We start from the raw sequence: 115,343 nt of genomic DNA on the forward strand, positions 1-115,343 counted from the left end.
AGCCCGCCGTGGTGACGTCCTTCTCCTGCCCCTCCAGCGTGATGTGCTTGCCTGCCTCGGCCGCCACCTTCAGGAGCAGCGAGCCCGAGCCGCAGGTCGGGTCGTAGGCGGTGGTCGAGGCCTTCGTGTTCTTCGGCGAGATGCCGATCACCTTGGCGATGACGCGGCTGACCTCGGAGGGCGTGTAGAACTGGCCCTTGCTCTTGCCACTCTCGGTCGCGAAGTGGCGCATGAGGTATTCGTAGGCGTCACCGAGCAGATCGTCGTGGTCGGCCCGGTTCTGCGAGAAGTCGAGCTCAGGCTTCTGGAAGATGCCAACCAGGTTGGTCAAGCGATCGACCATCGCCTGGCCTTCGCCGAGCTTGTTCGGGTCGTTGAAGTCGGGGAAGTCGCTGCGGGCGAGTCGCGCGTTGGCGTCGATGAGCGGCTGGATGATCTGCGTGTTGATCTTGTCGCCGATGTCGCTCTTGCCCTTGAGCGCGATCATGTCTTTGAAGCTCGCGCCCTTCGGGATGGTGACGGGCGGGGCGAAGTCGGTGCTGTTCCCGTACTTGTCCGTGATGTACTTGATGAACAGCATGAACAGGACGTAGTCCTTGTACTGGCTGGCATCCATGCCGCCGCGAAGCTCGTCGCACGAGGCCCAGATCGAGGAGTAGAGGTCAGACTTCTTGATGGCCATCAGCGTCGTTCCTTGTCGCGTTCGAGCTCGTCGTGCTCGGCGCCGCCGGCACGGACCCACTCGTCCACCTCGGATAGCTTGAACTTCCAGAGGCCTCCGAATCCTGTGCGCAGACAGCCCACGACCCTCGACCCTCGACCCAGCGGTACACGGAGTCCCGCGCTACCCCGAGGTGCTTTGCGACGCCTTCGACGGACACCCAGGGCTCGTTGGTCGTCATCATCCTGGCGCCGCTCGACATACGTGGTCCCTGGGCACGCGAGCAGGATGCACCAGGCGAACTTTGCCTACAAGAGTCGGACAGAGTCGCATGCCGTCGACAACCTTCCCGCTTGCTCGAGGCGGCGGGCAGCCCCGGCTTCTGCCCCCCTCACCGCCGGCGCTCCCGCTTGACCCTCTGCTGCACGGCCGCCCCGCTCAGCGCCTGGACGGCTTGCGCTTCGACGCGCGGGCCCCGGGCTTGGCTTTCGCCCTGGGCTTCGCCTTGGCCTGCGTGGCCTTGGGCTTCGGCCTCGCCCTGGCCTTCGTCTTCGTCTTTGTCTTCGCCTTCGACTCCTGCGCGTCGTCCTCGACCGCTCCCAGCTCCAGCCCGAAGAGCTCCGAGAGATCGTCGGCGACCAGGACCTTCTCCTTCGCGGGGCCCTTCTTCGAGAGCGGCAGGCCCTTGCCGGCGCTCGCGAGCAGGTCTTGCTGGTCGACCTGGCGCAGAGTGAAGAGGAGCTCGGGCTTCTCGTCGAGCCGCGCGCCGATGCCGTAGAAGGTGGCGGCGACGTGCTTGCACATCGAGGCCCAGTCGGGGCAGCTACAGGTGAAGGTGAGTTCGGCGGGCGCGGGGAAGAGGCCGGTCGCCGGCTGGCAGAGGCGCTCCATCACGCCCTTGGAAAAGCGTCCTTGAAGGAGCTCGACGAGCGAGTCGATCCCCCCCGCGCAGTCGGTGCAGAGCGAGCGCCAACGCGGCTTGGGCAGCGGCAACACGTTGACGGCGACCTTGTAGAGCGCCGAGCCGCTGACGATCGCGCTGGCCGCGCCCGGGGCGAGCTGCAGGTCCACCACCGAGCCGTTGCGCACGTAGGTCCGCCCGCGCGGCAGGCGATTCGCGAAGTCGCTGTAGCGTTCGAGGTTCTCGCACCAGGCCTTCCCCCAGAAGGTCCTCGCGATGGTTCGCCCCTCGAGCAGCACCGGCGAGATCGGGTGGCCCTTCTTCGCCAGCTTCTGCAGCTCGTGCTCGGCCTGCCGCCGCCGCTCGGCCACGGGCACGTAGGGCTTCCAGCCCCGTCTATCGTAGAAGCTCACGCCTCACTCCTTCATCGCGGCGTTGAGGTCTAGCGCCACGAGCCGGAGCAGCTCCTCGTCCCCGAGCTCGGTCAGCTTCAGCTCGGCGCCGCCTTCGAGCAGCTCCTTCGAGAGCGCCTTCTTCGATTCGATGAGCGCGTCGAGCTTCTCCTCGACGGTGCCGCGGCAGACGAACTTGTGCACCAGCACGTTCTTCGTCTGCCCGATGCGGAAGGCGCGGTCGGTGGCCTGGTTCTCGACGGCCGGGTTCCACCAGCGGTCGAAGTGGATCACGTGCGAGGCGGCGGTGAGGTTCAGCCCCGACCCACCGGCCTTCAGCGACAGCACGAAGAAGGGCACCGCCTCGTCGTCCTGAAAGCGCGCGACCAGCTCCTGGCGCTTCTTCACCGCCGTCTCGCCGTGGAGCACGAGGCCCGGGCGACCGAACACACCGCCGAGAAACGCGGCCAGCGGCGCGGTCACCTCGCGAAACTGGGTGAAGACCAGCGCCTTCTCCTGCTTGGCGGCGATCACCTCGGCGAGCTCCCGCAGGCGCGCCCATTTGCCGCTGTCGGCCTCGGCCCACGCGCCGTCGCCCAGCCACTGCGAGGGGTGGTTGCAGAGCTGCTTCAAGCGCATCAGGAAGGCGAGCACCAGCCCCTTGCGCTTCATCCCCCCGGCGTCGTCGAGCTGCTCGCCGAGCTCGGCGACGGCCTGCTGGTAGAGCGCGGCCTGCCGGCGGCTGAGCTGGCAAAAGGCCTTGAGCTCCGTCTTGTCGGGCAGGTCGGAGATGACGCTCCGGTCGGTCTTGAGCCGGCGCAGGATGTAGGGGCGCACGAGGTCTCGCAGCGGGCCGTACGGGTTGTGCGCCTTGTCGGCCAGGCTCTTCGTGTAGCGCGTGAACTCCTTGGCCGAGCCGAGGAGGCCGGGGTTGAGGTAATCGAAGATCGACCACAGGTCGCCGAGGCGGTTCTCGATCGGCGTGCCGGTGAGCGCGATCCGCGCCCGCGCCCGGAGCTTCTTGGCCGCGCGGGTCTGCTGGGCCGCGGGGTTCTTGATCGCCTGGGCCTCGTCCAGCACCGCGAGCTGCCACTCCGTGGTGGCCAGCCATGGGACGCGCAGGAGCGAGCCGTAGCTCGTGATCACGAGGTCCAGGCCCTCGAGCCGCGCGGGGTCGATGGCCGCGAGCTCGCTGGCCGGCGTGACCGACGGGTGCGCCACGAGGGCCTTGAGCCCGGGTGCGAAGCGCTGGATTTCGGCGGCCCAGTTGGCGAGGAGCGAGGCGGGAGCCACGAGCACGCTCGGCCGCCGCTCCTTCTCGACGGACGTGCGCCGCAGCACGAGCAGCAGCGAGAGCACCTGGATCGTCTTGCCGAGCCCCATGTCGTCGGCGAGGCAGGCGCCCAGGCCCAGCCGCGAGAGCAGGTGCAGCCAGCGCACGCCCACCTGCTGGTAGGGCCTGAGCGTGCCGTGGAGCTCACGACCGGGATCGACCGCGGCGAGGGCGTCGGGCGAGCGCAGCCCCTTGAGGGTCTCGGCCAGCCACGGACCGGCCACGACCCGCGACCAGTCGGGATCGGCGCCGCTCGGACCGTCGCGCGTGACCTCCGCCCCGGCGAGCAGGCGCAGCGCCTCGGCGAACGAGAGGCCCCCCTCGGCCGCCAGCCGTTCGGCCTGCGCAAAGCCACGCAGCGTGCGGTCGAGCCGCTCGCGATCCACTTCGACCCACTGGCCACGCAGAAACGCGAGCCCGCTCGTGCCGGCCAGAAGCTGCTTCAGCTCGGCCGCTGTCAGCGCCTCGCCGTCGAGCGTGACCTGCATCTGGAAGTCGAGGAGCGCGTCGGTGCCGAGCGCGGAAGGGGCCCCGGCTCCGACGGTGGCCGTGACCCGCGGCCGGGAGGGTCGCCCCACGCGCCAGCTCGCGGGCATGCGGACCACGACGCCCGCGCGTTCGAGCGTCTCCGCATCCCCCAGGAAGCGGAACGCCTCCTCGGGCGACCAGCGCAGCGGGTGGAAGAGCTCCCCCGCATCCACCATCTGCTCGAGCCAGGCGCACTCCTCGGCCGCGCGCTGGACCGGGAGCAAGAGGGAGAGGAGCTTCCCCTTGTTCGCCGCGCCCGCGTACTCCCGCAGGGCCTGGCCGAGCGGCAGGTGCTGGGCCTTGCCCTGCCCCGAGAGGCGGTGGGTGTACGTCGCGAGGAAGGCGAACGGGGCCTGCTCGTCCTTGCGGTTCTCCGCGAGGTTGAAGTGCACCCGACCGACCACGTTCCAGGCCGGGTGGAGCCCCTTGAGGTAGTCCGAAAGCGAAACGCCCGCCTCGGCGAGCTCGACCGCAAAGGCCTCCCCGAGCTCCGCCCACAGCGCGCGCAGCACCTCGACGGTGAGGTACTCGGCGCCGGGCATCAGAGGTGCAGCCGCGGCCAGCTCGTCGAGGTCTTCCGGCGGCGGCGGCAGCTCGCGGTCGCGGCCCTCTCCGTCGGCCCGCGTGCAGAGCGCCGTGACGAAGCGGCTGCCGAGCTCGCGCCAGTAGCCGAACACGGGTGGCAGGGCCTGGCCCACCTCCCCGGCCCCGAGGCGGAGCAGCCCGTGCCCCGACCCGCGCGCGAAGGCCTTCCGCAGGCGCGCACCGAGTCCCGGCTCGAGCGCCGGGGCGTCCTCCTGCTCAACGATCCCGAGGCGTCCGTGCGGCGTGAGGGACGGGGTGAGTCGCAGCTCGGCTGGGCTTCGGATCGACGTCGCCACGGTGGTGATGCGCTCTTCGACGCACCGTAGCACGCCGCCGCTAGAAACCTCGATACCGCGGTCGATCGCGCGTCAGAAATCCCCCCCCTCGCGCGTCTGGCCTCCCAACCCAGGAGGAAAGCCGCCCATGAGAGTCCTGTTCCTCACCTCGCTCCAGGATGCGCTCCCCCCGCCCTTCAAGCCCCTGCGTCTGAACGGGCATATCCAGCTCGGTCTCTCCTATATATCGGCTCTCCTGCGGCAGCACGGGCACCAGACGGACCTCATGGTCCTCACGCGAGACACTCCCCGCGCGGCCATCGAGCGCGAGATCGCCCGCTTTCGCCCCACGGTGGTCGGGTTCTCGTCCATGACCTCCGAGTTCACCTTCATGCGCGAGACCGCCGCCCACCTGAAGCGTCGGTTCCCCGAGCTCTTCCTCATCGTGGGCGGCATTCACGTCACGCTGAACCCCCACGAGGACTACCTGACCGACTTCAACGCGCTCTGCGTGGGAGAGGGCGAGTACCCCATGCTCGAGCTGGTGCAGTGCCTGGAGCGAGGCGAGGCGCCCGTGGGAATCGACAACCTCTGGGTCCGGTGGAACGGCACGCTGCACAAGAACCCGCCCCGAAGCTTCGTGCAGAACCTGGACGCGCTGCCCTTTCCCGACCGCTCCCTCTGGACCCGCTGGATCCGTCGCGCCGACGAGACCCCCCACACCGTGATGCTCTGCCGCGGGTGCCCCTTCGAGTGCACCTACTGCTTCCATCACAAGATGCGGGACACGGCCCCGGGCACGTATGTGCGCCACCGATCGCCGGCGAACATATTGGCCGAGGTCGAGCCGCTCGCCGAACAGAGCTCGGCCAACGCCTTCTTCTTCGAGGGAGAGACCTTCAACGTCCGGATGCCGTGGGTCCTCGAGCTGTGCGAGGCGCTCACCGAGTTCAACGCCCGCCGCAAACATCCCTGCTCGTTCGGCGTGAACGTGCGCCCGATGCGCAACGACCAGGCCGAGACGCTCTTCGCGGCCATGGCGCGGGCCGGCTTTCGCTACGTCAACCTCGGCGTCGAATCCGGCAGCGAGCGCGTACGCCGCGAGGTCCTTCACCGCTACTACACCAACGACGACGTGATCTACTGGGTCCAGACGGCGCGCAAGCACAAGCTGAAGGTGGCCTTCCTGAACCTCATCGGCGTGCCGGGCGAGACCTACGAGGATTTCCGTCAAACGATCAAGCTGAACCGGGCCTGTCAGCCCGACTGGCAGTACCACAACATCTTCGAGCCGTTTCCCGGCGTCGATCTGCACGAGGTCTGCAAGACGCAGAACCTCCTCCCCGAGGTCCCCGACGACGAGATGATCCGGGCCAAGGCCATCCTCGACCTGCCCGGCTTCAGCACGAAGGAGATCCAGCGCGCCTTCGACTGGTTCAACTACGACGTCTACAAGGGCTACCGGCCCCGCTCGCTGCTGCTCCTCACCGTCGCCGCGGCGAAGTGCAAGTCGAACTACAAGCTCAACCGGGCTTTCCGCATCGCGCGCGAGCTACCCATGAGCATCTGGATCCGCCGGGCGTGGGACGAATTCCAGCGGTACTAGGGGGCGAATCTGCTATGCGTCTAATAGAACTCGGCACGACGGGCGTCATGCTCCCCGCTATCGGGCAAGGCACCTGGAAGTATACGGCGGGGGCGGAGCCTCTCCGGCGCGGCGTGGAGCTCGGGGCGTGTCTCATCGACACCGCCGAGGCCTACGGCACCGAGGAAACGGTAGGCGAGGCGCTGCGTGGCCTGCGGGAGCGCGTGTTCGTCGCAACCAAGGTCTCCGCGGCGCACCTCGCCTACCAGGACGTGCTCGCCGCCGCCGACCGGAGCCTCGAAGCCCTGGCAACGGACCATATTGACCTTTATCAGGTCCACTGGCCCAACCCTCGCGTCCCGATCGCAGAAACGATGGCCGCGATGGAGGCGCTGGTGACCGCCGGCAAGGTGCGCTTCGTCGGCGTGAGCAACTTCTCGGTGGCCCAGCTCAAGGAAGCCCAGGCCGCCATGTCCCGCTACCGGATCGTCAGCAATCAGGTCGGCTATAGCTTGGCCGACCGCAAGCACGAGCTGGACCTCCTGCCCTATTGCCGGAGCACCGGGGTGACCGTCCTCGCCTACAGTCCCCTCGGTGGGAGCCTCTCGAACCTCCACCGATGGGACGCGCAGAACGCGCTGCCTGCCCTCGCCGCGGCTCTGGGCAAGACTACGGCGCAGGTGGCGCTGACCTGGTGCCTCGCGAAGGAGAACGTCGTCGTTCTGCCCAAGGCGAGCTCTGTCTCCCGCGTCGAGGAGAACTGCGGCGCCTCGGCCTGGCGCCTGTCGGCCGCCCAGCTCGAACGGCTCGAGGCCAGCTTCCGCCGCCGCACCCCGGTGGAGGACGCCGTCCGCGGCCTGGCTCGCCGCGTCCTCGCCAGAACGGGTCACGCGCGATGAAGGTCATCACCTCGTGCCGCAGCCGGTACTGGATCTACGACCAGGCGGTGCAGCTGCTCCGGCGCGGCCTGCTCTACCGCCTGATCCACGACTACCCGAACTTCATGACCCGCCGCTGGGGCATTCCCGACGACAAGGTCGTCTCGCTCCTGGCCAACGGCCTCTACGCCCGGCTGCTGCAAAGCAACTACCGCTGGATGAGCCCGCCCATCAAGGCCTTCGCCGATCGGTCGATCCACGAGCTCTTCGAGACGCGCCTCTCCCGCGCGCTCCCCGACGGGGCGGACATCTTCATCGGGCTCTCCGCCTTCTCCCTCAAAGCCATCGAGCGGGCGAAGGCCCTCGGGCTCAAGACCGTGGTGGACCACGGCAGCCTCCATCACCGGCGCGAGCGCACGCTGCAGCAGGAGGAGCGCGCGCTCTGGCAGCTCGAGGGAGCGGGGCACTTCCCGATCGAGGGGCCGGGGCCCGCCGCGGGCGAATGGCTCATCGAGAAGGAGCACCAGGAGTTCCTCCTGGCCGACCGGGTCTTCGCGCTCAGCAGCATCGCCAAGCGCTCGATGGTGGCCGAGGGAATCCCCGCCGAGAAGATCCTCGTCAATCCGCCGGGGGTGGACCTGAGCAGCTTTCGCCCCGGAACGAAGACCGACGACGTCTTCCGGGTCATCCAGTGCGGCACGGTGCATCCCGGCAAAGGGGTGCAGTACCTCCTGAAGGCGTTCTACGAGCTTCACCTGCCCCGCGCGGAGCTCTGGTTCGTCGGCGGCGGGCTCGACACGACCTCCCTCGGGCCCGTGATGCGGCAGTACCGCCGGGACGACATCGTCTTCAAGGGCCCGTACCCGCAAAAGGAGCTGCCGGGGCTCTTCGCCCAGGGCTCCGTGGCGGTCATGGCGTCGGTCTTCGACGGCTACGGGATGGTAGTCCCGCAGGCGATGGCCTGTGGGCTGCCGGTAATCGTGACCGAGCAGGTGGGCGCCTCCGATCTGGTCGAGGACGGCGTGAATGGCCAGGTCGTCCCGATTCGCGACGTGGACGCGCTGAAGGAGCGGCTGGTCTACCTCTACGAACATCGCGACCACGCCCGCGCGCTCGGCCAGGCGGCCGAACGCACCGTGCGCTCCGGGCACACCTGGGACGACTACGGCGATCGGCTGGTCGCGCACCTGCGCGCGCTGGCGCCCCATTGACCGCCACACCGGGGCCCATGCGGTATAGGAGCGACCTCGACGGTCTGCGATGCGTCGCGGTGCTGGCCGTGGTGCTTTTTCACGCGCCCATCGCGGGGTTTGCCGGCGGCTTCGTCGGCGTCGATATCTTCTTCGTCATATCCGGCTATCTCATCTCACGCCTCGTCTGGACCGAGGTCGAGCAGGGCTCGTTCTCGCTGGCACGCTTCTACGAGCGGCGCGCGCGGCGCATCCTGCCCGCCGTGTCGGTCACGATCCTGCTCACCAGCCTGCCGGCCCTCTGGCTCCTCTTCCCGCGAGAGCTCCACGCCTTCGGACAGAGCGTGGTGACCTCCGCCCTGTTCGCGTCCAACCTCTACTTCCTCGACGCGGCGGACTACTTCGGCGGCAAGGACGGCTCGTCGTTGCTCCTGCACCTGTGGTCGCTCGGGGTCGAGGAACAGTTCTACCTGGCCTTCCCGCTGCTCTTTGTCTGCATCAAGAAATACTTTCGCGGGCGGTACGTCACGACCGTCGTGGGGCTGGCCTTCGCCTCGTTCGCGCTCAATCTGGTGGCGACCGTCTATGCGCCGCGGATTGCGTTCTATTCAATGCCCACCCGGGCCTGGGAGTTTCTCCTCGGCACCCTGGTCGCCATCGGCGCCCTTCCCGAGGTGCGCTCGGTCCTCTGGCGTGAGGCCCTCGCCGTCTTCGGCTTGCTGCTCATCTTCCTCGCGATCTTCTCCTTTGACCCGGGCACCGCCTTCCCGGGCTATGCGGCGCTCGTGCCGTGCCTGGGGGCGGCCTGCCTGCTCCACGCCGGAGAGCGGGACCTCACGGGCGTGTCCCGACTTCTGTCCGTCAAACCGCTCGTCTCCGTCGGACTCATCTCGTATTCCGTCTACCTCTGGCACTGGCCGCTAGACGTCTATTATGCGCTCGGCGTACAGACCTTCCCCTCACGCCTGGCCAAGGTGGGCCTGGTCGCCGCCGCTATCGGCTGCGGTGCGCTTTCCTGGTGGATCGTCGAGCAGCCCTTTCGCACGCGCCAGCTCGCGTCTTCGCCGCGCGCTCTGGTGCGCGCCTCGTGCCTCGCCGCCCTGGCCCTGCTCGCGGTCGGCGGCGCGCTGGTCCTGACCCGCGGCCTCCCCACGCGCTTCTCGGCGAAGGCGACGCAGTATGCGTCTTTTTTGGGCTACCCGACGGTACCAGTCTATCGGGACGGGGTTTGCTTTCTCACGCCGAAGTACAACCGGATAGAGGATTTCCGGACGGATATCTGTCTGAAGCCGGTCGCCGGCGCGCGGAATATCCTGCTCCTGGGAGATAGCCATGCCGCGCAGTACTGGAAGGGTCTCTCCAACGCCTATCGCGACGTCCGCCTGCTACAGGGGACCGGCGCGGGCTGCAAGCCGCTCCTCGGCGGGGCCTCGGGCGAGAAGCCCTGTCCCGAGCTGATGCGGCCGCTGCTCGGGGAGTTCCTCGCGCAGCATCGACTCGAGGCGGTGGTCCTCGCTGCCCGGTGGCGCCCCGCGGATCTGGGGCCGCTGCTCGCGACCGTCAAGCACGTGAAGAAGCTCGCACCCCGCGTCATCGTCATCGGGCCGATCGTGGAATACCGCATCGCGCTTCCCCGTCTGGTGGCGCTGGCCGAGGCGCACGGCCGACCCGAGGTAGTCGAGGCAGCCCGCGTGCGAGAGCTCAAGCAGCTCGACGGCATCTTCGCGCGCGAGCTAGCCGCCGCGCAGGTGGAGTACGTCTCGGCCTATCGCACGCTCTGCGGGCCGACCGGGTGTGTGACCACCGTCCCTTCCGGGGCGCCCGTGCAGTTCGACTACGGGCATCTCACTGAGGAGGGCGCGACCTTCATGGCCCAGGAGTGGCGCAAGGGCCGCATCTGGACCGGCCTGTAAAGGAGGCGACGTGACCCGACCTGTCCCGCTCACGATCTGGATCGGCTTCCCCGCTCCGTACCAGAACGACCTGCTGGAGGCCCTGGAGGCGACGGGCCGCGTGGACCTGCACGTCGTCTTCGCGCGCCACCTGCCCGCCGATCGCCTAGAGCTCGGCTGGAAGGCGCGGCTCGGCAGCTACCGGCACCGGTTCCTCTCCGACGGGGACGCGCTCTCTCTGGCCGCACGCCTCGCGTGGCGGCAGCGGCACCGCGTGCACGTGGTGAACGGCATCTGGATGGAGGCGCCCTTCGCGGTGGCCCTGAGCACCCTCGCGGGGGCAGGCTCCCGCTACCTCATCTTCTCGGAGTCCCCGGATGCGCGCGCCCCGCGTCCCCTTCCGCTGCGCATCACTCGCCGGGCCCTCGGCACCGCCATCGCGCGAGCCGCCACCGGGGCTCTGGCCGTGTCGCACTTCGCCCTCGACTACTATCGCGCGCTCGGCGTGCCGGAGCGTGGCCTCTACCCCTTCGGCTACTTCTGCCGGGGCGCGGACCGGGAGGCCGTCGCGCCGCACCGGCGCCCCGACCGGCTCGAGGTCCTGTATCTGGGGCAGCTCGTCCATCGCAAGGGGCTCGACCTGCTCCTCGAGGCCATCCGCCCGCTGCTGCGGCAGTCGGCGCGGCTGCACCTCGCGATCGCCGGCGCCGGCCCCGAGCGTGCGGAGCTCGAGCGGCGCGTCGCGGAGGTGGGCCTCGCCGGGAGGGTGCGGCTCGAAGGACCCGTGGCCTCGCACGAGGTCCTTGGCCGCATCGCCGCGGCCGACCTGCTCGCGCTCCCCTCGCGCTGGGACGGCTGGGGGATCGTGGTGAACGAGGCGCTCTCCGTAGGCGTGCCGGTGCTGATCTCCGACCGGTGCGGCGCGATGGACCTGGTGCGGCAGGGCGTGAACGGCTACGTGCACACCAGCGAGAGCGTGGCGTCTCTGCGCGCGAACCTCGAGGCCTTCGTCCGCCTCGGCCCGGCCGAACGCCTCCACATGCGGCAGGCCGCGCTCCAGACCGGCGAGCAGCTCCGGGTCCGTCGGGCGGCGGAGTACCTCATCGACTGCGTGGAACACGCCCTCAAGCGGCGCGCCATGCCCCCCGCTATTCCGTGGCTCGAAGCCCGAGCTTCTCGTACACGGCGGCAAAGTCGACCCGATCGCCACCCGGCATGCGCTGGGCCGAGTGCTCCTGCTCCTTGAGCAGCGCAGCCACCTTCTCCCGCCCTCGCTTCGTGCGTGCGGCCTCGCGGGGCGTCTGGCCGTCGAGCGCGGGCAGTTGCTCGTCGATCCACTGGGTGAGGTGCTGCTGCAAGAAGTTGCTCAGCAGCTCGGCCTGGACCTCCGGAGGAATGCCAGCCTGCGGCTGTGCGCGCGGGCGCTGCGCGTGCTCCCTGAGCGCGACCTCGAGGTCCTTGACGGCGTCCAGGCGATGGGTGGCCAGCTCGCCGAGGAGCCCGGCCAGGAAGGCCTTGCCCTGGGCCAGCCGCTCCTTCGACTGGGTCTCGAGCTTCAGCCGTCCCTTCTGGATCGCGATGATTCCGAGGTGGAGCGCTCCCGGCCCGAGCTGCTGTCGGCCCTTGCGGTCCATCCAGTGGAACGCCCCGTCGCCGTCGTCGTCGAGGTCCGGGTGCGCCGCGAGCTTCTCCGTCACCGCCTCGACGTCCGACAGGTCGAAGAGCGCCTCGCAGAAGACCACCTCCTCGCCGTCCATGGTCCGGATGCGCGGGGGCTGCTGGGCCATGGAGGCGCGAAGAAGTGCGTGGTGCGCGGGGCCCACGGCAGCGGCGGTGAGCGCCCTCGCCGGGAGATCGGGGCGCGCTTTCCTCGCCTTGGTGAGGGCGCTTCGCAGGGCCTTCAACACCGCGTCCAGGTGCCCCCGAGGCACTCTCGCGTTGTCGCCGGTGAAGATGCGGCGCCCGCCGTGATCGGTCACCCAGGCCAGCAGCGCGTCGAACTTCACCACGGCGTGCGTCCCGGTCTTCTCGTGCACGAAGAACGTGTTTCCGGTGATCAGATCTCGGAGCTCCAGCCCCTCGTCTACCCGGATCTCCTGAATCTCGAAGGCCGAGAACCACGCGTTCCTGAGCGCCTCGAGGGCCTTGGTCTCGGCCAGCTTGAGCCGCGTCCCCCGCTCGTGCAGGTAGCGATCGACATAGCGCTGCCCCGTGCCGTCGGTGAAGCCGTGCGCCATGAAGCCCGCGAAGTTGGACTCCTCCCAGGCTTCGGGGACACGCCGCTTGCCCTTGCCAAAGAGGGACGCGTGCGCCGCGAGACACCAGTCGTCGTCCGCGAACATGGCGGCAAACAGCTTCTCGGTGGCCGCGTTGTAGGCGGCGAGGAGCGACGCGCTCCCGTCGGCCTCGACGAAGTAGGGACAGTCCGAGGGGCACGCGAGCTCGCGCCCCCGGTGCTGCCCGCAGCAGGCGCTGCAGATCACCCCCGCGAGGGCCGGGCACGCGCGCCTCCCCTTCTGACGTTGACAGTGGCCGCACTTGCTCATGAAGTCTCCCTGCTCCCTGCGGGGAATACCTCAGAGCGGGCGAGGATGCACGCTCGGTCGCGTCCTCTTGCGGCGTGGGCTACTCGACCGCCGAAGGGACTACTTGATCGGCGAGGTGCAGGTGAGCGAGACCGGGTCACAGACCTGCGAGAGGCCACAGCAGGTGGTGCAGCCGCAGAGCGTCTGGCTCGCGCCGCAGAGCGGGGCGCACTGGCCGGCCACGCGCGCCTGACCGCAGGGGCAGGGCGGATAGCTCGTGCACTTGCCGGCGTCGCAGTACTGGTTGGCCGGGCAGGAGCCCGTCTGGCAGGTGCCGCCGCAGCCGTTATCCGCCCCGCAGGCCTTGCCGGTGCAGTCGGGCTTGCAGCACCCCATGGACTGGCAGAACTCGCCCACCGGACAGCTCCCTTGCCTGCACGTGCCGCCGCAGCCGTCGGCCGCGCCGCAAGCCTTGCCGGTGCAGTTCGGGGCGCAGATGCAGCTCCCCTTCGAGCAGCCCCACCCGAGCTGGCACCAGCCGGTCTGGCACTTCCCGCCGCAACCGTCCTCGGCGCCGCAGGCCTTGCCCGTGCAGTTGGGCTTGCAGACGCACAGGCCCTTCGAGCACATCTTGTCCGTCGGACAGGTGCCGCTCTGGCAAATACCCCCGCAGGTGTCGTCGGCGCCGCAGGCCTTGCCCGCGCAGTCCGGCTTGCAGATGCAGACCCCCTTGTTGCACATCTTGCCGGGCAGGCAGCCGCCGGTCTGACACTTGCCACCGCACTCGTCGTCGGCGCCGCACTCCTTGTTCGTGCAGTTCGGCTTGCAGACGCACACCCCCTTCGAGCACATCTTGCCCGGCGCGCAGCTCCCCGACAGGCACTTGCCCCCGCAGCCGTCGTCGGCCCCGCAGGTCTTGCCGGCGCAGTCCGCCTTGCAGACGCAGCTGCCCGCCGTGCAGACGCGCCCCGGAGCGCACGCCCCGGTCGCGCACTTCGTGCCGCAGCCGTCGTCCTCGCCGCACTGCTTGCCGACGCAGGTGCACGTCTTGCCGCCGCCCGTGCCTCCGGTCCCGCCCGTCGAGACGCACTGCCCGTAGGCGCAGGTCTTGCCGCTCGCGCAGCCGCCGGGGCAATTGCAGGAGTCGATGCAGGTCCCGCCCGAGCAGAACTCCCCCGCCTTGCAGGTCATGCACGCGCACGGATTGTCCACGCACTTGCCACCGACGCAGGACTGGCAGCCGCCGCAGGTCACGCCGCTGCACGCGTCCGCCGTCGGGCAGACCCGGTGGCACGCCATCCCGTCCCCACAGCTCTTGCTGCACGGGCTGATGGGCACGCACTTGCCGCCCGAGCAGAAGTTCCCCGGGTCGCAGGTCACGCCGGCGCAGGGCGAGAGGAAGCAACCGCTCACACACTTGCCCTCGATGCAGGTCTGGTTGCCCGCGCAGGTCACCCCCACGCAGAGGTCGGTGGTCGGCACGCACCGGTCCGCACAGGGCAGTCCGTTCTGCACCGTGCCACCTCCGAGGCCTTCGTCGAGGGAGCCGAAGGGATCCTCGGCGCCCTCGGGCAGGCCGGTCGAGATCGGGGTGACGCCCGCGTCTCCGGAGGTGTCTCCTGCGCCCGGTTGGGCCTGGCCCGAGCAGGCCGCCGCCAGGGCGAGCGTGAGCCCCAGCCCGAGCCCCAGCGACGGTCGACGACAGCCACGGTCGGAAAGGCGGGCTCCGGTCGGCAGACGGCGCATGGCTCCTCCTCGGTTCTGGGGTTTTGGGTATTCGTCGATCATCATGGCCCCGAGACCGAACACTGGCAAGATATTTTGTTTGCGATATTACGCAAATATTTGTCACATATCGATCATTTCTTCGCATAAGGGTCTTCTTGGTTACGTTGGTAGGCGTCTCCCGCCCCTGGGCCCCGCGCCCCCATTCCGTCGAGCGCGCCTCTTGAAACCCGGCCGGGCCCGGGCGTAGAGTCCGCCCGCCGGACGGCCACCGAGCGAGGGGCCGGCGCAACGCGCGCCGACGCACGCGGCCGACCGACGGGAGGGAGAGGAGGGAAGACCATGATCCCACCGAACGGCCCGCAGCAGGCTGTCCGACGAAAAGCAGGCGAGACCTCGGACGAACGACGCACGGAGGTGCGCCAAGCCGCCGAGGCGGCCGTGCTCGTGATCCCGAAAGAGAACGAGAGACCGCGCTTCTGGGCCGAGGTGCGGGACATCAGCCGAGGGGGGATGTTCCTCGCCACTGAGGAGCCCATCCCCGAGGACACCGTGTTCTGGGCCAAGATCGTCCCCCGCAACGCGCCCGCCGTGCGCGCGCTCGCCCGCGTGGTGCATACCCACCATCCCAAAGGGGTCGGGTGCAGCTTCGTGGACCTTTCCAGCGCGGCGCGGCAATCCCTGGACGTGTGGCTGGGTCGCACGGGGGGCCTGCCCGCGGTGTCCGGCGTGATCGACCCCGGCGGATCGCGTTAGCCCGGCGCGTCGCGCTCGTCCTGCGTGGGGCCACCGAGTCCCCGACGATGGCCAGGCCAGCCGCCAGGCGCGGGCCTTCCAGCCGCGCCGGTGACCCGCCGCGTCGCAACAAACGTTGGTGATTTCCGTGATCTGAGTTTCGCCCGGCTACCGTCGTGCTTGGCACGGGTGTTGAAGCCCTTACCCCGTGCAACCCCTGACGGCCCAAGGAGAGCCACCGGGCATGAACGAGGTCGGGCGTGGACGGCGCGCGGCGCGCATGGGTGGACGGGCCTGGGTGACCTGGCCGATGGCCCTCCTCCTCGGGGGGCTCCTGGCGATGTCGAGGAGCTCGGCCATGCCCGAGAAGGCGACGCAGGGTAAGCGGCGCAAAGCACCGACGACGAGAGCCCGCGAGCTGGGCATCCCCTTCAACGGCACGCCCGGACGCTACAACGCCATCACCGACGTGGCCGGCATCAGTGTCGGTCACGCGACGATCCATTCCGGCAAGGGACCGAACGCCATCCGCAGCGGGGTGACCGGGATCCTCGTGCGACCGCGTGGCTCGCGGCAGCCCGTGGCGGCGGCGAGTGCGCAGCTCAACGGCAACGGCGAGATGACCGGCCTCCCCTTTCTCGAGACCGTGGGCAAGCTCTGGGGCGGGATCGCGCTGACCGAGACGCTCAGCGTCGGAGCGGTGCGGGACGCCCTCGCGCGCTATCTGCACGGCCGGTTGCGCCTGGGCTCGGAGCCTTCCGCGCTCCCCGTCGCCGCGGAGACCTGGCCGGGGATGTTGAGCGACGCGTGGGCCTCCCCCGTCACGGGCGCGCACGTGGACCAGGCGCTCGACGCCGCGAAGCCCGGGCCCGTCGAAGAAGGGGGCGTGGGCGGCGGCACCGGCTCGGTCTGCTTCCAGTACAAAGGCGGGATCGGCACGGCCTCGCGCGTGGTGGGCAAGCACACGGTGGGTGTGCTCGTGCAGACCAACTTCGGCAAGCGCGGCGACCTCCAGATCGCCGGCGTCCCCGTCGGAAAGAAGCTCACCGGCCTGAAGCCGCTCTATCCGAAGCCGGGGCGCAAGAAGGACGGGTCGATCATCGTGGTCGTGGCGACGGACGCGCCGCTGCTGCCGCATCAGCTCAAGATGGTGGCCACACGCGCGGGCCTCGGGATCGGGCAGTGCGGCGGTATCGGCCGCGCCACCTCCGGGGATCTGTTCCTCGCCTTCTCCACGGCGCCGATCAAGCGCAGCGGCGGCGTTGACCACTGGGTGGGCCTGCCCGACCTGCGCCTCGACCCGATCTACGAGGCCGTGGTGCAGGCCACCGAGGAGGCGATCCTCAACGCGCTGGTCGCCGCCAAGACGATGACCGGCCGCGACGGCAACACCGTCTATGCCATGCCGCACGACGAGGTGCAGCGCCTGCTGAAGACGGCGGGCCGACTGGTTCCGGTCGAAGACGCAGCGGGGCCGGCGAAGGGCCCGGCGACGCGCCGCAAGGCCACCGCCGTGCGAGGTTCCGCCGCGCCATGAGCCGAGCCCGGTCGGTCCCTCGCTCACCGGCACGCGCGCTCTCCCTCGCGCTCTCCGTCACGTTCTCCCTCGCGCTCCTCGGCGCAGCGTGCGGCGTCCCCGAGCCCGGTGCACGCGAGGCGGCCCGCAAGGGACCGCTCCCCGAGGACGGCGAACTCCACCGCGACGCCGGCCCGCGCCTCGACGCCGGGCGCACGCGGCCCCGCGTAGGGCACTATCCCGTCGACCGGGTGCTCTCGCCGCTCACGCCCGCGGTCGTGGCCGAGCTCCGCGCGATCGCCGCGCGCGGCGCCTGGCGCGACGACGTCTTCGCCAAGGTGGGGGACTCGCAGTCCTACAGCCGCCACTTCATGGGCTGCTTCGACGACCCGAACGAGCCGGTGGTCCTCGATCACTACGCGCACCTTGAGCCCGCGGTGACCTACTTCCGCGGCGGGGACGCCGACGGCACCTCGCCTTTCGCGCGGCGCAGCCTGGCCACCAAGATCGGGCGCACCGTCGGCTGGGCCCTGCGCGGCGCCACGCCGGCTCCCATCGAGCAGGAGCTCGCGGCGATCCACCCGCGCTACGCGCTGATCATGTACGGCACGAACGACAGCAGCTCGACCAACTTCGGTCTCTACGCGCGCGACCTGCTCGCCCTCGTCGACGGCCTCGCGCAGAAGGGCGTGGTGCCCATCGTCACCACGGTGCCGCGGCGCAAGGACAACCCGGACGCCGACGCGCGCGTGCACACCTACAACGCCGTGATGCGGGCCGTGGCCCAGCTGCGCAAGGTGCCGCTCGTCGACCTCTGGCGCGCCGTCGAGGGGATGCGCTTCGCGCTCTTTCCGGACGAAGGGATCCACCTCTACTCGTACTTCGACCCGTGCGACTTCACGCGCGTGGGCCTGAGCTACGGCCTGAACGTGCGCAACCTGCGCACGCTCGAGATCCTGGCGCAGGTGAAGGCGGTCCTCGTAGACGGCGCGGAGGGCGAGAAGGGGACGCTCGCCGTGCCCTCGGGCTCGGGAACGGTGGAGGACCCGATCCGGATCGCCACCCTGCCCTTCTCGGACGCGGGGGACGTGACCCGGGCCGGGCCGTCGCACCTCGCGGCCTATCGCTCGGCCGACGGTGTCTCGTGCTTGCCGACCCGCGTGCGCGCGGGCTCGGAGGTCGTGTATCGCTTCCAGGTCGCGGAGCGGGGCTGGGTGCGCGCGACCGCCCTCTCCCTCGGAACTACCCCGGTGAACCTGCAGCTGCTCAAGGAGACGGACGGGGGCGCGGGCGCGACGGAGGGCGGCTGCCTGCGCCAGCACGAGAGCACCGTCCGCAGCTACCTCTATCCGGGGGACTACGCGGCGGTCGTGGACAGCGACGCGGCCGGACCGGCCGGCTCGGGGGAGTACCTGTTCACCCTCGTGACGGAGCGCTGAGCGGCTGCGGGCCTCGTCAGGCTCCGGCGGGCCGGATGACGCACTGCGACTTGAACAGCTCGCCAGCGTAACGGGCCCCACAAAGGGGCTTTCCCACGGCTGTGGGCTTCAGTATGATGGGCACCTCCAAACGAACCAGGCGGTGGACCCGTGGAGGCATCCCTCCCTGATCTGTACCGTGTGCAGGAAGAGGCGCGGCGCTCTTGCGACGCCGTGATCAAGCGCGTGAACTTCGCCGCCCTGGTCGGGCACCTGCGCGACGAGGTGGACACCGACGCCGGGCCGGTCGTGACCCTCCTCGTACGCAGCGTCCCCGAGGAGGAGAGCGTGGGCGCCTCCGCGACGACGTTGCGGGATCCCGTACCGGTTGGACCGCACGACGCGGAGCTCACCGACACGCTCGGAGCGTCGGAGAGCCCGCGACATTGGCTCGACCACCTGGACGCGGAGGAGGACGAGACCGAGGCCGCGATCTACGTGGACGCGCACTACGGCCGCCCCGACGCGCTCGTCGTGCACACCACCCTCGCCACGGCCTGGGAGGGCGAGGACTTCGCGGCCGCGCTCGAGGCCGCCGCGGCGAGCGCCGCGCCGATCACCTCCGACGAGGACTGCGCCCAGATCGTAGACACCCTCGCCGGCTGGCAGGACGTCCTCGCCGAGATCTCGGTGCACTAACTTTCTCTTCTCGTTGCGTATCACCGCTCCGCGCGGTACCCCCGTCCCTATCCGCGCCACGGAGCCCGCATGAGCTCACAGCTCGTCGCCACCGTCTTCTGTCCCACCTGCGGCGTGCAGAATCTCGAGGGCGTGCCGCGCTGCACGTCGTGCGGCAGCGCGCTCGGCCGCGACCTTGACCTGGATGCCGCCACGTCAGCGCAGCCGCTGCGGTGGCGCTGGACCGGCATCTACGTCGGCGGGCTGGCCCTCCTCCTCGCGGCCGTGACCTTCACGCCCTTCGTGAAGCAGCTCTTTCTGCCGCTCGAATTCCCCTCGGCCGAGACGGTCGAGCTGATGCGCTCCGCTGGCCTGCGCAGCGCGGTGCCGATCCTGCTCAAGGGCGGACCGCTCACCATCCTGTCGCTCATCGCGCTCTTCATGCTGGCGGGAGTGGCGCTCGGAGCCGTCGCGCACCGTCGCATCTACCGCGAGCTCGCCGTGGGCGGCGCCGCGGTGGTGCTCTTCCAGTGGGTGCTCTGGATCGCCGCGGCGAGAGGTCAGGTGGGCGTGCTCTTCGGCTCCCCGCTCAGCATGGTCAGCGAGGGCGCCGTCATGCACCTGCCCGCCCCCATGTTTCTCGTCACGGTGAACATCCTCTGCCTGCTCGCCGGCGTCGGCTTCGCGCGTCTCGGCGTGCACCTCGCCGAGCAGCTCACCGAGGAGGCGCACTGCGGGGCGTGCGACGCCACCTACCGCATCACGCCCAAGCGGCCGCTCGCCTGCCCGGGCTGCGGCGTCCCCGAGCAGCGGCGCAGCGTGGACTGGACCTGGGCCGCGCCAGCCGTCGGCGGCACGCTGGTGCTCTTCTTCCTGCTCGTGCGCCTCGGAGGGCCTCCCCTCGGCTTCTACTGGCGCTGCGACTTCGACCATCCCTCGGCGAGCTGCAAGACCGGGATCGACACCTTCAACCGCGCGCAGTGGGAGCGCTCCGACGCCTACTTCTACTGGCACACGGCACCGAAACACCCGGGAGGCGCGCACCCGGGGGTCATTCTCCACAACCTGAAGTACGTCGGCTTCAGCGCGCCGCTCTTTCTCCTCGCCCCCTTCCTCCTCTCCTGGCGGGGGCGGCGGGCGCGCGCGCGCACGGCCGTGGCGGCGCTGCTCGGGAGCTGGGCCGGCGCGACGCTCGTGGCCATGTCGCTCCTCGGGTTTGCGCAGTTCGAGGGGATCTTCCTCGTCTCGCTCCGGCTGCACCTCTTGGCCGCCGTCCCCTGGGGCGTGGCCGGCCTCTTCGGCATCTGGCTCGGACGCAAGCTCTCCCCGGAGCTCCTCGATCCGGGCGAGGAGCCCTGAGCGCGCCGCGCGAACCCTCGCATCTTCGAAGGAGGCTCGGAAAACGAGAGGGCGCCTCGGCCCGCCCACGGGACCCACCTGCCGGCAAGGCGGCGCCGGCGCGTAGGATCCGCCTCCCACGATCGATGGCACGACCGCTGCACTGCGGCTCCGCACCACTGGAGGAGGGGTCGTCATGTCTACGAGCAGGTGCCTGCACAGCCGTGGAGCTTTCGTCGCCGCGGCCGTGATGATCGTTGCGCTCGGTTGCGCGTCGCGCGCGTTCGCCCGCGGGGCGCACGGCGAAGAACGCCGGAACCAGTCGCCGGCCGAGGCGCTCAAGGAGCGCATCTTCAGCGCGAAGATCGATCTCATCGGGCACGCGGGCCAGGGGCGCGCGGCCGTGAAGGCTTACTCGCTGCGCGTCTTCGCGGGGCTCGTCGGCCTCGAGCTGAAGGCCGGCGTGGCGCACGTGATCACCGACCAGGGCAAGCTGCAGAAGAAGGTCTTCGTCGGCGCGAAGGGGCTGGCCGGAGTCGGCTTCGGCGTCCTCGGCGCGAAGGAGCAGCTCAAGAGCCCCGGCTCGACGAAGTCGCGCGACGGCTTCCCGGTGGTCGAGTACGGCGGCGGCCTCGGGCTCGCCATGGGCCGCGGCGTCGCGACCGGCAACACCCAGGTGGACTGGCGCTCGCCCGGCGGCATCGAGCCGATGGTCGAGGGGTACGGACTGATGGCGGCCGCGTTCGTCTCGGGCGGCCTGAACCTGAAGGTGCCCGTCTCCCGCCAGCGCGAGGTGCCGCACCTGCTGCAGGGCGAAGCGCTGCTCGGGCAGGCCGAGGCGGCGCTGCGGGCCGGCAACCTCGCCCGCGCGGGCGAGCTCGTGGGTCAGGTGGAGCAGGCCGTGAACACCGCGCGCCAGTTCTTCGAGGCGCCGCTCAAGTAGCCGGCTACGCCCCTCCTCCTCCCCCCGCGCACGCCCCTCCTCCCGTTCGGGCTGCTCCTCTGCTAGACCTTAGGGGCGCACGGAGGAGGCCTTCATGATCGACTACGCCAAGCTCGAGAGTGCCATCGGACTCAACTGGTACGCCGTCGACCCGAATCTGCGGCTGCAGCTCGAGCGGCACGTCCCCGCCGAAGACCTGGCCTGGGCCGAGGAGAAGGTGGCCGCGATGGGGGGGCTCATCGGCGGCCCGATAGCGCGCAACGCCGAGGCGATCGACAAGGGACCGGCGCAGCTCGTGCGCTGGGACCGTAACGGCGAGGAGGTGAACCAGGTCATCCATCCCCCGGCGAGTCTCGACACGAAGCGACGCCTCTGGAAGGCGGGCTTCCTCGGGCTGCCGTATACCGAGGAGGTGCAGCGCCGCGGCCGCCCCGTCCCCGCGCCCCTCACCGTGGCCTACCACTACCTGCTCAGCCAGGCGGACACCGGGATGCTCTGCGGCACCGGCATGACCACCGGCGCGCTGCAGATGATCGAGGAGTTCGGCAACGAGGCCACGAAGGCGCGCTTCGCCCCGCGACTGAAGGCGCTCGATTACGACGAGGGGCTCGACGGCTCGATGTTCCTCACCGAGCGCGTCGGCGGCTCGGACCTCTCCACCGTCGAGACCACCGCTCGCTTCGACGGCGCGAACTGGCGCATCAACGGGTTCAAGTGGTTCTGCTCGAACGTGGACGGCCGCGTGGCGATCGTGCTCGCGCGCCCCGAGGGGGGAAAGCCGGGGATCAAGGGCCTCGCCGTCTTCGCCGTGCCGCGCTTTCTCGACGGCAACCGGATGAACGGGCTGCACATCCGGCGCATCAAGGACAAGCTCGGCACGCGGTCGGTGCCGACGGGCGAGGTGGACTTCGTGGAGGCCGTGGGCTACCTGCTCGCCGGCGCCGAGGGGAACGCGCTCGACGGGCGCGGAATCAACCGCATGATGAGCTTCGTCACCGAGTCGCGCATCTCCGTGGCGGCGATGGGGGCGGGGATCGCGCGGCGCGCCTTCCTCGAGGCGGCGATCTACGCGGCCCAGCGCGAGGTGTTCGGGCGACGGCTGGTCGACCACGGCATGGCCCGCGAGATGCTCATGCGACTGCTCGTCGGGAGCGAAGGGGCGGCGGCGCTGCTCTTCAAGACGGGCGCGCAGGTGCTCGAAGGGTGGAAGCCGCTCGCCGGACGGGAGCCGCTGCTCCGGCTGCTCGTGCCGCTCACCAAGCTCCGGTGCGCGCGGCGCGGGCTCAACGCGGCGGTGGACGCGCTCGAGATGTACGGCGGCAACGGCTTCATCGAGGACTGGCCGCTCGCGCGGCAGCTTCGCGACGCGCAGGCGCACACCGTGTGGGAGGGGACCGAGAACATCCTGGCCCTCGACGTGCTGCGAGCCATCACCAAGGACCGCGCCCACGAGGCGGGGCTCGCGCTCGTCGAGCAGGTGCTGGCGCGCGCGACCGACCCATTGCTCCGGCGGAGCCGCGAGGCGGTGGCGAAGGCGGCGGGCGAGGTCCGCGAGGCGCTCGGCTTCATCGCGCAGAGCGACGCGGAGCTGGTCCGCACGCGGGCGCGCCGCTTCGCCACCTACTTCGCGGATCTGCTCGAAGGGACGCTGCTCCTCGACGAGGCGAGGTGGGAGCTGGAGACGCACGGGTCGGCGCGCAAGGCACTCGTGGCCGACTGGTTTGCGCGGGAGCAGCTCACGCCCGAGCGGTGCCGGGGGATCTGTTCGCGAGACGCGACGCTCGAGGAGCTCTTCTTGCCGGTGCTGCGCTATGAGCGCATCGCTCCGGCGGAAGCAGCGGGGCAGCTCACGGGGCGCGCGTAAGTTACAGAGGGGAGGATGTCGGCAGGAGCGCGGAGGCCGAAACGGCTACTTCACCTCTTCCCAGGGGATGGCCCTGGTCCACGGGAGCGCGCCTTCCATATGCGTGGCCTTGCCGGCGACGATGCGCGTGTCGAAGCCTTCCTCGGTCTTGTATCCGTCCGTCCAGAAGGCGTAGGGGCGCTCGTAGGTCTTGCCGCCAAACGTCGCCTTCACCGTGAAGAAGATGCTGGTCGAAGGCTTGTAGCGGAACCCGCCCCCCGGGGAGTCCGTCTCGCGCTGGATCTCGATCAGGGTCGCCTTCACCTTTGGGCGACCGCCGGGGACCGCTCCCGAGCTCTTCTGGGCCAGACTGGAGAAGCGGAACTGGAAGTCCTGCTTCGCGGCGCGCTCGATCGTCCAGCGCTGGAAGGTCGTCACGGCGCGGGTGAACCAGTTCGCTCTGTAGATCGTCTTCTCCGCGGCGCTCGCGGTGCCGGCGAAGAGGCCGAGGCAGCAAGCGGCGAATAGGGTCTGCATGGCGAAGCGCTTCATGGCGTGCTCCTGTGCTCGTCGTTGTGGATGACGAAGAGGATAGGTAGCAAGCGGAGGGCCAGGATCCGCTGCTAAAGACCACCGCAAAATCGGCTATCTGGCCGTCGCGACGGTCTGGCTGACGGGGCTGCCGCCCGGCGGGCGTGGTCAAGGACGCATCCGGCCAGGTGGCCGACCGAGTCTATTCCCGAGCCTCGGGTCGGGGGTCTCCGGCGTGGGGAGACGAGGCGGCCGCGGGATGCGCGGCGCGTTGGCCCGCGCGCCGGACGGCCAGGCGATGGGCGACGCGCTGGTCCCTATGGTGCTGGGCGCGGAGCTCGCGCACGTAGGTGTCGTAGTCGCCGAGCAGCACGCGCAGGGTGTCCTTGAGCCCGTGCTCCGGGTTGCCGCTCTCGCGCTTGAGCCGCTGGTGGTAGCGCAGCGCCACGCCGAGGGTGAAGCCGTTGTCCATCACGGGGCCGCTGAGCAAGATGGCCGCGGCGACGAGGGCCGGAGAGAGCCCGAGCGAGAGGATGGGGATCATCTTCAGGTTGTCGAAGATGAGGTTCTTGCCGATCCAGTAGGCGAGGGGGCCCTTGCCCTGCTGGAGCATCCAGCGCGAAGGAAAGGTCGCGGCGGCGAGCAGGTTCAGGCGAAAGAAGCGCCCCTCGGTCGGGGGCTTTGGGGGTTCGATCGCTTTGCCTGTAATTCGCGCTTTCAGCTCCATCCAGTGGGAGAGAGCGGAGATGAGCGTCATGCGCTGCAGGCGCTTGAGGGAGCGCACCGTGGCCCGCAGGTCGGGGCGTCGGATGAGGCGCCAGGGCCGCAGCCAGGCGGCGGTTCGCCCCCCTCCCGGCGCGGGCGCGAGCTCCGGGCGGCGCCCGGGGAGCAAGCCCGCCAGCCGGCTCTGGGGACGCTTGTCGCCAGTCGCATTCGGGCTCTGGCTCGGCTCGGGAGCGGGCCCACGGGCATGCAGGGCCGCGGGATCCATGAGGACCCCCGCCAAAAGGAAGACGACCAGGCCGACGCGGGCCCTGGGGCTGTGCCACTGCATGGGACCTGGCTAGTGCAAGGGGCGATCCACTCAGAACAGGGGTCTCGCCGAGAGGCGAGCTACTCGGGCCAGAGGTCTCGCCAGGTCCGGGGCGAAGCCGACGAGCGCGCCTCGGACCCGCCGAGGAGCTCGCCGCCCACTGGCTCGCCACCGAGGAGCTCGCGCGAGAGGAGCACGTTCTCGAGCGCGGTCTCGGCGAGCACCTGCCCGCAGGCCTCGACGATCGCGGCCGCGTCGAGCTGCTGGTCGGCGTAGACCTCGGCGGGACGGCCGCACTTGCTCGGCTTGCGCACGCCGAGCGCGAGCTGGCGAACTCCGACGAGGCTGCCCAGGTTGTCGAGCAGCCCGACCTCTCCGTCGGCCACCGAGACGATGGGTATGCGTCGCCCGGCGACGAGGATCAGGTCGGCGCGCGTCGCGAGCTGCGGCGACCCGGCCACCTCGACGTGGCGCCGCAGGTGGAGGTCGCCCGTCACGCCCAGGCCCTCGCGCATGTGGCGATAGCCGTCTCGCGCAGCGAGGGTCCCGGCGAGCAGGTCGGGCGAGGTCACGACGAAGACGTTGGCGTAGATCCCCCGCGCGAGAAGCGCGTCGGAGGCCTTGAGCGCCTCGCTGGCCATCCCGCCGAGCGCGAAGAGGTGCACCACGTTCTCGCCGGGCTCGTAGCCGGCGTAGCCCCGGTAGTCCACGAGCGCGTAGGCTCCGGCCAGCACGTCGCGCCGGAGCGTGGCGAGGAGCTCCGCTGCGGGGAGCGGGGCCACCGTGCGTTCGTCGAGGGCGCCCGGATGCGGAGCGAAGCCCGCGGGGAGCAGCGCCGCGCCCGCGGGGAGCTCGGCCTTGAAGCGCTGCTGTCTCCCGAGACGCGCGAGGAGCTCGTCCTGCCGGAGAGCGCGGGTGATGCACCGGATGAGCACGCCGCAGCGGCCCTGGTTCTCCCCCGAGAAGTGCCGCGCGATCGCGTCGGAGAGGATCCAGTCCACCTCCAGCGCGAAGCACGGCTCCCAGGAGATCAGGTTCGGAAATTGAATGTCCGACTTCCACGAATGCTGCGCCCCCTCGGCGGAGAGGGTGACGCCCGACGGCGTCCCGACCAGGATGAAGCTCGAGCCCCAGTAGAGGTCGTAGAAGAGCTGGTCGTAGGCCCGCTTGATGAAGAAGTCGTAGATCGAGAGGACGGGAAGAAACGGCAGCCCGAGCGCCTCGCCGAGCTTGCCGAAGGCCCCCATCGCCGAGACCGCGTTGGCCTCGGTGATGTCGAAGCGCAGGTGCCGGCTGCGCCGCGTCTCGGCCGGCGAGAGCGCGGGGCGGCGCGGCTCGTGCGCGGCGAACGCCGCCTCGGGGTCCTCGCGCGGCGCGGGGGCGTAGACCTTGCCGTCCAGGATCGGGTTCAGGTTGGTCGAGGTCCCGACGTCCGGAGAGAGCGTGAGCAGAAAGGATGCGGCCGCGGCCCAGGCGCGTTCGTCGTCGGGCAGGCGCGCGCCGTTCTCGCCTGGAGTGCCGAGGCGCACGAGCTTGGCGAGGAGCTGGCCCATGACCCACTGGGTGTGGATCTGCGGCACGAGCTTGAGGTTCACGCCGACCGTCTCGGGGAGCGTCGCCCCCGCGCTCTCGGCGATGGCGCGGCGCACGCGCGTGCGGTTGCGCTCGGCCAGGGCCCACGCCCCCTCGAGCTCGGCGCGGAGCTCGGCCCCGCGCGCGGCGAGAAAGTCGCCCTCGGCTGAGCCCGCCGGGAAGGGCTCGAAGGGGTCGGCCGGCGAGAGGCCCTCCTTCGCGAGGAGCGCGGCGTAGTCCTCCGCGTCGGGGAGAGCCGAGTGGTTGCCGGGAGCGGCGGCGAGGCCGAGGCCCCAGCCTTTGAGCGTGTGCGCGAGGACGAGCGTGGGTGTGGCCCCGCCCGCGCGGCACCCGGCGAGCGTCTCGACCAGCGACGGGAGGTCGTGCCCGCCGAGGTCGGCGAGCAGCGCCTGGACCTCCGCGTCGGGAAGCGCTCCGAGGAGCCCTTCGAGCTCGGGGGCCTTGCCGAGGAACACGCGCCGGCTGAGCGCGCCATCCTTCTTGTAGAGCAGGAGCTGGAGCTCGGCGTCGTCGAAGCCGGCCTCGAGCAGCGCGCGCAGGCGGTCGCCTCCCGGCCGCGAGAAGGCCTCGCGCCGCAAGGGTCCGTGCCGGAGCTGCACCACGCGCCAGCCGTTGGCCCGCGCCGCCTTCTCCACCCGGTCGGCGTCGGTGCCGCCGAGGCCCGCGCGGTTCACGAAGCGCACCCCGTCCAGGCTCTGCCGGTTGTAGTCCACGATCCAGGTCAGGTTGCCGAGCCCGCGCTCGGCCGCCTCGGGGAGCGCCTCCCAGAGGGACCCCTCGCGGAGCTCCGCGTCGCCGACGAGCGCCCAGAAGTGCGCCCCCTCGGCCACCTCGTGCCCGTGGTGCGCGGCGTACCGGTGGCCGAGCGCCGAGTAGAGCGCCACGACCGGCGGGATGCCCACCGAGCCCGCCGGGAAGAGGTGGTGCGCGTCGGGGTCGCTCGGGGCGTGATAGGACTGGTAGACCGCTTCGCCGCGCGCGGGAAACTGACGCAGGCGCTCCATGGCCCCCCGCGCCTCCTCGGCGGAGAACCAGCGCCTCGTGTTGGGGTCGCGCCCGAGCCCGAGGAGATAGAGCAGCGCGTGGTCCGCGGGAGAGGCGTGCGGCTTGCTGGCGATCCAGTCGGCCCCCCGGCGCACGAAGAGGTGCAGCGCCGCGAGGAGGTGCAGGCTCGAGGCCGCGGCGGCCGGGTGTCCCCCCACCTTCGGGTCCCCCTCCTCGGTCGGTCGCTCGTTGGCGCGCACGATCATCGCGGTGGAGAGCGCGAGCGCGCGCCGGGCCACGCGGTCAGCCAACTTGAGGGTTGCAATGCTCGGCGAATTGGTGTTTGTCACGTTACCGGCTCGCAGGTCCGAAGGGTCCCAAGGGTCACGCCGCCCACGCCCGAGCAGCCTTCCGCCCCGCTTTCGCGAAAAGTGGGGCGGCGGCGCATCCGGGCTGGAAATGCCGGGCGGCGGGCCCCAAGATAGCCCGAAGCTCGGCGCCCGCAACAACCGGATTGTGGCGCGCGAGCGTGGCGGGAGGGAGGAGTGCACCGCGCCGGTCGAGGAGAGGAGTCTTCGATGAACAAGCTGTCCGACGCCATGCAGCTCTGGAGCGTCAAGGACGCCCGCGAGCTCTACAACATCGTGAACTGGGGCCTGTCCTTCTTCGACATCAACGAGAAGGGCAACGTCACCGCGCGCCCCCGAGGACACGAAGGGCAGGAGATCGACCTGCAGGAGCTCGTGCAGGCGCTGCAGCGGCGCGGGATCCAGCTTCCGATCCTCATCCGCTTCTCCGACATCCTGCGCACCCGCATCGAGCAGCTCAACGAGGCCTTCCGCCGCGCCATCGGCGAGTACGGCTACAAGGGGACCTACTCGGGCGTCTTCCCGATCAAGGTGAACCAGCAGCGCCAGGTGGTGGAGCAGATCCTGCACTACGGCGAGCGCTACAGCTACGGGCTCGAGGCCGGCAGCAAGCCGGAGCTCTGGGCCGTGCTCGCGATGGTGGAGAGCCAGGACCGGCTCATCGTCTGCAACGGCTACAAGGACGCCGAGTACATCGAGATGGTCTGCCTCGGCACCAAGATGGGCAAGACCATCATCCCCGTGGTGGAGAAGTTCACCGAGGCGCAGCTGATCATCAATGCGGCGCGGCGCCTCGGCGTGCGGCCGATCATCGGCGTGCGGGCCAAGCTCTCGAGCCGCGGCTCGGGCAAGTGGCAGGAGAGCGCGGGCGAGCGCAGCAAGTTCGGCCTGAACATCACCGAGATGCTGAACCTCATCGAGCTCCTCCGCGAGGCGGAGATGCTCGACTGCCTGCAGCTCCTGCACTTCCACCTGGGCAGCCAGATCACGAACATCCGCTCCATCCGGGAGGGGATGGCCGAGGCCGCGCGGCTCTTCACCGAGCTCTACACGCTCGGCGCCAACATGCGCTACCTCGACGTGGGCGGCGGGCTGGCCGTGGACTATGACGGCAGCCAGACCAACTACGTCAGCTCCTCGAACTACACCCTGCAGGAGTACGCGAACGACATCGTCTCGACGCTGCTCGACGTGTGCGAGAAGGAGGGGGTGCCGCACCCGGTGATCGTGAGCGAGTCAGGTCGCGCCGTAACGGCCCACCACAGCATGCTGGTCTTCAACGTGCTCGGCTCGCACAGCTTCGGAGCGGTCGAGGTGCCGAAGGAGCTGCCGGCCGACGCCCCCGACGTGCTGCAGGCCCTGCACGAGGCCTACCGCAACGTGAACAAGAAGAACTTCCAGGAGCTCTATCACGACACGCTCGACTACCGGGACAAGGCGATCAGCCTCTTCAACTTCGGCCTGCTCGATCTGAAGACGCGGGCGCTGGCGGAGAACATCGCGCACGCCACGGTGCAGAAGATCCTGGGCATGCTCTACGATCGCAAGTACGTCCCCGACGAGCTCGAGGGGCTGCAGAAGGCGCTCGCCGACACCTACTTCTGCAACTTCTCCATGTTCCAGTCGGTGCCGGACTTCTGGATGGTGCAGCAGCTCTTCCCGGTGATGCCGATCCATCGGCTGGACAAGGAGCCCACGCGGCGCGCGGTGCTCTGCGACATCACCTGCGACTCCGACGGCAAGCTGGACAAGTTCATCGACCTGCACGACGAGAAGGACACGCTCGAGCTGCACTATCCGAACGGCGAGCCCTATTACCTCGGGATCTTCCTGCTCGGCGCCTATCAGGAGATCCTCGGCGATCTGCACAACCTGTTCGGCGACACGAACGCGGTGCACGTGCGCCTCACCGACGACGGGTACGAGATCGAGCACTTCGTGCGCGGCGACACGATCCAGCAGGTCCTCTCGTACGTGCAGTGGCAGACGGACGACCTGGTCTCGAACGTACGGCGTCAGGCCGAGACGGCCGTGAAGGCCGGGCGCATGACCCTCGAGGAGTCGGGGCAGCTCATGAAGCGCTACGAGCAGGGCCTGCGCGGCTACACCTACCTGGAACAGACGGGCGAGTAGCCCGATCCGGCGGCTGGAGTTACGGCCGCCGGCTCCCCGACCTCCCGCCTCGACGGCGCCTTCCCTCCGAGAGCCCGGTCCCCCTGAACGCGCGGAAGTGCTGGAAATGGCACCTCTCCGTGGGCCGGCGGGGCGAGGATCCGACGGCGCCCGGCGGCCTCGCAGATGTGGCCTCCTGTTTGCACTCCTAGGCCTCAAACGACGGATGGACCGACGCCGCCACGCGCCACCGAGCGCTCCGCGGAACGCGTCCGAGCACGAGGAGCAACGCCATGAGGGCCGTTCGATACGCATACCTGGGAGCCGCGATCGCGCTCTGCGCCGGGACGGGCTGCGGGCTGGAAGAGGGCGCAGAGGGCGGAGAGGTCGCGGGAGAGCGCGCCGCCCAGAGCGGTGAGAAGAGCGCGTTCACGGCGGCGATGGACGCCGCCGAGGAGCAGCAGAAGGCCCTCGCCGGCTATGCGAGCGTGGGCTCCTGGCTGGCCGGCACGCGCTACGTCCCGTACGCCAAGATCGACGCCGCGAAGAACGCGATAGTCCAGATCAACGAGCACCTGCGCAAGGCGCAGACGCTCCTCACCGAGGCCCGCACCAAGCATCGGGCGAGCCCGAAGGCGGCCACCGAGTTCGCGCGCAGCGACTACGAGCGGTACAACGCGCTGCTGCCCAAACTCGACAGCATGTCCATCGTCTACAATGCCGAGTACATCCTGCGCGCGTTTTCGCCTTACGTGCTGATCCGCGACCAGGACGTGCAGCCCGTGCAGCTCTGGGATTTCGACTTCGCCAAGGGCCTCGTCCATGATTGCCGTCGGGCCGGCGAGCGCGGGATCGTGGTCCATCGGAACCCACTCACGGGGGAGATCGTCTGGAAGAGCGCGCCGTATCGGCACAGCATCGCGGTCGTGGGCGAGAACGCGGACGGCACGCCCATCTACGAGACCGCCGAGCACAAGAGCGTCTCGAGCGCCTACGACCCCGAGGAGCGCGCCTGGGTCAAGTACGTGGGGTCCCGCGAGGAGATCGCGGCCGCGTCGGTCTACGACGAGGCGGCGGGCGTAGTTCGCCACAAAGAGGCCCAGGAAGATCGCCACGGCATCTGCGGCGTCTACAACCCGGCCAAGGGCGCGGTGGAGTGGCAGGGAGATGGTATCGACGACGCGGAAACGGCCGGTCGGCGCGACTGGGGCTGCGCGGGCTACTACAATCCCGAGACGCGCTCGGTGGAATGGGTCTGGCGGCACTACGGAGGCGCCGCCTGCATCTGGTCCATCGACGGCGACTTCCACACCTCGAACGGGAACTGGGGCTTCCATTACGATCCCAACTAGCCGGGACGCGCTCCGCCCGCAGGGCGGCGCAGCGCGAATGAGCGGTGCCATGCGACTTCTGCCCCTTCTCTTCCTCGGTGCAGCGCTCGGGTGGCTTCCGTCCCTCGGGTGCGGCGCGCCGGACGGCCGCGACGCGGGAGAGCGGTCGGCTCAGGGAGGCGCCCGAGACGACCTCGCCGCCGCCCTCGACGCTGCAGCACTGGAGAAGTCCTCGCTGCTGACGCTCGCCAAGCGCAGCTCCTGGCTCGACACGCGCTACTACATCAGCAAGGCGAACGAGACGACCGCAAGGCAGCACCTCGCCGCGTGGAACGCGCGGCTGCGAGAGGCCCAGTCGCTCGTGCGCCCGGTCGTCGTCTCGCACCGCCGGAACCCCGGAGCGCCCGCGGAGCTGGATCGCTCCGACGTGGAGGCCTACAACGCCGCCGTCGCCGAGGCCGAGGGCCTGACGCTGGTCTACAACGGGGCCCACTTCCTCGCGGGGCTCTTCCGCGGGGTCTCCGCCCGCGCCGCCGACGTGCTCCCCGTCGAGCTCTCGGCCTTCGACTTCGTCGCGGGCTTCGCCCACGAATGCCGCGTGCTGAAGGAGCACGGACTGCTCGCCTTCCGTAACGCGCAGACGGGCGAGATCACCTGGCCCAGCGCCCCGAAGTCGAGCGTCGCCGTCACGGGGGTCAACGCCGACGGCAGTCCGATCGTCCGCTCTCGCGAGCACCACGGTCTCTCCTCGGCGCTCGACCCGGCGACCGGCGCCTGGGAAGTGCACGAGGGCAAGCTTCGGAGCTCGAGCGCCTCGGTCTACGACCCCGTGGAGCGGAAGGTCCTGCATAGCGACAGCGGGATGCACGCCGGGATCGGCGGCGTCTTCAATCCGGCCACCGGGAAGGTGGAGTGGCGATCGGCTTCGGACGCGGGCTTCGCCGGCTACTACGACCCCACGCAGGGCGCGGTGCAGTGGAAGTCCGAGGTGAACAGCGGAGTGGCCTGCATCTGGCGCATCGACGGCCAGTACTTCACCTCGCACGGTGCGTACGGCTTCGAGGACACCACGTACTACCCCGTCTCGAACGGCGATTGACGGACCCGCCGAGCAGCTCGCCAAGGCCGACGCGCGGGCCACCCGGGGCGCCGGTCCGTCGGTCCGCGGCTCCTTGACACGCTACCCGCGCGATGGTGTCGTGCCTCCATGACGATACGACGAGTTCATCGAGCGAAAGTGATCGTGGGGGTGCTGGGGCTTTTGGCGGCGTGCTCGTCGAAGACGACCGGCCCACAGCCCGTGGCCGATGCGGCGGAGGCGAAGGCCCTCCTCGACGGCGTCACGCCGGCCCTCGCGGAGCGCCTGGTCGAGGCGCGACGGGCCTTCGAAGCGCAAAACCCGGGCGGGCCGCCGTCCTTGCCCAAGGCCGACGGGGTGACCTCGGTGACCGTGTCGTGTCCGGGCGGCGGAAGCCTCGTCGTGCAGGTGACCGCGCTGCCGGGACCGCTGCCCTTCAACTTCGGCGGCACGGCGCGCCTCGAGAGCTGCGCCTTCGGGGACTACGTGCTGAGCGGCGAGCTCGCCGTGACCGTCCGCGGAGAGGGCGCAGGGTTCGTGCTCGAGCTGTCGGGCCAGCTCACGGTGAGCTTCGGCGGCCGCACCCTGCTCCTCGAGATCGAGAAGCTGACGATCACCTGGGGGAGCACCACGACCGTGTGCTACTCGGCGACCGTCAAGATCGGCAGCCTGAGCCTCCCGCTGCACGGCGGCACCGCGGGCTGCAGCGGCTCGCCCGACGCGGGCGTCCCTTCCGACGCGGGCGCCACGCCCGATGGGGGCAAGCTCGACCGGGGCGCGTCTTCTCCCGACGGAAACACCACGATGGGCGGGTTCACGAAGCGCAGCTCGAGCGTCACCGGACTCGGCTGCCTGATCTGGGACGGAGCGCGCTACGTCGCGGGTGGCGCCCGTGCGGCGCTCGCCGAGTCCGCCGACGGCCTGACCTGGACCGCGATGTCCAACACGGGTATACCGAGCGACGCGACGATTCGCAGCCTGGCCTATTCGGCGGCCAACAAACGCTACGTCGCATTGCTCTCTCGCACGAGCCCCAGCCTCACGTACGTCTACACCCTGACGCAGGGGCAGAGCAGCTGGAAAGACCTCGATCACGGGGTGAATGGCCATCAACAGGTCATCTGGGCCGGCGATCCCGTGGGCGCGTACGTGCTGCTGACCAGCCAGCTCTATCGATCTGCCGACGGACTGACGTGGACCATCACGGACACCGGCGCATGGCAGACGCCCTACGCGATCGCCTGGGGCGGCACGGGGGCGAAGGTGCTGGTGGCGGGGGATGGCGGGACGATCTTCACCTCACCCGACGCGACGACGTGGACGCCGCACAACGCCGGCACGATGAACCGCATCGCCGCGGCGGCGGGGCTCGGCAAGCGGTGGGTGATCATGCTGGCGGCGAACGCGGGCCTCTACAGCTCCGTCGACGACGCGGCGAGCTGGAAGAAGGTCACGCTTCCCCGCGGCGGCAAGGTGCACAGCGTGCACCGCGCGGGGGATCGCTTTCTCGTCACCACGGTCGAACGGCAGGCCTACTTCTCGACCGACGGAGAGACGTACACCGGGGGTGACGTCTTTCTGCCCTCGCAGGTCCTCGCCGCCGCGGCGAATGGAGACGGACCGCGGATCGTGGTGCTCGCCGGGGGCGGCGTCTACACCGCCGAGAAGTGAGCTCCCCTGCGGGGGCGTCGGGGAGAAGGAATTGACGCCGCGAGGGCGCACGCGTCACGCTTAGACATGGACCTCCGAAGCTGCAGAGCTCCTCTCCAGGCTGTCCGGCGCGGCGGCTGGCTGATCTGTCTGCTCTGCGCGGTGCTCGTGGGCTCCTCCGCCGAGGCCGGGCGCGCGAAGAAGACCGCCAAGGCGGCGGCCAAGACCGGCGGCCACGCGGCCCGCGACGGGGCACGCACCTTTGGCCGCTCGGTGCGCGGGCTCTTCAAGAAGGGTCCCAAGGGCGCCAAGGCGGAGTGGAAGAAGAACGCCGCGCTGACCAAGAAGAACGCCAAGGCGAACGCGCGAGCCACCCGGGGCGCGGCCGGCGAGTAGCGATCGCGCGGGGATCGCCGTTGCTCGCGTGTGGCGTTCGGCTTGCAGGGATCTCGCTCCGCCGGGGCTAGGTGGCGGCTTGACGCGCCACGTCCGCGGCGTCGCGGCGTGCGACGTCACGCCGAGGAGAGATCACCATGCGCGCGATCGTCCGGGTGGCCTTGGCCACGAGCCTCGGGCTCTTCCCTCTCGTTCACGGCACGGGGTGCGGCCCGGAGGGTTCAGAGGGCTCGGGGAGCGAGCGGGCCGCGCAAGGGGGCGCCAAGGACAAGGTGCGCGAGGCCCTGCGCCGCGCCGCCGAGGACCAGGATCGGCTCTTCGCGCTCGGGTCGCGTGGCAGCGTGCGCAAGCAGCGCCTCTACGTGAGTCGCGCGAAGACGCCGGAGGCCCGCGAGCTCGTGGCGACGATCAACGAGACGCTCCGCGGGGTGCAGACGGCGCTCCGCGACGCGCTCGCGGCGCACCGACGCGAGCCGGGGGAGCCCGTCGAGCTCGCCCGCTCGGACTACCAGGCCTACAACGCCTTCCTCCCCGGGCTCGACACCGTGCGGCTGGTCTACGATGGCGACGCGATGTTCGCCGCCTTCGCGGCCGATGTGCCGATCCGGGCGGCGGACCTCGTGGCCGTCGAGCTCTCGGCCTTCGACTTCGTCGAGGGCTTCGCCGGCGAGTGCCGCAAGGAGTGGAGGTCAGGGCTCATCGCCTACCGCAACCCGCGCACGGGGGAGATCTCCTGGCACAAGGCGTGGCGCTCGAGCATCGCCGTGGTGGGCGTGAAAGCCGACGGCAGCCCGATCCTCGAGAGCAAGTGGCGCACGGGGCTCTCCTCGGCGCTCGATCCGGTCACGAGGCGCTGGGAGGTCCACGGGGGAGGGTGGAGCAATCCGTCGGCGTCGGTCTACGACCCGGACCAGGAGCGCGTGATCCACCGCGACGGGGGCTGGAAGACCGGCATCGGGGGCGTCTTCAACCCCGTCACGGGCCAGATCGAATGGCAGTCTTCCTGGAAGACCGGCCACGCGGGCTACTTCGATCCCAGGAGCCAGCGTGTGGTCTGGACCTCGGAATGGAAGAGCGGGGTGGCCTGCATCTGGCGTCTCGGTGACGAGTTCTTCACCTCGAACGGTGGGCCGGGCCTCGAAGACGACGACGACTAACTGCCGGATCGGTTGCGGCCGCGGGGGCGAGCGTGGCGGTCGTTGGCCCCGCCCCTCCTTCGCGCTATTCTCCGCGCTCTCACACCTCACGTTACAGCGGAACGAAGGGAGCGACGCATGAGGCGCGGCAGCGGGGATCTTTCTCGACGACGGACGACCTGGGCGCTCGCGGCGCTGCTCGCCGCATCGGCGTGCGGTGGCTCGAGCTCGAGCACCGACGGAGCGGCGACGGGGGACGGCTCGACCTCGACGGCCATCACCTCGGCCGAGCAGCTCATCACGCGTCTTCTCTCGGCCGACATCATCGGGGATGGCAGCCGCGAGTGGACGGCCACGGTGCTGCGCAGCCCGCTCAAGCGCGAGGATGCCATCGCGCCGGCCAGCGGCACGAGCGCCTTCGTGCCGACGGGGGACTACTGGTTCGCCTTCGTGGACCGCGCCCCGCACGCGGCCTTCGCGCACCCCACGAAGTACGTCTTCGTGGACGTGGCCACGGGGAAGGTCACCGTCGAGGACCAGACCTGGTGGCCGCGCCTGAACGGCAAGGGGCTCACGGTCGCCGGGCGGCCCGTGGCACAGGTCTTCGCGCCGCTCGCGTCCCCTTCTCCAGCGGCGGCGAAGCGCCCGACCGGCGTGGGGGACGCCTCACGCGACGGCACCCTGCGCGCGGCGTGGGTCATCTACCCCGACTACACGGCGCAGAAGGCCGAAGGGCGCCTGCTCGTGGACGGCGTGGGGGCCGGGCAGCGCTACCTGAACGTCGCCGCCGACCTCGACCGCGACGGGAAATGGAAGAAGAACGCCGAGGGACCCGAGTGGCTGGTGCGAAACTTCGCCTTCACGGGGGGCGCGGGCCCGAAGCTCTCCGACCCCTTCGAGCTGCCGCTCGACGCGCAGAAGAAGTTCGCGAACCAGGCCTGGACGCGGGTCAGCGCCCCGGCGAGCCCGGTCGAGGCCAAGTCGTCCGACGAGTGGGACGGGAGCCTCACGGTCACGCTCGACTCCAAGGACCTCTACTTCAGCTTCACCAGCTGGACGGGGCCGGACTGCGACAGCGAGCTCTCCGGGGTCGGCTGCGGGGCCGGGCTCGTGGGCCCGCGCGAGCCGCCCTACACCCCCCCCACGGTGAGGGGCGCCCCCTGCGCCTACTTCTGCAAGCCCGAGGACCAGAGGCTCGAGACCTCGTGCAAGGCGCTCGTGATCAACCTCGGGGACAGCCCGGGAGCCTCGTGGATGGAGGCCGAGATGAACAAGGCCTGGGCCTTCTTCTCGCTGCGCCTCGGGGACGGCGCGGCCACGAAGATCGATCGACCGACGGCGGAGCAGGCGCTCGCGGCGATCACGGCCTTCGTGAAGGACGTGAAGTGCCTGGACGAGGCGCATATCTACCTCATCGGCCACGGCTACGCGGACGGCGGGATCCACGCCGAGAACGGCCACGGCCGGCTCACCCCCGCGCAGCTCAAGGCCGCCATCCAGCAGGCGGCCCATTGCCCCGCCACCATGGACCACAAGAAGAACGAGTGCCGCCAGCCGGGCTACTGCAACCTGAACGTGACCATCATGAGCTGCTACGCGGGGAACTTCCTCAAGGGCGACAGCTCGCTCGGGCTGCCGGGGGTAAACGTCTTCGCCAACGCCTCGTCGGAGGTCGTCTCTTGGGGCTGGATCGACGGGGACGACAAGGGGTTCATAATCGGTGGCACGCTGCGAAGCGCCTTCACGAACGATCAGGCCGACCGCGCGCCGAACGGCAACGGCGACGGCGTGACGACCAACGAAGAGGCCTGGCGCTTCGCCTCGGCCAACTACGACCGCGGCACGAACGATCAGTACAAGAGCGACCCCCAGTCGAGCGTCAAGGCCGACTGCAACTGCGTCTGCGCGAGCAGCACGACCTGCACCGCGAACGACGCGGCGCTCGTCAGCGCCTACGCCATCTCGACGCTGCTCCAGTCACCGCTCTACGCGGCCTGCTTCTACGTGAACCTCGTGCGCATCGTGCACTCCTCGGGCAGCGTGCCGATAAAGAACGTGGCCCACGACTTCACGACGATCATCCGCTACGCCGCGGCGGTGACCTTGATGCAGCTGCTGCAGGTGAACCAGCTCTTCAATAACTCCGACTTCCCCTGCGGCCAGGGGCCGAACGGGTACACGTTGTGCCCGACCGGCGCCTCGCCCGTGCCGGCGGGGGACATGGTCGTCTTGACGAGCGTGCTGGAGAAGCCCGTCCCGCTCAAGGATCCGAAGAGCTACTTCCAGTACGGCTTCGTCTTCGACGCCGACGGGGTCGAGCTCAACAACTACCAGCCGGGGGCGCAGTACCCGAACGACTTCTTCAAGGGCACCGACCGCTGGTACGTGGCGGGCTACGACCCGGCCAAGGGCTGGACGCTGCAGGTCACCGACGCCTCAGGGGGGACGACCAAGCCGCTCGCCTCGGCGGCGCGGGTGATCATCAAGGACAACGCGATGGTGCTCGTCGTGCCGGCGGCCGAGTTCAAGGTAGCAAAGCCCAAGTTCCGGCTGACGGCCTTCCGGCACGGCGGAGACTACGGGATGAAGGCCCCCTACGATTGGGACGGGAGCCTGCTTCCCGCCGTGGCGGACGGCCTGCAGGCCATGCCGTAGGCTGGAGCGACCCCCCCCGACGTACTACGGCGCGAGACCGCGCTTCAGCGTCCGCACGTCGAGAAAGACCTCGAAGACCACGCGCGAGAGCGCCGCGGCCTGGGCCTCCTGGCGCGCGCGACGGAAGCCGACGAGCGGCGTGAGCTGCGCCAGCTGGTCGCGATAGGTCTGGCGGAAGAGCGCCGCGCGCGACAGATCGTAGGCGTCGTAGGCGTGGTAGCTCTCGTCGAGCTTCTTCGCGAAGAGCCGGCTCAGCGCCACGTCGAACTGGCCGTACATGCCGGCGCCCGGCTGGATGCGGTCGTAGTTGGGCAAGCGCTTGTACTCGGGCCCCACACCGATCTCCTTCTCCCAGACGGCGCGGTGGATCTGGCCCGCCTTCCAGGTGGCGTTGGCCAGGCGAATGGCCCAGCGCAGCCCGCGCCGATCCTCGGGCGAGAGGTCGGCCTTCTGCGGGAAGCTGGAGAAGTCGGGGCGGGCCCGGTGCCCGGGCTCGACGAGCCGATCGATGTGCGCCGCCATCTGCTCCGCCGTCACGGTGAAACGAAGGCCCAGGTCCTGCGCCACGACCGTGGCGATGTCCTCGAGCGAGGCGTGGGTCAGCAGGTGCCGCACCCGCTCCTCGTAGTGCGCGCGTTCGGCGGCGCTGTACAGGCGGCGGCCCGAACTCTCGGCGCGAAAGAGCAGGCGCGGCAGCCAGCGGAAGGCCGTGGGGCCCGCCTTGGTGGCCGCCTCCTTGTACGCGGCTTCCTGCTCGGGCAGGGCGTGGCCGTAGGCGGAGAAGGCCGGGGCGAAGGCGGCTCCGGCCTGCTGGCACGCGGCGCGAAAGACCTGCCGAACCCGCGCCGATTGCGGCGCGTCGACGCGACCGAGGCCCTGGAGCGCGAGGAGGGCAGCCTCCTCTCCGACCGCCTCGGAGTAGGTCTGGTTGCGGGCGGCGAAGCGGGCCACGCGCAGCGCCAGCTCGGCCCGGAAGCGCACCTGCTGTCCGAGGACGCGAGCGCGGGCGAGCAGGGGCCGCTGCTTCAGGTCGGCCCAGAAGGCGGACAGCCCCGACTCGAAGCCCACGAGCTTGGCGTGGAGGGTGTTGCGCGAGCGGAAGCTCGGCTGCTCGGCGGCCACGAGCGCGCCCTCCGCCAGCTTCTCGTGCAGGCCGTGCAGGACCGGCCGCGAGCCGACGCGGAGCTCGAGGCCGAAGAGCCGGAACGCGAGGCTCCGGCCGGCGGCGAGGGTCCGCTCGACGAGCCCGGCCTTGGACGCGGGCGCGGCATCCCCGGCCGGCGCGGCCTGCGCCGAGGTCTGCGCGAACGCGAGCAACGCCACGACGGCACCCACGCGAAGCGCCGAGCGGCGGGCGCACGACGGGTGCGGCTGAGACGAGCCCGAGACGATCACGGTGGCTGATGGTTCAAGATCCGCGCCAGGCGCGAGGCGAGGAGCCCGTGCCCCGAGGAGAGCGCGCCGCCTTCTAAGGCTTGGCTTTCTTTCGCGGTGTGCGACTCCGGGCGGCTGGCCGGTCTCCCGTCCCCCGGCTCCGCGTGCCCCGGCCTGGCCCCCGCGCCGGCCGGTCTTCAGGCCCCACCGGACTGCGCCCGCCCTCGAGCCCCGCGAGCAGCTCTCCGACGAGCTTGCGTCGGAGCTCCACGATGAACTGCCCCATGACGTGGAGCGCCACCTCCACGAGGGCCTGCGGCGGCACGGGGAGGCCGCGGCCCCGCAGTCGGCGCACGAGCAGGGCCGTCTCCTCCCCCACGAGCCGGCTCACGGCGTCCCGGTAGATCACGAGGTCGGCGGTCGGGAAGAGCTCGCGCCCCATACCGAGCGTTCGCGCGCGCGCGATGAGCTCGACCAGGCTCGCGTCCTCCGACGAGTACCGCTGACCTCGCCCCTGGCGCGTCGGAGACACGAGGCCGATCTCGGCAAGCGCTTCGAGCTCGTCGGGGTCGATCCCGCTGCGCGCGAGCAGCGCCTCGCGGGTGAGGGCCGGACCGCCGCGCCGAGACTCCAGCGCCGCGAGGATCCCGGCCTCGAGCTCCGCCGGACTCGGAGCGACCTCCGCCTCCCCTCCCCCGCCCGAGACCACGAGGGACTTGATCACGCGAAGTGGAAGGCGCCGGTCCTGTTGCAGCCGCCGCACGAGCTGGATGTGCCCGACGAACGACTCCTCGTAGTAGGCCATGTTGCGCGAGGTCTTGACCGTCGGGCGCGGGAGCAGGCCCTCCCGGATGTAGAACCGGATCGTGGCCGGCGGGACGCCCGTGCGCCGCGCGAGCTCGCTGATCTTGAGGAGGCCGGGGGCAGGTGGCATCGGGCAAGGCTATAGCAGAACCTCGGTGGAGCGACCACCGCGCGCCGCGATCGGCACCTACCTTCGGCGCTTCTTGGCCGGCAGGGGGTCCACGACGAGGCGCAGCCGCCCCGTGGCCGCCTTTTCGAGAATCGCCCCGATCTGGAAGGCCGCGCGCTGCACGTTGATGGTCGTATCGAGCGCCACCTTCGCCGCGTCCTCGACGGAGGCCACGCGGCGGGCGTGCTCCTCGAGCACCCTCGGCAGAAAGCTGCGGAACATGCCGATCACGTCGATGTGTGGATTCAGGTGCCGCGCCGAGCCGTCCATGTTCGCCAGGCTCTTGCAGACGAGCGCCACGATCGGCGGGGCCTGGATGTTGTTCCGGGCGGCGCAGCGCAGCAGGTCCACGAGCAACGTGCCGAGGTTCAACCGCTCGAGGCGCATGCCGTGGTAGCGCGGCAGCAGCCGCCGCACGTCCATGATCCAGCCGATCTCGTCGGCCTCGCGCGTGGGCTTGCCGAGGTCCAGGAAGGCGTGCGCCACGCCGTGGCTGTCCTTCACGAGGAAGTTCAAGAAGACGCGCACGAGGTTGTCCGAGACCTGGCGTTCGATCCGCCCCACCATGCCGAAGTCGAGGAGCGCCACCTTGCCCTCGGGGGTGAGAAAGACGTTCCCGGGATGCGGGTCGGCGTGAAAGATGCCGTCGAGGAAGAACTGCTGGAAGTAGGAATGGGTCAGCACTCGCGAGAGCGTCTCGCGCCGGGAGGTGCCGAGGCACTCGACCGGGGCCTGGGAGAGCGGCTGGCCGTCGATGAACTCCATGACCATTACCGACGGGGTCGTGAGCTCCAGGTAGACCTCGGGCAGGATCAGCTCCGCGCGAAAGCCGTCGAGGTTGCGGCGAAAGACGAGCAGGTTCTCCGCCTCGTGGCGAAAGTCGAGCTCCTCGGCGAAGGCCTGGGAGAGCTCCTCGACGGTACCCGGCAGGTCATAGGTCTCGCCACGCGAAAGGTGCCGCTGCGCCAGGGCCGCCGCGAGCGCCAGGATCTTCAGGTCCAGCCCCACCCGGCGCTCCACGCCCGGACGACGGACCTTCACCGCGACCGAGCGCCCGTCGTGCAGCCGCGCCCGATGGACCTGGGCCAGCGACGCCGCGGCGACCGGCGCGCTCTCGACCGAGCGAAAGGGGTCGTGCCCCACGGCCTCGGCGTGAGCGCGCAGCGCCACCTCCACCTCGCCAGGCGACATGGGAGCCACGCGGTCCTGCAGCCGTTGCAGCGTCCGCATCGTGACGGGTGAAACGAGGTCGGGGCGGGTGGAGAGGAGCTGCCCGAGCTTGATGAAGACCGGACCGAGGCGCTCGAGCCCGTCGCGCAGCCTGCGCGCCGAGGCCTCTTCGTCGGAGGCCGCCGCCAGACGACGCCCGCCGAGGAGCTGTACCAGGGTGCTCTTCTCGAACGCGGCCCGTCCGGCCCACCCGCCGAGCGCCTCCACGATGGCCCGGCTGCGGTCCCAGAGGCTTTCGGGCCCCGTCCCGGCGCCCGCCACGCGGAGGGCCTAGGCCTGCGCTTTTCGCGCCCGGCTGCGCGTCCGGCTCTTCCCCGCGCGCGCCGGTGCGGCCTCGGTCTCCTCGTCCGTCTCCTTGCGCTCCGTCGCCTCGCCGGACTTGAGGAGATTTCCCACCAGGCGGCGCGCATCGCGCTCCAGCGTCTCTCCGCGATCTACGACGTCGTCCACGAGATCCTCGACGGAGGTGACGGCGCGTCGCAGGGCGCGCGCCAGCGGGGTGCGGGTCTTGGTGGCAGTGGCTCGGGCCATGGATTCCTCCGGGTTTGTTAATTAGTAACGAGTACGACTTTTCACTTTGACAGAACGGCCCGGGCTTGGCAAGCGAACTTGACGGGGCTAACGTGCCTCGGCTCAAGAACCGAGGCTGGAGGGTCCCATGACGCTGCCCAACGAGCTCATCGCCTGGCAAATGGACGCACCGCACCGCGAGCTGGTCCGACGCGCGCTCCCCATGCCCACCCCCGGGCCCGGGGAGGTGATCGTGGAGGTGGCCGGCTGCGGCCTCTGCCACACCGACCTCTCCTTTCTATACGGAGGCGTGCGCACCAAGAAGGAAGCGCCGCTCACTCTCGGCCACGAGTTCTCGGGCAAGGTCGTCGCCGCCGGCGAGGCGATGCAGCGGCTCCTCGGCAAGGAGGTGCTGGTCCCGGCCGTGCTTCCCTGCGGCGAGTGCGAACTCTGCAAGATGGGGCGCGGCACCGCCTGCCGCAAGCAGCTCATGCCGGGCAACGACCTGGACGGCGGCTTCGCCACCCACGCGTGCGTCCCGGGGCGCTTCCTTTGCCCGGTGGAGCGCGGGGACTTCGCCCTCTGGGAGCTGTCCATCATCGCCGACGCGGTGACCACGCCGTATCAGGCGGCGGAGCGCGCGAACGTCACGGCGGGGGACGTGGTGGTGGTGATTGGAACCGGCGGGATCGGCAGCTACGCGGTGCAGATCTGCGCGGCGCGCGGGGCCCACGTCATCGGCGTGGACCTCGACGCCGAGAAGCTAGAGCGGGTGAAGAAGTTCGGCGCGGCGGTGACGGTGAACGTGACCGGCATGGATGCGCGCGCCACGAAGGACGCGGTACGCGAGGCGGCCAAGGGCGCCGGCCTGAGGCCCCACGCCTGGAAGGTCTTCGAGATGTCCGGCACCGTCGGCGGCCAGAGCGCGGCCTACGAGCTCCTGACCTTCGCCGGCACGGTGGGCTTCATCGGTTTCACGATGGAGAAGATCCCGGTGCGCCTCGGCAACCTGATGGCCTTCGACGCCACGGCCTTCGGCAACTGGGGCTGCGCGCCGGAGCTCTACCCGGGGGCGCGCGACCTGGTGCTCTCGAACAAGGTGCAGGTCCGCCCCTTCGTCGAGCGCTACCCGCTCGAGGAGATCAACCAGGTGCTCCTGCGAGCGCAGAAGCACGAGCTGAAGAACCGCGCCGTGCTCGTCCCGTAGCGGCGCGCGCACGGCTGGAGGAGGTGTTCATGTTGCTCACCGATCGCGTCGCCGTCGTCACCGGGGCAGGTCGCGGCATCGGCCGGGCCATCGCCGAGCTCTTCGTCGAGGAAGGGGCGAAGGTGATGGTCAACGATCTCGAGGAGGCCGTGGCCCAGGAGACCGTGGCCTCCTGCGAGGCCCTCGCCGGGCCGGGGACCGCCGCCGCGAGCCTGGGCTCGGTGGCCGACAGCGCGTACACCACGCGGCTGATGCGCGAGACCGCCGAGCGCTTCGGCGGCATCGACATCCTCGTGAACAACGCGGGGGTCACGCGTGACGGCATGGCGCACAAGCTCTCCGACGAGGACTGGCGCCTGGTGATCGACGTGAACCTCACCGGCACCTTCAACTGCTGCCGGGCGGCCGCGCCGTATCTGCGGGACGCGGCCAAGGCCGAGCTCGACCGGCAGGGCGAGGTGCGCCACCACCGGAAGATCGTCAACTTCTTCTCCACGGCGGCGATCAACGGCAACCTCGGCCAGGTGAACTACACCGCGGCGAAGATGGGGAACATCGGCCTCACGCGCACGCTGGCCCGCGAGTGGGGCCCCTTCCGCGTGAACGTGAACGCGGTAGCCCCGGGCTTCACCGACACGCGAATGACGCAGGCCAAGGAGGACGGCGACGGCGCGCTCGGCATCCCGCGCGCCCAGCGCGAGGCCTTCATCCAGCGCCTGCCCTTCGGCCGCCCCGCCTCCCCCGAGGACGTGGCGAAGGTCGTGCTCTTCTTCGCGAGCCCGCTCTCCGACTGGGTCACGGGGCAGGAGATCAACGTCTCCGGCGGACACCAGATCCCGTAGCAGGTCCGTCGCCGCCGCTCACACCAGGCGTTCGACCGCCCCCGCCGCCTGGCAGACGGTGATCTCGGCGGTGCGCCCGGTCGCCACATGGTAGTCCTCGCGGAGCGCCTCGCTGACGGCGACCTGCGCCGCGCGCGCGACCAGATTCAGCGTGGCGCCGCCGAAGCCCGCCCCGGTGAGGCGTGCCCCGAAGACGCCGGGGAGCCGGCTGGCGAGCTGCACGAGCAGGTCCAGCTCCGGGCAGCTCACCTGGAAGTCGTCCCGCAAGCTGCGGTGCGACTGGTAGAGCAGCCGTCCGAGGTCGGCGAGCTCGCCCGTCTCGAGCGCCACCGCCGCCTGCTTGACCCGGCTGTTCTCGCTGATCACGTGCCGACAGCGCTGGAAGAGCTCGTGCGGCCAGCTCTCGCCGTAGCGGTGGAGATCGGCCAGCGTCACGTCGCGGAGCGCCTGGAGCTTTGGCTTGTGGACCTGCAGGCGGCGGAGCCCCTCCTCGCACTCGGCGCGCCGCTCGTTGTACGCGCTCGTGGCCAGCTCGTGTCGGACACCGCTGTCGCAGACGAGCAGCGTCAGCTCCTCGGGGAGCGAGAGCAGCTCGTAGTCGTGCGAACGGCAGTCGAGCAGGAGCGCCGACCCGGCCTCGCCGAAACAGGCGATGAAGGGGTCCATGATGCCGCACCGGGTGCCCACGAAGCGCTGCTCCGCCTCCTGACAGGCGAGGGCCACCTCCGAGGGATCGAGCGCCGCGTTGGCAAGCGAGAGAAAGGCCTGCGCGGCGGCCACCGCGAGGGCGGCCGACGAGGCCAGCCCCGAACCCAGCGGCACGTCGCTCGCGACGAGCAGGTCCGCGCCCCCGAGCGGGCGCTCGCGCTCCTCGAGGGTGCGGGCCACTCCGCGCAGGAGCTCGACCCAGGTGGCGCCCGTCCCCTGCTCGTCGTCGTCGTCGAGGGAGAAGCGCCCCTCGGCACCAAGAGTGGCGGAGAAGGCCTCGACCTGCCGATCCCCTCGCGGGGCCAGAGCTACGTAGGCGTAGCGGTCGATCGCCACGGGCAGCACGAAGCCGTCGTTGTAGTCCGTGTGCTCGCCGATCAGATTCACGCGACCGGGGGCGCGACAGACCACCTCCGGCGCGCGACCGAAGCGCTCGCGAAAGGCGCGGTTCACGGCGGAGATCTCGAGGCGCATCACCGGGCCCTCCTCTCGCGCAGGACGTGCAGCAGGTTGCGAAGCGCGCGGCCGGGGTCCAGCCGGTCTCGCAGACGCAGCCTCGGCGCGTGCGCCGCGAGGAGCGCGGTGAGGCTGCGGTCGCCCGGGCCGTCGTCCAGCCGGCGCAGGATGCTCTCGGGCTGGACTCCCGGGTTGAGGCCTGCCCGGTTGCGCGCCGCCGCGTAACGCGGCCGGGAGCTCTGCGTGCGGTAGACGTCCGCGCCGAGCTCCATCCAGCTGCGATAGGTGCGCCCGAGCACCCAGGACCAGACGTCGCGGGCGAAGCGCTCGTCCCCCGGCTGCGCGGCGAGCGAGCCGTGGTACCAGTCCTGCTCGCGAATGCCGTAGAGACTCGGGCGCCCACCGGGGCCGTCGAAGCCCCCCGAGGCGTGGAGCTGGCTCACGAGCCGGCCGAGGCCGCGGTGCTGCGGATGATTGCGCGGCTCGTGCGGGTTCAACGTGATCACCACCTCGGGACGCAGCTCCTTCGCGAGCTCGGCGAGCCGGCGTCCCAGCTCCTTTCGAGGCCAGCTTCGAACGCCGCCCTCCCAGCCGTCCACGAAGCGCGGCTCCGCCAGGTCGGGCGAGAGGAAGACCACCTGCTCCACGCCGTGAAAGCGCGCGGCCGCTCGCAGCTCCCGTCGTCGCGCCCGCGCGAGGTCCGTGGGCGTGCGGATCCCCGGCACGCCGTCGCCGGGAGTGCGCTCGACGAGCGGGTCCTCTCCCGGTCGACGCTCGCCTTCCGGACGAAGCCCCCGGACCACCTTGCCGCGCTCGCCGTTGGTCACGAGCGCCAAGGTCACCCGCACGCCGCGCTCTTTCATCCGCCCGAGCAGGTCCCCGATCATCGTCTCGTCGTCGGGGTGCGCCATGACGATCAGCACCGCGGGAGGCCGCGCCGCCGCGACCGCAGACCTCGGGTTCGCCCCGAGCAGGCCGATGAGAAGGACCCAGGAGAGGATCGACGGGTGCCGCATGCGCTCTCTTTCGCCCCGCGAACGCACCACGCCCCACGAGGTGCAGGTCTTCCATAGCAAGGCCGGGGCCAAGCTATCGAGATCCTCGATAGCAGCTCGTCGCCATGATCACCGGGGCTTCGGCGTGGCAGGGCGTGGCAAGACCCGGCCCAGCAGGCCGTTCTGGCAGGTACGGGGTGGCTCCAGCCGCCACGGGCGGGGCCACGCGATGGGTTTCCGTCCCCAACCGCGCGAGCTACCCGGGTGCGGCGCTCGACCCGGGTACGGTGCTCGACCCGGGTACGGTGCTCGTAGGAATCAAGCCTCGCAGCTTCCAGCCGGTCCTGAGCAGCCAGGTTCGCGGCTTCAGCACCGGCGGGTCTCCGTCGGGCGGCACGGGCGAAAGATCCCTCCACCCGTCGAAGAACCGCGCCGAGCTGCACGCGTCCAGGTCGCGCTTCGGCACCCACTTGCCACGCGCAACGCTATGTTTGCGCGAATTTTGAAGCACGTACGCGAGCGCCGCCTTCACCTCGCTCGGCGTCTTCAGGATGTGCTGGTGGTAGCGGTCCCGAAAGACCCGCCCCTTGCGGCCCACGGTGCGGTTCAGCGCGTGCGCCAGCCGGATCGCCAGCGCGCGCAGCCCCTTCATCAGCACGCCCCGGTCCTTGGCCTCGGTCACGAGGTGCAGGTGGTTCTTCTGGATCGAGTAGTGCGCGAGGTTCATCCCGAACCGCCCCGCCGACTCCACGAACGCGTTTTCGATCGCTCGGAGCTGCTTCTTGCTCCGCAGGTTCGGCAGCCCCCCCACCACCTTCATCGTGACGTGCACCGGAAACCGACTCGCGAGGAGCGGTCGCGCCCGATGCGGCAGTCCGCTCCCCGGCTGCTTCTTCCTCCCCGCACCCTCGCGCTTCCCGCCCCACCCCTTCGCCTCCCGCATCGGCAACGGAAGCTGGGTCGCAGAACCCGCCGGCCGACGCGTGCCCGAAGGCCGGTCATCGCCCGAGGAGGATTTATGTTTGCGCGCCAGCATGATTAAGGCCCATACTAGCAAAACGCTGGTCTGCCGTCAAGCGATCTCCTTGCACGAACACACAAACATAAAGGGGTATGAAGTGAAGACCTCGGAGGGGCCTCGGATACGCGCCCTCTACGAAGAACCAACCACACGAAGAACGCTCCGCGGCGCCCCGATCCACCCCCACCGCCCGCGTGCGCCCACCACCGCCCGCGCTCTCGCCCGCCTCCCGTCGCCCGCCGCCCCCTCCCCTCCCTCGCCCTCAGTCCCCGCTCCCCCCCGCTCCCCGCGCTACAGATCCATCTGCTTGGCGATGATGACCTTCATGATCTCGTTCGTGCCGGCGAAGATGCGCTGCACGCGCGCGTCCATGTAGGCCCGGGCGATCGGGTACTCGAGCATGTAGCCGTAGCCGCCGAAGAACTGCAGGCACTCGTCCACCACCCGCCCGGCCATCTCCGTCTGCCAGAGCTTGGCCATCGAGCACTCCTTCACCAGGAACTTGCCAGCCATGTGCTCGGTGACGAGCTTGTCGATGAAGGCGCGCCCGACCTCGATCTCCGTCGCGCACTCGGCCAGCTTGAACTGCGTGTTCTGGAACTTCGAGATCGGCCGCCCGAAGGCCTTGCGCTGCTTGCAGTAGGCGATCGTGTCGATCAGCACCTGCTCCGCCGCGGCCTGCGAGCAGACCGCCAGCACCAGCCGCTCCTGCTGCAGGTTCTGCATCAGGGCGAAGAAACCGAAGCCCTCCTCCCCGAGGCGATTCGCCACCGGCACGCGGCAGTCCTCGAACGCGAGCTCCGAGGTGTCCTGCGAGAACATGCCCATCTTCTCGAGCTTCCGGGCCTTGATGAAGCCCGGCATGCCCTGTTCCACCACGAAGAGCGAGATCCCCCGGTGCGCGTTCTCGGGGTTCGGGTCGGTCTTGGCCGCGACGATGCAGAGGTCGCACAGCATGCCGTTCGAGATGAACGTCTTCGAGCCGTTCAGCACGTAGTGGTCCCCGTCGCGCACGGCGCTCGCCGTCATCGCCGCCAGGTCCGAACCCGTGTTGGGCTCCGTCATGGCCAGGGCCGTGATCAGCTCGCCCGAGGCGCACCCCGGCAGCCAGCGCCGCTTCTGCTCCTCGGAGCCGAACTTGGACAGGTAGGGGACCACGATGTCCGAGTGGAGCGGCATGGCGAAGCCCGACTCGTAGACCTTGGCCAGCTCCTCCATCACCACCACGGAGTGCAAGAAGTCGCCCCCCGGGCCCCCGTACTTCTCGTCGAGGGACGGGCAGAGAAAGCCCCCTTCGCCCGCCTTGCGCCACGCCGACCGCGCCACGATCCCTTCCTTGTTCCAGGAAGGCTGGTTGGGGATCACCTCCCGCTCGATGAACTGACGAAACGCCTTCCGAAAAATCTGATGCTCTTCACCGAAAACATGGCGGTCCACGGTATGTGCTCCTTGGTTCCAACAAGTGTAGGATAGGGCTCAGGGCCAGTCGACAGGGCCGGTGCTGACGAGCAGCCCTTCCCCGGTCAGCGGGTACTCCTCGAGCAGGGCGCAGACGTCGCGTACCGTGATGGCCTCGAGGCGCGCCGCGTCCTCGGCCAGCGTCGGGGCCTTGCCCACGAGGTGCAGGTTGTCCGCAAGCTGCGTGAAGCGTCCGACAGGCGAATCAGCCTCGGTCGCCAGCTCGGTCCGCAGGCGATGCTTCACGCGCTCCACCTCGGCCGCCGTGGGTCCCTCGCGCGTGAGCCGCTCGGCCTGCTCGCGCAGCGCCGCCAGCGCCCCCTCGGCACGCTCCGGCTCGCACTGAGCCGAGAAGACGAAGAGCCCGACGTCCGAGAAGGGCATGTAGAAGGCGTCCACCTCGGGGCAGATGTCCTTCTGGCGCAGCTCCCAGAAGAGGCGGCTGTTGAAGCCCGTCAGCACGCTCTCGACGAAGAGCACGCGCAGGTCGTCGGCGCGCCCCGCGGGGGCCGGGAAGGCCAGCACCAGCCCCTGCTGCGTGAAGCGGTCGGTCACCTCCTTGACCACGCCCGTCCGAACGCGCGGGGCGACCTGCGCGCGACCGCTCTCCCCCGCGGGCCAGTCGGCGGTCAGCCGTTCGAGCTCCGCCACGAGCGCCGGGGGATCGAGCCGCCCGGTGGCGATGAAGAGCATGTTCTCCGGGCCGTAGCGTCGCGCGTGATAGGCGAGGAGCTGCTCGCGCGTCATGGCCTCGATTGTCTCCTCCGTGCCGAGGACGGAGTGCTCGAGGGGCGACCCCGCGAAGGCCCGGCCGAGCGCCAGCTCGAGCAGCACGTCTTCCTGTTCGTCGTAGTGCTCCGCGATCTCCTCGAGGATCACCTGGCGTTCGAGCTCCACCTCCTCCGCGGGGAGCACGCTGCGCATCATCTCGCCGAGGAGCGCGAGCTGCGCGGGCACGTTCTCCGGCGGCAGCCAGCCGTGGTAGATCGTCTCCTCGTGGCTCGTCGCCGCGTCGAAGTAGCTCCCCAGCCGATCGATCCCCTGGTTCAGCTCCTGCGCGCTCAGCCGCGCCGAGCCCTTGAAGCACAGGTGCTCGAGGAAGTGACTCCCTCCCTCTTCGCCGGGACCCTCGTCGCGCGAACCGGTGCGGACGAGGAGCCCCACCGCCGCCGACGGAAGATGGTCCGCGGGTTCGAGGCAGACGCGCAGCCCGTTCCGTAGCTCTCGCTGGATGATCTCGCTCATGCGGCGCGAACTCTAGCAGAGGTCGGGCCGCGGCGGACGCTTAGAAGCGCACGGGGGCCCAGTCCTGCAGGAAGCCGCCCGCAGAGCTCCAGAACGCGCTCTCGTGCACGATGTCCATCCGCCAGTCGCCTGCGATGGGCTGGGGGCGCTGCCACACCAGGCTGAAGACGCCATGTGAGACGTCTGAACCGGAGAGGCCGACCCGCTGCTGCGCGGCGGCGTCCAGCGCGGGGTAGAACGAGCTGTGGATCTCCGTCGACGGGTTGGTCATCCCGCCGCTCGGCCGGTTGTAGACCTCGTAGCTCCTCAGGCGGAGCAGTTCGGCGCGCCCGTCTGCCGTCGCCACGCCGTGGGTGAGCGTCGCCACCACCGTCGTCAGCCCACGGTTCGCCTGCAGGACGAGCGTCCGCTGACCGTTCACTGCCCGCGAGACGGTCGCGGTGATCGGGATGCCCTGCTGATCGCCCCACTGCTGCAGGAAGGAGAGCGCCCCTGCGACCACCGGGTGATCTCCCGTCACGTGCGCCCCGAGGAAGCGCACGAGCTGCTGGCCGAGCCACCGCCGCTCCCCGCTGCGGGCGAGCGTCATCTCGTAGCCTCCGACGGACTCCGCCGTCGCAGCCTTGCGCGTGATGACCGGAGCGACCGCGTCGCCGGCCTGACGCGCCTCGGCCGGGCCGCCGCCCGCGCACGCCGCGAGTACGAGCGCGACGAGATAGCCTTTCACCGCTGACCGCCTGGAACGCATGAGAACCTCCTTGCGGGACGCGTGGCCGACTAGCAATACACATGCCGCAGACAGCACGACCGCCTGCGCACTCGGGTGGGCAGATCGGTACGCCAGTTGGCTGAAGCGGCCCGGCTTGCGTCCCCGTCACTCGCGTCCGTACCATCCCCGCTCCACCCGAAAGAACGGAGCGCACCATGGAACACCGACAGCTCGGACGATGCGGCCTGCGCGTGAGCGCCCTCAGCCTCGGGGCCATGACCTTCGGCGACTCTTCCACTTTCATGAAGGGGGTGACCTCCGACGACGCCGAGGCGCGACGCGTGCTCGACCGCGCGCTCGACGCCGGCGTGACCCTCGTCGACACGGCAAACGTCTACAGCGAGGGACGCAGCGAGGAGCTCCTCGGGAAGTGGCTCGAGGGGCGACGCGAGAAGGTCCTGCTCGCAACCAAGTGCCGCTTTCAGCTCGGCTTCGGGGTCCTGCCCGGCGGCCCGAACGACTCGGGGCTCTCCCGGCAGCACATCCTCGCGGCGTGCGAGGCCTCGCTACGCCGCCTGAAGACGGACCACATCGATCTCTATCAGGTGCACCTGCAGGACCGCAGCGTGCCCATCGAGGAGACCCTGCGCGCGCTCGACGATCTCGTGCGCCAGGGGAAGGTCCGCTACGTGGGCTGCTCGAACTACGCCGCCTACCGCCTGGTCGAGGCACTCTGGGCCGCCGAGAGGGCCGGAACGGCGCGCTACGAGTCGGTGCAGCTCCAGTGGTCCCTCGTCGTGCGCGGCGCGGAGCGCGAGGTGATTCCGGCCTGCCGCACCTTTGGCCTCGGCACGCTGATCTGGGCCCCGCTGGCCCGCGGCTTTCTCTCGGGCAAGTACCGGCGCGGCGAGAGCGCCCCCGAGGGGACGCGGCTCGCCTCGTGGAAGGACAGCTTCCGGAACCTGGATCAGGAGCGCACATGGTCCGTGCTCGAGGTGGTGCGCCGCCTCGCCGAGCGGCACGAGACGACCCCTTCCGCCGTCGCCATCGCCTGGCTCCTCGCGCGCCCCGAGACGAGCAGCGTGATCCTCGGCGCGCGCACCGTGGCGCAGCTCGAGGACAACCTGCGGGCGCTCCAGGTCAAGCTCACCGGCGACGAGCTTCGCGAGCTGGACCAGGTCTCCGCCCCCGAGTGGGACTACCCCTACAGCTTCATCGCCATGCGCGAACCGTGGTGAGCACCTCCGGCGCCTGGACCTGCCAACGCGGCTTCCCCGCGCCACCCCCCTTCGACCGGCCCCGCTTCGCCGCGTCTCCCGTCTCTTCGCCGCACTAACGCGAGCCCTTGCCTTGGCGCTGCCCTTGCAGCACGGGCCCGGCATGCGACCCCTCCCTCGATACCTTCTACTTCTCGCCCTGCTGCCCACGCTCGTCAGCACCTCCGCCTGGGCGAAGGAAGGACGGGCCACCGGCCGCGAGCTGAAAGCTGCGATGGGGCTGCTCGGCCGCGTGGAGGCCGCGTATCAGCAGGCGCGCAGCGCCGACGCCCTCGGGGGCGTGCTCGCCGGGACGCCGCTCGTCAAGGCCTACCCCCGCGGCACCTCGGACGCGCTCTACGTGACCGAGAAGGCGCGCACGATCCTGGCGAACTACCGTGCCGGCGCTCCTCTCGACCCGTACATCGGCCGCGCGCTCGAGCTCCTCGGCATCGACAGGACGGAGCTCGACGTCTTCACGCGCGTCGCGCACCAGCTCGGCACCGACCGGCGCGTCGTCGGGCCGGCGAGCGGCGCGGGTGTCGCGGACCGGGCGGCGCTCCGGCAGGCGCGTCTCGCCACGGTCCTGGCCCAGGCCGAGCAGCTCACCACCCTGGCCGACCCCGCCCTCGAGCGCGTGGCGCGCAACATCGTCGCCGCCCGCTTCTGGGAGCAGTACGGACGGCCCGAGCGGGCGAAGCGCGCCAAGGCTACGGCCGAGCGCCTCGGCACCTCCCTCGGCCTGGACCTGCAGGCGGCCTTCGCGGTGCCCTTCACCTTCACCGCCGGCTACGGCGCCTACGAGCGCCGCCCGGTCCCTTCGCCGAGCAAAGGCGTCTCGACCCCGGAGGCACCGCTCGAGCGCTCCGGTCCGCGCCGCACCTCGGGCCATCCGCAATGGTGGACCGGCGCCCCCGCCGCCCACCTCGAGCTGGTCTACCGCGGCCTGCCGGCGCTGCTGAAACGGCGCTTCGAAGACTTCCGCGCGGGGAAACCCGCCGGCACGCTGCGCGTCTGGCACGCTGGCTTCGAGGACACGAGCCAGACCTTCTTCCTCGCCGCGGCCCTCGACGAGGCGGTGCGGCGGACGGCCAGGGCCCACCCGGAGATGCGGCCCTTCCTGGCGCAGCTCGAGCTCGAGATCGTGGCCACCGATCACCTGCAGCAGCCGAAGCGACGCGGCCGCTCCTTCACCTTCGGCGACACGGAGGTAGTGCACGAACTGAAGTCGTCGCTCGTGCTCGACGAGTTCGGCCGTGCCGTTCCCGGCAAGGCGCGCGCCGAGCTCAAGGCTCTCGAACGAGCCTCAGGCGCCGACCTCGAGGCGCAACCCACCCCCGAGCTCCTGTCGAAGCTGGCCGACGCGGGCAAGGTCCCCGAGCTCCTGGGCCGCTTCTTCGGCCTGGGCGAGCTCCGCACCGTCGAACGCAGCCTCGTGGGCTTCGCCTACCGGCTGAAGGATCGACGCTGGCGGATCGAGGACACCATCAACGGGATCACCACGAACCCGAGCGCCAAACCCGGCCGCCGTATCCGCTTCGTGCGGGCCGACCTCACCGCCCCCACGGCGCCCCTCGCCGCCGGAAGCGCCGACCTCGTGCTCTGCACCAACGTCCTGCCCTACCTCGCGCTCTACGGCGAGAAGCGCAGGGCGGACCGAGACACCCGGGGCCTGCAAAGCGCCATGGCGCAGATCCAGCAGGTGCTCAAGCCCACCGGCGCGCTCGCCGTGGATAGCTGGAGCTCGCCCTACCTGATCGAGGAGGCGCTCCCCGGGCTCCTCGGGCAGATGGAGCAGCGCGGCCAGTCGATCTGGGTCGCCACGCACAACGCCCTCGTCTCGCTGGAGCAGCACCTCGCGCGCTGATCGACCTTACTCCGTGTGGGCCTTGATGCGCTCCGCGAGTCCCCCCGTGACCCGCGCTTCACGGGCCAGCCGCACCACATGGCCTTCCCCTCCTGCTCCGCCGCGCCGTGGTCGTTCCCTTCCGCCTCGGCCTTCGCGTGCCCGTTACGTTTGGTGGCTCCGCTGCGGACCTTGGCCGGCGTACTCTCGATCCCCTTCGCGTGCAGCGCAGAGGATCCGGGGCTGTCCACCCGGACAGGATCACGCGCGGCGCCGAGCTGTCCGTCGGTGCGGGGCGACAGCGCGGACTCCTTACGATCCTCCGCGGGCCGGCGCGGCGGGTCACGTTGACATTGTTTGACCTTTCGTCAGGACCCCGAAGGGTCAGCCCGACCCGCCGTGGGCGCGCGACGAATCGCCGCCCTGTCCGAGCAGACAGGTGACCCGGCGAACGAGTCAGGTCAAAAGCCTTTGGGGGACGAATGATCGAAGTTGGCTTGCAGAGCGTCTTGAGCAATTCTCAAAAACCGCCGCATGAAAAACCCCCCGTACCGAACGGGCGCGACGTCCGACCCACGGAGACGCGACGGCGTCGCACGTCCGGAACTGCCCATCCGCTCGAGAGTCCAGGCCCAGGAGACATGCCCGCCGTAGCCAGCGTCCTCGCCGCGTACAGTCAGCTTCCGCTCCTCGCGCTCGACGGCCGCGGCTCCGTGATCCTCGCCAACGAACCCGCCGAGCGGCTCCTCGGGCTGCGACACGGGGCGGCGCTCGGTCAGTCGCTTGCGGAGCTCTGCGTCCCCGCCGAGGAGCGCGAGCAGGTGGAGCAGAGTCTCAAGCGCGCGCGCGCGGGATCCCTGAAGCGGGCCGAGTGGGTCGTGACCACCGCGGAGCAGCGCACGCTCTCGCTCTCGGTGGAGCTCTCGGCCACCGGGCACGGGCGACGCGCGAGCGTGGTGGTGGCGGTGCTGGGCTCGCGCGAGCGCACGCCGAACCCTCGCCTGCGCATGGGCCTCGCCGAGGCCTGTTACGAGATCTCCGCGCGCCCCGGCGCCCCCTTCATCATTCAGAACGTCTCGCTGCGCGAAGGACGACCGGACAAGGGCCCCTCGGTGGTCGGAAAGGTCTGCTACGAGGCCCTCGCCCAGCGCGACAGCATCTGTCCGGGCTGTCCCATCCTCTCCTTCGCGAGCAACCCGCAGGTGACCTATCAGGTCTCGGTGGTGGCCAGCCACGGCGCGAACGCCGAGCTGGTGCTGATGGGCGTCGAGCGCACCGAGGAGCACCTCTTTCGCGTCTCGTACCAGCCGATCCGCGAGCCCCTCCTCTCGTACCTGACCAAGACGCGGCTCGATCAGCTCGCCGCGCGCGCGGGACTCTCGGAGCGCGAGCGCGAGGTGCTCGACCTCATTGTGATGGGGCGCACTGCGGACGAGATTGGAACGATCCTAGGTATCTCGGCGCGCACGGCCAAGTACCACCAGGCGAACCTGCTCGAGAAGCTCGGCGCCGACTCGCGCCTCGATCTGTTGCGCTTGCTGATCTGACGCCGTGACGCGCTGACGCGCGCGCTGCGCTCGAGCGGGGCGGCGATCACCTAGACCGCCGCTTGCTCGTCGGCCTCCCCCGGGTGCCGCTCCACCGGGGCGCGGCTGAAGCGCAGCCCCAACCCCGCCCCCTCCTCGTCGGGAGCCTGACGCGCCACCGTGCAGTGGAAGAGGTACTCGAGCTCGCGGCCGTCACCCACGCGTACCAGCACCTCGGTCCCTGGGGAGAGGGTCTGGTCCGTGACGACGCGCATGCCGGAGCCGGAGATGTTCGCCAGCTCGATCGGGCGCGCCGCGCCGAGGTGCTGGAGCTCCGCCGCGAGCGCGAGCCGGATGCGCCGGTGGGCGCGGCGGGACCGCTCGGGATCTCCTTCCAGCTGCCGCTGCAGCACGGCCCAAACGATTCGCTCCGCGCGCGAAAGGCTCGGACCGGACCGCTCCCGACTCCGCAGGCTCGCGTAGCGGTAGCAGAGGGTCACCAATCGAAGCTGATCTACGCGCTCAGTATCACGACCCATAAACCTAACCCCGCAGAGCGCACACCCGTGGGCTGGGAAGGCAGCAAGCTCCGGGCCACCGCCAGCCTCGCGCGAAGGCCTGAAGATCCTTGGAGAGGTGCAGGCGTGCCACGGGGCCCGAGCCTCCGGTTCTGAGACCCGAGGCTCCGATCTTGACCCGGCGTGACCCAGGCTCGACCGGCGTCACGGGGATGGTTCCTCCGCCTTCCGGGCCCGGCGACTCGAGCCGATCCGAGTGCGCTCTCGCGTGGGCGCTGCCCGATCGGGCCTGGAAGCCCCCGCACCGTCAAGTGCACGACATCGCACGCGCGGCCCGTTAGGAGACCGCCGATGTCCGCTGGCACGGCGGCTGCTAGAAAGCCGCTTCGCAGGACCGACTACCCGGAGGAGGAACGGCCATGTCACGTCATCGCCTTGGAGCCTACGCCCTGGTCGCCGCGCTCGGCGTCGCGTCCCTGTCTCGCGCGGCCCTCGCCCAGCCGGGCGACACGAGCGTGGAGACGCGCGGGCCGTCCGGGCAGACCATCACCATCACGGGTCCCGACTGGTTCCTGGGCGACTCGGCCTTCGTGAAGTCCGTGGTCGACTTCGTGCACCAGGATGGCGTGCGCCTCGCCAGCGCCGACGAGGTGCCGGCGAGCCTGGCCGACCGCCACGTCGGTGCCTACGTCGCCGACAAGGGCCTCGGCTACTATCGGGCCCACGGCCTCTCGCCCGTGGTGCAGACCATCTCGCTCAGCGGAACGGAGCTCGTGGCCGGCGTGGGCTTGAGCGGTGTGACGGTGGGACTCACCCTCGGGCTGTGGGACGCAAGAGCCGGGCAGTACGTGGGCGCGAACCCGCCTGCGGCCACCGTCGCGAGGCGCTCGATGCAGCTCGGCCTCGGGCCCGAATCGCTCGGTCTGCTCAACCAGCGGCTGCGCGCCACGGGAGGCGTTCCCGCGGCGCGCCCGGGGATGCGGTACCTCGGGCCCGTGGCCGCTCGTGGCGTAGGGCAGCTCGCCCGCCTGAACGGAAACTACCCGAAGGGGACCTTCGTGACCGAGGCCCAGTGGCAGAGCTTTCAGGCCTCCCTGCGGAACCTGAAGGCCGTGCTTCGCCGCTAAGTGTGATCGCCCTGGCCGTGTCGGCGGACGCTTACTGCAACGTGAACGGATAGACGAAGCTGAAGGGGTTTCCCGTGAAGGAGGGGAAGGTCAGCTTCGGCACGCCAGAGCTCACGCAGCTGCCGAGCGGCGTCCCGGCGAAGGAGCCGACCACCGTCCCCGTCGCGCTGCCGTCGGGACGCACGGTGACCTTGACCTGCAGGTTCCCCGGCGTCTTGAACTGACGGAAGCAGTTCGCCACCTGCGGGCGAAGCCCCGCCATCGCGGACTTCACCTGCCCCTTCGACGGACGCGAGGGTTTCCCCTCGGCGGAACGCGCGCCGGCCGAGCCTGCCGCGAGAATCGCATCCGGGTCGGCCGAGAGCGCCGCGGCGGACGCACGCTTGGCCTTCGGTCGACTCGGTTCGCCGCCACCGGAGGCCAACGCGTCGCCCGCGCCGTCGTCGGTACGCTTCTTCGCCTTCGGACGGCTGTTCCCGTCAGAGGAGGCGGACCGCTTGCTCGAGGCCGGCTTCAGCTTGGCCTTCACCCGCGTGCCCTGCCCGTCGCCACCCCCCTCGCGGTCGCCCTCTCCGTCGCTGCTCGTGCCAGCGGACCCCTTCGACGGCGGACCACGGGAGCTCTTCTGGCCCTTGGCCCCCTCGGTCTCGCCATCCTCCTCGGCGTCCCCCTCGGCGCTCTCCTTGGCCGGAGCCGACGCGGGCGCCTCGGTCTTCACGATGATCGGCACCGCCGGCGCGGGCTGTGGCGCGGCCGCGCGCGCCTCCGCCGCCGCGGGAGCTCCGGGTGCAGCCTCGGCCGCGGGAGCCGGGGCGGCAGGCGGAACGGTCGCGGCCGGCACCGCCGGAGCGGGCGCCTCGCCACCCGCCGTCGCCGTGGCCTGGTTCGGCTGCGCCGCGGCGACCACCGTGACCGTCCGCGCGGGCTGGGCGCGCTTCTTCGGGGCCACGAAGATCGCCACCACCGCCACCACCGTCGCGACCGCGAGACCTCCGCCGATGGCTGCCGCGGCGATGACCTTGTCCGTGGTCCAGAAGCTCTCGACGGGCGTGAGCAGGTTCACCGGCGGCGGCGGCGCCTCGGTCCCGACGGGGGCGAGCGCGCCCAGCGCGGGCGGCGGCGGCAGCTGATCGAGCGGGGGAATGATCCCGATCTGGCTGAGGTGCGGCACCGACGGGACGGGTTGCACGGGCCCCGGGTCCATCGTCACGGCCCCATAGGCCGCCTGCTGCGGATAGAGCGCCGCGGGGGGCGGTCCGTCGAGCGTGCGATTCAGGTTCGCGGGCCCGGCGTGCGTTGCGTTCGGCTGCGGCTCGAGCGCCCCGGGTTGCAGCTCGCCGGCCTGCCACGGGCGCGACGGCGAGGGCAGGATCGCCCGTCGACGCGGGGGCATGGACCAGCCGCCGTGGTCGGCCGACATGGCCGCGTGGGCCGGTAGCTCACCGACGGGCACGGAATAGCCGCCGGCCCCCCCGACGCGTCCTCCGGGCACCGTGCTCGCGGGGCCTCCGTCGGGCCACTGGCCTCCACCGCGCGGGTCCAGCGTCGGAGCCGCCTCGGTGGCGTTCGACGGGAACGGTCGCAGTCGGGTCGGCTCGTCCTCGGGCTCGTCCCGTTGGTGATAGGCCGTGGGCGCGTCCGGGTCTTCCCCCTCGGGCCAGCGCCCCCCGCCCTTCATCGCCTCGTGCAGCGCGACGTGTTGCGTGGGTTTGCGCTCGCCGACCACCTCGACCAGCTCGGGGATCTCCTCGAGGCGTCGCCACTCGGCTTGCCCCGCGCGCCAGCCGTAGCTCCGCGCCGAGGCCCGGCCGGTCGCCACCTGGTCCCCGAGGTCCTGCGCCGAGAAGGGTCCCGTCGGCTTGCCGTCGACGGCGACGTACCAGACCTGCTCGTCGTCCTGGTGCAGCTCGCGGCTTTCGATCTGGACCGCGCCCGTCTGGGCAGCGCCCATGGCCCGACCACGCGTCTGCCGCTCGGCTTCCGGGACCGACATGACGGTGAAGGCCGCGTTCTCGCAGCGCGCGACGATGATCCCGCCGCACCGTTTGCAGGTCGCGCGAAACCTCTTTCCGCGGATCTTCTGGTCGCGCACGCGGTAGCGCGCGCCGCAGGCGTGGCAGACAACCTTGATCTTGCCCGCTTCGTCGGGCGCGCCGCCTGGATCTGTCAGGTGCCTTTGCGCCACCGCCTGTACGTCCCGGGATGGGTGCTCCTCTCCCATATCATAATAGATGTGGGGGATTTGCAAAGGCACGATCTCTCCATCGGCCGCTGGCGCCGCCCCGGGGCGCCCCCGGAATCCGGAATCGTGGCATGCTTGCGCGATCATGGCCGACGTCGGCTTCCGCCTGAAGACGCACCTCGAACCCCGGGGCGACCAGCCGCGCGCCATCCGCGAGCTGGTGGGCGGGCTGCGCCGGGGGGACCGGCACCAGGTGCTGCTGGGCATCACCGGCAGCGGCAAGACCTTCACGGCGGCCTGCACGATCGCCGAGGTGCAGCGGCCCACTCTGGTCATCGCGCACAACAAGACGCTGGCCGCGCAGCTCTACGGCGAGTTCCGCGAGCTCTTCCCCGAGAACGCCGTCCACTACTTCGTCAGCTACTACGACTACTACCAGCCGGAGGCCTACGTCCCGACCTCGGACACGTACATCGAGAAGGACGCGATCATCAACGACGACATCGACCGGATGCGGCACGCGGCGACCTACGCGCTACTCGGCCGACGCGACGTGATCATCGTGGCCTCCGTCTCGTGCATCTACGGCATCGGCAGCGCAGAGGCCTACCACGGCATGATGGTGAGCCTCGAGCGCGGTCAGGCGCTCGATCGGGACGAGCTCCTGCGCCGGCTGGTGGAGATCCAGTACGACCGCAACGACTACGACTTCCACCGCGGCACCTTTCGCGTGCGCGGCGACGTGGTCGAAATCTTCCCCGCCCACGAGGAGGACCGCGCGATTCGCGTGGAGTTCTTCGGCGACGAGATCGACGGCCTGTGGACCATCGACCCGCTGCGCGGCAAGGTGCTCGAGTCGCGCGACCACGCGGCGGTGATGCCCTCGAGCCACTACGTCACGCCGTCGGACCAGCGGCGCCGGGCGATAGAGAGCATCCGCGCGGAGCTCGGCCCGCGGCTCACCGAGCTGCGCGAGACGCAGCGGCTCGTCGAGGCGCAGCGCCTCGAACAGCGCACCATGTTCGACCTCGAGATGCTCGAGCAGATGGGCTTCTGTACCGGGATCGAGAACTACTCGCGGCACCTCTCGGGGCGCAAGCCGGGCGAGCCGCCGCCCACGCTCATCGACTACTTCCCGTCGGACTACCTGCTGATCGTGGACGAGAGCCACCAGACGCTGCCGCAGGTGCAGGCCATGTACCGCGGGGACCGCAGCCGCAAGGAGACGCTCGTCGAGTACGGCTTCCGGCTCCCGTCGGCGCTGGACAACCGGCCGCTCAAGTTCGAGGAGTTCGAGCAGCGCATCCACCAGGCGATCTACGTCTCCGCCACCCCGGGCGACCTGGAGCTCCAGCGCAGCGGCGGCGTGGTGGTGGAGCAGATCATCCGCCCCACGGGCCTGCTCGACCCCGAGGTGGAGGTGCGCCCCATCGCCTCCCAGGTCGACGACCTCCTCGGCGAGATTCGCGAGCGCGTGGCGCGCAAGGAGCGCGTGCTCGTCACCACGCTGACCAAGCGCATGGCCGAGGACCTGACCGAGCACTACCAGGAGGTGGGGCTCAAGGTGCGCTACCTGCACTCGGACATCGACACGCTCGAGCGCGTGGAGATCCTGCGCGACCTCCGGCGCGGCGTGTTCGACGTGCTGGTCGGGATCAACCTCCTGCGCGAGGGGCTCGACCTGCCCGAGGTGTCGCTCGTCGCGATCCTCGACGCGGACAAGGAGGGCTTCCTGCGCGCCACGCGCTCGCTGATCCAGACCATCGGGCGCGCCGCACGCAACGTGCACGGCAAGGTCCTGATGTACGGCGATCGCATCACCGATTCGATGCGGCGGGCCATCGACGAGACCGAGCGGCGACGGAGCGTCCAGCGCGAGCACAACGCGGCGCACGGCATCGTCCCCGAGACGGTGCAGCGCGCGATCCTGGACCTGCGCGACGGGGAGGAGGTCCTGGCCGAGGGCACCGCGCGACCGGCCGCGTCTCGCGCCGCCGAGGAGATTCCGCTCTACGAGATCCCCGCCGTGCTGGCCGCCCTGCACCAGGAGATGCTCGAAGCGGCCGAGCGCCTCGAGTTCGAGAAGGCCGCGCAGCTCCGCGACCGCATCCGCGAGCTCTCCGGGCGCGAGCTCGCGCTGCGCGACCCGGAGCTGCGGCCGCCTCCCGCCGGCGGAGCGGCCTCGAAGGGCCGCGGCAAGCGGGGCCCGGGGCGCGGCCGGCGCACCGAGGCGCGCAATCACTGACCTGAGCCCCACCCTTCGCTTCCGGAAGATCCGTCGAGATGGCCAAACGCGTTCGCCAACACGTCAACCCCTTGAAGGCGACGAGCCTGACCCGTCGCCCTCCCCTCGCGCTCCCCGCGGGGCCGGCCGTGGAGGCCGAGCTCGGTTGCGGGGACGCCCGCTTCCTCATCGAGCGCGCACGCAGCGAGCCCGACCGCCTCTTTGTCGGCATCGACATCCGCGAGCTCTTCCTGGCCGACGCGCGCCGCAGCGTGGCCGAGCTCCGGCTCGACAACGTGCAGCTCGAGGTGGCGAACCTGATCGTGGATGCCGACACGCTCTTCCCCGCGGGGCGCGTGAGCCGCTTCCACATCAACTTCCCCGACCCCTGGTTCAAGCGGCGGCAACAGAACCGTCGCTGGCTGACGGCCGAGACGCTCGCGGCGCTCGTGCGGGCGCTCCGCCCGGGGGGCGAGCTCCACTACCAGAGCGACGTGTGGCCGCTGCTCCTCGAGGCCTTCGCGCTGCTCGAGGGACAGCCCGAGCTGGCCAACGTCTGCGGCGAGTGGACCTTCTGCAAGACGAACCCATTCGAGCCAGCGCGCTCGCAACGCGAGCTGGACTGCGACGCGCTCGGGCGCCCCTACTGGCGGCTGCTCTTCCGGCGCAGCGCGGACGCCGCGCTACCCGACGACGACTACGACTGAGCTTGGAGGTCCGTGCGCCGCGGCCGAAGGCCCTAACGCCCGGGCTGCGGGGGAATGGTCTGCGAGAAGCGCACCACCTTGTCACGACCGGTGCGCTTGGCCTGATAGAGCGCGCGGTCGGCGGCCTCCACGAAGGCCCCCGGGTCGCCGAGGCCCCCGCGCAGGAGCTCGGAGATCCCCACGCTCACCGTGACGCGTAGCTGGTGCTCGTCGGCCACGAAGACCGTCTCGGCCACCCCGCGGCGAATGCGCTCGGCCAGCACCCCCGCCGGCTCCTCACCCGTCTGGCGGCAGATGATGGCGAACTCCTCGCCGCCGAAGCGGGCGAGGACGTCCTCGGTACGGATGGCGCGCTGGACGAGCGCCGCCACCTGCTTCAGCACCACGTCGCCGGCGGGATGCCCGTAGGTGTCGTTGACCGCCTTGAAGTGGTCGATGTCCAGGAGCAGCAGGGCCAGCTCCACACGGTGGCGCACGGAGAAGGCCACCTCCGAGGGGAGGCGTTCGTCGAGGTAGCGCCGGTTGTAGGCCCCCGTGAGGCCGTCGCGCAGCACCGCCTCGTACATGCGGCTCGCGTAGGCCGTCTCGAGCTCGTCGGGATAGCTCACGCGAAGGACCGTCTGCAGGCCGATCTGGATCTTGTCGCCGCGCAGGAGCGGCTGCGGCTCACCCACGGGGACATCGTTGATCCGCACGCCGTTGCGGCTGCCGAGGTCCCGCAGCAGGTACACGGCGTGGACCGCGTCGAAGACGATCTGCGCGTGGCGGCGCGAGATGCCCGGGTCGAGGATCTGGATCTCGGCCGCCTCGTCGCGTCCGATCAGCGTGTCGCCCCGCTTCAGCTTGTAGACCTGCCCCACGTTGGTGCCCACGAGCACCACCAGCTGCACCGCATCCTCGACGGGAGGTCGGGCCTGCGGGCCTTCGCCCGGCAGGGTGGTCAAGCGGCTCAGCCCTTTGCGATCCATGTTCCGCCCCTCGGTACGCGGCGATGATAGGGCGCGAGGCCTTCTCGTGCCACTAAAGGGATCGTCGGCGTGGACCAGGAATTGAGGGCGCGCCGACGGACCCGCGCGGCAACGTGCAGGTGAGCCCATGCGGCCTTCGGTCGCGGAAGCAGGCCGTCAGTTCTGGACTCTGGGGCCGGCCCTGACGCTCGTCTTGCGCTTCATGTCGCTGCTCGCCTCGCGGCCAGGTGCGAATCAGGAAAAAACGGCCGGTCCTGCCTTCAGCTTGGTCTTCTTCTTCATGGGTTCTTCTCCTTGTGGGGTTGAGTTCAAGAATTACTGTGCACAATTTTTTTTGAATTCCACAATACGTTTTCTAAGGTCACTGAAATTCGCCTCCGCCTCCGCCTCCGCCTCCCCGGTCCGCACCGCCCGTCCCGTCCTTTCGCGGCCTTTCTTTACCCTCCTGGCCGCCTCTGGCACGATCGTCCAAACCTTCGTTCGTCTCGGATCAGGTGCCCCACCCCTTTCATCGCGCGTTGCGGGCTCTCGGCGCCGACGGCCGCGCCGTGTGGCTCGGAGCGGTGCTGTTGCTCCTCGCCCTCGGTATGGGCTGGGCCGCCTGGTTTCTCTTCGCGCGGGTGACCGTGACGGAGGTGAGCGCCGCGGCTCGCCTGGAGGTGGAGCGCGCCCCGCATCCGCTCGAGCTGGCGGCGGGGGGGCGCCTGCTCCGGAGCCGCCTCGTCCTCGGGGCCCGCGTGCGAGCCGGTGAGGTGCTGGTCGAGCTGGACGCCGAGCGGGAGCGCATTCTTCTGCGCGAGGAGAGGCTCCGCGTGCAGAGCGTGGAGGCGCAGCTCGCGCTGCTCCGTCAGGAGCTCCGCACCGGGGAGGCCGCCCTCGGGCAATACGCGAAGGGCACGACCCAGGCCATGGGAGAATCGCGCGCCCAGCAGCGCGAGGCCGAGGCGATCTCGCGCTTCGCCCAGCAGAAGTCGAAGGAGCTGACGGGGCTCACCTCCGAGGGGCTCGTCTCGCGCCTGGAGGGGCTCGCCGCGCGCGCCGAGTCGGAGCGGCGGCTGGCCGAGGCGGAGAAGCTCCGGCTGGCCATCGACCGGCTGTCCTGGTCGCGCAAGACCAGCACGCAGGATCGCCTCATGGCGCTGCAGCGGCTCCGGCGGCACGCGGCGGCGCTCGAGGGCGCGGCAGCCTCGGCGCGGGCCTCGATGGATCGCCTGAGCCACGAGATCGAGCGGCGGCGGGTGCGTGCCCCCGTCGACGGACGCCTCGGGGAGGTGGCGACGCTCCGCGTGGGAGCGGTGCTCCGCGAGGGAGAGCGCGTCGGGGTGGTGCTCCCCGACGGGGGGTTGAAGATCGTGGCCGACTTCCTGCCGCACGCGGCGCTCGGACGGGTGCGCCCGGGACAGCTCGCGCACCTGCGCCTGGACGGCTTTCCCTGGACCCAGTTCGGCGTGGTCCACGCGAAGGTCAGCGCCGTGGCCGGCGAGGTGCGCGCGGGACGCGTGCGCGTGGAGCTCGGCGTGCAGCCCGATCCGAGCTCGCGCATCCCGCTGCAACACGGCCTGCCGGGGCTGGTGCAGGTGGAGATCGAGGAGCTCAGCCCCGCGAGCCTCGTCGCCCGCGCGGCGGGCCGGCTCCTCGGGCGCGGCGTCCCCCGATGAGTCGCGCCGACGCCGGTCCGCGACGGCGGTTTCTCGCGCCCGAGGTGGTGCAGACCTCCGCCATGGACTGCGGCCCCGCGGCGTTGAAGTGCCTGCTCGACGGCCTCGGCCGGCCGGTGAGCTACGGGCGCCTGCGCGAGGCCTGTCAGACCGACGTAGATGGCACCTCCATCGACACGCTCGAGGAGGTCGCGCAGCAGCTCGGGCTCGAGGCCGAACAGGTCGTGCAGCCCAAGGACCACGTTCTTTCGCCGGCCCTCTCCAACCTGCCGGCGCTCGTCGTCACGCGCTTGCCGACGGGGGCCACGCACTTCGCCGTCGCGTGGCGCCGGACCGCGGGGCTCGTGCAGGTCATGGACCCCGCCGTAGGGCGGCGGTGGACCTCCGAGCGCGCCTTTCTCGACGAGCTCTACCAGCACCGCATGCCGGTCCCCGAGCACGAGTGGCGGAGCTGGGCCGACAGCGACGATTTCCTGGCGCCCCTCGGGGTGCGGTTGCGCGCGCTCGGGCTGGACGACGCCGTCTGCCAGCGCCTGCTCGCGGAGGCCCGCGCCGACAGCGGCTGGGTGGGCCTCGGCGCCCTCGACGCTGCGACGCGGCTGGCGGCAGACCTCGTCGAGACCGGCGGTCTGTCGCGCGACGCCACGCTCGCCGCGCTCGTCGAGGAGCTCGCGGCCCAGGCCCGCGCCGAAGCTCTCGGCGAGCGAGGCACGGTGCCGGACGCCTGCTGGAGCGTGCGGCCCGCCGCGCCGGACGACGACGGCACCCCCCGCGTCTCCATCCAGGGGGCCGTGCTCGTGCGCGTCCGCGGCGTGGGGGCGCCATCCGCCGCGAGCGTCGAGGAGGGTGAGGGACCGCGACCGCTCTCCCCCGAGCTCGTCGCGGCGCTCGAGGAGAAACCGCCGCATCCGCTGCGCACGCTCCTCGCGCTCGTCCGAAAGGACGGTCTGCTGCGCCCCGCGGTCCTCGCGGGCGCGCTCGTCGTGGCCGCGAGCGCGGTGGTGCTGGAGGCGCTGCTCTACCGCGCGCTGGTGGACCTCGGCTGGCAGCTCGGTCTTTCGGGCGAGCGGCTGGTGGCGCTCTCCGCGCTCGGGGTCTTCGTGCTCCTCGTGAGCGGCCTCGAGGTCGCCCTGGTCGCGGGACTCCTCGGCGGGGGACGCCGCCTCGAGAACCGCCTGCGGCTGGCCTTCCTCGACAAGCTCGCCCGCCTGCCGCACCGCTACTTCCAGAGCCGCCTCACCTCGGACATGGCCGAGCGCAGCCATTCGGCCTGGTCCCTGCGCCGCGTGCCGGAGCAGGGAGGGCAGGCGCTCCTCGTCCTGGCGCAGCTTCTCGCCACGACCGCCGGGATCTCCTGGCTCGATCCGGCGAGCGCCACGCTGGCGCTCCTCGCCGCGGCCGCCGCCGTGGGTCTGCCGCTCCTCTTCCGGCCCGCCATCTTCGAACGCGACCTGCGCCTGCGCACGCACACGGGCGCGCTCGGCCGCTTCTACCTGGACGCCATGCTCGGCCTCACGCCCGTGCGGGTGCACGCGGCCGAGTCCGCGATGCGGAGCGAACACGACCGCCTCCTCGCCGAGTGGCGGCGCGCCGCCTTCTCGCTCCTGCGCCTGCTCGTCTCCGTCGAGACGCTGCAGCTCCTCGCCGGCTTCGGTCTCGCGGGCTGGCTGCTCCACCGGCACCTCTCGCAGGCGGCACAGCCGGCCGCCGCGCTCCTCCTCGTTTACTGGGCGCTCGAGCTCCCGCTGCTCGGACAGGCGCTGGCGCTCTACCTCCGGCAGTACGCCCACCAGCGCACGCTGACCCTGCGGCTGCTCGAACCGCTCGGAGCGCCGGAGGACGACGACGCCCCCGGCGCGGCCATCGCGCCCACGCCGGAGCAGAGCCCGGCGCCGAACCCAGCGCACGAGAGCCAGCGGGCCACGGGCGTCGCGCTGCAGCTCGACCGGGTCACGGTGCACGCCGGAGGTCACGTCCTCCTCGAAGAGGTCTCGCTCGCGCTGGTCCCCGGAGAGCACGTGGCCGTCCTCGGCCCGTCGGGGGCGGGGAAGTCGAGCCTCCTCGGGCTGCTCCTCGGCTGGCACCGGGCCGCGGCCGGGCAGGTCCTGGTCGACGGCGCGCCGCTCGACGGAGCGCGACTTCGGAGGTTGCGCCGCGAGACGGCCTGGGTCGACCCCGCGGTCCAGCTCTGGAACCGCTCGCTCCTCGATAATCTGCGCTACGGCCTCGGGGAGACCGCCGGCCGTCCGCTCGGGGACGTGGTGGAACAGGCCGAGCTCGGCAGCGTGCTGCAGACGCTCGAGGATGGTCTCGGCACCTCGCTCGGCGAAGGGGGCGCGCGCGTCTCGGGGGGACAGGGACAGCGGGTGCGCCTCGGGCGTGGCCTGCTGCGCCCCGCTCCGCGGCTGGTGCTCCTCGACGAGGCCTTTCGCGGGCTCGACCGGGAGCAGCGCCGCCGGCTCCTCGAACGCGCCCGGCGGGTGTGGGCCGGCGCGACGCTCGTCTGCGTGACCCACGACGTGGTCGAGACGGCGAGCTTTCCGCGCGTGCTGCTGATCGACAGGGGCCGCCTGGTGGAGGACGGCGCGCCGGGCGTCCTCCGGAGCGAGCCGGAATCGCGGTACGCGCAGCTCCTCGCGCGGGAGGAGCGGCTGCGCACCGAGCTCTGGGGGAGCTCCGACTGGCGGCGGCTCGAGCTCGTCGGGGGCCGGCTCGTCGAGCGACCCGTCGCGGGAGCACCTCCGCTCGAAGGAGAGCGCGCCGCGGAGGAGCGGGGATGAGCGAGCTCGACGCGCTCCGCTGGCCGCGCGCCCGCCTCGGCGAGGCGCTCGAGGCGCTGTCGCACGTCTCGGGCCTGCGCTCCCCGGGAAGCCGGAGCGAAGCGCCCGAGGGCCCCTCCGACGAGCACGAGGAGACGCTTGCCCGGTGGGTCGCGGCGGCGGGCGAGGGCCTGAACCTCGAAGCCCGCCTGGAGCGGCTCACCCACGATGCGCTCGGGCCCGAGCTCGGGCGGCGTGCGCCGCTCCTCCTCGGTCCGTTCGCCGGGGAGGGGCACGGCCTCTTCGCCGTGGCGAGCGGCTCGCGCCGCCACGCGGTGCTGCTCGGCCCCGACCAGGAGCTCCACCGCGTCGCCTGGTCCGCGCTGGGCTCGGCCGTCGCCGCGCCGATCGAGGAGCCCGCGCGCCGCGAGAGCCAGGCCGTCCTCTCTGCGGCGCACGTCCCCGAGGCGCGCCGCGAGCGCGCGCTGCGACTCCTCGTGGCCCGCCGCCTCGCGGGCAAACCCGTCGCCCTCGCCGCGTCGCTCCGGCTGTCCGCGAGCGCCCCGCTCTCCCGTCAGGCCGCGCGCGAGGGCCTCGGCTTCGGCGTGGCAGGCTGGCTCGGGGCGCAGTTCGGGCTCGCCGCGCTCCGGGTCCTCTCCTTCTGGCTCGTCGGGCGCTGGGCCTTCTCCGGTCGCTTCGACGCCGGCTGGATGACCGCGTGGGTCCTGGTCGTGCTCAGCCAGATCCCGCTGCAAGCCGTCGCGAGCTGGCTCCAGGGCGGACTCGGGATCGCACTCGGGGCGCTCCTCAAGCGCCGGCTCCTCCTCGGCGCGCTGCAGTCGGACCCCGATCTGCTCCGGCGCGAGGGGATCGGGCAGCTCTTCGGCCGCGTGGCCGAGGCGCAGGAGGTCGAGCAGCTCGCACTCCAGGGCGGCCTCGGAGCCGTGGCGACCGGAGGCATCGAGCTGCTCTTCGCAGCCCCCGTACTGCTGCTCGGCGCCGCAGGGCTGCCCCACCTGCTGCTGCTGGGCCTCGCCATCGTGCTCGTCTGGAGCGCCGGCCGCTTCTATCTCCGCCGCCGCACCGCCTGGACGCGCGCTCGCCTGGGCATGACCCACGAGCTCATCGAGCAGATGGTGGGTCACCAGACGCGCCTGGCCCAGGAGGTCCCCGAGCGCTGGCACCGCGGCGAGGACGAGGCGGTGGCCCGCTACCTCCACCTTTCGCAGCGCCTGGATCGCGCCGCCGTGCTGCTCCAGCCCGGCCTGCCGCGCCTCTTTCTCGTGGCCGGCCTCGTCGCGCTCTTCCCGCGCTTCTTCGCCGGCGACACGACGGCCACGGCGCTCGCGGTGAGCCTCGGCGGGTTGCTCCTCGCGAGCAGCGGCCTTGCCCGTGCGGGCTTCGGCGCCCTGCAGCTCGCCGGCGCTGCAGTGGCCTGGCGGCAGCTCGCGCCCCTCGACGAGGCGGCGAATCGGCGCGAGGCGCCGGGAGCGCTGCTCGCCACCGCCATCGAAGCTTCCTCGCGGCCAAGCGGCAGCTCCGACGGCGTTCGCCCCGCCGAGCCCGACTTGGCTGTGCCGGTCGTGCAGGCCTCCGACCTCGTCTATCGCTACCGCGAGGGCGCGCCGCCGGTCCTCTCCGGGGTGGACCTCACGATCTCGCGCGGGGACCGCCTGCTGCTCGCGGGTCCCTCGGGGAGCGGGAAGTCCACGCTCGCAGCGCTGCTGTCGGGCGTGCGTCGCGCGGAGACCGGGCTCCTGCTCGCCCGGGGCCTCGATCGCCATTCGCTCGGCCTCTCGGGCTGGCGTCGCCGCGTGGCCGCCGCGCCGCAGTTCCACGAGAACCACATCTTCAGCGAGACCTTCGCCTTCAACCTGCTCATGGGACGGAGGTGGCCGCCGCGGGCCGAGGACCTGGCCGAGGCCGAGGAGCTTTGCCACGCGCTCGGCCTGGGCGAGCTGCTCCGGCGCATGCCGGGAGGGATGCTCCAGCTCGTCGGGGACACCGGCTGGCAGCTCTCGCACGGGGAGAAGAGCCGGGTCTACCTCGCGCGGGCCCTGCTGCAGGGCGCAGAGCTCGTGCTGCTCGACGAGAGCCTCGCCGCGCTCGACCCCGAGAACCTGGAGCGTGCGCTGCGCGCGACCATGGCACGCGCGGAGACGTTGCTCGTCATCGCGCACCCCTGACGACGGAAACCCGTCTATTCGTGGTCGGGTGAAGGCGGCGCGGGCCTTGGCCGCCCTTACGCCGAGAAGCGCGGCGCGGGCTACGAGCGCGCGACTCTCGTAGGCGTGACGCGTGACGGATGGCGGGAAGGGAGCAGCGTGGCGGCTCGGAGAGCCAGGTCAAGACCGGGTCGCGGCCACGCGCCTCGACGCGCGCCACGACCCGCGGAGGGGCTACTACACGTCCTTGCAGCGACCGCCCGAGGTCCCCTTGGGGTCCTGCTCGCACGCGCCCTTGGTCGGCTCGGGGCACATCACCGCCGGGCAGCCCCACCAGCCCTTCTGCATCCCCTGCGCGCAGCCGAACTTCTTCCAGGCGTCCTGCGCCGGCTTCAGCTTGCTCGCGTCCTGCACGAAGGTCGGGCAGGGGCAGATGAGGTCGCTGTTCACCTTGGTCGTGCACTGGACCATGGTCACGAACGGGCTGCAGTTGCGCGCGGCCTGGAGCGCCTGTCCGTAGTCCTGATCGATCTGCGAGCACTTCTGCTGCCGCTCGACGTCGCAGCAGCTCTCGGCGGCCGCCGCCCCGGTGAGGGTCTTGCAGACGCCGTTCGCGTCGAGGTGCGCCCCCACGCACGACCCGCAGCTCGCGTAGGCCTTCTCGCAGTCGGCCTGATCCTGGAAGGCCTTGCCGCAGTCCTTACCCTTGCAGGAGCAGCCGCCCTGCCCGACGCAGGCCTTGCCGTTCCAGAAGTAGCCGATGAACATCTCGCACAGGCCCTCTCCCACCGCGTCCTGCGGCGTACACGCGCTCGGCTTGCACTGACAGATCTCGCAGCCGTTCTTGTCCTTGACGAAGCCGTTCGGGCAGTACATCTCGCACATCGCCTGCCCGCAGGTGAAGCCCTTGTCGCGGCAGACGCCGCCGCCAGACGGGCTGGGCGTCCCGGGGGTGCCCGCATCGGAGAGCCATTCGCAGTCGCTGCGCTTCACGCATGCGGGCTCGAGGAGCGTGTTGCAGGCCTTGGGCTTCGCGTCGCACTTGGCCGCCTTGTCGGGACAGCAGTCGCCGTACCTCGCGCACTCCGCGTCGCACCAGCAGCCCGTCGGCGCCTGCTTGCCGCAGGAGCCCTCGCAGGTGAGGGGCTTGCGGTCGCAGACGGGTCCCTTGTCCTGGCAGCAGTCACCGAACTTCACGCACTCCGCGTCGCACCAGCAGCCGGACGCGGCCTGCCCGCCGCAGACGCCTTTGCACGAGTTCGTACCGTCGGACTTGAGCTCCCCGCGCGTGATGCTTCCGCGCGCCGCGGGGTCGGGCTCCAGGCTCACTCTGCCGCAGCCATTCGACAGGACGCCGAGCAGCGTCACGAGGGTCAAGGTGTAGGTGCGTCCCATGGTCTCTCTCCTTGCCGCGCGCGGGGTGAAGGGCGACTGCGAAAGGCCGCGCGGCCTGCACCCTGTTCAATGTGCAGGGAGGCTCGGGCTGATCACTCGCGCCGCAGCTTTTCCAGCCGGACCCGCAGGCGAGCCGCGCGATCGGTGCGCGGAAAACGACGGAGGAAGTCCCGCGCCAGGACGAGCGCCTGGTCGCGCCGACCCAGGCGCTCCTGCACGAGGACCCGATGGTAGTGGGCCTCCTCGGCGAAGAGCCCGGCCGGATAGGTCTCGAGGTAGCTCGCGAGCAGGGCGTCCGCTCGCCCGAGCTCTCCCGGGGCGCGCAGCGCGGCCAGGGCCCGACGCACCGTGCGCTCCTCCGCCGAGAGACGCTCGGCGGCGTCGGGAGGCGCGCAACTCGTGCGGCGTTCGCCGGCACCGAGCGACAGCGGAGCCCCCTGCGCCGGCGTCACCGACACGCGCCCTTCGCGGACCTCCACGCGCGTGCAGGGGCCATCCACCTCGACGGTGAAGCGGGTCCCGACCACCTGGACCTTCAGATGCTCGGTCTGCACGATGAAGGACTGCTCGGGGCCGAGCTTGTGCACGGCGAAGTCCACCTTCCCGGCCTCGATGGTGAGCGCAGCACGCTTCCATTCCGGGGAGCGCTCCCGAAGCGCGCTATGCGGGGCGAGCTCGAGCCGGTGTGGGCCGAGCGCGACGGCGAGCGACCGGGCGCCGGAGGTGAAGCGACGCGAGGCCGCGGGTGCCGGGCCTTCCGCCCCCCGAGGCGCAAGCGGTCGCGACGCGGGCGGTGGCGTGCGACGGACCGAAGCGGTCGCAACGGGCGCCGACGAGCCCTCGGGCCGCGCGCGTTCGAAGGCCGCGCGCAGAACGAAGCCCGCGAAGGCCGCGACGCCCGCGACGGCGAGCGCCAGGACCGGCAACCGGAGGCTCGTGTGCGGACGCTCCGTTCGCTCGAGCGCCCCCGAGACGATCCGGCGCAGCGCGGCCGGCGACGGCTGCGCGCCGGAGAGCTCGGCCAGCGGCGCCACGCGCGCCTCGTCTGTCGTCCGCGGGGGCGTCGTCATGGCTTCCCCCACGAAAGGCCCGTGCAAGGTCCGTCGGCGTCGAGGTCCCAGCGCGCCCTGAAGGCCTCGCGCGCCAGGCGCAGGCGGCTCGCCACGGTGCCCGGCCGGAGCCCGAGGAGCTCGGCCGCTTCCTCGCGGGTGAAGCCTTCCAGATCCATGAGCAGGAGCACCTCGGCCTGCGCGGGCGGCAGGGCGGCCAGGCAGCGCCGCACCTCCAGCTCGCGACCGGCCTCGCGCGGGCTGTCGTGGCCGAAGGCGACCTCGTCGCAGAGCTCGGGGCTCGCGAACCAGCGGCGCCACCAGGTGAGCCGGCGGGCGTTCGCCACGACCCGGCGCGTGGTCTGGTAGAGCCAGCTCGTGAGCGCCTCCTCGGCGTGGCAGCGATCGATGCGGCGAGCGGCGATGGCCAAGACCTCCTGGGCCGCGTCCTCGGCCTCGGCGGGCCGGAGCCCGAGAAGCACGGCCCAGCGATAGACCTGGGGCGCGCGCTGTTGGAACAGCACCTCGAAGGCCCGGGCGTCGCCGGCCTGGCAGCGCGCCAGCAGGCTCGCCGGCGGCGCCTCGGACAGCCGAGAGGGTCCGTTCACCTTCTCCTCATGTGCGGAGAGGCGGGGATTGATCACCGCGGCGAGGCGATCGCTCATCGGCCGCCTCCGAAGGCCAGCGTCAGGACCGACTGGGTCGCGAGCCGGCTGAGCGGGGCCGAGGGGCCGCCGGGCACCTCCACGGTGCGTCCCGCCGGAAACCAGCTCCCCTCGAGATGCAGGCCGAGCTCGAGCCGGGCGGGCAGCCGCAGCGTGACGGCGAGACCCAGGGCGAGGCCGAGGTCCACGAAGGAATGCGCCTCGGCGGCGGCCAGGTCCAGGCGGCGCACGGTGAGGTGCTCGACGAGAAACGCGCCGAGCGCCTCGAAGCGCACCGGACCCCGTCGGAAGAGGCGCGGTTGCCAGCCGGCCCCGAGCGGCACGCCGGTGACCTGCACGGGCCGCCCCTCGAGGGTCCACTCCGCGGGGAGCTGGTAGCCCGCGCGAACGAACAGGCTCCGGAAGCGGAGCGCGCCCCCGAGCTCGGCGGTGAAAAGTGCCGTGCTGCGGTAGCGGCCCGCGAGGTGCGCCTGCAGGCGAAGGTCGTCGAGCCAGCCGGAGCCGCGCGGCGAGGCGCTACGGCGCAGCCCGAGCGAGGGTCCGCCGCGATCCTCGACGGACGGGGGCGACGGCACGGCAGGCGGCGGCGGCACGGCGGAAGCCACCGAGGCTGCAGGCCGCTCGGCACGACGAGGGGGCGCGGCCGCGGGAGACGGCACGGCGGCCCGCGCTGCGACGCGAGGCGGTGGCGCGGGCGGCGCCACCGAGGGTGAAGTGGATGAAGGGGCCGGCGGCGGCGGGGAGGTCGGCGACGAGACCATCGATCGTGCAGTGGAGGGCCGCGTCGCGAGCGGCCGTGCATTCCGTGCCGCGGGCGCCCGGATCGCGGCGGCAGGCTCGTCGGGTTCTGCTGCGGGGGGCACGGCGGCGCGAGGCGGGGGTCGCTTCGGCCCCACTCGCCACGCGACGCCTCGTTCGGCCAGGAGCGCCTCGAGCAGCACCGAAAGCTCGCTCAGCCGTCCCCGCGCGTGGAGCTGGGACAGGACCGCCTCGGCCCGCACCACCCACGGGACCTCGCGCCGCAGACGCTGGCCGGTGCGCGGAGCGAGCACCGCGTAGACGCGTCCGCGCTGCGCCTCGAACCAGAACGTGGGCCGGCCGTTCGAACCGCGCGCGCAGGTCCGCCGCGAGACGAGCTCGAGCCGCACCTCCGCGAGCCAGCCCTCGAGGCTGCGGGCGGCAAGCGCCTCACCCGCCGGATCGTCCACGCAGACGAGCAGCTTCTCCGCACGCGCGACCCCGCCGGAACCGGCCACCACAGCCAGTCCGACGAGCGACGCACCGAGGATCCAAGAGCGCTGCTGCACGGCTATCCCAGCCCACCCGAGGTAACGACCCTAGGCCAGCGCATAGCAGGACACGTGCCACCGGCGGCAGCACGCCAAGCGTCCGGAGTCGCGGGGTTTGACTCGAGCGAGCCTCGGGGCGCCGCGGAATTCCGTCAGCCGCGCGCCGGTGCTCTCAGGATTCCGTGGGGCCCAACCGGCGCGCTACTCGCACTGCTTGGTGGACTTGTTGCAGATGCCGCCCAGGTTCTTGCACGGCTCGCAGGTCTCGCCGTTCTTGCCGCACGCGAGGTCGGAGGTGCCGACCTGACAGGAGACGACCCCCGTCGAGCGCTTGCAGCAGCCCGTGCACTTGTTGGTCGCGCACTTGCCGTTGCAGCCGTCATCGGCTCCGTCGCACTTGCCGTCGCACTTCGGCGTGCAGGTCGCCACGCACGCGTTCGCGACGCAGAAGTTCATCGACTTGGCCTTGCAGTCCTCGCACAGCACGCCCCCCTTGCCGCAGCGATCCACGGCCATCCCGCCGTAGCACTCGAAGGCCGCCGTGCAGCAGCCGCTGCAACCGTTCGTGGGGCAGGTGCCGTTGCACTTGTCGTCGGCCCCCTTGCACTTGCCGGCGCAGCTCGGCTTGCACGGTCCGGTGTCGCCCTTCGGCCCGTCGGTCCTGGCGCCACCGTCGCTCTTCGGCCCCACGCTGCCATCCACCCCTTCGCACGCGCCGTTCAGGCAGCTCGGCGGATTCCCGCCCACCGACGGACACTGCACGCACTGCACGCCGTCACGGCCGCAGGCCGCGGCGGTCGGCGCGGACTCGCACACGTCTCCGACGCAGCAGCCCTGGCAGTTGTGCGGCCCGCAGCTCGAGATCTGCGAACCGTCGGCCGTGCCCTGCCCCACCCGCGCATCCTTGTCGGACTTGGAGTCGCCGGCGCACGCCGCGATGACGAGCCCGAGTCCGAGGGCGAGGGGGGGAAGCGCACGCGCGAGACGGGAAGGAAACGACGGCATCTGCTCCTCCTGGGTCGTGCCACAGGGTCGCAAGTGCAGTGCCCGTGCCAAGACCCTCCGCCGCAAGCCACCGATCTCATGAGGCGCCATCGGGCGCTGCCGACGCCGCGAGTGGCCAGTCCGGCCAGCGGAGCCTGGGGTCCGGTGGTCCCTCGCGCGAAGTCCGGTGGTCCCTCGCGGTGCGCCGCGTGCCGCGGTGCGGGAATAGCTACGCCCCCTGACCCGTTCCCTTGGCCGCCCGGGCGCCGCGCGCGCCGGGTGCCATCTGCGACGGACCCCAGGGAGACCTCCATGACCTGCGCAGCTCCACGATCCCTCACGCTGCTCGTCCTCTCGGTCGCCGCGAGCCTCCTCGGGTGCGGCAGCCGGACGGCCCTGCTCGCCGACACGGGCGGCGCGGGCAAGTCCGAGGCCGGCCTCGCGCTCGCGGACGGAGCGCCGGGCGACGGTGCGCTGGCGGACGGTCTCATCCCCCGCCTCGACGCCGCCGTCCGCACCGACGCGACGAGCTGCACCTGTCCCCCGGGAGAGGTCTGGCGCCGCAGTCCGTGCACGCCCACCGACCAGCTCGGCTGCGGCTCGAGCTGCACGCCGGGGCTCTCGGGAAGCTGCTCCGCGGGCTATCGCTGCGATTCGTGCGGAGCCAGCCCCGCCTGTTCCGCGAGCTCGTGCCGCCCGGCGTGCGTGCTGGAGCCCGCGCAGGCGGTTCGCGGTGGATTGCGGCTCCTCGACACGAGCGGCCCCGCCGGCGACACGATGATCGGCGTGCAAGGTACCAACTGGTACGTGGGCGCGCTCTTCTACAAGGTGCGGATGGCCGGCCAGGAGCTGATGCAGGACATCACGGCCATGGCCTGCACGGTGAAGGCGATCTTCAAGAACGTCCCGCCGGGGGTCCACGCGGTCGAGGTCTCGCAGTACGGCGGCAAGGAGCCCTGGGTGCTCGCCGGCTTCTACACCGCGCTGAGCGGCGTGACCCCGGGGCCGACGGTGCAGCCCGGCTTCCCCTGCTCGACGGGCGGAGCGCCCTGCGCCGCCGCCAAGCCCTACGTGTGCACCTGCATGCGGGACGGTCGCTGCGGTTGCGAAAAATAGCGCTCACGCTGAGCCTCCTCGGCGCGTGTACCGCCGAGCTCCGCGGTGGGCACGACGCGGCCCCCCGGGCAGAAGCGAGCGCCTCCCCCGTCGACGCGACGGTCGCCGATCGAACGGTCGTTCCTCCGGTGCGGGACCTCGCCGCGCCCCCCCGCGACCTCGGCGTGCCCGTCGACGCGGCGCCACCGTGCACCAAGGACTGCGTGCCGATGGTCTGGATCCCGGCGGGCACCTTCCTGATGGGCGCCACCAACGTGCCCGGCGAATCCCGCCCGCAACACGCGGTCACCCTCTCGCGCGGCTTCTGGCTCGACAAGTACGAGGTCTCGCAGAAGCGCTACAAGCGCTGCCTGGACGAGGGCGCGTGCGCGAAGCCCGAGGGAAGCTTCGACGGCGCGACCGAGCGCGCGGTCTACGGCATCCCCTGGAGCGTGGCGGAAGCGTACTGCCGCTGGGCCGGCAAGCGCCTGCCCACCGAGGCCGAATGGGAGCGCGCGGGCTGCGGCGACGGCGTGCGCTGCTACCCCTGGGGCGGACAGAAGCAGGGCGGCTCCGACTGCACCGACAAGCCGGACTGCGCGAAGGCCGCGCACTGCCTGAAATCCCAGTGTGCGGGGGGCGCCTGCTACAACACGCCGCAGGACGTGGGGCAGTTCGAGGCGGCAGGGAACCGCTCGGCCTTTGGCGTGGTGAACCTGGCGGGCAACGTGTGGGAGTGGGTGCAGGACATCTGGACGCCGGACTTCTCGTGGTGCACGAGCGGCTGCGTCGATCCGCTGCCCAAGGGGAGCTCCTCGCAGCACGTGATGAAAGGGGGCTCCTGGGTCAGCGAGGAGGTCTTCCTGCGCTGCGCGGCGCGCTACCACGACGGTGCGGGAGGCTTTCCGACCATCGAGGTCGGGATCCGCTGCGCGCGGAGCCCCTGAGCGGAACCCCTGAGCAAGACCTCCGCGAGCGGGCTCGTACGCCGACGGCGCGAGGCGCCCCCCCGAGTGCGCTATCATGTCCGTTACACCAGGTGAGGGGTTCCCTTCATGGCGCATCGACGCACGCGCGAGCATTTCCACGGCTGCCTCCTCGGAGGGGCGGTGGGCGACGCGCTCGGCGCGCCGATCGAGTTCGATTCGCTGGCCGAGATCCGCGCGAAGTACGGGCCGGCGGGGCTCACCGACTACGTCCCCGCCTACGGCGTCCCCTGCGCGATCACCGACGACACGCAGCTCACGCTCTTCACGGCCGAGGCGCTGCTGCGCGCGGACAACGAGCGGAGGCTGCGCGGGAGCACCGCGCCGACCGACCACGCCCGCCGCGCCTACCTGCGCTGGCTCCACACGCAGGCCTCTCCGCTGCGCCCGGAGGCCGGTGAGCCCGGTTTTCTCCTCGGCGTGCCGGAGGTCTTTTCGCGGCGCGCGCCGGGATCGACCTGCCTGAGCGCGCTCGAGGCCGGCGGCGAGGGGAGCCTCGCGTCCCCCACGAACCTGAGCAAGGGCTGCGGGGGCGTGATGCGCGCGGCCCCGGTGGGCCTCGTGCGGAGGAGTTTCTGCGACCCCTTCGCGGAGGGGGCGGCCTTCGCCGCGCTCACCCACGGCCACCCCTCGGGCTACCTCCCGGCGGGCTTCCTCGCGCAGCTCGTCTTCGAGCTCGCGCACGGGGCTGCCCTGAAAGAGGCCATCACGGGGACGCTGCCGCGCCTTCGCACCTACCCGGGGCACGAGGAGACGCTCGCCGCGGTGGAGGCCGCGCTTGCGCTCGCCGCGCGCGGCGGACCCCGGCGTCCCGAGGAGCTCGAGGCCCTCGGCGGGGCGTGGGTCGGCGAGGAGGCTCTGGCCATCGGCCTCACCTGCGCGCTCGTGGCCCGCGACTTCGCTCACGGCGTGCTCCTCGCGGTGAACCACGGGGGCGACAGCGACAGCACCGGCAGCGTGGCGGGAAATCTCCTCGGTCTGCTCTACGGGGCCTCGGGCATCCCGCCCGCCTGGCGCGCGCGCGTCGAGCTCGGCTCCGTGATCGAGGAGCTGGCCGGCGATCTCCACCGCCACTTCGGCGAGGGCGTGCCCCCCGAGCAAGCGCTCGCCCCGCACGGGCGCGCCGAGGACTGGCTCAAGTTCCCGGGGGAGTGATCCCGCGCGAGGCCCTTACTGCGGGCAGGGAGGCTTCGGGCACTTGCAGGTCGTGCCCTCGCACTGGGCCGCGCAGCCACCCACGCAGGTGTAGCCGCACTTGCAGCCCACGGTCCAATCGTTGGTGCAGTTGGTCCACGGGTTCTTGCACTCGCACTGGCTGTTGCCGTTGCAGGTCGCGTTCGAGCCGCACTGGGTCGGCCCCGTGCAGGCCTTCGTCAGCATGTCCTTCCCGGGGATCACCTTGAAGTCGTAGAGCCGCGCGTCGGCCCTCGGGCGGCTGTCGCGTCGTACCGCGCCGTCCCCGGTCACCTTGCCGTCGCCGCTGACCGCGCCGTCCCCCGTCGCGGCGCCATCCGCCGCGCCCCAGAGGTCCGCCACCGACATGGCGTCCTGGCGCGCGCCTCCGCCGTCGCCGACCTTGGCCTTCCCGCCGCAGCCGCCCAGCAGGGCCGTCAGGGTCACGACCAGGGCTCCTCGGTGAGCCGCTCCTCGCATGGCAGGTATTCCTCCTCGGGCCGCAGGGGGTGCGAGCCTCGTTCGGTCAGAGGCTCGAGGATATCAGATCGGCGCGGTGAGGTCAGCGTGGGAGGGCGGCGGGCGTCAGCGTGGGAGGGCGGCGGGCGTCAGAGCACCGAGCCGGGGAACTGCCGCGCGATCCCGCCACTCAGCGCGTCGGCCATCATGAGGATGTGGCTCGCGGCCGCGTCGTAGGCCTTGATGTCCCCCGCCCAGTCGCCGGTCAGGCGCGCGGTCGCCTCGGTCAGGGTCTGGTCGAGGTGCAGACGCATCATCTCCGTCAGGTCCTTGAGCGGCCAGTTGGGATTGGCAGCCGCGAGGAAGGCCGCCAGCTGGTCGGCGTTCTTTCCCCAGCGCGTCCTGGCGTCGGACACCTTGTCCGCGTCCCCGCTCTTCGCGGCGGTCACCAACTCGGCGGCGATGGCGATGTGCTCGCGCAAGAGCGTGGCGAGGCCGTCGCCCGCTACCTTGCCGTAGAAGGGCTCGATGGCCTTGCCGATGTCGGTCTGGTTTTGCATCAGCCGCGCGGCCGTCGCCTCCGTCTCGGGCAACCCCGCGATGGCGGCGACGAGATAGGCCCGGGTCCAGGCGACGTGGTCCACCCAGACCGCCCGCATGGCCAGCTGCAGCTCCTGGTGCTTCGGCTTCAGCGTGGTCTCGGGCGAGACCTTGGCGGGGAACTGCTTGGTGATGCCGTCACTCAGCGCGTCGGCCAGGCCCAGGATGTGGTGCATCACCTGGTCGTCCGAAGCGATCGCGCCCGCCCCGTCCCCCGTCAGGCGGGCTGTCGCCGCGGCCAGGGTCAGATCGAGATGCATCTTCATCATCACCTTCAGGTCGGCAAGCGGCCAGTGGGGATTGGCGCCGGACAGAAACGCCGCGATCTGGTCCCCGTTGACGCCCCAGCGCGCCCTGGCATCGGCGACCTTGCGCGCGTCGCCGCCCTTCGCGGCCCCGACGAGCTCCACGGCCAGGTTGATGTGCTCGCGCAGCAGGGCGGTCAACGCGTCCCCGGCCTGGTTGCCATAGAAGGGCTTGATCGCGTTGCCGAGGTCGGCCTGGTTCTGCAGCAGGCGACCGAGCGCCGCGTCGGTCCCCGCGAGCCCCGCGACGGCGCTCACCACCACGGAACGGGTCCAGTCCACGTGCTCCACCCAGAGCTGGCGCATGGTCTTGCGCAGTTCGAACTGGCTCGTGACGGGTGCGGTTGCCCCGGGACCCGGCCCGGGCCCGGGATTGGGCCCCGGCGCGGGCCCCGGCGAGGACCCAGGGTCCGGCGACGAGGTTCCGTCGCAGCCCAGGCTGCCAGCGCCGGTCGCTGCCACGAAGCCGATCAGGAGCAGGGCACGAGATACACGTCTGGACGCGAGCATGGTGACTCTCCTCTGACTTGCGGGTGCTGGTTGACCGCGCCGCTTCCGGGGTCCGGAATCTGGCGCTCATCTGCACAGAGTGATCAGCCCGCGCCGAGGTGACAGAACTACGGTGGACAGATGGGCAGACCGCGTCATCCTTGGCGAGCGGCCGAAACGGCGAGGAGAGGGACGAACCGATGCAAACGCTGGCACGTGAGAAGGCATTCGAGCTCGCCGGGCGTTCTGCCCTGTCGGACGAAGAGGTGGTGCGGCGCGTGACGGGCGGGGAGGTCCAGCTCTTCGAGGTGCTGATGCGCCGCCACAACCAGCGCGTCTATCGCTCCGTGCGGGCCCTCGTGCGCGATGAAGCGGAGACCGAGGACGTGATGCAGCAGGCCTACCTCTCGGCCTTCGTGAACCTGCGGCAGTTCGTGGGCGCGGCGAAGTTCTCCACCTGGCTCGTGCGCATCGCGGTGAACGAGGCGCTCGGCCGCTTGCGGCGGCGGTCGCGCTTTGTCACCTTCGATGAGACCGTCGCGTCTGAGGTAGAGGCGACGGGCGCGACGGAGACCGCCCGCGCGCCGAACGACCCGGAGGTGCGAGCCATGGCGAGCGAGATGGCGCAGGCGGTGCAGCGTGCGGTCGACGCCCTCCCCGAGGCGTACAGCATCGTCTTCGTGCTGCGCGACGTGGAAGGGATGGACACCGCTGCCACGGCCGAGGCCCTCGGGGTCAGTCAGGACGTGGTGAAGACGCGCCTCTTACGCGCGCGCGCCATGCTGCGGGGACGGCTCAACGAGACGGTCGGGGCCACCTTCCCCGAGGCCTTCCAGTTCCTCGTCCCGCGCTGCGATCGGATGGTGGCGCGGGTGCTGGCCGCGATCGAGGCGCTCCCCGCAGCGACCGCCGCGAGACAGTAACCCCGCCGCCGCGCTCGATCGCTGGCATCATTGCGCTTTCTCGCGACGGGCATAACGACGAGGCCGCGCGGGTTGATCGAGTTGAGCGAATCAAGAGGGTCCGTAGAGGCGCGCTACGTGAATCGAGCGTGGCTCTCGGCATACCGGCTCAGCGAAGAGCCAGGAGGGTGACAAGCCCCTAACAGAGAGGAGGGCACATGGCGACCTATAACGAAAACCACAGGCGGGAACCTGCGGCGTCCAACCGGCGAAGGGAGAAAGCAGCCTCGGCGTGGAACTTCGACGGGAGCTACGGCTCCCCGGTACCGCCCGTTCCGTCCTCGGCTGAACGCAGCGACCAAATCGACTGCTACGGTGCAACCGACGTCGGCCTGGTGCGCCCCGACAACCAGGACCAGTTCCTCATCGCGCAGACCACACGAACCCTGAGCGTGTATCAGACGAGCGTCGGGCTCGCCGGCTCCTCGCCCCTTCTCGGGCGCGCTCAGGGCCATCTGTTCGTCGTCGCGGACGGGATGGGGGGCCACGCGGGTGGAACCACGGCGAGCACGCTGGCCGTCGAGACGCTCGCGCACTACGTGCTCGACCTGATGCCCTGGTTCGCGCGAATGGATGCTGCACGCGACACCGCCGTCGCCGAGGCCATGAAGACCGCCCTGGCGAGCTGCCAGGATCGGGTGGCCGAGGCGGCCGAGAAGGACGCGAGCAAGCGTCAGATGGGCACGACCGTCACCCTGGCCTACGTGCAATGGCCGACGCTGCTGGTGGCGCACGTGGGGGACAGTCGCTGCTACCTCTACCGCGAGGCCCAGCTGCAGCAGCTCACGCAAGACCACACGGTGGAGGAACAGCTGCGCGAGAGGGGCGTCGCGCCGGGCGAGGAGGGGGTCGTCTCGCGCTGGAGTCACGTGCTGTGGAACGCCGTGGGTGGTGGAACCCCCGAGCTCTGGCCCGAGGTACGGCTGCTTCCGCTCCGACGGGGAGACACCCTGCTGCTCTGCACCGATGGGTTGACCAAGCACGTCCCCGCCGAGGTCATCGCCGCCACCCTCGAAGCGGGCGAACCCGCGGCTCGCAGCTGCCAGCGGCTCATCGAGGCGGCCAACGCGGCGGGAGGCACCGACAACATCACCGTGCTCGTGGTGCGGTATTAGGGCGGGGTGGCGACGTGTCCGCCCCCTGGTACCTCGACGTAGTCCTCTACGAGGTGTACGTGCGCGGGTTCTACGATGCCGACGGCGACGGCGTCGGAGATCTGGCGGGGCTCACCGCGAAGCTCGACTACATCCGCGACCTCGGCGTCGGCGCGGTGTGGCTCTTGCCCATCTTCCCGAGCCCCCTGCGCGACGACGGCTACGACGTCAGCGACTTCTACTCCGTGCACCCCGACCTGGGCAGCCTCGACGACTTCCAGCGACTCCTCGACCGCGCGCACCGCCTCGGTCTCCGGGTGCTGCTCGACCTCGTGCTCAACCACACGAGCGACCAGCACCCCTGGTTCCAGTCGGCACGCCGCGGCCCGGGCCACCCCCATCACGACTACTACGTCTGGGACACGACGCCAGACCGCTATCACGAAGCGCGAATCATCTTCACCGACAGCGAGACCTCCAACTGGGCCTGGGAGCCCGCGTGCGGGCGGTACTACTGGCATCGGTTCTTCTCCCACCAGCCGGACCTGAACTACGACCACCCGGAGGTCCGGCGCGAGATGCTGGACGTGGCGCGCTTCTGGCTCGACCTCGGCGTCGACGGATTTCGCGTCGACGCGGTCCCCTACCTCTTCGAGCGAGAGGGGACGACCTGCGAAAATCTCCCCGAGACGCACGCCTTCCTGAAGGAGCTGCGCCGGCTGACCGACGGGTACGACCCGCCACGCGTGCTCCTGGCCGAGGCGAACCAACCCGTCGAGGCGCTGATGCCCTACCTCGCCGGCGACGAGATGCACATGGCCTTCCACTTCGCCCTGATGCCCCGTCTCTTCCTCGCCGTGCACGCCGAGGAGAAGCAGCCGCTGCACGACGTCCTGACCCGCACCCCGGGGCTCCCCGCGGGGTCGCAATGGGCCATGTTCCTGCGCAACCACGACGAGCTGACGCTGGAGATGGTGACGGCCCACGAGCGCGACTATCTGTTTCGCGCCTTCGCCCCGGAGACCGCCATGCGGCGGAACGTCGGCATCTGTCGCCGACTGTGGCCGCTCATGCTGGGCGGTCGGCGCCAAATCGAGCTCCTCCACGGCCTGCTCCTCGGTCTGCCGGGCTGCGCGGTGCTCTACTACGGCGACGAGCTGGGGATGGGGGACGACGTCAAGCGGGGGGACCGCATGGGCGTCCGCGCGCCGATGCAGTGGTCCCCCGGTCGCAACGCCGGGTTCTCGCGGGCCGCGACCCGCCGCCTCTACGCGCCCCCCATCACGACCCCGGCGTACCACTATGTCGGCCGCAACGTGGCCTCCCTGGAAGCGCAGCCCACCTCGTTCCTCAACTGGCTGCGACGGATGATCAAGACGCACCGCGATCAACCGGCCTTCCGCGGTCGGGCCCTCCAGCTCGTGGAGACCGACAACGCGCGCGTCCTGGCCTTTGTCCGCCATAGCGACGGCGACAGCATCCTCTGCGTGCATAACCTCTCGCGCTTCGTCCAGGCCGCGTACCTCGACCTGGGCGCCTGGCGGGGTCGCCGTCCGGTAGAGGTGATCGGAGGGGCCGGCTTCCCGACCGTCGAGAGCTCCCCCTATTTCGTCTCGCTCGGCCCGCACGCGTTCTACTGGTTGAGGCTGTCCGATGCGTGATCACTGGCTGACCCTGGCTCGGAACGCGCGGCTCGCCGTGCTCGTCGACCTCGATGGCACGCTGATCCCCTTCGCGCCCACGCCCGAGGAGGCGCGCCCCACGCCCGAGGTACTCGACGTGCTCGGGCGGCTCGCCTCCACCTCGGGTCTCTTCGTCGCCGTGGTCAGCGGTCGCCGACGAGACGATCTGGATCGGATGTTCCACGACCTGCCCGGCCTTCGCCTGGTGGCCGAGCATGGCGGCTGGCGTCGCACCGAGACGGGCTGGCACGCTCAAGCCTCTCCGGAGGCCGCGCCGGCCGTCGGCCCGCTGGCGGAGGAGCTGGATGCAGCGACGCGGCGCTTCGCCGGCGCGCGCGTGGAGCGCAAGACCTGGTCCGTGGCGCTGCACTACCGCGGCGTGAGCGCCTGCGGCCGGCCGGCGCTATCGCGCGCGACAGAGCTGACGATCGCGCCGTGGCTCGAGCTGCACCCCGAGTTCGAGCGCCTCGAGGGGGAGGCCGTGACGGAGGTACGGCCACGCTGGCTGCGCAAGACGTCAGCCGTGGACTGGCTCCGCGAGCGAGCCGGAGCGCGGGCGCGACTGCTCGCCTTCGGCGACGACGCGACGGACGAGGATATGTTCGCCGCCTTGGGCCTGGTGGACGAAGGCGTTCGCGTGGGTCCTCCCCCGGCCCACGAGACACACGCACGCTGGATGCTGGCCGGGCCCCCCGAGGTGCTGCGCTTCCTGCGCTGGCTCGTCGAGGTGCGCGGCGAGTCGTATCAGTCCGTGGTGCCCCTTTTGCCCTCTCCGGTGGTGGTCGGCGAAGCGCGGCGCGGGCGGCATCCCCGCCACTTCGACCTCCTCGCCATCTCGAACCGCTTGCCGGAGCTTCGCTCGGCCACGCTGCCTCGCGACCAGCGGCGACGCGCCGTCGGGGGCCTCGTGGCCGCGCTCGAGCCGGCCCTGGCCAGCCGGCGCGGCCTCTGGCTCGGCTGGAGCGGGCGGCTCACCTCGAGCGACCGGCCGACCGCCGTCGAGCTGGACGACCAGGGACGTCCGGCCGTGGCCTGGGTCGACTTCCCCGAGACCTGGTACGCGCAGTACTACAACGGCTTCTGCAACGGGGTGCTGTGGCCCCTGCTGCATTCCTTCCCCGACCGGGTGAGCTTCTCCGCCGCCGACTGGATGGCCTACGGCCGGGTCAACGACGCGCTGGCGGCCGCCGCGCTCGAGCTCGTGGGACCGGACGCCCCCATCTGGGTCCACGACTACCACCTGCTCCTCGCGGCCCGAGCGCTGCGGCGACGAGGGCACCGCGCTCCCATCGGTCTCTTTCTGCACGTCCCCTTTCCGGCACCCGACGTCTTCGGCCTACTCCCGTGGGCCGAACAGCTCCTCGACGGCATGCTGGACTTCGACCTTCTCGGCTTTCACACGCCGAGCTACGAGGAGAACTTCCACCAGTGTCTGCGTCCCTTCGCGCCGGTGCGCCTCGAGGAAGGGGCCGTCGTGCACCGCGGTCGCCGCGTCGCCACGGGCGCCTTCCCGATCGGGATCGTCCCCGAGAGCTTTCAGGAGCCACCGGACGAGTCCGTCGCCGAGGAGGTGGCGGCGCTGCTGCGGGCCATCGCGCCCGGACGCCTGGTCCTGGGGGTCGACCGGCTGGACTACACGAAGGGCATCCCCGAGCGCCTGCGCGCCTTCGGGCGACTCCTCGAGCGCTATCCGGATTGGCGCGGTCGGGTCTCGCTCGTCCAGATCTCCGTCCCGTCCCGCGAGGATGTGCCGGACTACGCCGAACAGCGTCGGCTCGTCGAGAACGCCGTGGGGCGGATCAACGGCGACTTCGGCGAAGGGGAATGGGTGCCGGTGCGTTACCTCTACCGCTCGTACCGTCGCAACCACCTGGCGCACCTCTACCGTGCGGCGGCGATCGGCTACGTCACCCCGCTACGGGACGGGATGAATCTCGTGGCCAAGGAGTACGTCGCGGCGCAGGACCCAGAAGACCCGGGGGTGCTGCTGCTCTCGAAGTTTGCCGGCGCGGCGCACGAGCTGGCAGACGCGGTGCTGACTAACCCCTGGTTCATCGATGGGATGGCCGACGACCTGGACCGCGCCCTGCGCATGCGGCGCGAGGAGCGGGTGGAGCGTCACCGGCGACTCTCGACCGTCGTCGAGCGCACGACCGCTGTCACCTGGGCCCGGGACTTCCTCGCCGCACTCCAGGGCGAGGCGCGGAGCCGAGGCGACGCCGGGTGAGGGCCCGGCGCGGCGGCGCTACCAGACCGCGCAGGTCTTCTGCGGGCGCATCGTCGTGCCGGCGGCGCACTTGAAGGCCTGCGCGAACTCGGGGAGGTTCGAGAGCGGACCGTTCACGCGCCACTTCGGAGGAGAGTGCGGGTCCACCTGGGCCACGAGCCGCGCGTACTCCTCGCGGTACTTCGCGCACCAGGTCTGCCCGACGGAGAGGAAGAACTGCTGGTCCTCGGAGAAGCCCTCGGCCACCACGCGCTCCTTCGCGCCGGCGCGCATGCGCCGGTAGGCCCGGAAAGCGAGCTTGATGCCGCCGAGGTCGGCCACGTTCTCGCCGAGCGTGAGCTTGCCGTTCAGCTTCAGCCCGGGGAGCGCCTCGTAGCCCGCGTACTGGTCGGCCACACACTGCGTCTTCTCGTTGAAGCGCGGCTCGACCGAGCTGCTCCACCAGTTCTTCAGGTTCCCCGCCGCGTCGAACTTCGCCCCCTGATCGTCGAAGCCGTGGGTCAGCTCGTGCCCGACCACCATCCCCATGCCGCCCAGGTTCACCGCGACGGCCGCGCTCACGCTGTAGAACGGCGGCTGCAGGATCCCCGCCGGGAAGACCATCTGGTTCTTGTTCGGGTGGTAGTAGGCGTTCACCGTCGGCGGCGTCATCTCCCACAGCTCGCGGTCCACCGGCTTGCCGATCTTGCCCAGGTCGTAGGCGAGCTCGAAGGCCCGCGCGGCCAGGCGGTTCGCGGCGAAGGCCCCCGGCTTGACCTCGAAGTCGTAGCTCCGCCACTTGCTCGGATACCCGATGAGGTAGGCCATGGCCTTGAGCTTCTGCATCGCGCGGGCCTTGGTCGTGGCATCCATCCAGTCCAGCCGTGCGACCTGCTCGGAGAAGGCCGCCGCGACGTGCTTGACCATCTCCTCGGCGGCGCGCTTGCTCTCGCCGGCGAAGCGGGCCTTCACGTAGGGCTGCGCGAGGAGCTCGCCGAGCGCCCGGTCCGTCGCCTCCACGCAGCGCTTCCAGCGCTTGCGCTGCTCCTTCTGCCCGGTGATCGCCTGCTCCAGCTTGAAGTCCTCCTCCTCGAAGCGCTTGGGGAGGCTCGAGGCCAGCGCGTGCAGGACGTGCCAGCGCAGATACTGGCGCCAGGTGTCGAAGGAGACGCGGCCGAGCAGCGCGCTCAGTCCCTCGAAGAACTTCACCGAGGTGACGTTGATCTCCTTCAGCTCGGGGCGACCGAGCCCGTCGAAGTAGGCCGCCCACGGGAAGGCCGGCACGGTCTTCTCGACTCCCGCGCGGTCGATCTTGTTGTAGATGCCGTGCGGGTCACGGCGCTCGACGCGCGTCTTGGAGACCTTGGCCAGCTCGGTCTCGAGCTTCACGATCTCGAGGGCGGCCTTCTCCGCGGCGGCCTTCTTGGCGCCGCCGAGCGCGAGCATGGTGGCCACGTGCGCCTGGTAGGTCTTGCGCAAGGCCACCGACTTCTCGTCGGTGCGCAGGTAGTAGTCGCGGTCGGGCAGGCCGAGGCCGTTCTGATCGAGGCTGGCGATCACCTTGGTCGCGTCCTTGAAGTCCTGGTCGGCGGCGATGTCGAAGAGGGCCCAGATGCGGTGCCGGTGGAGCTCGGTCAGCACCGCCCCGAGCGACTTCACGTCCTTCACGCGCGCGATCTTGGTCAGGAGCGGCTGGATGGCCGCGGTCCCGGCCTTCTCGAGCGCGGCCTCGTCCATGCACGCCGCGTAGTACGCGCCGAGCTTGTAGGTCAGCGGCTCGCTCGCCTTGCTGAGCGCCGCGACCTCGAGGATCTTTCGCAGCTCCAGCTCGTTGCGCTCCTGGATCGTGGCGAAGCCGCGGCTCCAGCGGGGCTTGTCGGCCGGGATCGGGGTGCGCGCGAGCCAGCCGCCGCAGGCGAACTGATAGAAGTCGGTGCACGGGTTCGCCGTGCGGTCGAGCGCGGTGGTGTCGAGGCCCACCGCGGCGAGAGACTTCGGCACCGCGGGCAGCTCCACCACCTTGGGCGGCGCGGTGGGGGCCGGGGCGGGCGAGACGCCTCCCGCGACGGGGGTGCAGGCCGCGCCGAAGAGCACGGCGAGGACAAGGATCGAACGAGACGCAGATCGTTGCATGGTCGATGGCTCCAGAAGAGGTCAAAGGAGGTGGAGCGGGCGCTCCGGCCACTGCCGCCGGGACCCTAGCACCGGCGCTCGGAGGTTGTCACGGGAGGGTCCCCGGCGCGGTCAGGGCGCTCGTATGAACTCCGAAACCTGATTCCACGCCCAGGAGTACCATTGTGGAGAACCATGAACGACGAACTGGATCTCTCCGACTTCGATCTACCCCCGGGGACGACGCCGCAGGTCGCCTCTACGGCCGGCGGCCTGCGTCGGCAGAGAAGTCTCGAGGAGACGCAAGCCTGGCTTCTGCCGAAGCTCCGTCGCGTTCCCATCACGCGTTTGGCAGACATCGCGCCCCTCGACGCCTTGGGGCTGCAGGTCTGCATCGCCGTGACCCCCTTCGCCCTGGACGTGAAGACGCACGGCAGTCGGGGCTTGTCGAAGCTGGAAGCGCGGGTCGGCGCGATCATGGAGGCCATCGAGCGCGTATCGGCGGAGTCCTGCCATCGCCCGCCGAAGCGCCGGGGCAGCTATGTCGATCTAGGTGCGGCCGCCGAGCTCCTTGTGGTCGACCCCGTTGACCTGGGCCTCCCTTTCGAGACGGAGTACGCGCCTACGCGAGAGCTGGGCTGGGTGCTGGGCTTCGACCTCATCGGGCGGACGAAGATCTGGGTGCCCGAGGACTTCGTCGTCGCCGTCGCCCGCGATGGAGTCTCCCGGGGCGTCGAGACGAACGGGCTGGCGAGCGGCAACACGCTCCTCGAGGCGGCGCTTCACGCGCTCTACGAGGTGATCGAGCGCGACGCCACCTCGCTGCACATCTTCTCGGACACCTTCTGCAAGCCCGAGGACACGAACGCCTCGCCCGTGCGGATGCTCGACCTGTCCACCCTCCCCGAGCCGGCCAAGGTGTGGGTTGCGAAGGCGGAGTCCGAAGGGCTCTCCGTCGGCATTCGAGACATCACCTCGGACCTCGGCATCGCGACGTTCGAGGCGCGCATGATCGATCCCGCCGTCCCCGTCGATGGCCAGTACGAAGAGCTCTACTTCAAGGGCTACGGCACGTGCCTCGATCCACAGCGGGCGGTCATGAGCGCGATGATGGAGGCGCTGCAATCGCGGATCGGTTTCACCCAGGGGTCCCGCGACGTCTACGAGGGACTGGAGCCCCGAGAGGCCAACTCCTCGCGAAAGATGCGCGAGCTTCTATGCGATCAGCCCGAGGAGTGGTTTCCCTTTCCGGCCGCCCCTACCTCGCTTCCCAAGGATGCGGCGGAGGAGCTCTGGCAGGTCGTCTCGCGCCTGTCCGAAAGAGGCTTCCAGAGGTGTGTCGTGGCCGACCTCACGCGGCCGGACCTCGACGTGCCGGTGGTGCGCGTGCTGGTGCCCGGGATGGCCTGGCCGTATGCGGAGAGCCTGAAGCGGCCCGGGATCCGCCTCCTGCAGAGGCTCTACTGATGTCGCGCAAAGTGCTGCCGCCCATCGTCTACGCCGGCCCGTCGATCCGCGAGACCGAGATTCTCGAGATCTGTCCCGGAGCCGAGGTTCGCCCGCCCATCCGGCGGGGTGACCTGGGAAGGGACAGAGACGCGGGACACTCGGTGTTTCTCATCCTCGACGGGGTATTTATGCACCATCTTCCGGTATCTCCCAGGGAGATTGCCGAGCTCCTCGAGGAAGGGGGCGTGACCCTTGCCGGGGCGTCGAGCATGGGGGCCCTCCGCGCGGCGGAGTGCTGGCCGCTCGGCATGCTCGGGATGGGGTGCATCTATCGGCTCTTTCGGCGCGGCGTCTTGCAGTCAGATGACGAGGTGGCCGTGACCACCGACGCGACGGACGGGCATCGGGCGCTCTCCGTCGCGCTGATCAATCTGCGCTACGGGCTTCGCAAGGCGGTTCGGGCGGGACTCCTATCTCTGGCTCAGGCGCTCGAGGCGATCCACCAGGTGGAATCCATCTACGTCCCCGACCGGACCTGGGCCTCGATTGCTCGCGCGACCGGCCTGTCGCCGGAGATCATCGCGCTCTGCTCAGCGCCGGAGAACGACCTCAAGCGAAAGGACGCCCTGCACGCGGTTCGTCGCCTGCGACCGCTGATGCTGCGTCTGGCCTCGAGCGCCGACGGGCGGTCGGAGAGGACGCCCACGCGCGTGGCCTTCGCTCGCTACGGTGGGCACGCGCCTCTCTGTGGTCACCGCGAGGCCACCTTGAAGCCGGAGCTGCTCCGGTGGATCTTCGGCAGCGGCAGGTACCAGAGGTACGTCTGGCCCTTGCTCCTCGGGGAGCCAGGCCTGGACGGCCTGACGGGGACGCCCGCGGAGAGGGCGGCCGAGCGACGGCAGCTTCTCGCGGCCTTTCTGGCCGACCGACTCGCCACGCGGCTCGACGAGCTCGCGGACCAGCTCTTCAGCGAGCTCGAGTTCCTCGCCGAGCTGGACAGCGAGGTGATGCGTTACCACGCGGTGTTGGTGGCAAGAGACCGGGTTCGACGAGAGGGCACCGCCCCGCCGGACCGCTATCAGCGGCTGGCACGAGAGACCGTGTCGATTGCCCACGGCTGCGTCAACTGGGAAGAGCTTCTCGGGTGCTGTGACGAAGGGCGTTTGTGGGGCGCCATTCCGCTCGAATGGGTCGAGGAGAGCTGCGAGCTCGTGGCCGCGGCGAAGCTCGTGAGAAGCCAGCGGCCCGTGGTGTAGAGGGCGCCGCGGGTGGGGGCCTCCGCGCGCGTCCAGATACGCGACGGCCCCGCGCGCGTGCTGCGCCACGGGGCCGGAAGTCGACAGCGCGACGTCTCGAGCTGCCGGCCTTCTACCGATCCTACCTAGCTATTCCAGCCCACACCGGCCCGAACCTTCGACTTCGTCTTCATTGGGCTCTCTTCCTTCCATGGGTCCAGAACGTTACCCCTTCAACCCGATCCGACAGCGAGCCGCTCCCGCCAACGGAGGTCGTCTTCGAAGACCACGGCAAGTATGGTCCCGCCTCCATGCGGTGACAACCCTCGGGATGGTTGACGGCTGGGACCTCGGTCAAGCGGGAGGTTGATCTCCGTCGTCCTCGACGCCCCGGGTCTATAGGCAGTACCCGCCGAGGAAGCTCGAGTAGCTCTCCAGGCACACCTCGCCGACGGCGCAGTCGGCGTTCTGCTTGCGGGGGTCGCAGGCCGTGGTGCAGTAGGCGCCGATGCACGAGAGGCCTTTCGAGCTGTCGCAGCGCATCGCGGCCGGGCTGAGGGTCGAGCTCGTACAGAGGGCCCCGAAGCCGAGCGCGCCGGGCGCGGGGTTCGATAGCGGGGTGCAGACGGCGCGCGTCCCGGCCGGCAGGTCGGAAGAGCGCGAGCAGGACGTTCCGACGGGGCAGCCGGGATTGGCGTAGGTGCCCTTCGCGTCGTCGCAGACCTGTCGGCAGAGGTTCACCGAGGCTTGTAGGGCGGTCTCCCAGGAGCGATAGCAGACGTAGGCGGTCGCGGAGGCGGGGCAGGCGGGGTTCTGCAGCGCGCCGACGCGGGGGTCGCAGGGCTTGGCGCACTGCCCCGAGGCGCAGACGAGCGTCGAGCTGCAGGGGTTGGCGGCGCTGCACCATTCCCCGAGCTGGCGCGTCCCGGCCGCGAGGCACACCCCGCCCGGCAGCGAGAAACCCGAAGGGGCGCAGGTCTCGGTGGCCTTGCACGCGGGATTGGTGGCCGCGCCGCGTTGCGGGTCGCAGGCGGCGACGCAGGTGGCGCTCGGGCCGCAGCCGAGCCCCTTTTCCGGATCGCACTTGTGCGCGTAGGTGCCGAAGAACTCGCAGGCCGCGCCCGGGGTGGTGAGCGCGCCGGGATAGTAGACCTGGGGCGCGCAGACGCCGCCCTCGGGGGTCGAGGTCTTGCAGGCGGTCCCGGCGGGACAGGTGGACGCGGTGCCGACAGGCGTCGTCGGATCGCAGAGGTCCAGGCAGATGGGGGGCTTGGTGACCACGTCGGTGTGACAGCCCTGCGTGGCCGGGCTCGGGCAGTCGGGGTTCTTCAGCACGCCCTTCGCCGTGTCGCAGGTGACGTAGCAGCGGTGGTTGGCGCAGCTCAGGCCGGTCGCGCAGCGGGCCGAGGTCGCGTTGCATAGCTGGCCGAGGCGGCGGGAGGCCGGCGCGAGACAGATGCCGCCCGAAGGCACGTCGGTGCGCTCGGCGCAGCTCTCGCCGGTCGCGCAGGCGGGCGCCGCGTCGCGTGGATTGCAGAGGGGCTGACAGACGCTCTCGAGGCAGGCGAGGCCCTTCTGGCAGCGAAAGGCGGCTGCCGAGTCGTCGCAGGCCTCGTCGCGCGCCTTCGGTCCGACGGGGCTTGCCGGGGGCAACCTCTGGCAGTCGCCGTCGCAGTAGTAGCCCGGGGGGCAGGTCGTCCCCTTCACCACGCCCACCTTGCGGTCGCAGCCGAGCAGGCAGGCCCCTTCGAAGGCGCACAGGTACTCGGGGCCGAGGTCCCTGCAGATCGGGTTATTGGTGCGCGCGAGGTCGTGGTCGCAGGCCAGCCGGCAGAGCCCGTCCACGCAGAGAAAGCCCCCCTTGCAGCGCTGGTCGAGCGCGGCGCAGGGCTCGTTCAGCCCCTGCGTGGCGAGGGGCAGGCAGGCCCCGCCCAGAAACGAGGTGGGCTCCACGTAGGGGCGCTCGAAGAAGGGGGCGCACTCGGTGCCGGGGGCGCAATCCGGGTGCCCTTGCGTGCCCCGGGCGAGGTCACAGGCCTTGAGGCAGATGCGCGTCCCCTTGGCGGTGGGGCAGAAGAGACCCTTCGTGCCGTCGCAGATCTCGCCCAGGAGATCGCTGCAGGGCGCGCCGAGCCCGACGGTGCCGCGCACGGGCGGAAAGCTCGACGAGACGCACTGCGCGAGCTTCGAGCCGGTCGGGACCAGGCAGCGGGTGCCGACGGGGCAGTCGGGGTTCGGGCTGGCCCCCTTCGTCAGGTCGCAGCGCCTCTGGCAGCGGGCGAGCCCGCCCAGGCTGGGCTTGCTGCAGACGTCGTTCGCCTCGGGGCAGGTGGGGTTCTTCTCCTCGCCCTTCGACGGGTCGCAGGGCGGCTGGCACATAGCCTTGAGGCACTTGAGCCCCGGACTGCAGGGGTGCGTGCCCGGGAAGCACCAGTTGAACCGGCCCACGGGTGGGGCCGCGCCGTCGGAGGCGGGCACAGGCTTCGCGTCGGCCGCGCCATCACCTCGCGCGGCGTCCCGCGTGGGTCCCGAGCCGTCCGGGCCACCGTCTACGGTCGTGGGCGCGCTCGAGCAGGCGGAGAGGAAGAGGGAGAGGGAGAGGACAAACAGCAGACGGGGGGTAGGTCGGTCGGCCATCAGCGGAGCTCCATCGGAGGAGCATCCTACCCCAGAGGATGCGCACCGCGCGACCGAGGCGCGCGAGCGGCGGTGGGCGCATGCAGACGGCGGGGGCGAATCGGTGCGGGGGGAGGGGGGGCTGGCGACGGGAGGCGGACGAGAGCGCGAGCGGCAGTGGGCGCACTCGGAGGGCCGGGGCGGATCGGTGCGGCGGGGAGGGGGTGTTTGTGTTTGTTGTTCTGTTGTTTGTGCAACCATGGACATCCTTGACATTAGACCCGCTCATGCTAGTATTAGCCTTAATCATGATGGCACACAAACGCAAATCCTCCTCGGGAGATGACCGGACTTCTGGCACCTGTATGCCGGCGGGTTCTGCGAAGCAGCTCCCGTTGCCGATGCGGGAGGCAACGGGATGGGGCGGGAAGCGGAAGGGTGCGGGGCGGAAGAAACGGCCGGGGAGCGGGCTGCCCCATCGCGCGCGGCCGCTCCTGGCGAGCCGGTTTCCGGTGCACGTCACGATGAAGGTCGTGGAGGGGCTGCCGAACCTGCGGAGCAAGAAGCAGCTACGGGCGATCGAGCAGGCCTTCGTGAAGTCGGCGGGCCGGTTCGGCATGAACCTCGCCCACTACTCGATCCAGAAGAACCACCTGCACCTCGTGACCGAGGCCAAGGACCGCGGCGTGCTCATGAAGGGCCTGCGCGCGTTGGCGATCCGCCTCGCGCACGCGCTGAATCGCACGACAGGCCGCAAGGGGCGGGTCTTTCGGGACCGCTACCATCAGCACATCCTGAAGACGCCGAGCGAGGTGAAGGCGGCCCTCGCGTACGTCCTTCAAAATCGACGCAAGCACGAACGTGCGCGCGGCAAGTGGGTCCCGCGACGGGACCTGGACGCGTGCAGTTCGGCGCGCTACTTCAATGGATGGAAGGACCTTGCGCCGGTGCCCCCCGACGGAGACCCGCCGGTCCTCGAGCCGCGAACCTGGTTGCTCAAGACCGGCTGGAAGCTGCGAGGGAAGCTGCGTACCGACGAGGTTCCAGGACGCTGAGCTTCGAGAGGACAGCGGCCGCAGAGCTCGCGACGGCCGCCGGTGAGCCTGGTGCGGCGCCGGCGATAGGCGAGCCCGAGCACGACGAGCCAGGCGAAGGACATCGCGGTGGGGCTTTGGGCGACGCCACAGCCGGAGCTGCACCCCGCGCCGCCGTCGGCAGGATGGGACGGGCTTGCGTCCGCCGTGGGTCCTCCGGCGTCCGGGCCGCCATCCGCGGCAGAGACCCGCACGTCCTTCTGCGCATAGCCGTCCTGGCCGACCTGGCTATCGAGGAGAGCGCCGTCGGCCACGAGGGGCCCGTCGAGGCGCTGGCCGCCATCAGCCCGCGTCGCATCGCGACCGGCGCCCCGGTCGGCTGGAGCATCAGCGGACGGCGCCAGGGAATCGCGACGTGGCCCGTCGGGTGCGGTCAGATCGCGCCGCGCGGCATCGATCGCGCCGAATGCGTCCCGCGTCGTCGCATCCGGCGTGACCGCCGCACTGTCCGGCCGTCGGGCATCCGGGACGCGCGAATCCGGGACCCGTGCATCCGGGACGCGCGCATCGGGCCCCCGTGCATCGGGCACTCGGGCATCCGGAGCCTGTGCATCCGGGAGACGCGTATCGGGCACTCGGGCATCGGGCATACGCGCATCGATCCCCTGGTCCGGTACGGCCACCGGCGCATCGATCCCGCGGTCCACGCTACGGTCGAGAGCGATACTGGCATCACGGACGCCACCACCCCCGTCGGCAGCGACGCCGCCGTCAGGCCCCGGTAGCCCGCTCAAGGTGTAGATGTACACGGCCTCGTCCGCGTTCGGGGGCGGGTTGCCTCGGTTGTCGGGCGCCCAGATGAAGGCCTCCGAGCCGTGGAGGAGCACCGTCTTGCCGAAGTCCTGGTTGATGAACTTGTCGCTCGCCTCGAGCTTTAGGGCCTCGGTCCAGATGCTCCCGGAGCGGGTGAAGAGGTAGGCCGCGCCCGCCACCGCCGGGGGCGTCTCAGTGGGAAGGCCCCCCACGAGCACGACACCCTGGCTCACCGACACCGAGTAGCCGAACAACGCCTTGGCGCCGGCTCCGCTCCCTTTGAGCTTCGCCTGCTGCGACCACTGTCCTCCACTCCCGCTGAACACGTACGCGGCTCCTCGGGCAAGAGAGCCACCTTCGCTGTCGCCGGTCGCACCAGCTACTAAGGTGGTCCCATCTACAGCGACTACCTCGCCAAAGGAGACGCCATTGACGCTCGAGGCATCACCCGCCGTGAGCTTCGCGCGTTGCGTCCAAACCGCACCGCTGCCCGTGAAGACGTACGCGGCGCCATTGCTGCTGCCGAGCCCCAACGAGTCATCGCCCGAGGCTCCGACGACGAGATGCTGGCCGTCGTAGGCCAGCCCCGAACCGAAGCTCTGGAGCCTATGGGCATCGTTCGGCAGTAGCTCCTTCACCTGGCTCCAGGCCCATCCACCCGGACCAAGCGTTCTCGAAAACACGTACACCGCCCCTGTGCTGTCCTCCGGAGGATCTGTCGGCGAAAACTGATGATCGTGACCAGACGCGCCCACAAACACTGTATCCCCTCTCAGGGCAACGTGGGCTCCGAAACTGTTGTACGTACCTGGGTCGCTCGCCCAGAAACGCCCCTCCTGCACCCAAACGCCATTTTGCCTTCTAAAGACGTAAACCACACCGACGTACGGTCCTTGTCCGCTCTGCGGGCCTTCGCCCGACGCGCCCACGACCAATGTGTTGCCCTCCAACGCTACGGCACTGCCGAAGTAGTTTGGCGTGGAGGGAGTCGTCGGTGCCACGGTGGCAGAAAGCACCCAGCCCTGGGAGCTGCGGGTGTAGATACGAACAACGGACTTGAACCCAATCAACGCAGAGGCAGCTGGTTCTCCAACCGCCAGGGTATCTCCGTCGCGGGCCATGGCTATCCCGAACCCCGTGATGGTCGTTGGACTCGGGCTCTTCAGCTTGAATTCCGTCGCGCTGACGAGCGACGCGCGATACCTCCCCATCCGCTCGTTGGTACCACCGGAGCACCCGACGGCCATGACGCCCGCCAGGGCAAGGCCGATGGTCCGTCTCAGGTCGTCTCGCGACTCCATACCTCTCGCCTCCCCCGTTCCTGGATGGCCGCGCCATACAACGAGCAGACGCACGAGCGGCGGAAAACCTGACAGCGCGGTGCGAGGAAAAGCGGCAGCTCCGCCCGACCGAGGCGCGCCGGGACGCCCCCCCGACCTCACTTGCAGCGCATGTATTCCTTGCCGCCGGCGATGAGGATCGGGTTGCCCGCGGAGTTGAGCGTGACGCGCAGGTTCGCGTCCACGAAGCCCTGGCCCAGGTTCACGTAGAGCCGGCCCCCGGCGACCTTCCAGAGCAGGCCGCCGCTGCCCGTGTGCTGGCCGGCCACCGTGCCCGCGTGGCCCGTGTTGTAGGTCTCGGTGTTCGAGCCGAAACGCAGCGTGCCGTTCGGGAAGTAGACCACGCGGCTCGTGCTGCTCGTGCCCGTGTGCTTGTTGAAGGTGAAGGAGCACCAGGCCGTGGATAACAGGAGCTGGCGGAGCTTGCCGTCGGTGGGAGACCTGCCACCGGCAGGCACCGCGCCGCCGGGCGCCTTCGCCACGGGAGCCTTCTTCGGCGGGCCGAGCCGCTTGTGCGGGATGTCCTTCATCGCGCCGAGCGTGATGAGGAGCTTCTTGCCCTGGAAGCGAAAGGTCATGGGCACGCCGCCGATCTGCAGCACCGCGCCCTGAACGGTCCAGGTCGCCTCGCCGAGCGTCGTGGTAGCGCTGCCGTCCGCGCGCAGGTCCATCACCAGGCGCGGGTCGAGCTCGTTCTGCCAGCGCCCCACGAGCTTGGCCTTCTGCGCGGAGGCCTCGCCGCCGAGGCTGCAGAGCACGAGCAGAGCGACCGGAAGTAGACGGGCCATGGATGCCTCCCCTCGAGGTGTGGTGCCGGAACAGTAGCGCCACCCGGAGAGCGGAGGTTGCACTATCGTTTGCCTTGGCGCGTGGAGTCGCCAGTCGACGGGGGCCCGGGCCCACAGGACCCGCGCGGCCGCCGAAACAGCCTAAGCCGTCGAATCTGTGCCCGAAGAGAGGCCGTCCCGCGGCGTCTACGCGGTGGCACCGGGATTGCTTTGCATGGCCGCAACGTCCGAGGAAGCCCCTCTGCGGGCCCTTGGAACCGCACCTGACACGACGCTTCGAACGCGCGCGAAGGAGACGAACATGCGACGCACCGGATGGATGGGATTGGCTCTGCTGGCGCTCCTCTGGGGAGCAGGCCCGGCACAGGCCATCAACGTGAACGGGGAGAAGGTGAACCTGCGCCAGCGCAATCGCGCAATCCGCTCCGCTCTGGTGGAGCGAATCAACGAGCAGCTCCCGGCGCTGGAGCAGAAGTGGGGCCCGCTGGGCCAGATCACGGGGCGGGACCTCCGCATTCGCACCAAGGCGCCGGGCTTCCTCGTCGGCGGCGGCTACGCGAACGAGACCACCGTGACGTACTCGATCGTCCACCGCAGGGGCTGGGGCGGCACGGCGGAGGCCCGCACCCGCATCGACATCAACAACGGTGGGGAGCAGACGACGACCCTCTTCGGCTTCGTGCTGAACGTCCCCGCCTACGGCGGTCCCCCTCCGGGCGCGCTGAGCGACATGGGCCCGGGTACCTTCGGCAGCGCCGTCGGCCGCTAGGGAACAGCCCCCTTCACGGCCCCGCGCAGGCCTGGACCTTCAGGTCCGTGATCGTCGCGCTCCCGCCGAGACCTGCCGTCGAGACTTGCCCCACGAAGAGCTGCACGCGACGCAGGTTGCCGCGGAACGAGAGGCCCGCCGGATAGATGTCCGGCTGCCCCGCGTGCCAGCCGCCAGGGTAGTAGCCGGTCTGGATGCCGTTGTACTGACCGAACATGGTGCCGCTCGTCGCGTTCACCGCGTGGTACTTCACCTGCACGCGGTAGACTCCGGCCGTGTTGTAGGTCCCGCCGTTCACGGTCCAGGGGTCCTGCGCCTGCCACTGGTCCACGCCGTCCCGATCGAACCAGAGGCCGTAGCTCGCGTTGCCGCCGAAGGGGGCCGTGACGGTGCTCGGGCTCCGCGCGTCGTAGTGCCGCTCGTCGCCCCCGCTCGTGTCCTGCAGCATCAGGTGGTCGTCGATGTCGAAGACCGGCTCGGGCCCGGCGTCGGGGCCGAGGTCCCCTAGCGTCGCCACGACCCAGCCTCCCTTCCCGCCGGGGTGCGTGCCCGCCAGCCCCGGGCTCAGGTCCGCCGCGCCCTCCTCGCGCAGCCCCACCTGCAGCCACATCGTGGAAGTGGACTGCGCCTTGGTGAGGCCCGCCAGGTTCAGCGTGAAGGTGAGCGTCGCGTCGCAGCGGGTGAGATCGAAGAGCGGCGCGAAGTGCTGCGGCGCGGTGGCGGGCCCGACCGTGTAGTTGCCGAAGCTCTGCGTCGTGGGCTGCGGGGGACCGTCGGGGGGGAGTCGCTGATCGCGCGGAGGGACCATCGCGTCGCGGGGGAGCGCGCCATCCTTCGACCCCGCGGCGTCCTTCGGGCGGGCACCGTCTCTCCGCGCCGCCGCACCGTCCGGCCTCGCGGCCGAAACGTCCCACGAGCCCCCGTCTCGCGGCCTCCCCGCCTCGTCGACCACGCCCCCTCCGTCGGTGAAACCGGGGCCCGGTCCACCCTCCGGCTCGGCGCTGCTCCCATCCGCGGCACCGCCGAAGCCGCCGCGCACGCAGCCCATGCAAAGAAGAAGGGCCAGCGCTATGCGGGAGGCCCTGCCCCTTCGGGAGGCCCCTCTCGCCACCGGCCATCCAGCCACGCGGGTCACCCTGACCAGTCTGCGGCCCGTCTTCGAGCCGGTCAACGATCGCGCGCCCCCTCGACGGCGAAGGGCCTCGCGCGCTCTCGGCGTGACGCGGGTCAAGCCTTCGGAAAAAACCCCTCGGCCCGCGCGAGTCGCTGCGGCATCATGCACCCTGCACGATCGTCGCGGAGGATCGATGCCGCTGTTGCTGAGTGTTGCGCTCCTTGCCCCCGTCGCGGTGACGCATGCCATCACCTTTGATGAGGCCCTCGGGTGGGCCGAGCACTCCCCGGTGGTCCAGGGCGCGCGGCGGGCCCTTCGCACGCAGAGCGACCTGACCCGGCGCGTCTCGCGCCTGACCCACAACCCGCAGCTCTCCGTACAGCCCGGGATTCGCCTCGCGCCCGCGGGCGCCCGCGAGCCCGAGCTCCTGGTCGAGCTGAGCCAGGCCTGGAGCCTGAGCGGCCACGGCGGAGCGCGGCAGAGATCGCTCGAGGCCGAGCAGGCGGTGCTGGGCGCCGAAACGCGCGCCGCATCGCTCGCGCAGCGCCTCGGAGCCGCGCGCTCCTGGATCGAGCTCTGGGTGGCGCAGCGCGTGCTGGCCGAAGCGCAGCGCGAACAGGCTCTGGCGGGAACCCTCACCAAGCTCGTGGACCGAGCCGCCAGCCTCTCGGGCGCCACGCGCGCCGACGCCGCGGATGCGAGAGCCTACATTGCCGAGGCACGCCTGCTGGTCCTCGCGGCGCACGGCGAGCTGGTCAATCGGGCGGCGACGCTGCAGCGCGAGGCGGGCCGGGCACTGGCCGACGGTACCCTGGCAGCGCGGGGCGAGCTCCCCGCCGCACCGGTGCCCTCGAAGAGCGCCCAGCTCCGCATGCTGGGTCGCCTGGCGGCCCTCCCCGAGGTCCAGCTCCGAGCCCTGCGCGCCCGGGCGGAGCGCCTCCGCATGACCGAGGAGCGGTCGGCACGCGGCTGGGTGCTGCAGCTTGGCCTGATGGCGCAGCGCGATGCGCCCGGAGGTTTCCTTCTCTCGGGGGGCCTTCGCGTGACGGTGCCTCTGTTCGACCGCGGAGAGCGTGAGAGCGCCCCGCTCGCGGCGCAGGCCGAGCGGCAGACCGGCGAGGGCCACGACGCGCTCGTCCGGGCACGCGCCGACCTGGCGGAGGCGATCCATGAGGTGACCCACACCGAGGAGGTGCTCGCCGAGCTGCGGGACAACCTGGTGCCCGCCAGCCGCGAGGGCGCCGCGCTGCGAGAACGGATCTTCCGGGCCGGCGAGGCCACGGTGCTCGAGGTGCTCCAGTCGCGCCGCACGGCCGTCGCGGCCGTCGGGCGCCTCGAGCGCGCCCGCGGTGCGCACGCCTGGGCGCGGGTCAAGCTCTGGCTCCTCAGCACCACCCTGCTGCGGCAGCCCGCTGCGGGTCGCCCATGACGCCGCGGCGAACGATGAACCCATGCTGGCTGGTCTGCGCGAGCCTTTCCGCGCTCGCGGCGTGCACCCAGGGCGCCGCCCAGCCGGAGGCAGCTCCCCTGCCCCGATCGAGCGCCGAGACCCGGTGGGTAGCCGCCCGCGCCCCGGCGGGACTGTCGCTCCTCGAGCTGCCGGCCCACGTGCTCGCCGCGCCGCAGTCGCTCGGCGCCGTGTCGGCCCCGTATCAGGCGCGCGTGGTCAAGGTGCTCGTGCAAGCGGGTCAGCGCCTCAAGAGCGGCGATCCGACAGTCGAAGTGATCATGCCCGCCGTGACCGCGGCGGCGGGCGCCTACCTCGGGGCGCGCACGCGCTACGAAGCCTACGCGCGACGCAAGGCCCAGCTCGATCGCCTGCGGGCCGACGGGCTCGTCCGCCTCTCCGAGATCGCCGAGGTGGAGACTCACCTCGCCGAGTCCCGCGCCGACGAGCACACCGCGCTGGCCACGCTGCGCAGCGCCGGCCTGCGCCCCACGGACGCCAGCCGGATCCTCGGCGGGGACGGCACCGTGATGCTGCGCAGCCCCATCGGCGGCGTGATCACCGAGGCTGACGTGGTGGTCGGTGAGGTCCGGGAGCCCGGCGGCAAGCCCTTCGTGCGCGTCGCGGCCCAGGCTGCGCCGCGCATCGAGGCCCGCCTGTCCCACGGGCTTCCCGCCGGCGCAGGCTTCGAGTTCGTGGCCAACGGCTGGAGCCCCGTCGAGCTGCGCGCGATCGCGCAGGCTCCGCAGATCGACCGTCGCGACGGCACGCGGCTCTCCTGGTTCGAGCCGCTCAAGCCCACGCCGCTGCCCCACGGGCTCTCCGGCAAGCTCGCGGTGCACCTGCACGGAGACCGGGTCGTCGCCGTGCCGGCCACCGCCGTGGTGATGAACGAAGGCCGCGCCGAGGTGATCACCCGCGACGGCGCGCGGCTCAAGCGCGTACCGGTCGTGGTGCTGCTCGTCTCGGGGGCCGACGCGCTCGTCGAGGGGCCCGTGCGACCGGGACACATCGTCGCCGCCGACGGGGCCCTCGCCACCGCGGGCCTACGGTGATCCAGCGTCTCGTCGGCTGGTCTGTCCAGCACCGCGGCCTCGTGTTCGGCCTCACCGCCGGCCTGGCGCTGGTCGGCCTGGTCGTCGGCGCGCGGCTGCGGCTCGACGCCCTCCCCGACATCACCAACAACCAGGTGCTCGTGCTCACCCGCGCGCACGGGCTCACCCCCGAGGAGGTCGAGCGCCGGGTCACGCGTCCCATCGAAGCCGTCCTCGGGGGCCTGCCGGGCCTCGAGTACCATCGGAGTCTCTCGCGCTACGCCATCTCCGCCATCACAGTCGTGTTCGACGAGGAGATGGACCCCTTCCGGGCCCGCCAGCTCGTACAGGAACGCCTGAACGGCCTGGCCGGCACGCTTCCGGCCGGGGTCGAGGCCCCCGAGATCGGCCCGCTCACCACCGGGCTCGGAGAGGTCTTTCACTTCACGCTCAGCTCTCCCGAGCGCACGGCGGCCGAACTCTTCGAGCTCGCCCAGTACAAGGTAGCCCCCACCCTGCGCTCCGTCAGAGGCGTGGTGGAGGTCAACACCTGGGGTGGTCAGCGGCGAACCTTCGACGTGAAGGTCGACCCGGTGCGGCTGGCCCAGCGCGGCCTCACGCTGGAGCACGTGCGCGAGTCGCTCGAGCGCGCCACGGGTACGGTGCCCGGCGCCGCGCTTCCCACCGCGGGCACGGCGCAGGCCCTCGTGCGCGCGGTCGCCCGTCCCATGACCCCCTCCGAGCTCGGGCACGCCGTCGTCTCTTCGGAGAAGGGCAACGCCGACGACGGCCTCCAGCAGGTCGTGCGCGTCGCCGACGTGGCCCAGGTGGCCGAAGGCAGCGCCCCACGCATCGGCGCGGCCACTGCGAACGGCCGCGGCGAAACGGTCTACGTGATGGCCCAGATGCTCCGCGGCGAGAACGCGCTGCTCGTGGCCGAGGACGTCAACCGGCAGCTCACGACGGTGCGCTCCGTCCTTCCCCGGGACGTGCAGCTCGAGGTGGTCTACGACCGCAGCCTGCTCGTGCGCGCGACCTTGCGCACGGTGGCCAAGAACCTCGGCGAGGGCGCGGTGCTCGTGATCGCCGTGCTCCTCCTGACGCTCGGCAGCCTCCGCGCCGGCCTGCTCATCGCCTCGCTCATCCCCCTCTCGATGATCGGAGCGACGAGCGCGCTGGTCGCCTTCGGGGTGCCGGGGAACCTGATGAGCCTCGGCGCGATCGACTTCGGCCTGATCGTCGACGGCGCGGTGGTGATGATCGAGCACATCTTCTTTGCGCTCCGCAACCACCGCCCGGAGGACCGCTCCGACATCGGACCCATGGCCCAGGCGGCGGCGGGGCCCGTCTTCTTTTCGCTGATCGTGATCCTGCTGGTCTACGTGCCGATCCTCAGCCTCAGCGGCGTGGACGGCAAGATGTTCCGCCCCATGGCGCTGACGGTGATCTTCGCCCTGCTCGCCGCGCTGCTGCTCTCGCTGACCTACGTCCCCGCCGTCGCCGGGCTGATCATCGGCCCGCGCACCGTCCCGGCGAAGGACCCGTGGTTCGTTCGCGTGCTGGTCGGGAGCTATCTGCCCCTGCTCCAGCGGGCGGAGCGCCATCCGCGATGGGTGGTGGTGATTACCCTGCTGGCCCTCGTGGGCGGTGGGGTGCTCTTCGCCCGCGCCGGCACCGAGATGGCCCCGCAGCTCGACGAGGGAGACCTGGTCATCCAGACCACCCGCTCCGCGGACATCAGCCTGGAAGGCGCCATCCGCGACGGCGGGAACTTCGAGGCCGTGGTGCTGGCTGCGGCGCCGGAGGTGCGCAAGGTCGTCTCGCGCATCGGCAGCCCCGCCGTGGCCACCGACGTGATGGGCCTCGAGCAGGCCGACGTCTTCGTCTCCATCGCGCCGAACGAGCGCTGGCGCGCCGGGCTGACCCGCGCGGCGCTCATCGAGCAGCTCCAGCAGCGCATCGAACGGCTGGCGCCGGGGAGCGACCCTGCCTTCACGCAGCCGATCCAGATGCGCTTCAACGAGCTGCTCGGCGGCGTGGTGACCGACGTGGCGGTGCACGTCTACGGAGAGGACCTGGGCGAGCTGCGCCGCCTGGCCCTGCAGGTGGCCGCGGCCGTCCGCGGCGTCCACGGCGCGGCCGACGTGCGCGTGCTCGCGCCGCCCGACATCTCGGTCCTCGAGGTGCGCCCGCGCCCTCTCGAGGTGGCTCAGCACGGTTTCGCCGTGGCCGAGATTCTGGAGAGCGTGCAAGCGGTGCGGCAAGGAATCGAGGTCGGCGCCACCTACGACGGGCCCGTGCGCATCCCGATCGTGCTGCGCCTGGCAGCCCCCAGCACCGCGCTCGCCCTCTCGCAGCTCTCCATCGCCGCGCGCGGCGGCGGCACCGTGCCCCTCGGCCGCGTGGCGGAGGTAAACCTGACCCTCGCCCCGAGCCTGGTGAACCACCACAACGGGGAGCGCCAGCTGATCGTCGGCTTCAACGTGCGCGGAGGGAGCCTCGGGACCGTGGTGAAGGAGGCGCGGGCCCGCGTGGAGCGAGCGCTCGCGCTACCTACCGGCTATCGCCTGAGCTGGGGCGGACAGTACGAGACGCTGGAGCAGGCGGTCGCGCGCCTGACACTGGTGGTGCCGGCCGTCCTGGCCCTCATCCTCGGGCTGCTGTTCGTCGCGTTTCGGCGCGTCTCGGCGGTAGTCATGATCCTGCTCACGGTGCCCGTGGCGTGCGTGGGAGGCGTGGCGACGCTGACCCTGCGCGGCCTGCCGATCTCAATCTCGGCGGCGGTGGGATTCATCGCCCTGAGCGGGGTCATGGTCCTCAACGGCGGCGTGGTGATCTCGCAGCTCCTGAGCCTCGAACGCCTGGGCGCGTCTCCACGCGACGCGGTCCGCGAGGCGGTGCGCCGGGCCGCTCGGCCGGTGCTGATGACCACACTCGTGGCGGCACTCGGGTTTCTGCCCATGACCATCGCCTCGGGCGTGGGGGCCGAGGTGCAACGCCCCCTGGCCACCGTCGTGGTTGGCGGCCTCTTCCTCACGGCCGTGCCCGTGCTCTTTCTGATCGTCACCGTCTACCCGTGGCTGGCCGGGCGACGACGAAGCACGGCGCGGCGCGACGACGATCAGGCCCAGGAGCGGGGAGAGCACGGCGCGTAGCGCGACGGCGCCGGCTACCGGGAGGGACCGTGGCCAGGGTGACCCCCAGGATTACGGCGTGGCCGGCTGGGAGCAGAGCTTGTCGTAGACCTGCTTGAGGAGCTGCTCGAGGGTGACGCCGGCGGGGAGCTGGCCCCCCGGAAGCGGCGGGAGCGAGGGGAGCGCCCCCGTAGGAGAGCAGGCCTTCACGGCTGCCTGGCAGTCCTGCCCCTTGCTATCCACGCAGACCTTCAGCGCGGCGCAGCAGACCGCGCGGTCGGGGAGCTTCGCGCCGCCGTCGCGCCCGGGGAGCGGAGGTACCGGGGGCACGCCGCCGTCGGCCCGCGGGTGCGGGGGAACCTGGCCGCCGCCACCGGAGGCCGCCCCACCGTCCCCGCGCGAGCCACCGCCCCCGCCGGAGCCTGTGCAGTGTTTCTGCACGATCCCGCACGCCCGCGGAAACTTGTCGCAGACCTGCTGCAGCTTGGCGCAGATGCGGGCCTCGAGGTCGGCGAGCGTCGCACCGCCGTCGCAGAATTTCTTGTGCGCCTCGCAGCCCTTCTGCTTCTCCTGACAGAGCGTGCCGAGGCGATCGCAGGCCTGCTGGAAGGTCGCCTCGTCCACGTGATCCGAGAGGAGCGCCACGTCCTGTTCGTTCACGTCGATCGGGGTCGCCTCTCCGCCGCCGCAGGCCCAGAGGCCGAGGGCCGCCAGTAGCGCGGTGGACCACCGGCCGAGCTCTTTCCGTCGCTGCATCCGTGCCTCCTTCGTCGGTTCGTGGGTTGGTTCGTTCGCGAGCTGGACGGGGAAGGGCTAGAGCACGTCGCGGGCCAGCGGGCGTCGCGACACGAAGTGGCCGAAAGATCGCGGCTCGCCAGCCGGGACGGGGGCCTCGCGGCGGGGGTGGGTCCCCGGGGGTGGGATCTCTTGCCCAGGGGGGTTCAGCCGGGGAGACCGCGTGATTCTGGGCGCTTCACCGACTGCGCCGGGGTGGGGATCGCGGAGCTACGGGCAGGCCGGGACCAGCGAGGTGGGCGGCAGCGGCTGGCAGGAGGGCGTGACGCTCGGCGAGAGCGTGACCTTCGCTCCGTGCTTCACGGTGATGGGCTGCAGCGCGAGGCAGCGCGCGCAGGCGACCTCGCGACCGCAGAAGGCGAGCAGCCCCACGTAGAGCGGGTCCCCCTCCTTGACGTTGAGGCCGTGCAGCCACTGCGTTCCCGTCGGAGAGTTCGTGCGCTCGCGCTTGAGCAGGCACGTGTCGACCACCCGGCCGGTGTTGCGCGCGACGTAGATCTCGACGCGGCTGATGGGGCAGCTCGCCATGCAGGCCGCCATGGAGACCTCGAACGTCATCTGCGGCGTGGTGGGCGTGGGGCCGGGCGGCTCACCGCCGCAGGCGACGAGGAGCGAAAAGAGCAGGACGGGAAGGGTTCGGCGAAGCACGGCGGACCCAGGATTACTTGAAGGTGAACTGAAAGTCGAAAGGTCCGGTGGGCGTCGTCGGAGGAGACGCGCTCGGGCCACCGCGACTGAGCGCGACCGCCACGCCGGCACCCGCGCCGGCGAGCACCACCCCCACCGTCGTCCAGACCCACCAGCGGCGATACCAGGGACGCGACGCCGCCTCGGCAGGGGCGGTCGAGGGAGGAGCCACCGGGGGCGACGGAGGCATCCCTCCGACGAGTCGCCGCTCCACCGGGCCAAGCAGCTCCGCGACGAGCTGCGCCGTCTCGCGCTCGACCGCGCCTCCCGAGAGGGTGCGACGGAGCGCCCGGGTCGCGCCAGCCCGCGGGGCGTAGAGGCGAGCCTCGGCGCTCCACCCCGCCTCGGTCGGGGCGAGCTCGAGCCAGACCAGCCGCGGCACACCGGTGAGCTGGGCCAGGCGCGCGACACTCGTGGCCGAGGGGACGCTGCTCCCCCTCCCCGCGGCGCGCGTCTCGCCCCACAGCTTGAGCGCGCGCGGCGCCACGCGGCGCTCGTCCGGCTGAAAGGTGGCGTCGGCGTCGAAGGCCGCGCGAAAGGCCACGCGGGCCGCGTCCGGGTCGGCGGGGAGCAGGAGCTCGGCCAGGCCGCTCGCGAAGTGGAGGCGCGCCACGAGCTCGGGTGCGGTGTAGCGCCCCGCCACGCGCTCGAGCTCGGCCAGCCCCGCCCGCGCCGCAGCGACGGCCGCCTCGCGTTCCATGTTCTCGACGGCGCGCTCCGCCTGCTCGACCTGCGTGCGTGCGCGCGCGACCCCCGCCTTCACCTCGGGGAGAGCCTCGAGCTGCGCCAGCCACTCCCCGGGCCCGAGGAGCTCGGCGTACCCGAGGCGCCGAAGCGTGCCGCCGAGCGCGCGGTCGAGACGAAGGGCGAGCGGCCTCGGCGCGGCCACGGGGAGCACGGCGACCGAGGCCGACGGACCGGCCTGCGCCGACTGCGCGCCCGACCCGACGAGCGCCACGCCGAAGACGGCCAGCGCGACGGGGCGCGACGCGCGCGATCGGCACGTCCTCACGCGCGGGTTCTCATTCGTGAAGTCCGTGCTTGCGGAGCAGGCGCCGCATCATGTGCCGGTCGAGGCCCGCTTCGCGCGCGATGGCCGAGATGTTCTGCCCGTGGCGCTCGACGAGGCGGCCGAGGTAGAGCGTCTCGAACTGGTGCAGCAGAAGCTGCTTCGCGTCGCGGTACTCGCGGCCGAGCAGATCCTCCGGGATCGTGCGCGCGAGCCATCCCTCGGTGGGGAGCACGGGCCGCCCGGGCAGCACGACCTCGGGCGCGGTGGCCCGCACGGAGAGCGCCCGGGGGAGCGGCGGCGGCGTGGAGCGCGAGGCAGGCGCCGGCTCGTCGGCCACCTCCTCGGCCTCCTCCTCGGGGATCTCGGAGATGGACTGGACCGACCCCAGCTCGAGGTCCGCCCCGTCGGCGATCATGATCGCGCGCTCGACGAGGTTCCGGAGCTCGCGCACGTTGCCGCGAAAGCGCCGGCTGCGCAGCACCTCGAGGAGCTCGGGGGTCAGGACGGCGTCGGGGTCCGCGGCGCCCGCCTGCAAGAGGAAGTGCCGCGCGAGGAGCGGGAGGTCCTCGGGGCGCTTGCGCAGCGGCGGCACCTCGAGGCGCACCACCGCCAGCCGGTAGTAGAGGTCGCGCCGAAACGCGCCGCGCTTGACCTCCTCGCCGAGCTCGCGGTTCGTGGCCGCCACCAGCCGCACGTCGATCTTGCGCGACACGTTGCTTCCCAGCCGCTTCACCGTGCGCGCGTCGAGCACCCGCAGAAGCCGCGTCTGCAGCTCGAGCGGGAGCTCGCCGATCTCGTCGAGGAAGACCGTGCCGCCGTTCGCGCGCTCGAAGGCCCCGGCGCGGTCGCTCACCGCCCCGGTGAAGGCTCCGCGCTCGTGCCCGAAGAGCTCGCTCTCGATCAGGTTGCCGGGGAGCGCGCCGCAATCCACCACCACGTAGCTCTCGGCGTGGCGCGGCGAGTTGCGGTGGATCTCCTCGGCCACGAGCTCCTTGCCCGAGCCGGTCTCCCCCTGGATCAGCACCGTGACGTCGGAGGGCGCGACGCGCGCGAGCACCCCGTAGAGCTTCTGCATCGCGGGCGAGCTGCCGACGAGGCGCCCGAAGCTCTGGCGCGGGCCGAGCCCCTTCGAGAGCTGCTCCCCGGGCTCGAGGCGCAGCACGGTGTCGGCGAGGCGGAGCTCGGCGCCGAGCCCGAGCAGCACCTCGCGCACGCGCGCGCCCCGGTGAAAGGTGCCGTTGGTGCTGTCCAGGTCCCGCACCAGGTAGCCGGTGTCGTGCACCTGGAGCTGCAGGTGTCGCCGGGAGACGCCGGCGTCCGAAAGCACGAGGTCGTTGTCCTTCGCGGTGCCGACGGTGATGCGCTCGAGCTCCACCGCGCAGCTCGCCCCGCGGTCGGGCCCCGACACGACGTGGAGCACCGCCGCACGAAGCACGAGAAGCGGCTCTTGACCGGTGTAGATGAGGCGGGTCGGGCTCTCTTCGCCCGTGGCGTCCATGTCGCTCACCGTGGGGGCCCATGTTAGCATAGTGCCGTTGGACACACCGAGGGTCACCCGCGCGGCGCCGTCTCCCGGCGTTCGCGAGCTGAAGGCGGTTGAGACCCTCGAACGCCTCGGCAAGTACCACCTCCTCTCCAGCATCGGCCAGGGCGGGATGGGCAGCGTCTACCGCGCGCGGCTCGACGGACCGGCCCAGGCGAGCAAGAAGGTCGCGCTCAAGCTCATCCACCCGCACCTGAACCAGGAGCGGGACTTCGTGCAGATGTTCGTGAACGAGATGCGCGTGGCGATGGCGCTCGCGCACCGCAACATCGTGCAGACCTTCGACGCCGGACAGGACGACGACCGCTACTACCTGGTGATGGAGCTCGTCGAGGGGGCCTCGCTGCGCCTGCTGCTCAACCGGGTACGCGAGCTCCGGCGACCCATGCCGCTGCCCATCGCGCTCTTCGTGGCGAGCGAGGTCTGCGCCGCGCTCGAGTATGCGCACGCCCTGCGGGCGGAGGTCTCGGGGCAGCGTACCTCGGTCATCCATCGCGACGTGAGCCCGAGCAACATCCTCCTCTCCGAGCAGGGGGACGTGAAGCTCACCGATTTCGGCGTGGCGCGCGCGGCCGGCCGGCTCGGCACGAGCGTCGCGCACCTCATCAAGGGCAAGCTGGCCTACATGGCCCCCGAGCAGGCGCACGGGCAGGTGGACGCCCGCGGGGACCTCTTCTCCCTCGGCGCGGTGCTCTACGAGATGGTCTGCGGCGAGCCGATGCGGCGCGAGGTGGACCTGGCCTCGGTACGGCTCGGCGCGCCCGCGGCGCCTCCGCGCAGAGTGCGCCCCGAGCTGAGCGCGTCGCTCGAGACGCTGATCCTGCGCTGCGTGGCCACCGACCCGGCGCAGCGGCCGGCCAGCGCGGCCGAGCTCCGGCGCGAGCTCTCGCGCGAGGCGGTGCACCTGCAGCTCGCCCGGGGAGAGCTCCCCGACCTGCACGGCGAGCTCTCGCGCTTCCTCGTAGAGGTCGGCCTGGTGGGACCTCCGCCCGAGGACTCTGTGGTGCGCGAGCCCGCGCCGGCCACGGGACCGCGGCCGGCAAACCTGGCCCGGGCGCTCCTCGCGCAGGCCGAAGAGCTCTCCGCCGCCGTCGGGAGCCTCTCCTGCTCGTCGGAGTCCGGCACGGACGACCATCACGCGCCGTCGCTGCCGCATGCGGTCGGCGCCACGGGGATGATCCCGAACCCGGACGTCGCGCCGCGCCCTCGGCGTGCGCGCGCCCGCTGGCCGCTCGTGGCGAGCCTCGTGCTGCTCGGAGCCGCCGGAGCCGCGCTGCTGCTGGCGCGCTGGCTCGAGCGACGCGACGCGCCGGTGACCACAGAGAGCCCGGAGCCGCCCGCCACGGCGCCGAAAGCAGCGTCGAACCTCGCGCCCGCCGCCGCTGCGCCGAAGGTGGCCGCCCACGACGCAGCCGCCAACGACGCGCCCGCTGCCGCGATGAAGGTGCCCGCCAACGACGCGCCCGCAGACGACGCGCCGAAGGAGCGCGTGGACCGCCCTGCCGTCACGCCCCACCTGCCCAAGCGGAGCGCGACCGCGTCCGCCACCACCGCGCGCGCGCGGCTCGACGTGAACGCCGTCCCCTGGGCCCAGGTCTACGTGGACGGCCAGCTGCGCGGCGAAACGCCGATCCAGGGCCTGCTCCTCCCCGCCGGGCGCCATCGCGTGCGCCTGGTGAATCCGAAGCTCAACCTCTCCTCGAGCTTCACCGTGCAGCTCCGGCCGGGAGAGCTCACCCGCAAGGTCGTGCGGCTGGAATAGGCGCGTCCCTCCCGCTCCTCGCCCGCTACGCCGCACGCTCGCGCTCCGTCTTGACTATTCAAGTGATCGTTTGAATACTTGCCCGCGGCTATTCGAAGGAGCGAGTTCATGCCCAAGACCCTGTTCGTCCTGAACGACGCTCCGTACGGCACCGAGCGGAGCTACAATGCGCTCCGTCTGGCGGGCGCTCTCTCCAAGCGCGCAGGTGAAGAGGTGAGGGTCTTTCTCCTCGGGGACGCGGCGGCGTGTGCCAAGGCGGGGCAGAAGCTCCCGCAGGGTTACTACAACGTGGAGCTGATGCTGCGCGGGCCCAGCCGGCACGGCGCGCAGATCGGCGTCTGCGGCACCTGCATGGACGCGCGGGGCCTCACCGAGGCCGAGCTGGCCGAGGGGACGCACCGGGGGACGCTCGAGGAGCTCACCGACTGGACAGAGTGGGCGGACAAGGTGTTGGTTTTCTGATCCGAGGAGGAGGGCACGATGAGCGAGGGAAAGACGGTGCTGGTGCTGGGCGGGGGCGTGGGCGGCGTGGTCACCGCCCGGGAGCTGCGCAAGCTCCTTCCGGCGCCCCATCGCGTGGTGCTGGTGGAGCGGGAGCGGGAGCATCTGTTCGCGCCGTCGCTCCTCTGGCTCATGGTGGGGATGCGCGAGGCCAAGGCCATCCGGCGTCCGCTCGCGGAGCTCGCGAAGAAGGGCCTGGAGGTGCGCACGGGCGAGATCGAGGCCATCGATCCCGTCGCGCGCCGCGTGACCGTCTCCGGCGAGGCGCTCGCGGCGGACTACCTGGTCGTGACCCTCGGTGCCGACCTGGCCCCCGAGACGATCCCCGGCCTCGCCAAAGCGGGGCACAACTTCTACGGACTCGCCGGGGCCGAGAGCCTCTGGGCCGCGCTGCGGAGCTTTCAGGGCGGACGCATCGTGGTGCTGACCGCCGCGCCGGCCTACAAGTGTCCCGCGGCCCCCTACGAAGCCGCGATGCTCCTCGACCACTATGTCCGCGCCGAGCGGCGGCTCGAGGTGAGCACCGCGGTCTACGCCGCCGAGCCTGCCCCGATGGGCGTGGCCGGCCCGCACGTCTCGGCCGCGGTGCGCGAGCTCCTCGCGACGAAGGGGATCGCGTATCACCCCGAGCACCAGGTGACGCAGGTGGACCCGCAGGCCCGCCGCATCACCTTCGCGAACGGAGCGCACGCGGACTACGATCTCCTGGCCTACGTGCCGCCGCACCGCGCGCCGCGGGTCGTGCGCGAGGCCGGCCTCACCGGCGCGAGTGGCTGGATCTCGGTAGACCGCCACACCCTCGAGACCTCGCACCCGCAGGTCTACGCCCTCGGGGACGTGGTGAGCATTCCGCTGACCCTCGGCAAGCCGCTCCCCAAGGCGGGGGTCTTCGCCCACGGCCAGGCCACCGTCGTGGCGCAGAACCTGGCCCTCGCCATCACCGGCCAGGGCGAGCCCGCCCGCTTCGACGGCCACGGCGAGTGCTTCATCGAGACGGGAGGCGGCGCGGCGGGCTTCGGCTCGGGCAACTTCTACGGCGAGCCCAAGCCCGAGGTGGAGCTCTTCCCGCCGGCGGTCCACTTCCATCTGGCGAAGGTGCTCTTCGAGAAGACCTGGCTGACGTTTACGGTGTGAACACCTTCTCGTGATGCCAGGGCAGGTAGGCGCGGTGACGCGCATCGAGCGCGCGGACGCGGAGGGGCTGATCGAGTCGAAGGATGCGCCGGTCGTCCTCGGAGAGTGTGCTGGACAGGATCACCGCACCGTCGTCGCCCACGGTGATGAACCCCCGGTCGAACGCGGCGTCGAGGTGCGGCGCGAGGAGCAGGCCGTTGAAGACGTCCAGCCGCTCGGCGTCGCTTGCGCAGGAGGCCCAGGGCTTGATGTGGCTCGCGCGCAGAAGGTCTCTCACGGCGAGGCCGGTCACGGCGCAGCGGCCTTCCCAGTAGTCGAGCAGGCGCTCGCGGAAGAGGTCCTGGCCCACGCGCTCGACGACCAGGCGCTCGGCCTCGGTTGCCCGAGGCAGCGCGGCGGTTTGCGTCTCGAAGGTGTGGAGGATCGCGTCGGGGAGCGACCGGGAGAGCTGGAAGGCGCGGCGCACAAGGTGGTGCAGCGCCGGGATCGTCGTCACGCTCCGGCCGGCCGCGGCGCCGGGCGGGAGCGGGGCGGCCAGCGGGGTCCCGTGCGCACCGAGGGCCTCGGCGACGTGTGCCTGCGACAGCGCAGCGAGGTAGAGCGCATCGCCGAAGGTCGAGAGCCAGAGGCGGAGCGGCGCCTTGTTGCTTCCGAAGGCCAGGAACTCCCCCTCGCGCGGCAACACCCGGTCAAAGCCGTTGTCGGTGGCCACCTTCTCGAGGCGCACGATCGTCGCCGGGTCGAGGCGCGAGGTCATGGGGTCCTCAGCTCAATGGTCCAACAGGATGTTGGACGATCTGCATCCCGAGGTGAGACGGACAGTGCCGGACCCCACCCCAGCCTGGGAACGTAACGCAACGCGGCGACGCACCGTTCTATCGGCCACTTCGAGAGTTCTATCGGCCATGCTCTCCGGCTGGCCAATAGGATTGGCCCGCAATCGCAGATGCTTAGATGATCGCCCGCCGATTCTATCGGCCACGGGTCTGTCTCCCGGCGGTTATTCGGCTCGCGTGCTCGTACCCGATGGGCCCACGCCCAGGTGTTTGGAGAGCACCTCTCTCCCGACGAACAGGATGCCCTTCTGGTCGAGGCGAAAGCGGATTGCCTCCATGCGAAGGAACTCGACGGAGCCCGACGCGACCCAGAGCCAGGCCGCAACGCGCGCGCCGTCCTTCAGGTGCCCTCGGAGCTGGACGCGGGCGGCTTCCTTCTTGGCGATCACGGCGGAGACCTGATCCTCGCGCGCGGAATGCGCCTCGAGGGCAACGACCTTCCCGGACGGGCCGTGGCCGAGGAGATAGTCCCAGCGGGGCTCCTCCGGGTGATCCGCGCGCAACGCCGCGTCGAGATCGAGGCTGTCCTTGAAGTCCGCGCGTATCGACGTCTCGAGGCAATCGCGGTCCGCCAGCGCCCCGAGCCCGTTCTCGACAAGCGGGAGCAACGAGGACTCGGGCCGCAGCCCGCGCCGCAGGGGTGTACCTTGCCGCGCCGGCGAAGGCTTTCGAGGCCGGGGCTTGCGCTTCGTCCGTCCCTTTCGTCCGGTGCTCATCGCTCGCTCTCGTTCACGGCCCGGCGCACGGCGTCGCCGAAGCGCGAGCTGAACCCCGTCAGGCCGCCCCAGCCGGACTCAGCCTCGTCCTCGGCCTCGGGGCTGAGCCCGGAGATGTCCTTCGCCGTCACCTGGTCGTCCGCATCGAAGGCCAGCAGGTGCACCTTGTAGCGCTTCCCGAGGGCGGCCTTTGCCACGCTCCGCATCGCGGCGGTGGCCTTCACGTCGAAGGCGTCGCAGAGCAACTCGGGCCGTGCGTGGTGCGCCTTGAGCCGTTGGAGCGCCCATACCGCCGTGAGGACGTGCGGGGAGTGCGTCGAGAGCACGACGCGGTAGTCGCGCCAGAGCAGATCGAGCACGAGCAGGAGGAACACCGTGAGTGCCTGCGGATGCAGGCCCATCTCGGGCTCTTCGACGATCACCCAGTCGATCTCCGGCCGCTTGCGCTGCTTGGTGCGCGTGAGGAGGTGATAGAGCCCGAGCAAAAGCGGCGTGAACTCGCGCTGCCCGGCGGTCCAGGTCATGAAGGGGAGCTTCGCCGCGCCATAGGTCAGCTTGAGTCGCTTGGCATGCTGAGCGTCTTGCTCGAGCGCGATGGAGCCCTTGTGGAAGATGGCCCGGTCGATGAGCTCCCGGTACTCCTGCTTGAGCATCCCTTGCTGGGGGAAGAGCTTGTCGCTCCCGTTGGCGCTGAAGCGATCGTAGAGGTTCTGGCTGAAGATCCGGGCCACCACGGGCGTATCGGCAGTGAGCTTCTGGAACGGCGCGGCCCACCCGTCGCTGATGAGCATGGACCGGTGCGCGGGGATGAAGAAGACGCTCTCCGTGCCGTTGCCGAGGCGGCCAATCTTCTCCGGCCTGATGGCCTTCCCCTGGAGCTCGATGGCCGAGTCCTTGCGCCAGGCCACGCCCATGCCCACACCGAAGATGAGGTCGATGAGCACGGCAGGGTCGGCCGTATGGTGGCCGGCGTCCTTCAGAGCCCTCACCACCTGCTTGCCGTCCAGGGCCACCTTCAGCCACTGCAGGGCCAGGCTCTTGCCGGTGCCCTGCGCGCCGACGAGCACGGTCAGGTCGCCGAGCTCGAGCGTGACTTCGCGGAGGTGGGCGAAGTTGCGAAGAGTGAGCGAGGTCGGTCGGCTCATGTCTTGTGTCCTCTCGAGGTGCGCGTGTCCGGGTGAGCGACGCGCGGGTCGGCGGGGGGCGGGTCGAGGCGGGTCTCGTAGGGGCGGCCGGTGCGCGCGGCCTCGGCCAGCGCGTCGTAGAGCTCGAGGATCACGCGCTTCGTGCGGTACTCGCCGTGGGCCTTCTCGTCGTGCTTGCGGACGATGGGGAAGGTGTCCATCACGTAGCCCGCGTCCTCGCGTGAGAGGCCGTAGAGGTGGAAGAACGCGGCGTCGAGCTCGCACCGGAGGAGGAAGCGGCGGGCCGGGTCCCAGCGGAAGGGCGGGCCGTCGTAACCCACGTCGCGGGCGAAGGGCTCGAGGTCCCAGGCGGTGTAGGTCAGCTCGAAGGCAGCGCTCCGCAGCAACGCTCGCATAGGACCGTGGATGGCGTGGGGTGGCAC

At 71.0% G+C, this 115,343-nt stretch carries 87 protein-coding genes and 1 pseudogene (2 of these 88 cut by a window edge); 46 read left to right on the forward strand and 42 right to left on the reverse strand.

Annotated features, from left to right (window positions below; all coding sequences use genetic code 11):
* The 4 genes and pseudogenes from IT371_05680 to IT371_05695 all read right to left on the reverse strand — a co-directional run.
* Nucleotides 1–682 carry the start of an N-6 DNA methylase gene (locus tag IT371_05680; GenBank protein MCC6747130.1) on the reverse strand. Its footprint begins 1,739 nt before the window's first position, so only the first 682 of its 2,421 coding nucleotides appear in the window; its start codon is at nucleotides 680–682; the stop codon falls past the left edge of the window.
* Nucleotides 682–902 (reverse strand): annotated as a pseudogene (locus tag IT371_05685) (excisionase family DNA-binding protein). Before IT371_05685 ends, IT371_05680 begins: the two are co-directional and overlap by 1 nt.
* A 197-nt stretch (nucleotides 903–1,099) precedes the next feature.
* Nucleotides 1,100–1,975 carry a hypothetical protein gene (locus IT371_05690; GenBank protein MCC6747131.1) on the reverse strand — a complete coding sequence of 292 codons (876 nt, stop codon included), beginning with the start codon at nucleotides 1,973–1,975 and terminating at the stop codon, nucleotides 1,100–1,102.
* Between the two features lie 3 nt (nucleotides 1,976–1,978).
* On the reverse strand, nucleotides 1,979–4,696 hold the full coding sequence (locus IT371_05695) for a DEAD/DEAH box helicase (GenBank protein ID MCC6747132.1): 2,718 nt from the start codon (nucleotides 4,694–4,696) through the stop codon (nucleotides 1,979–1,981).
* Nucleotides 4,697–4,823: 127 nt separating this feature from the next.
* Here IT371_05695 and IT371_05700 point away from each other — a divergent pair, with 127 nt between their 5' ends.
* From IT371_05700 to IT371_05720, 5 genes are read left to right on the forward strand one after another with little or no spacing between them, the layout of a single operon-like run.
* Complete coding sequence (locus IT371_05700) at nucleotides 4,824–6,281, forward strand: B12-binding domain-containing radical SAM protein (protein MCC6747133.1); 1,458 nt, start codon at nucleotides 4,824–4,826, stop codon at nucleotides 6,279–6,281.
* A gap of 14 nt (nucleotides 6,282–6,295) precedes the next feature.
* Nucleotides 6,296–7,159, forward strand: a complete 864-nt coding sequence (locus tag IT371_05705; GenBank protein ID MCC6747134.1) for an aldo/keto reductase — start codon at nucleotides 6,296–6,298, stop codon at nucleotides 7,157–7,159.
* Nucleotides 7,156–8,349 (forward strand): glycosyltransferase family 4 protein, encoded by a 1,194-nt coding sequence (locus tag IT371_05710; protein MCC6747135.1) that lies wholly within the window; start codon nucleotides 7,156–7,158, stop codon nucleotides 8,347–8,349. The genes IT371_05705 and IT371_05710 overlap by 4 nt, the downstream gene beginning before the upstream one ends.
* A gap of 17 nt (nucleotides 8,350–8,366) precedes the next feature.
* The gene (locus IT371_05715; protein MCC6747136.1) at nucleotides 8,367–10,241 is read left to right on the forward strand and encodes an acyltransferase; all 1,875 of its coding nucleotides are present in this window, start codon (nucleotides 8,367–8,369) and stop codon (nucleotides 10,239–10,241) included.
* Nucleotides 10,242–10,251: 10 nt separating this feature from the next.
* The gene (locus IT371_05720) at nucleotides 10,252–11,466 is read left to right on the forward strand and encodes a glycosyltransferase family 4 protein (protein ID MCC6747137.1); all 1,215 of its coding nucleotides are present in this window, start codon (nucleotides 10,252–10,254) and stop codon (nucleotides 11,464–11,466) included.
* On the opposite strand, the gene IT371_05725 is transcribed toward IT371_05720, so the two are convergent.
* Nucleotides 11,369–12,766: a DUF2384 domain-containing protein gene (locus IT371_05725; protein MCC6747138.1), complete on the reverse strand. Its 1,398-nt coding sequence runs from the start codon at nucleotides 12,764–12,766 to the stop codon at nucleotides 11,369–11,371. The genes IT371_05720 and IT371_05725 overlap by 98 nt on opposite strands.
* 99 nt (nucleotides 12,767–12,865) lie before the next feature.
* Entirely contained in the window at nucleotides 12,866–14,491 is a 1,626-nt protein-coding gene (locus IT371_05730) for a hypothetical protein (GenBank protein MCC6747139.1), read from the reverse strand.
* 321 nt (nucleotides 14,492–14,812) lie between these two features.
* Between IT371_05730 and IT371_05735 the strand changes: the two genes are divergently transcribed.
* The 7 genes from IT371_05735 (at nucleotide 14,813) to IT371_05765 (ending at nucleotide 22,962) form a co-directional block, all read left to right on the forward strand.
* Nucleotides 14,813–15,226: a PilZ domain-containing protein gene (locus IT371_05735; protein MCC6747140.1), complete on the forward strand. Its 414-nt coding sequence runs from the start codon at nucleotides 14,813–14,815 to the stop codon at nucleotides 15,224–15,226.
* A 259-nt stretch (nucleotides 15,227–15,485) separates the two neighbouring features.
* Nucleotides 15,486–16,742 carry a P1 family peptidase gene (locus IT371_05740; GenBank protein ID MCC6747141.1) on the forward strand — a complete coding sequence of 419 codons (1,257 nt, stop codon included), beginning with the start codon at nucleotides 15,486–15,488 and terminating at the stop codon, nucleotides 16,740–16,742.
* Nucleotides 16,739–18,160, forward strand: coding sequence for an SGNH/GDSL hydrolase family protein (locus IT371_05745; protein ID MCC6747142.1), 1,422 nt, complete (start codon nucleotides 16,739–16,741; stop codon nucleotides 18,158–18,160). Before IT371_05740 ends, IT371_05745 begins: the two co-directional genes overlap by 4 nt.
* Before the next feature lie 150 nt (nucleotides 18,161–18,310).
* Entirely contained in the window at nucleotides 18,311–18,838 is a 528-nt protein-coding gene (locus tag IT371_05750) for a hypothetical protein (protein MCC6747143.1), read from the forward strand.
* A gap of 69 nt (nucleotides 18,839–18,907) precedes the next feature.
* Nucleotides 18,908–20,176 (forward strand): hypothetical protein, encoded by a 1,269-nt coding sequence (locus tag IT371_05755; protein MCC6747144.1) that lies wholly within the window; start codon nucleotides 18,908–18,910, stop codon nucleotides 20,174–20,176.
* A gap of 175 nt (nucleotides 20,177–20,351) precedes the next feature.
* A complete protein-coding gene (locus IT371_05760) occupies nucleotides 20,352–21,098 on the forward strand; it encodes a hypothetical protein (protein ID MCC6747145.1) in 747 nt (248 codons plus the stop codon).
* 94 nt (nucleotides 21,099–21,192) lie between these two features.
* On the forward strand, nucleotides 21,193–22,962 hold the full coding sequence (locus IT371_05765; GenBank protein MCC6747146.1) for an acyl-CoA dehydrogenase family protein: 1,770 nt from the start codon (nucleotides 21,193–21,195) through the stop codon (nucleotides 22,960–22,962).
* Between the two features lie 45 nt (nucleotides 22,963–23,007).
* Here the strand turns inward: IT371_05765 and IT371_05770 are convergent, their stop codons facing one another.
* From IT371_05770 to IT371_05780, 3 genes are all read right to left on the reverse strand, one after another.
* Nucleotides 23,008–23,493 (reverse strand): hypothetical protein, encoded by a 486-nt coding sequence (locus IT371_05770; protein ID MCC6747147.1) that lies wholly within the window; start codon nucleotides 23,491–23,493, stop codon nucleotides 23,008–23,010.
* A 181-nt stretch (nucleotides 23,494–23,674) separates the two neighbouring features.
* Nucleotides 23,675–24,526, reverse strand: coding sequence for a hypothetical protein (locus IT371_05775; GenBank protein ID MCC6747148.1), 852 nt, complete (start codon nucleotides 24,524–24,526; stop codon nucleotides 23,675–23,677).
* Nucleotides 24,527–24,585: 59 nt separating this feature from the next.
* Nucleotides 24,586–27,381 carry a pyruvate dehydrogenase gene (locus IT371_05780; protein MCC6747149.1) on the reverse strand — a complete coding sequence of 932 codons (2,796 nt, stop codon included), beginning with the start codon at nucleotides 27,379–27,381 and terminating at the stop codon, nucleotides 24,586–24,588.
* A gap of 279 nt (nucleotides 27,382–27,660) precedes the next feature.
* On the opposite strand from IT371_05780, the gene speA reads away from it, so the two are divergent.
* The 7 genes from speA (at nucleotide 27,661) to IT371_05815 (ending at nucleotide 37,808) form a co-directional block, all read left to right on the forward strand.
* On the forward strand, nucleotides 27,661–29,583 hold the full coding sequence (gene speA / locus IT371_05785) for a biosynthetic arginine decarboxylase (protein ID MCC6747150.1): 1,923 nt from the start codon (nucleotides 27,661–27,663) through the stop codon (nucleotides 29,581–29,583).
* 272 nt (nucleotides 29,584–29,855) lie between these two features.
* Entirely contained in the window at nucleotides 29,856–30,914 is a 1,059-nt protein-coding gene (locus IT371_05790) for a hypothetical protein (protein MCC6747151.1), read from the forward strand.
* Between the two features lie 49 nt (nucleotides 30,915–30,963).
* Entirely contained in the window at nucleotides 30,964–31,992 is a 1,029-nt protein-coding gene (locus tag IT371_05795) for a hypothetical protein (GenBank protein ID MCC6747152.1), read from the forward strand.
* A 108-nt stretch (nucleotides 31,993–32,100) separates the two neighbouring features.
* Nucleotides 32,101–33,642 carry a hypothetical protein gene (locus tag IT371_05800; GenBank protein ID MCC6747153.1) on the forward strand — a complete coding sequence of 514 codons (1,542 nt, stop codon included), beginning with the start codon at nucleotides 32,101–32,103 and terminating at the stop codon, nucleotides 33,640–33,642.
* A gap of 66 nt (nucleotides 33,643–33,708) precedes the next feature.
* The gene (locus IT371_05805) at nucleotides 33,709–34,017 is read left to right on the forward strand and encodes a hypothetical protein (protein MCC6747154.1); all 309 of its coding nucleotides are present in this window, start codon (nucleotides 33,709–33,711) and stop codon (nucleotides 34,015–34,017) included.
* A gap of 137 nt (nucleotides 34,018–34,154) precedes the next feature.
* A complete protein-coding gene (locus IT371_05810; GenBank protein MCC6747155.1) occupies nucleotides 34,155–35,174 on the forward strand; it encodes a hypothetical protein in 1,020 nt (339 codons plus the stop codon).
* A 117-nt stretch (nucleotides 35,175–35,291) separates the two neighbouring features.
* A complete protein-coding gene (locus tag IT371_05815; protein MCC6747156.1) occupies nucleotides 35,292–37,808 on the forward strand; it encodes a hypothetical protein in 2,517 nt (838 codons plus the stop codon).
* 24 nt (nucleotides 37,809–37,832) lie between these two features.
* Here the strand turns inward: IT371_05815 and IT371_05820 are convergent, their stop codons facing one another.
* The 4 genes from IT371_05820 to IT371_05835 all read right to left on the reverse strand — a co-directional run bounded on the left by IT371_05820 (nucleotide 37,833) and on the right by IT371_05835 (nucleotide 41,916).
* Nucleotides 37,833–39,203, reverse strand: a complete 1,371-nt coding sequence (locus IT371_05820) for a hypothetical protein (protein ID MCC6747157.1) — start codon at nucleotides 39,201–39,203, stop codon at nucleotides 37,833–37,835.
* A 73-nt stretch (nucleotides 39,204–39,276) separates the two neighbouring features.
* The gene (locus IT371_05825) at nucleotides 39,277–40,116 is read right to left on the reverse strand and encodes a MerR family transcriptional regulator (protein MCC6747158.1); all 840 of its coding nucleotides are present in this window, start codon (nucleotides 40,114–40,116) and stop codon (nucleotides 39,277–39,279) included.
* A gap of 57 nt (nucleotides 40,117–40,173) precedes the next feature.
* Nucleotides 40,174–41,646, reverse strand: coding sequence for an AarF/ABC1/UbiB kinase family protein (locus tag IT371_05830; protein MCC6747159.1), 1,473 nt, complete (start codon nucleotides 41,644–41,646; stop codon nucleotides 40,174–40,176).
* Nucleotides 41,647–41,655: 9 nt separating this feature from the next.
* Nucleotides 41,656–41,916, reverse strand: a complete 261-nt coding sequence (locus tag IT371_05835) for a hypothetical protein (GenBank protein MCC6747160.1) — start codon at nucleotides 41,914–41,916, stop codon at nucleotides 41,656–41,658.
* 160 nt (nucleotides 41,917–42,076) lie between these two features.
* Between IT371_05835 and had the strand changes: the two genes are divergently transcribed.
* Both had and IT371_05845 read left to right on the forward strand, forming a co-directional pair.
* A complete protein-coding gene (gene had, locus IT371_05840) occupies nucleotides 42,077–43,102 on the forward strand; it encodes a 6-hydroxycyclohex-1-ene-1-carbonyl-CoA dehydrogenase (protein MCC6747161.1) in 1,026 nt (341 codons plus the stop codon).
* Between the two features lie 29 nt (nucleotides 43,103–43,131).
* On the forward strand, nucleotides 43,132–43,944 hold the full coding sequence (locus IT371_05845; GenBank protein MCC6747162.1) for a 3-oxoacyl-ACP reductase FabG: 813 nt from the start codon (nucleotides 43,132–43,134) through the stop codon (nucleotides 43,942–43,944).
* 18 nt (nucleotides 43,945–43,962) lie between these two features.
* On the opposite strand, the gene galK is transcribed toward IT371_05845, so the two are convergent.
* The 6 genes from galK to IT371_05875 form a co-directional block, all read right to left on the reverse strand.
* A complete protein-coding gene (gene galK / locus IT371_05850; protein ID MCC6747163.1) occupies nucleotides 43,963–45,126 on the reverse strand; it encodes a galactokinase in 1,164 nt (387 codons plus the stop codon).
* Nucleotides 45,126–46,124, reverse strand: a complete 999-nt coding sequence (locus IT371_05855) for a PIG-L family deacetylase (protein MCC6747164.1) — start codon at nucleotides 46,122–46,124, stop codon at nucleotides 45,126–45,128. The genes galK and IT371_05855 overlap by 1 nt, the downstream gene beginning before the upstream one ends.
* Before the next feature lie 235 nt (nucleotides 46,125–46,359).
* Nucleotides 46,360–47,046 carry a hypothetical protein gene (locus IT371_05860; protein ID MCC6747165.1) on the reverse strand — a complete coding sequence of 229 codons (687 nt, stop codon included), beginning with the start codon at nucleotides 47,044–47,046 and terminating at the stop codon, nucleotides 46,360–46,362.
* Nucleotides 47,047–47,415: 369 nt separating this feature from the next.
* The gene (locus IT371_05865) at nucleotides 47,416–48,561 is read right to left on the reverse strand and encodes an acyl-CoA dehydrogenase family protein (GenBank protein ID MCC6747166.1); all 1,146 of its coding nucleotides are present in this window, start codon (nucleotides 48,559–48,561) and stop codon (nucleotides 47,416–47,418) included.
* 39 nt (nucleotides 48,562–48,600) lie between these two features.
* Entirely contained in the window at nucleotides 48,601–49,827 is a 1,227-nt protein-coding gene (locus IT371_05870; GenBank protein MCC6747167.1) for an insulinase family protein, read from the reverse strand.
* 40 nt (nucleotides 49,828–49,867) lie between these two features.
* Nucleotides 49,868–50,575: a hypothetical protein gene (locus IT371_05875; protein ID MCC6747168.1), complete on the reverse strand. Its 708-nt coding sequence runs from the start codon at nucleotides 50,573–50,575 to the stop codon at nucleotides 49,868–49,870.
* A gap of 176 nt (nucleotides 50,576–50,751) precedes the next feature.
* Here IT371_05875 and IT371_05880 point away from each other — a divergent pair, with 176 nt between their 5' ends.
* From IT371_05880 to IT371_05890, 3 genes are all read left to right on the forward strand, one after another.
* Nucleotides 50,752–51,774, forward strand: a complete 1,023-nt coding sequence (locus IT371_05880) for an aldo/keto reductase (GenBank protein ID MCC6747169.1) — start codon at nucleotides 50,752–50,754, stop codon at nucleotides 51,772–51,774.
* A 142-nt stretch (nucleotides 51,775–51,916) separates the two neighbouring features.
* Nucleotides 51,917–53,659, forward strand: a complete 1,743-nt coding sequence (locus IT371_05885) for a methyltransferase domain-containing protein (protein MCC6747170.1) — start codon at nucleotides 51,917–51,919, stop codon at nucleotides 53,657–53,659.
* A 620-nt stretch (nucleotides 53,660–54,279) separates the two neighbouring features.
* Nucleotides 54,280–55,185: a PAS domain-containing protein gene (locus IT371_05890; protein ID MCC6747171.1), complete on the forward strand. Its 906-nt coding sequence runs from the start codon at nucleotides 54,280–54,282 to the stop codon at nucleotides 55,183–55,185.
* Nucleotides 55,186–55,235: 50 nt separating this feature from the next.
* Here the strand turns inward: IT371_05890 and IT371_05895 are convergent, their stop codons facing one another.
* The gene (locus tag IT371_05895; GenBank protein ID MCC6747172.1) at nucleotides 55,236–55,703 is read right to left on the reverse strand and encodes a PilZ domain-containing protein; all 468 of its coding nucleotides are present in this window, start codon (nucleotides 55,701–55,703) and stop codon (nucleotides 55,236–55,238) included.
* 398 nt (nucleotides 55,704–56,101) lie between these two features.
* On the opposite strand from IT371_05895, the gene IT371_05900 reads away from it, so the two are divergent.
* Complete coding sequence (locus IT371_05900; protein ID MCC6747173.1) at nucleotides 56,102–56,809, forward strand: hypothetical protein; 708 nt, start codon at nucleotides 56,102–56,104, stop codon at nucleotides 56,807–56,809.
* Nucleotides 56,810–56,840: 31 nt separating this feature from the next.
* Here the strand turns inward: IT371_05900 and IT371_05905 are convergent, their stop codons facing one another.
* Nucleotides 56,841–59,063 carry a zinc-ribbon domain-containing protein gene (locus tag IT371_05905; protein MCC6747174.1) on the reverse strand — a complete coding sequence of 741 codons (2,223 nt, stop codon included), beginning with the start codon at nucleotides 59,061–59,063 and terminating at the stop codon, nucleotides 56,841–56,843.
* A 73-nt stretch (nucleotides 59,064–59,136) separates the two neighbouring features.
* Between IT371_05905 and uvrB the strand changes: the two genes are divergently transcribed.
* Entirely contained in the window at nucleotides 59,137–61,236 is a 2,100-nt protein-coding gene (uvrB, locus tag IT371_05910; GenBank protein MCC6747175.1) for an excinuclease ABC subunit UvrB, read from the forward strand.
* Nucleotides 61,237–61,274: 38 nt separating this feature from the next.
* Complete coding sequence (locus IT371_05915) at nucleotides 61,275–61,922, forward strand: hypothetical protein (protein MCC6747176.1); 648 nt, start codon at nucleotides 61,275–61,277, stop codon at nucleotides 61,920–61,922.
* 32 nt (nucleotides 61,923–61,954) lie between these two features.
* Here the strand turns inward: IT371_05915 and IT371_05920 are convergent, their stop codons facing one another.
* Nucleotides 61,955–62,890 carry a GGDEF domain-containing protein gene (locus IT371_05920; protein ID MCC6747177.1) on the reverse strand — a complete coding sequence of 312 codons (936 nt, stop codon included), beginning with the start codon at nucleotides 62,888–62,890 and terminating at the stop codon, nucleotides 61,955–61,957.
* A 494-nt stretch (nucleotides 62,891–63,384) separates the two neighbouring features.
* Here IT371_05920 and IT371_05925 point away from each other — a divergent pair, with 494 nt between their 5' ends.
* From IT371_05925 to IT371_05935, 3 genes are read left to right on the forward strand one after another with little or no spacing between them, the layout of a single operon-like run.
* Nucleotides 63,385–64,548: an HlyD family efflux transporter periplasmic adaptor subunit gene (locus IT371_05925; GenBank protein MCC6747178.1), complete on the forward strand. Its 1,164-nt coding sequence runs from the start codon at nucleotides 63,385–63,387 to the stop codon at nucleotides 64,546–64,548.
* Nucleotides 64,545–67,328 (forward strand): ATP-binding cassette domain-containing protein, encoded by a 2,784-nt coding sequence (locus tag IT371_05930; GenBank protein MCC6747179.1) that lies wholly within the window; start codon nucleotides 64,545–64,547, stop codon nucleotides 67,326–67,328. The genes IT371_05925 and IT371_05930 overlap by 4 nt, the downstream gene beginning before the upstream one ends.
* Nucleotides 67,325–69,493, forward strand: a complete 2,169-nt coding sequence (locus IT371_05935; GenBank protein MCC6747180.1) for an ATP-binding cassette domain-containing protein — start codon at nucleotides 67,325–67,327, stop codon at nucleotides 69,491–69,493. Before IT371_05930 ends, IT371_05935 begins: the two co-directional genes overlap by 4 nt.
* 216 nt (nucleotides 69,494–69,709) lie before the next feature.
* On the opposite strand, the gene IT371_05940 is transcribed toward IT371_05935, so the two are convergent.
* The 5 genes from IT371_05940 to IT371_05960 form a co-directional block, all read right to left on the reverse strand.
* Complete coding sequence (locus tag IT371_05940) at nucleotides 69,710–70,867, reverse strand: hypothetical protein (protein ID MCC6747181.1); 1,158 nt, start codon at nucleotides 70,865–70,867, stop codon at nucleotides 69,710–69,712.
* Nucleotides 70,868–70,959: 92 nt separating this feature from the next.
* A complete protein-coding gene (locus IT371_05945) occupies nucleotides 70,960–71,937 on the reverse strand; it encodes a FecR domain-containing protein (protein ID MCC6747182.1) in 978 nt (325 codons plus the stop codon).
* Nucleotides 71,934–72,581, reverse strand: a complete 648-nt coding sequence (locus tag IT371_05950) for a sigma-70 family RNA polymerase sigma factor (GenBank protein MCC6747183.1) — start codon at nucleotides 72,579–72,581, stop codon at nucleotides 71,934–71,936. Before IT371_05950 ends, IT371_05945 begins: the two co-directional genes overlap by 4 nt.
* A complete protein-coding gene (locus tag IT371_05955) occupies nucleotides 72,578–73,888 on the reverse strand; it encodes a hypothetical protein (protein MCC6747184.1) in 1,311 nt (436 codons plus the stop codon). Before IT371_05955 ends, IT371_05950 begins: the two co-directional genes overlap by 4 nt.
* Nucleotides 73,889–74,071: 183 nt before the next feature.
* Complete coding sequence (locus IT371_05960) at nucleotides 74,072–74,875, reverse strand: hypothetical protein (GenBank protein ID MCC6747185.1); 804 nt, start codon at nucleotides 74,873–74,875, stop codon at nucleotides 74,072–74,074.
* A 291-nt stretch (nucleotides 74,876–75,166) separates the two neighbouring features.
* Here IT371_05960 and IT371_05965 point away from each other — a divergent pair, with 291 nt between their 5' ends.
* The 3 genes from IT371_05965 to IT371_05975 all read left to right on the forward strand — a co-directional run bounded on the left by IT371_05965 (nucleotide 75,167) and on the right by IT371_05975 (nucleotide 78,090).
* Nucleotides 75,167–75,970: a hypothetical protein gene (locus tag IT371_05965; GenBank protein ID MCC6747186.1), complete on the forward strand. Its 804-nt coding sequence runs from the start codon at nucleotides 75,167–75,169 to the stop codon at nucleotides 75,968–75,970.
* A complete protein-coding gene (locus tag IT371_05970; protein ID MCC6747187.1) occupies nucleotides 75,958–76,896 on the forward strand; it encodes an SUMF1/EgtB/PvdO family nonheme iron enzyme in 939 nt (312 codons plus the stop codon). Before IT371_05965 ends, IT371_05970 begins: the two co-directional genes overlap by 13 nt.
* A gap of 108 nt (nucleotides 76,897–77,004) precedes the next feature.
* Nucleotides 77,005–78,090, forward strand: coding sequence for an ADP-ribosylglycohydrolase family protein (locus tag IT371_05975; protein MCC6747188.1), 1,086 nt, complete (start codon nucleotides 77,005–77,007; stop codon nucleotides 78,088–78,090).
* Between the two features lie 15 nt (nucleotides 78,091–78,105).
* Here the strand turns inward: IT371_05975 and IT371_05980 are convergent, their stop codons facing one another.
* Both IT371_05980 and IT371_05985 read right to left on the reverse strand, forming a co-directional pair.
* On the reverse strand, nucleotides 78,106–78,555 hold the full coding sequence (locus tag IT371_05980) for a hypothetical protein (GenBank protein MCC6747189.1): 450 nt from the start codon (nucleotides 78,553–78,555) through the stop codon (nucleotides 78,106–78,108).
* A 161-nt stretch (nucleotides 78,556–78,716) separates the two neighbouring features.
* Nucleotides 78,717–79,226: a hypothetical protein gene (locus IT371_05985; protein ID MCC6747190.1), complete on the reverse strand. Its 510-nt coding sequence runs from the start codon at nucleotides 79,224–79,226 to the stop codon at nucleotides 78,717–78,719.
* A gap of 935 nt (nucleotides 79,227–80,161) precedes the next feature.
* Here IT371_05985 and IT371_05990 point away from each other — a divergent pair.
* From IT371_05990 to otsB, 4 genes are all read left to right on the forward strand, one after another.
* Nucleotides 80,162–80,884 carry an RNA polymerase sigma factor gene (locus tag IT371_05990; protein ID MCC6747191.1) on the forward strand — a complete coding sequence of 241 codons (723 nt, stop codon included), beginning with the start codon at nucleotides 80,162–80,164 and terminating at the stop codon, nucleotides 80,882–80,884.
* 197 nt (nucleotides 80,885–81,081) lie between these two features.
* On the forward strand, nucleotides 81,082–82,038 hold the full coding sequence (locus IT371_05995; GenBank protein ID MCC6747192.1) for a serine/threonine-protein phosphatase: 957 nt from the start codon (nucleotides 81,082–81,084) through the stop codon (nucleotides 82,036–82,038).
* 14 nt (nucleotides 82,039–82,052) lie between these two features.
* The gene (treS, locus tag IT371_06000) at nucleotides 82,053–83,678 is read left to right on the forward strand and encodes a maltose alpha-D-glucosyltransferase (GenBank protein MCC6747193.1); all 1,626 of its coding nucleotides are present in this window, start codon (nucleotides 82,053–82,055) and stop codon (nucleotides 83,676–83,678) included.
* Nucleotides 83,671–85,926, forward strand: coding sequence for a trehalose-phosphatase (gene otsB, locus IT371_06005; protein MCC6747194.1), 2,256 nt, complete (start codon nucleotides 83,671–83,673; stop codon nucleotides 85,924–85,926). Before treS ends, otsB begins: the two co-directional genes overlap by 8 nt.
* Nucleotides 85,927–85,944: 18 nt before the next feature.
* Here otsB and IT371_06010 read toward each other — a convergent pair whose 3' ends face one another.
* A complete protein-coding gene (locus IT371_06010; protein ID MCC6747195.1) occupies nucleotides 85,945–88,038 on the reverse strand; it encodes a M13 family metallopeptidase in 2,094 nt (697 codons plus the stop codon).
* A gap of 174 nt (nucleotides 88,039–88,212) precedes the next feature.
* Between IT371_06010 and IT371_06015 the strand changes: the two genes are divergently transcribed.
* Both IT371_06015 and IT371_06020 read left to right on the forward strand, forming a co-directional pair.
* Nucleotides 88,213–89,484, forward strand: a complete 1,272-nt coding sequence (locus IT371_06015; GenBank protein ID MCC6747196.1) for a YcaO-like family protein — start codon at nucleotides 88,213–88,215, stop codon at nucleotides 89,482–89,484.
* Nucleotides 89,484–90,722: a hypothetical protein gene (locus IT371_06020; protein ID MCC6747197.1), complete on the forward strand. Its 1,239-nt coding sequence runs from the start codon at nucleotides 89,484–89,486 to the stop codon at nucleotides 90,720–90,722. The genes IT371_06015 and IT371_06020 overlap by 1 nt, the downstream gene beginning before the upstream one ends.
* Nucleotides 90,723–91,097: 375 nt before the next feature.
* Here IT371_06020 and IT371_06025 read toward each other — a convergent pair whose 3' ends face one another.
* From IT371_06025 to IT371_06035, 3 genes are all read right to left on the reverse strand, one after another.
* Complete coding sequence (locus IT371_06025; GenBank protein MCC6747198.1) at nucleotides 91,098–93,338, reverse strand: hypothetical protein; 2,241 nt, start codon at nucleotides 93,336–93,338, stop codon at nucleotides 91,098–91,100.
* An 895-nt stretch (nucleotides 93,339–94,233) separates the two neighbouring features.
* On the reverse strand, nucleotides 94,234–96,465 hold the full coding sequence (locus IT371_06030) for a hypothetical protein (GenBank protein MCC6747199.1): 2,232 nt from the start codon (nucleotides 96,463–96,465) through the stop codon (nucleotides 94,234–94,236).
* A 137-nt stretch (nucleotides 96,466–96,602) separates the two neighbouring features.
* Nucleotides 96,603–97,292: a hypothetical protein gene (locus tag IT371_06035; protein MCC6747200.1), complete on the reverse strand. Its 690-nt coding sequence runs from the start codon at nucleotides 97,290–97,292 to the stop codon at nucleotides 96,603–96,605.
* Between the two features lie 301 nt (nucleotides 97,293–97,593).
* Here IT371_06035 and IT371_06040 point away from each other — a divergent pair, with 301 nt between their 5' ends.
* Nucleotides 97,594–98,061: a hypothetical protein gene (locus IT371_06040; protein ID MCC6747201.1), complete on the forward strand. Its 468-nt coding sequence runs from the start codon at nucleotides 97,594–97,596 to the stop codon at nucleotides 98,059–98,061.
* A gap of 13 nt (nucleotides 98,062–98,074) precedes the next feature.
* On the opposite strand, the gene IT371_06045 is transcribed toward IT371_06040, so the two are convergent.
* On the reverse strand, nucleotides 98,075–99,109 hold the full coding sequence (locus IT371_06045) for a hypothetical protein (GenBank protein ID MCC6747202.1): 1,035 nt from the start codon (nucleotides 99,107–99,109) through the stop codon (nucleotides 98,075–98,077).
* 259 nt (nucleotides 99,110–99,368) lie between these two features.
* On the opposite strand from IT371_06045, the gene IT371_06050 reads away from it, so the two are divergent.
* The 3 genes from IT371_06050 to IT371_06060 are packed head-to-tail and all read left to right on the forward strand — an operon-like array spanning nucleotide 99,369 to nucleotide 104,811.
* Nucleotides 99,369–100,604: a TolC family protein gene (locus IT371_06050; GenBank protein ID MCC6747203.1), complete on the forward strand. Its 1,236-nt coding sequence runs from the start codon at nucleotides 99,369–99,371 to the stop codon at nucleotides 100,602–100,604.
* Between the two features lie 14 nt (nucleotides 100,605–100,618).
* Complete coding sequence (locus IT371_06055; GenBank protein ID MCC6747204.1) at nucleotides 100,619–101,677, forward strand: efflux RND transporter periplasmic adaptor subunit; 1,059 nt, start codon at nucleotides 100,619–100,621, stop codon at nucleotides 101,675–101,677.
* Nucleotides 101,674–104,811, forward strand: coding sequence for an efflux RND transporter permease subunit (locus IT371_06060; GenBank protein MCC6747205.1), 3,138 nt, complete (start codon nucleotides 101,674–101,676; stop codon nucleotides 104,809–104,811). Before IT371_06055 ends, IT371_06060 begins: the two co-directional genes overlap by 4 nt.
* A 51-nt stretch (nucleotides 104,812–104,862) precedes the next feature.
* On the opposite strand, the gene IT371_06065 is transcribed toward IT371_06060, so the two are convergent.
* From IT371_06065 to IT371_06080, 4 genes are all read right to left on the reverse strand, one after another.
* Nucleotides 104,863–105,546 (reverse strand): hypothetical protein, encoded by a 684-nt coding sequence (locus tag IT371_06065; protein ID MCC6747206.1) that lies wholly within the window; start codon nucleotides 105,544–105,546, stop codon nucleotides 104,863–104,865.
* A 249-nt stretch (nucleotides 105,547–105,795) separates the two neighbouring features.
* Nucleotides 105,796–106,233 (reverse strand): hypothetical protein, encoded by a 438-nt coding sequence (locus tag IT371_06070; protein MCC6747207.1) that lies wholly within the window; start codon nucleotides 106,231–106,233, stop codon nucleotides 105,796–105,798.
* Between the two features lie 13 nt (nucleotides 106,234–106,246).
* The gene (locus IT371_06075) at nucleotides 106,247–107,284 is read right to left on the reverse strand and encodes a hypothetical protein (GenBank protein MCC6747208.1); all 1,038 of its coding nucleotides are present in this window, start codon (nucleotides 107,282–107,284) and stop codon (nucleotides 106,247–106,249) included.
* A gap of 10 nt (nucleotides 107,285–107,294) precedes the next feature.
* Entirely contained in the window at nucleotides 107,295–108,782 is a 1,488-nt protein-coding gene (locus IT371_06080) for a sigma 54-interacting transcriptional regulator (GenBank protein ID MCC6747209.1), read from the reverse strand.
* A 37-nt stretch (nucleotides 108,783–108,819) separates the two neighbouring features.
* Between IT371_06080 and IT371_06085 the strand changes: the two genes are divergently transcribed.
* From IT371_06085 to IT371_06095, 3 genes are all read left to right on the forward strand, one after another.
* Entirely contained in the window at nucleotides 108,820–110,589 is a 1,770-nt protein-coding gene (locus tag IT371_06085; GenBank protein MCC6747210.1) for a serine/threonine protein kinase, read from the forward strand.
* A 108-nt stretch (nucleotides 110,590–110,697) separates the two neighbouring features.
* A complete protein-coding gene (locus IT371_06090; GenBank protein MCC6747211.1) occupies nucleotides 110,698–111,051 on the forward strand; it encodes a DsrE family protein in 354 nt (117 codons plus the stop codon).
* A gap of 18 nt (nucleotides 111,052–111,069) precedes the next feature.
* Nucleotides 111,070–112,224, forward strand: a complete 1,155-nt coding sequence (locus IT371_06095; GenBank protein MCC6747212.1) for an NAD(P)/FAD-dependent oxidoreductase — start codon at nucleotides 111,070–111,072, stop codon at nucleotides 112,222–112,224.
* On the opposite strand, the gene IT371_06100 is transcribed toward IT371_06095, so the two are convergent.
* The 4 genes from IT371_06100 to IT371_06115 form a co-directional block, all read right to left on the reverse strand.
* Nucleotides 112,214–112,981, reverse strand: a complete 768-nt coding sequence (locus IT371_06100) for an HNH endonuclease (protein ID MCC6747213.1) — start codon at nucleotides 112,979–112,981, stop codon at nucleotides 112,214–112,216. The two genes, IT371_06095 and IT371_06100, sit on opposite strands and share 11 nt — an antisense overlap.
* Nucleotides 112,982–113,224: 243 nt before the next feature.
* Nucleotides 113,225–113,776, reverse strand: coding sequence for a hypothetical protein (locus IT371_06105; GenBank protein MCC6747214.1), 552 nt, complete (start codon nucleotides 113,774–113,776; stop codon nucleotides 113,225–113,227).
* Complete coding sequence (locus IT371_06110; protein MCC6747215.1) at nucleotides 113,773–114,921, reverse strand: ATP-binding protein; 1,149 nt, start codon at nucleotides 114,919–114,921, stop codon at nucleotides 113,773–113,775. The genes IT371_06105 and IT371_06110 overlap by 4 nt, the downstream gene beginning before the upstream one ends.
* Nucleotides 114,918–115,343: the 3' end of an N-6 DNA methylase gene (locus IT371_06115; GenBank protein MCC6747216.1), read on the reverse strand. The gene runs 3,552 nt beyond the window's last position; 426 of the gene's 3,978 nt are visible here — the last part of the coding sequence; the start codon falls outside the window, past its right edge; it ends in the stop codon at nucleotides 114,918–114,920. Before IT371_06115 ends, IT371_06110 begins: the two co-directional genes overlap by 4 nt.

This window comes from Deltaproteobacteria bacterium, assembly GCA_020848905.1.
Classification (GTDB): Bacteria; Myxococcota_A; Polyangia.

Coding starts and splice junctions, on each gene's coding strand:
- IT371_05700 (MCC6747133.1), top strand. CDS start 4,824: ATGAGAGTCCTGTTCCTCACCTCGCTCCAGGATGCGCTCCCCCCGCCC.
- IT371_05705 (MCC6747134.1), top strand. CDS start 6,296: ATGCGTCTAATAGAACTCGGCACGACGGGCGTCATGCTCCCCGCTATC.
- IT371_05710 (MCC6747135.1), top strand. CDS start 7,156: ATGAAGGTCATCACCTCGTGCCGCAGCCGGTACTGGATCTACGACCAG.
- IT371_05715 (MCC6747136.1), top strand. CDS start 8,367: ATGCGGTATAGGAGCGACCTCGACGGTCTGCGATGCGTCGCGGTGCTG.
- IT371_05725 (MCC6747138.1), bottom strand. CDS start 12,766: ATGAGCAAGTGCGGCCACTGTCAACGTCAGAAGGGGAGGCGCGCGTGC.
- IT371_05730 (MCC6747139.1), bottom strand. CDS start 14,491: ATGCGCCGTCTGCCGACCGGAGCCCGCCTTTCCGACCGTGGCTGTCGT.
- IT371_05735 (MCC6747140.1), top strand. CDS start 14,813: ATGATCCCACCGAACGGCCCGCAGCAGGCTGTCCGACGAAAAGCAGGC.
- IT371_05740 (MCC6747141.1), top strand. CDS start 15,486: ATGGGTGGACGGGCCTGGGTGACCTGGCCGATGGCCCTCCTCCTCGGG.
- IT371_05745 (MCC6747142.1), top strand. CDS start 16,739: ATGAGCCGAGCCCGGTCGGTCCCTCGCTCACCGGCACGCGCGCTCTCC.
- IT371_05755 (MCC6747144.1), top strand. CDS start 18,908: ATGAGCTCACAGCTCGTCGCCACCGTCTTCTGTCCCACCTGCGGCGTG.
- IT371_05760 (MCC6747145.1), top strand. CDS start 20,352: ATGTCTACGAGCAGGTGCCTGCACAGCCGTGGAGCTTTCGTCGCCGCG.
- IT371_05765 (MCC6747146.1), top strand. CDS start 21,193: ATGATCGACTACGCCAAGCTCGAGAGTGCCATCGGACTCAACTGGTAC.
- IT371_05770 (MCC6747147.1), bottom strand. CDS start 23,493: ATGAAGCGCTTCGCCATGCAGACCCTATTCGCCGCTTGCTGCCTCGGC.
- IT371_05775 (MCC6747148.1), bottom strand. CDS start 24,526: ATGCAGTGGCACAGCCCCAGGGCCCGCGTCGGCCTGGTCGTCTTCCTT.
- speA (MCC6747150.1), top strand. CDS start 27,661: ATGAACAAGCTGTCCGACGCCATGCAGCTCTGGAGCGTCAAGGACGCC.
- IT371_05790 (MCC6747151.1), top strand. CDS start 29,856: ATGAGGGCCGTTCGATACGCATACCTGGGAGCCGCGATCGCGCTCTGC.
- IT371_05795 (MCC6747152.1), top strand. CDS start 30,964: ATGCGACTTCTGCCCCTTCTCTTCCTCGGTGCAGCGCTCGGGTGGCTT.
- IT371_05800 (MCC6747153.1), top strand. CDS start 32,101: ATGACGATACGACGAGTTCATCGAGCGAAAGTGATCGTGGGGGTGCTG.
- IT371_05805 (MCC6747154.1), top strand. CDS start 33,709: ATGGACCTCCGAAGCTGCAGAGCTCCTCTCCAGGCTGTCCGGCGCGGC.
- IT371_05810 (MCC6747155.1), top strand. CDS start 34,155: ATGCGCGCGATCGTCCGGGTGGCCTTGGCCACGAGCCTCGGGCTCTTC.
- IT371_05815 (MCC6747156.1), top strand. CDS start 35,292: ATGAGGCGCGGCAGCGGGGATCTTTCTCGACGACGGACGACCTGGGCG.
- IT371_05825 (MCC6747158.1), bottom strand. CDS start 40,116: ATGCCACCTGCCCCCGGCCTCCTCAAGATCAGCGAGCTCGCGCGGCGC.
- IT371_05835 (MCC6747160.1), bottom strand. CDS start 41,916: ATGGCCCGAGCCACTGCCACCAAGACCCGCACCCCGCTGGCGCGCGCC.
- had (MCC6747161.1), top strand. CDS start 42,077: ATGGACGCACCGCACCGCGAGCTGGTCCGACGCGCGCTCCCCATGCCC.
- IT371_05845 (MCC6747162.1), top strand. CDS start 43,132: ATGTTGCTCACCGATCGCGTCGCCGTCGTCACCGGGGCAGGTCGCGGC.
- galK (MCC6747163.1), bottom strand. CDS start 45,126: ATGCGCCTCGAGATCTCCGCCGTGAACCGCGCCTTTCGCGAGCGCTTC.
- IT371_05855 (MCC6747164.1), bottom strand. CDS start 46,124: ATGCGGCACCCGTCGATCCTCTCCTGGGTCCTTCTCATCGGCCTGCTC.
- IT371_05860 (MCC6747165.1), bottom strand. CDS start 47,046: ATGCGGGAGGCGAAGGGGTGGGGCGGGAAGCGCGAGGGTGCGGGGAGG.
- IT371_05870 (MCC6747167.1), bottom strand. CDS start 49,827: ATGAGCGAGATCATCCAGCGAGAGCTACGGAACGGGCTGCGCGTCTGC.
- IT371_05875 (MCC6747168.1), bottom strand. CDS start 50,575: ATGCGTTCCAGGCGGTCAGCGGTGAAAGGCTATCTCGTCGCGCTCGTA.
- IT371_05880 (MCC6747169.1), top strand. CDS start 50,752: ATGGAACACCGACAGCTCGGACGATGCGGCCTGCGCGTGAGCGCCCTC.
- IT371_05885 (MCC6747170.1), top strand. CDS start 51,917: ATGCGACCCCTCCCTCGATACCTTCTACTTCTCGCCCTGCTGCCCACG.
- IT371_05890 (MCC6747171.1), top strand. CDS start 54,280: ATGCCCGCCGTAGCCAGCGTCCTCGCCGCGTACAGTCAGCTTCCGCTC.
- IT371_05895 (MCC6747172.1), bottom strand. CDS start 55,703: ATGGGTCGTGATACTGAGCGCGTAGATCAGCTTCGATTGGTGACCCTC.
- IT371_05900 (MCC6747173.1), top strand. CDS start 56,102: ATGTCACGTCATCGCCTTGGAGCCTACGCCCTGGTCGCCGCGCTCGGC.
- uvrB (MCC6747175.1), top strand. CDS start 59,137: ATGGCCGACGTCGGCTTCCGCCTGAAGACGCACCTCGAACCCCGGGGC.
- IT371_05915 (MCC6747176.1), top strand. CDS start 61,275: ATGGCCAAACGCGTTCGCCAACACGTCAACCCCTTGAAGGCGACGAGC.
- IT371_05920 (MCC6747177.1), bottom strand. CDS start 62,890: ATGGATCGCAAAGGGCTGAGCCGCTTGACCACCCTGCCGGGCGAAGGC.
- IT371_05930 (MCC6747179.1), top strand. CDS start 64,545: ATGAGTCGCGCCGACGCCGGTCCGCGACGGCGGTTTCTCGCGCCCGAG.
- IT371_05935 (MCC6747180.1), top strand. CDS start 67,325: ATGAGCGAGCTCGACGCGCTCCGCTGGCCGCGCGCCCGCCTCGGCGAG.
- IT371_05940 (MCC6747181.1), bottom strand. CDS start 70,867: ATGGGACGCACCTACACCTTGACCCTCGTGACGCTGCTCGGCGTCCTG.
- IT371_05945 (MCC6747182.1), bottom strand. CDS start 71,937: ATGACGACGCCCCCGCGGACGACAGACGAGGCGCGCGTGGCGCCGCTG.
- IT371_05950 (MCC6747183.1), bottom strand. CDS start 72,581: ATGAGCGATCGCCTCGCCGCGGTGATCAATCCCCGCCTCTCCGCACAT.
- IT371_05960 (MCC6747185.1), bottom strand. CDS start 74,875: ATGCCGTCGTTTCCTTCCCGTCTCGCGCGTGCGCTTCCCCCCCTCGCC.
- IT371_05965 (MCC6747186.1), top strand. CDS start 75,167: ATGACCTGCGCAGCTCCACGATCCCTCACGCTGCTCGTCCTCTCGGTC.
- IT371_05975 (MCC6747188.1), top strand. CDS start 77,005: ATGGCGCATCGACGCACGCGCGAGCATTTCCACGGCTGCCTCCTCGGA.
- IT371_05985 (MCC6747190.1), bottom strand. CDS start 79,226: ATGCGGGCGGTCTGGGTGGACCACGTCGCCTGGACCCGGGCCTATCTC.
- IT371_05990 (MCC6747191.1), top strand. CDS start 80,162: ATGCAAACGCTGGCACGTGAGAAGGCATTCGAGCTCGCCGGGCGTTCT.
- IT371_05995 (MCC6747192.1), top strand. CDS start 81,082: ATGGCGACCTATAACGAAAACCACAGGCGGGAACCTGCGGCGTCCAAC.
- otsB (MCC6747194.1), top strand. CDS start 83,671: ATGCGTGATCACTGGCTGACCCTGGCTCGGAACGCGCGGCTCGCCGTG.
- IT371_06010 (MCC6747195.1), bottom strand. CDS start 88,038: ATGCAACGATCTGCGTCTCGTTCGATCCTTGTCCTCGCCGTGCTCTTC.
- IT371_06015 (MCC6747196.1), top strand. CDS start 88,213: ATGAACGACGAACTGGATCTCTCCGACTTCGATCTACCCCCGGGGACG.
- IT371_06020 (MCC6747197.1), top strand. CDS start 89,484: ATGTCGCGCAAAGTGCTGCCGCCCATCGTCTACGCCGGCCCGTCGATC.
- IT371_06025 (MCC6747198.1), bottom strand. CDS start 93,338: ATGGCCGACCGACCTACCCCCCGTCTGCTGTTTGTCCTCTCCCTCTCC.
- IT371_06030 (MCC6747199.1), bottom strand. CDS start 96,465: ATGGAGTCGCGAGACGACCTGAGACGGACCATCGGCCTTGCCCTGGCG.
- IT371_06035 (MCC6747200.1), bottom strand. CDS start 97,292: ATGGCCCGTCTACTTCCGGTCGCTCTGCTCGTGCTCTGCAGCCTCGGC.
- IT371_06040 (MCC6747201.1), top strand. CDS start 97,594: ATGCGACGCACCGGATGGATGGGATTGGCTCTGCTGGCGCTCCTCTGG.
- IT371_06045 (MCC6747202.1), bottom strand. CDS start 99,109: ATGGGCTGCGTGCGCGGCGGCTTCGGCGGTGCCGCGGATGGGAGCAGC.
- IT371_06050 (MCC6747203.1), top strand. CDS start 99,369: ATGCCGCTGTTGCTGAGTGTTGCGCTCCTTGCCCCCGTCGCGGTGACG.
- IT371_06055 (MCC6747204.1), top strand. CDS start 100,619: ATGAACCCATGCTGGCTGGTCTGCGCGAGCCTTTCCGCGCTCGCGGCG.
- IT371_06065 (MCC6747206.1), bottom strand. CDS start 105,546: ATGCAGCGACGGAAAGAGCTCGGCCGGTGGTCCACCGCGCTACTGGCG.
- IT371_06080 (MCC6747209.1), bottom strand. CDS start 108,782: ATGGACGCCACGGGCGAAGAGAGCCCGACCCGCCTCATCTACACCGGT.
- IT371_06090 (MCC6747211.1), top strand. CDS start 110,698: ATGCCCAAGACCCTGTTCGTCCTGAACGACGCTCCGTACGGCACCGAG.
- IT371_06095 (MCC6747212.1), top strand. CDS start 111,070: ATGAGCGAGGGAAAGACGGTGCTGGTGCTGGGCGGGGGCGTGGGCGGC.
- IT371_06100 (MCC6747213.1), bottom strand. CDS start 112,981: ATGACCTCGCGCCTCGACCCGGCGACGATCGTGCGCCTCGAGAAGGTG.
- IT371_06105 (MCC6747214.1), bottom strand. CDS start 113,776: ATGAGCACCGGACGAAAGGGACGGACGAAGCGCAAGCCCCGGCCTCGA.
- IT371_06110 (MCC6747215.1), bottom strand. CDS start 114,921: ATGAGCCGACCGACCTCGCTCACTCTTCGCAACTTCGCCCACCTCCGC.